108 protein-coding genes and 1 riboswitch (2 of these 109 only partly in view) are annotated in these 112,135 nt (G+C 62.2%); of the genes, 44 read left to right on the top strand and 64 right to left on the bottom strand.

What is annotated here, in order from left to right:
• Positions 1-1,558, top strand: the 3' portion of a protein-coding gene (locus J2046_RS21315) for an apolipoprotein A-IV repeat region-like domain-containing protein (protein WP_210055358.1). Its footprint begins 4,871 nt before the window's first position; 1,558 of the gene's 6,429 nt are visible here — the last part of the coding sequence; its start codon lies off the left edge, out of view; the stop codon is at positions 1,556-1,558.
• Between the two features lie 88 nt (positions 1,559-1,646).
• Here J2046_RS21315 and J2046_RS21310 read toward each other — a convergent pair whose 3' ends face one another.
• The 4 genes from J2046_RS21310 to J2046_RS21295 are packed head-to-tail and all read right to left on the bottom strand — an operon-like array spanning position 1,647 to position 5,661.
• A complete protein-coding gene (locus J2046_RS21310; RefSeq protein WP_210055356.1) occupies positions 1,647-2,264 on the bottom strand; it encodes an ABC-type transport auxiliary lipoprotein family protein in 618 nt (205 codons plus the stop codon).
• 32 nt (positions 2,265-2,296) lie between these two features.
• Positions 2,297-3,667, bottom strand: coding sequence for an MlaD family protein (locus tag J2046_RS21305; RefSeq protein WP_210055354.1), 1,371 nt, complete (start codon positions 3,665-3,667; stop codon positions 2,297-2,299).
• 3 nt (positions 3,668-3,670) lie between these two features.
• The gene (locus J2046_RS21300) at positions 3,671-4,516 is read right to left on the bottom strand and encodes an ABC transporter ATP-binding protein (protein WP_037155328.1); all 846 of its coding nucleotides are present in this window, start codon (positions 4,514-4,516) and stop codon (positions 3,671-3,673) included.
• Positions 4,516-5,661 (bottom strand): ABC transporter permease, encoded by a 1,146-nt coding sequence (locus J2046_RS21295; protein ID WP_411828534.1) that lies wholly within the window; start codon positions 5,659-5,661, stop codon positions 4,516-4,518. Before J2046_RS21295 ends, J2046_RS21300 begins: the two co-directional genes overlap by 1 nt.
• A gap of 117 nt (positions 5,662-5,778) precedes the next feature.
• Here J2046_RS21295 and dgcA point away from each other — a divergent pair, with 117 nt between their 5' ends.
• Positions 5,779-6,762, top strand: coding sequence for an N-acetyl-D-Glu racemase DgcA (gene dgcA / locus J2046_RS21290; RefSeq protein WP_210055352.1), 984 nt, complete (start codon positions 5,779-5,781; stop codon positions 6,760-6,762).
• Here dgcA and J2046_RS21285 read toward each other — a convergent pair.
• Together J2046_RS21285 and J2046_RS21280 are read right to left on the bottom strand one after the other, a co-directional pair.
• Positions 6,714-7,823 carry an MFS transporter gene (locus J2046_RS21285; RefSeq protein WP_411828533.1) on the bottom strand — a complete coding sequence of 370 codons (1,110 nt, stop codon included), beginning with the start codon at positions 7,821-7,823 and terminating at the stop codon, positions 6,714-6,716. The two genes, dgcA and J2046_RS21285, sit on opposite strands and share 49 nt — an antisense overlap.
• Before the next feature lie 206 nt (positions 7,824-8,029).
• Positions 8,030-8,845 carry a UDP-2,3-diacylglucosamine diphosphatase gene (locus tag J2046_RS21280; protein WP_210055348.1) on the bottom strand — a complete coding sequence of 272 codons (816 nt, stop codon included), beginning with the start codon at positions 8,843-8,845 and terminating at the stop codon, positions 8,030-8,032.
• A gap of 233 nt (positions 8,846-9,078) precedes the next feature.
• Between J2046_RS21280 and J2046_RS21275 the strand changes: the two genes are divergently transcribed.
• Both J2046_RS21275 and J2046_RS21270 read left to right on the top strand, forming a co-directional pair.
• Positions 9,079-11,406 (top strand): NADP-dependent malic enzyme, encoded by a 2,328-nt coding sequence (locus J2046_RS21275; RefSeq protein WP_210055346.1) that lies wholly within the window; start codon positions 9,079-9,081, stop codon positions 11,404-11,406.
• Between the two features lie 119 nt (positions 11,407-11,525).
• The gene (locus J2046_RS21270) at positions 11,526-12,188 is read left to right on the top strand and encodes a hypothetical protein (protein ID WP_210055344.1); all 663 of its coding nucleotides are present in this window, start codon (positions 11,526-11,528) and stop codon (positions 12,186-12,188) included.
• Positions 12,189-12,191: 3 nt separating this feature from the next.
• Here J2046_RS21270 and bluB read toward each other — a convergent pair whose 3' ends face one another.
• From bluB to rpiA, 7 genes are all read right to left on the bottom strand, one after another.
• A complete protein-coding gene (gene bluB, locus J2046_RS21265; RefSeq protein WP_210055342.1) occupies positions 12,192-12,878 on the bottom strand; it encodes a 5,6-dimethylbenzimidazole synthase in 687 nt (228 codons plus the stop codon).
• 77 nt (positions 12,879-12,955) lie between these two features.
• Positions 12,956-13,143, bottom strand: a riboswitch (cobalamin riboswitch).
• Between the two features lie 69 nt (positions 13,144-13,212).
• Positions 13,213-14,886, bottom strand: coding sequence for an NAD+ synthase (locus J2046_RS21260; protein ID WP_210055340.1), 1,674 nt, complete (start codon positions 14,884-14,886; stop codon positions 13,213-13,215).
• A 63-nt stretch (positions 14,887-14,949) separates the two neighbouring features.
• Complete coding sequence (locus J2046_RS21255; protein WP_210055338.1) at positions 14,950-15,360, bottom strand: GFA family protein; 411 nt, start codon at positions 15,358-15,360, stop codon at positions 14,950-14,952.
• A 155-nt stretch (positions 15,361-15,515) separates the two neighbouring features.
• Entirely contained in the window at positions 15,516-16,889 is a 1,374-nt protein-coding gene (locus J2046_RS21250) for a class II 3-deoxy-7-phosphoheptulonate synthase (RefSeq protein WP_210055336.1), read from the bottom strand.
• A 171-nt stretch (positions 16,890-17,060) separates the two neighbouring features.
• Positions 17,061-18,449, bottom strand: coding sequence for a glutathione-disulfide reductase (gor, locus tag J2046_RS21245; protein WP_210055334.1), 1,389 nt, complete (start codon positions 18,447-18,449; stop codon positions 17,061-17,063).
• Between the two features lie 115 nt (positions 18,450-18,564).
• Positions 18,565-19,194, bottom strand: coding sequence for a DUF2059 domain-containing protein (locus J2046_RS21240; RefSeq protein WP_210055332.1), 630 nt, complete (start codon positions 19,192-19,194; stop codon positions 18,565-18,567).
• An 18-nt stretch (positions 19,195-19,212) separates the two neighbouring features.
• Positions 19,213-19,911 (bottom strand): ribose-5-phosphate isomerase RpiA, encoded by a 699-nt coding sequence (gene rpiA, locus J2046_RS21235; protein WP_210055329.1) that lies wholly within the window; start codon positions 19,909-19,911, stop codon positions 19,213-19,215.
• A gap of 179 nt (positions 19,912-20,090) precedes the next feature.
• Between rpiA and J2046_RS21230 the strand changes: the two genes are divergently transcribed.
• Positions 20,091-20,792 (top strand): HAD family hydrolase, encoded by a 702-nt coding sequence (locus tag J2046_RS21230; protein WP_210055327.1) that lies wholly within the window; start codon positions 20,091-20,093, stop codon positions 20,790-20,792.
• A gap of 55 nt (positions 20,793-20,847) precedes the next feature.
• Here the strand turns inward: J2046_RS21230 and J2046_RS21225 are convergent, their stop codons facing one another.
• Positions 20,848-22,764, bottom strand: a complete 1,917-nt coding sequence (locus J2046_RS21225) for a L,D-transpeptidase family protein (RefSeq protein WP_210055325.1) — start codon at positions 22,762-22,764, stop codon at positions 20,848-20,850.
• Between the two features lie 398 nt (positions 22,765-23,162).
• Here J2046_RS21225 and fumC point away from each other — a divergent pair, with 398 nt between their 5' ends.
• Entirely contained in the window at positions 23,163-24,554 is a 1,392-nt protein-coding gene (fumC, locus tag J2046_RS21220; protein WP_210055323.1) for a class II fumarate hydratase, read from the top strand.
• Between the two features lie 299 nt (positions 24,555-24,853).
• Complete coding sequence (locus J2046_RS21215; RefSeq protein ID WP_210055321.1) at positions 24,854-25,924, top strand: GGDEF domain-containing protein; 1,071 nt, start codon at positions 24,854-24,856, stop codon at positions 25,922-25,924.
• Positions 25,925-25,958: 34 nt separating this feature from the next.
• On the opposite strand, the gene J2046_RS21210 is transcribed toward J2046_RS21215, so the two are convergent.
• Positions 25,959-26,567, bottom strand: a complete 609-nt coding sequence (locus tag J2046_RS21210; RefSeq protein ID WP_210055319.1) for a pyridoxamine 5'-phosphate oxidase family protein — start codon at positions 26,565-26,567, stop codon at positions 25,959-25,961.
• A gap of 66 nt (positions 26,568-26,633) precedes the next feature.
• Positions 26,634-27,347 (bottom strand): alpha/beta fold hydrolase, encoded by a 714-nt coding sequence (locus J2046_RS21205; protein ID WP_233470186.1) that lies wholly within the window; start codon positions 27,345-27,347, stop codon positions 26,634-26,636.
• Here J2046_RS21205 and J2046_RS33930 point away from each other — a divergent pair.
• A complete protein-coding gene (locus J2046_RS33930; RefSeq protein ID WP_233470185.1) occupies positions 27,346-27,591 on the top strand; it encodes a hypothetical protein in 246 nt (81 codons plus the stop codon). The two genes, J2046_RS21205 and J2046_RS33930, sit on opposite strands and share 2 nt — an antisense overlap.
• Positions 27,592-27,607: 16 nt before the next feature.
• Positions 27,608-28,084, top strand: a complete 477-nt coding sequence (locus J2046_RS21200; RefSeq protein WP_210055315.1) for a MarR family winged helix-turn-helix transcriptional regulator — start codon at positions 27,608-27,610, stop codon at positions 28,082-28,084.
• A gap of 3 nt (positions 28,085-28,087) precedes the next feature.
• Here the strand turns inward: J2046_RS21200 and J2046_RS21195 are convergent, their stop codons facing one another.
• Positions 28,088-28,462: a gamma-butyrobetaine hydroxylase family protein gene (locus tag J2046_RS21195; protein ID WP_210055312.1), complete on the bottom strand. Its 375-nt coding sequence runs from the start codon at positions 28,460-28,462 to the stop codon at positions 28,088-28,090.
• 221 nt (positions 28,463-28,683) lie between these two features.
• Between J2046_RS21195 and moaA the strand changes: the two genes are divergently transcribed.
• Complete coding sequence (moaA, locus tag J2046_RS21190) at positions 28,684-29,673, top strand: GTP 3',8-cyclase MoaA (RefSeq protein WP_210055545.1); 990 nt, start codon at positions 28,684-28,686, stop codon at positions 29,671-29,673.
• 22 nt (positions 29,674-29,695) lie between these two features.
• Here the strand turns inward: moaA and J2046_RS21185 are convergent, their stop codons facing one another.
• The 3 genes from J2046_RS21185 to J2046_RS21175 are packed head-to-tail and all read right to left on the bottom strand — an operon-like array spanning position 29,696 to position 32,403.
• Positions 29,696-30,466 carry an SDR family oxidoreductase gene (locus J2046_RS21185; protein WP_210055311.1) on the bottom strand — a complete coding sequence of 257 codons (771 nt, stop codon included), beginning with the start codon at positions 30,464-30,466 and terminating at the stop codon, positions 29,696-29,698.
• A gap of 49 nt (positions 30,467-30,515) precedes the next feature.
• Complete coding sequence (locus J2046_RS21180; RefSeq protein ID WP_210055309.1) at positions 30,516-31,070, bottom strand: hypothetical protein; 555 nt, start codon at positions 31,068-31,070, stop codon at positions 30,516-30,518.
• Complete coding sequence (locus tag J2046_RS21175; RefSeq protein ID WP_210055307.1) at positions 31,051-32,403, bottom strand: lactonase family protein; 1,353 nt, start codon at positions 32,401-32,403, stop codon at positions 31,051-31,053. Before J2046_RS21175 ends, J2046_RS21180 begins: the two co-directional genes overlap by 20 nt.
• 125 nt (positions 32,404-32,528) lie before the next feature.
• Between J2046_RS21175 and J2046_RS21170 the strand changes: the two genes are divergently transcribed.
• Positions 32,529-33,419 carry a LysR family transcriptional regulator gene (locus J2046_RS21170; RefSeq protein ID WP_210055305.1) on the top strand — a complete coding sequence of 297 codons (891 nt, stop codon included), beginning with the start codon at positions 32,529-32,531 and terminating at the stop codon, positions 33,417-33,419.
• Here the strand turns inward: J2046_RS21170 and J2046_RS21165 are convergent.
• Entirely contained in the window at positions 33,416-35,977 is a 2,562-nt protein-coding gene (locus tag J2046_RS21165; protein WP_210055303.1) for a methyl-accepting chemotaxis protein, read from the bottom strand. The genes J2046_RS21170 and J2046_RS21165 overlap by 4 nt on opposite strands.
• 280 nt (positions 35,978-36,257) lie before the next feature.
• Between J2046_RS21165 and J2046_RS21160 the strand changes: the two genes are divergently transcribed.
• Genes J2046_RS21160 through mobB form a run of 4 tightly spaced genes read left to right on the top strand, consistent with a single transcriptional unit; the run spans position 36,258 to position 39,566 of the window.
• Positions 36,258-37,163, top strand: a complete 906-nt coding sequence (locus J2046_RS21160) for a DMT family transporter (RefSeq protein ID WP_210055301.1) — start codon at positions 36,258-36,260, stop codon at positions 37,161-37,163.
• A gap of 38 nt (positions 37,164-37,201) precedes the next feature.
• Complete coding sequence (locus tag J2046_RS21155) at positions 37,202-38,431, top strand: multidrug effflux MFS transporter (RefSeq protein ID WP_210055299.1); 1,230 nt, start codon at positions 37,202-37,204, stop codon at positions 38,429-38,431.
• On the top strand, positions 38,428-39,054 hold the full coding sequence (gene mobA, locus J2046_RS21150; RefSeq protein WP_210055297.1) for a molybdenum cofactor guanylyltransferase MobA: 627 nt from the start codon (positions 38,428-38,430) through the stop codon (positions 39,052-39,054). Before J2046_RS21155 ends, mobA begins: the two co-directional genes overlap by 4 nt.
• Positions 39,051-39,566 carry a molybdopterin-guanine dinucleotide biosynthesis protein B gene (mobB, locus tag J2046_RS21145; protein WP_210055295.1) on the top strand — a complete coding sequence of 172 codons (516 nt, stop codon included), beginning with the start codon at positions 39,051-39,053 and terminating at the stop codon, positions 39,564-39,566. The genes mobA and mobB overlap by 4 nt, the downstream gene beginning before the upstream one ends.
• Positions 39,567-39,683: 117 nt before the next feature.
• On the opposite strand, the gene J2046_RS21140 is transcribed toward mobB, so the two are convergent.
• Positions 39,684-41,906: an OmpA family protein gene (locus tag J2046_RS21140; protein ID WP_210055293.1), complete on the bottom strand. Its 2,223-nt coding sequence runs from the start codon at positions 41,904-41,906 to the stop codon at positions 39,684-39,686.
• A 306-nt stretch (positions 41,907-42,212) separates the two neighbouring features.
• On the opposite strand from J2046_RS21140, the gene J2046_RS21135 reads away from it, so the two are divergent.
• The 4 genes from J2046_RS21135 (at position 42,213) to J2046_RS21120 (ending at position 45,129) form a co-directional block, all read left to right on the top strand.
• Complete coding sequence (locus J2046_RS21135) at positions 42,213-42,989, top strand: ABC transporter substrate-binding protein (protein WP_210055291.1); 777 nt, start codon at positions 42,213-42,215, stop codon at positions 42,987-42,989.
• 115 nt (positions 42,990-43,104) lie between these two features.
• On the top strand, positions 43,105-43,887 hold the full coding sequence (locus J2046_RS21130; RefSeq protein ID WP_210055290.1) for an ABC transporter permease: 783 nt from the start codon (positions 43,105-43,107) through the stop codon (positions 43,885-43,887).
• Positions 43,884-44,714, top strand: a complete 831-nt coding sequence (locus J2046_RS21125; protein ID WP_210055288.1) for an ABC transporter permease — start codon at positions 43,884-43,886, stop codon at positions 44,712-44,714. The genes J2046_RS21130 and J2046_RS21125 overlap by 4 nt, the downstream gene beginning before the upstream one ends.
• A gap of 151 nt (positions 44,715-44,865) precedes the next feature.
• A complete protein-coding gene (locus J2046_RS21120) occupies positions 44,866-45,129 on the top strand; it encodes an usg protein (RefSeq protein ID WP_411828532.1) in 264 nt (87 codons plus the stop codon).
• A 21-nt stretch (positions 45,130-45,150) separates the two neighbouring features.
• Here the strand turns inward: J2046_RS21120 and J2046_RS21115 are convergent, their stop codons facing one another.
• Positions 45,151-45,873 carry a DUF2270 domain-containing protein gene (locus J2046_RS21115; RefSeq protein WP_210055285.1) on the bottom strand — a complete coding sequence of 241 codons (723 nt, stop codon included), beginning with the start codon at positions 45,871-45,873 and terminating at the stop codon, positions 45,151-45,153.
• A 122-nt stretch (positions 45,874-45,995) separates the two neighbouring features.
• Between J2046_RS21115 and J2046_RS21110 the strand changes: the two genes are divergently transcribed.
• Genes J2046_RS21110 through J2046_RS21095 form a run of 4 tightly spaced genes read left to right on the top strand, consistent with a single transcriptional unit; the run spans position 45,996 to position 48,362 of the window.
• A complete protein-coding gene (locus J2046_RS21110; protein WP_210055283.1) occupies positions 45,996-46,805 on the top strand; it encodes a methyltransferase domain-containing protein in 810 nt (269 codons plus the stop codon).
• A gap of 29 nt (positions 46,806-46,834) precedes the next feature.
• Positions 46,835-47,389 (top strand): DinB family protein, encoded by a 555-nt coding sequence (locus J2046_RS21105; protein ID WP_210055282.1) that lies wholly within the window; start codon positions 46,835-46,837, stop codon positions 47,387-47,389.
• Positions 47,390-47,397: 8 nt separating this feature from the next.
• Complete coding sequence (locus tag J2046_RS21100) at positions 47,398-47,808, top strand: CopD family protein (RefSeq protein WP_210055280.1); 411 nt, start codon at positions 47,398-47,400, stop codon at positions 47,806-47,808.
• Between the two features lie 8 nt (positions 47,809-47,816).
• The gene (locus tag J2046_RS21095) at positions 47,817-48,362 is read left to right on the top strand and encodes a GNAT family N-acetyltransferase (RefSeq protein WP_210055277.1); all 546 of its coding nucleotides are present in this window, start codon (positions 47,817-47,819) and stop codon (positions 48,360-48,362) included.
• A gap of 3 nt (positions 48,363-48,365) precedes the next feature.
• Here the strand turns inward: J2046_RS21095 and J2046_RS21090 are convergent, their stop codons facing one another.
• Entirely contained in the window at positions 48,366-50,324 is a 1,959-nt protein-coding gene (locus tag J2046_RS21090; protein ID WP_210055275.1) for a cation:proton antiporter domain-containing protein, read from the bottom strand.
• 32 nt (positions 50,325-50,356) lie between these two features.
• On the opposite strand from J2046_RS21090, the gene J2046_RS21085 reads away from it, so the two are divergent.
• The 3 genes from J2046_RS21085 to J2046_RS21075 all read left to right on the top strand — a co-directional run bounded on the left by J2046_RS21085 (position 50,357) and on the right by J2046_RS21075 (position 52,335).
• Positions 50,357-50,671 (top strand): helix-turn-helix transcriptional regulator, encoded by a 315-nt coding sequence (locus J2046_RS21085; RefSeq protein WP_210055541.1) that lies wholly within the window; start codon positions 50,357-50,359, stop codon positions 50,669-50,671.
• A 105-nt stretch (positions 50,672-50,776) separates the two neighbouring features.
• Positions 50,777-51,649: an NAD(P)-dependent oxidoreductase gene (locus J2046_RS21080; RefSeq protein WP_210055273.1), complete on the top strand. Its 873-nt coding sequence runs from the start codon at positions 50,777-50,779 to the stop codon at positions 51,647-51,649.
• Positions 51,646-52,335 carry a DNA alkylation repair protein gene (locus tag J2046_RS21075; RefSeq protein WP_210055271.1) on the top strand — a complete coding sequence of 230 codons (690 nt, stop codon included), beginning with the start codon at positions 51,646-51,648 and terminating at the stop codon, positions 52,333-52,335. The genes J2046_RS21080 and J2046_RS21075 overlap by 4 nt, the downstream gene beginning before the upstream one ends.
• A 3-nt stretch (positions 52,336-52,338) precedes the next feature.
• Here the strand turns inward: J2046_RS21075 and J2046_RS21070 are convergent, their stop codons facing one another.
• The 3 genes from J2046_RS21070 to J2046_RS21060 all read right to left on the bottom strand — a co-directional run bounded on the left by J2046_RS21070 (position 52,339) and on the right by J2046_RS21060 (position 54,106).
• Complete coding sequence (locus J2046_RS21070) at positions 52,339-52,827, bottom strand: Lrp/AsnC family transcriptional regulator (protein WP_037155205.1); 489 nt, start codon at positions 52,825-52,827, stop codon at positions 52,339-52,341.
• A gap of 65 nt (positions 52,828-52,892) precedes the next feature.
• Positions 52,893-53,537 (bottom strand): uracil-DNA glycosylase family protein, encoded by a 645-nt coding sequence (locus J2046_RS21065; RefSeq protein ID WP_210055269.1) that lies wholly within the window; start codon positions 53,535-53,537, stop codon positions 52,893-52,895.
• A 2-nt stretch (positions 53,538-53,539) separates the two neighbouring features.
• The gene (locus J2046_RS21060; RefSeq protein WP_210055267.1) at positions 53,540-54,106 is read right to left on the bottom strand and encodes a thermonuclease family protein; all 567 of its coding nucleotides are present in this window, start codon (positions 54,104-54,106) and stop codon (positions 53,540-53,542) included.
• A 121-nt stretch (positions 54,107-54,227) separates the two neighbouring features.
• On the opposite strand from J2046_RS21060, the gene J2046_RS21055 reads away from it, so the two are divergent.
• Positions 54,228-55,763, top strand: coding sequence for a sensor histidine kinase (locus J2046_RS21055; protein ID WP_210055265.1), 1,536 nt, complete (start codon positions 54,228-54,230; stop codon positions 55,761-55,763).
• A gap of 304 nt (positions 55,764-56,067) precedes the next feature.
• On the opposite strand, the gene J2046_RS21050 is transcribed toward J2046_RS21055, so the two are convergent.
• Both J2046_RS21050 and cobT read right to left on the bottom strand, forming a co-directional pair.
• Positions 56,068-56,460, bottom strand: a complete 393-nt coding sequence (locus J2046_RS21050) for a diacylglycerol kinase (protein ID WP_210055263.1) — start codon at positions 56,458-56,460, stop codon at positions 56,068-56,070.
• A 5-nt stretch (positions 56,461-56,465) separates the two neighbouring features.
• Positions 56,466-57,485, bottom strand: a complete 1,020-nt coding sequence (cobT, locus tag J2046_RS21045) for a nicotinate-nucleotide--dimethylbenzimidazole phosphoribosyltransferase (protein WP_210055261.1) — start codon at positions 57,483-57,485, stop codon at positions 56,466-56,468.
• Positions 57,486-57,569: 84 nt separating this feature from the next.
• Between cobT and J2046_RS21040 the strand changes: the two genes are divergently transcribed.
• The 3 genes from J2046_RS21040 to J2046_RS21030 are packed head-to-tail and all read left to right on the top strand — an operon-like array spanning position 57,570 to position 59,300.
• Positions 57,570-58,358, top strand: a complete 789-nt coding sequence (locus tag J2046_RS21040; protein ID WP_210055259.1) for an adenosylcobinamide-GDP ribazoletransferase — start codon at positions 57,570-57,572, stop codon at positions 58,356-58,358.
• A gap of 19 nt (positions 58,359-58,377) precedes the next feature.
• Positions 58,378-58,599 (top strand): DUF1289 domain-containing protein, encoded by a 222-nt coding sequence (locus tag J2046_RS21035; RefSeq protein ID WP_210055257.1) that lies wholly within the window; start codon positions 58,378-58,380, stop codon positions 58,597-58,599.
• Complete coding sequence (locus J2046_RS21030; RefSeq protein ID WP_210055255.1) at positions 58,596-59,300, top strand: TIGR02281 family clan AA aspartic protease; 705 nt, start codon at positions 58,596-58,598, stop codon at positions 59,298-59,300. Before J2046_RS21035 ends, J2046_RS21030 begins: the two co-directional genes overlap by 4 nt.
• 2 nt (positions 59,301-59,302) lie before the next feature.
• Here the strand turns inward: J2046_RS21030 and J2046_RS21025 are convergent, their stop codons facing one another.
• Positions 59,303-60,280 (bottom strand): AraC family transcriptional regulator, encoded by a 978-nt coding sequence (locus J2046_RS21025; protein WP_210055253.1) that lies wholly within the window; start codon positions 60,278-60,280, stop codon positions 59,303-59,305.
• An 86-nt stretch (positions 60,281-60,366) separates the two neighbouring features.
• On the opposite strand from J2046_RS21025, the gene J2046_RS21020 reads away from it, so the two are divergent.
• Positions 60,367-61,569: an MFS transporter gene (locus tag J2046_RS21020; RefSeq protein WP_210055251.1), complete on the top strand. Its 1,203-nt coding sequence runs from the start codon at positions 60,367-60,369 to the stop codon at positions 61,567-61,569.
• 68 nt (positions 61,570-61,637) lie between these two features.
• Here J2046_RS21020 and J2046_RS21015 read toward each other — a convergent pair whose 3' ends face one another.
• From J2046_RS21015 to J2046_RS20990, 6 genes are all read right to left on the bottom strand, one after another.
• On the bottom strand, positions 61,638-62,399 hold the full coding sequence (locus tag J2046_RS21015) for an ABC transporter permease (protein ID WP_210055248.1): 762 nt from the start codon (positions 62,397-62,399) through the stop codon (positions 61,638-61,640).
• Positions 62,396-63,322: an ABC transporter ATP-binding protein gene (locus tag J2046_RS21010; RefSeq protein ID WP_210055246.1), complete on the bottom strand. Its 927-nt coding sequence runs from the start codon at positions 63,320-63,322 to the stop codon at positions 62,396-62,398. Before J2046_RS21010 ends, J2046_RS21015 begins: the two co-directional genes overlap by 4 nt.
• A gap of 117 nt (positions 63,323-63,439) precedes the next feature.
• Positions 63,440-64,321, bottom strand: coding sequence for a sulfite exporter TauE/SafE family protein (locus J2046_RS21005; RefSeq protein ID WP_411828531.1), 882 nt, complete (start codon positions 64,319-64,321; stop codon positions 63,440-63,442).
• 517 nt (positions 64,322-64,838) lie between these two features.
• Positions 64,839-65,144, bottom strand: coding sequence for an MmcQ/YjbR family DNA-binding protein (locus J2046_RS21000; RefSeq protein ID WP_233470184.1), 306 nt, complete (start codon positions 65,142-65,144; stop codon positions 64,839-64,841).
• A gap of 24 nt (positions 65,145-65,168) precedes the next feature.
• Positions 65,169-66,593, bottom strand: coding sequence for an extensin-like domain-containing protein (locus J2046_RS20995; protein WP_210055242.1), 1,425 nt, complete (start codon positions 66,591-66,593; stop codon positions 65,169-65,171).
• A gap of 289 nt (positions 66,594-66,882) precedes the next feature.
• Positions 66,883-68,715, bottom strand: coding sequence for a methyl-accepting chemotaxis protein (locus J2046_RS20990; RefSeq protein WP_210055240.1), 1,833 nt, complete (start codon positions 68,713-68,715; stop codon positions 66,883-66,885).
• Between the two features lie 244 nt (positions 68,716-68,959).
• Between J2046_RS20990 and J2046_RS20985 the strand changes: the two genes are divergently transcribed.
• Both J2046_RS20985 and J2046_RS20980 read left to right on the top strand, forming a co-directional pair.
• The gene (locus J2046_RS20985) at positions 68,960-69,349 is read left to right on the top strand and encodes an acyl-CoA thioesterase (RefSeq protein ID WP_210055238.1); all 390 of its coding nucleotides are present in this window, start codon (positions 68,960-68,962) and stop codon (positions 69,347-69,349) included.
• Between the two features lie 5 nt (positions 69,350-69,354).
• Positions 69,355-69,942: a hypothetical protein gene (locus J2046_RS20980; RefSeq protein ID WP_210055236.1), complete on the top strand. Its 588-nt coding sequence runs from the start codon at positions 69,355-69,357 to the stop codon at positions 69,940-69,942.
• Positions 69,943-69,957: 15 nt separating this feature from the next.
• On the opposite strand, the gene J2046_RS20975 is transcribed toward J2046_RS20980, so the two are convergent.
• The 3 genes from J2046_RS20975 to J2046_RS20965 all read right to left on the bottom strand — a co-directional run bounded on the left by J2046_RS20975 (position 69,958) and on the right by J2046_RS20965 (position 73,748).
• Positions 69,958-71,136, bottom strand: a complete 1,179-nt coding sequence (locus J2046_RS20975) for a DUF1501 domain-containing protein (RefSeq protein ID WP_210055234.1) — start codon at positions 71,134-71,136, stop codon at positions 69,958-69,960.
• Positions 71,137-71,138: 2 nt separating this feature from the next.
• A complete protein-coding gene (locus J2046_RS20970; RefSeq protein WP_210055231.1) occupies positions 71,139-72,608 on the bottom strand; it encodes a DUF1800 domain-containing protein in 1,470 nt (489 codons plus the stop codon).
• A 438-nt stretch (positions 72,609-73,046) separates the two neighbouring features.
• Complete coding sequence (locus J2046_RS20965) at positions 73,047-73,748, bottom strand: IMP cyclohydrolase (protein ID WP_233470183.1); 702 nt, start codon at positions 73,746-73,748, stop codon at positions 73,047-73,049.
• Between the two features lie 270 nt (positions 73,749-74,018).
• Between J2046_RS20965 and J2046_RS20960 the strand changes: the two genes are divergently transcribed.
• The 3 genes from J2046_RS20960 (at position 74,019) to J2046_RS20950 (ending at position 79,742) form a co-directional block, all read left to right on the top strand.
• Positions 74,019-76,013, top strand: a complete 1,995-nt coding sequence (locus J2046_RS20960) for a putative bifunctional diguanylate cyclase/phosphodiesterase (RefSeq protein ID WP_210055229.1) — start codon at positions 74,019-74,021, stop codon at positions 76,011-76,013.
• A 104-nt stretch (positions 76,014-76,117) separates the two neighbouring features.
• Complete coding sequence (gene uvrB / locus J2046_RS20955; RefSeq protein WP_210055227.1) at positions 76,118-79,129, top strand: excinuclease ABC subunit UvrB; 3,012 nt, start codon at positions 76,118-76,120, stop codon at positions 79,127-79,129.
• Between the two features lie 106 nt (positions 79,130-79,235).
• A complete protein-coding gene (locus J2046_RS20950) occupies positions 79,236-79,742 on the top strand; it encodes a DUF4231 domain-containing protein (protein WP_210055225.1) in 507 nt (168 codons plus the stop codon).
• A 44-nt stretch (positions 79,743-79,786) separates the two neighbouring features.
• Here the strand turns inward: J2046_RS20950 and J2046_RS20945 are convergent, their stop codons facing one another.
• Positions 79,787-80,098: a putative quinol monooxygenase gene (locus J2046_RS20945; protein WP_210055223.1), complete on the bottom strand. Its 312-nt coding sequence runs from the start codon at positions 80,096-80,098 to the stop codon at positions 79,787-79,789.
• A gap of 125 nt (positions 80,099-80,223) precedes the next feature.
• Positions 80,224-81,231, bottom strand: a complete 1,008-nt coding sequence (locus J2046_RS20940; protein WP_233470182.1) for a deaminase — start codon at positions 81,229-81,231, stop codon at positions 80,224-80,226.
• Between the two features lie 88 nt (positions 81,232-81,319).
• Here J2046_RS20940 and J2046_RS20935 point away from each other — a divergent pair, with 88 nt between their 5' ends.
• Together J2046_RS20935 and J2046_RS20930 are read left to right on the top strand one after the other, a co-directional pair.
• Positions 81,320-81,523, top strand: a complete 204-nt coding sequence (locus J2046_RS20935) for a hypothetical protein (protein WP_210055221.1) — start codon at positions 81,320-81,322, stop codon at positions 81,521-81,523.
• A 756-nt stretch (positions 81,524-82,279) separates the two neighbouring features.
• A complete protein-coding gene (locus tag J2046_RS20930; RefSeq protein ID WP_210055219.1) occupies positions 82,280-82,747 on the top strand; it encodes a hypothetical protein in 468 nt (155 codons plus the stop codon).
• 137 nt (positions 82,748-82,884) lie between these two features.
• Here J2046_RS20930 and J2046_RS20925 read toward each other — a convergent pair whose 3' ends face one another.
• The 5 genes from J2046_RS20925 to cysG form a co-directional block, all read right to left on the bottom strand.
• Positions 82,885-83,697, bottom strand: coding sequence for a ferredoxin--NADP reductase (locus tag J2046_RS20925; RefSeq protein WP_210055217.1), 813 nt, complete (start codon positions 83,695-83,697; stop codon positions 82,885-82,887).
• A gap of 139 nt (positions 83,698-83,836) precedes the next feature.
• Complete coding sequence (locus J2046_RS20920; protein WP_210055216.1) at positions 83,837-84,346, bottom strand: DUF934 domain-containing protein; 510 nt, start codon at positions 84,344-84,346, stop codon at positions 83,837-83,839.
• The gene (locus tag J2046_RS20915; RefSeq protein ID WP_210055214.1) at positions 84,347-86,020 is read right to left on the bottom strand and encodes a nitrite/sulfite reductase; all 1,674 of its coding nucleotides are present in this window, start codon (positions 86,018-86,020) and stop codon (positions 84,347-84,349) included. It abuts the gene before it with no gap.
• Positions 86,021-86,027: 7 nt separating this feature from the next.
• Positions 86,028-86,342, bottom strand: coding sequence for a DUF2849 domain-containing protein (locus J2046_RS20910; protein WP_210055212.1), 315 nt, complete (start codon positions 86,340-86,342; stop codon positions 86,028-86,030).
• Positions 86,339-87,781: a siroheme synthase CysG gene (cysG, locus tag J2046_RS20905; protein WP_210055210.1), complete on the bottom strand. Its 1,443-nt coding sequence runs from the start codon at positions 87,779-87,781 to the stop codon at positions 86,339-86,341. Before cysG ends, J2046_RS20910 begins: the two co-directional genes overlap by 4 nt.
• A 364-nt stretch (positions 87,782-88,145) precedes the next feature.
• Between cysG and J2046_RS20900 the strand changes: the two genes are divergently transcribed.
• The 3 genes from J2046_RS20900 to mazG all read left to right on the top strand — a co-directional run bounded on the left by J2046_RS20900 (position 88,146) and on the right by mazG (position 91,081).
• Positions 88,146-89,507: a GGDEF domain-containing protein gene (locus J2046_RS20900; protein WP_210055208.1), complete on the top strand. Its 1,362-nt coding sequence runs from the start codon at positions 88,146-88,148 to the stop codon at positions 89,505-89,507.
• Positions 89,508-89,611: 104 nt separating this feature from the next.
• Positions 89,612-90,199, top strand: a complete 588-nt coding sequence (locus J2046_RS20895; RefSeq protein ID WP_210055206.1) for a deaminase — start codon at positions 89,612-89,614, stop codon at positions 90,197-90,199.
• 15 nt (positions 90,200-90,214) lie between these two features.
• Entirely contained in the window at positions 90,215-91,081 is an 867-nt protein-coding gene (mazG, locus tag J2046_RS20890) for a nucleoside triphosphate pyrophosphohydrolase (RefSeq protein WP_210055203.1), read from the top strand.
• 13 nt (positions 91,082-91,094) lie between these two features.
• On the opposite strand, the gene hflX is transcribed toward mazG, so the two are convergent.
• The 9 genes from hflX to dusB form a co-directional block, all read right to left on the bottom strand.
• Positions 91,095-92,447, bottom strand: coding sequence for a GTPase HflX (gene hflX, locus J2046_RS20885; RefSeq protein ID WP_233470181.1), 1,353 nt, complete (start codon positions 92,445-92,447; stop codon positions 91,095-91,097).
• Between the two features lie 74 nt (positions 92,448-92,521).
• A complete protein-coding gene (hfq, locus tag J2046_RS20880) occupies positions 92,522-92,764 on the bottom strand; it encodes an RNA chaperone Hfq (RefSeq protein ID WP_037155370.1) in 243 nt (80 codons plus the stop codon).
• A 105-nt stretch (positions 92,765-92,869) separates the two neighbouring features.
• The gene (locus tag J2046_RS20875) at positions 92,870-93,733 is read right to left on the bottom strand and encodes a D-amino-acid transaminase (RefSeq protein ID WP_210055201.1); all 864 of its coding nucleotides are present in this window, start codon (positions 93,731-93,733) and stop codon (positions 92,870-92,872) included.
• 31 nt (positions 93,734-93,764) lie between these two features.
• On the bottom strand, positions 93,765-95,141 hold the full coding sequence (gene trkA / locus J2046_RS20870) for a Trk system potassium transporter TrkA (protein ID WP_210055199.1): 1,377 nt from the start codon (positions 95,139-95,141) through the stop codon (positions 93,765-93,767).
• A gap of 35 nt (positions 95,142-95,176) precedes the next feature.
• Positions 95,177-96,541: a nitrogen assimilation response regulator NtrX gene (ntrX, locus tag J2046_RS20865; RefSeq protein WP_037155107.1), complete on the bottom strand. Its 1,365-nt coding sequence runs from the start codon at positions 96,539-96,541 to the stop codon at positions 95,177-95,179.
• Positions 96,531-98,819, bottom strand: coding sequence for a sensor histidine kinase NtrY-like (locus tag J2046_RS20860; RefSeq protein ID WP_210055197.1), 2,289 nt, complete (start codon positions 98,817-98,819; stop codon positions 96,531-96,533). The genes ntrX and J2046_RS20860 overlap by 11 nt, the downstream gene beginning before the upstream one ends.
• A 329-nt stretch (positions 98,820-99,148) precedes the next feature.
• Positions 99,149-100,600 (bottom strand): nitrogen regulation protein NR(I), encoded by a 1,452-nt coding sequence (gene ntrC, locus J2046_RS20855; RefSeq protein WP_210055195.1) that lies wholly within the window; start codon positions 100,598-100,600, stop codon positions 99,149-99,151.
• Positions 100,597-101,757 carry a two-component system sensor histidine kinase NtrB gene (locus J2046_RS20850; RefSeq protein WP_210055193.1) on the bottom strand — a complete coding sequence of 387 codons (1,161 nt, stop codon included), beginning with the start codon at positions 101,755-101,757 and terminating at the stop codon, positions 100,597-100,599. The genes ntrC and J2046_RS20850 overlap by 4 nt, the downstream gene beginning before the upstream one ends.
• Positions 101,754-102,773, bottom strand: a complete 1,020-nt coding sequence (gene dusB / locus J2046_RS20845) for a tRNA dihydrouridine synthase DusB (RefSeq protein ID WP_210055191.1) — start codon at positions 102,771-102,773, stop codon at positions 101,754-101,756. Before dusB ends, J2046_RS20850 begins: the two co-directional genes overlap by 4 nt.
• 154 nt (positions 102,774-102,927) lie before the next feature.
• Here dusB and J2046_RS20840 point away from each other — a divergent pair, with 154 nt between their 5' ends.
• Together J2046_RS20840 and J2046_RS20835 are read left to right on the top strand one after the other, a co-directional pair.
• Positions 102,928-104,151 carry a bifunctional 2-C-methyl-D-erythritol 4-phosphate cytidylyltransferase/2-C-methyl-D-erythritol 2,4-cyclodiphosphate synthase gene (locus J2046_RS20840; protein WP_233470180.1) on the top strand — a complete coding sequence of 408 codons (1,224 nt, stop codon included), beginning with the start codon at positions 102,928-102,930 and terminating at the stop codon, positions 104,149-104,151.
• A complete protein-coding gene (locus tag J2046_RS20835; RefSeq protein ID WP_210055189.1) occupies positions 104,148-104,666 on the top strand; it encodes a CinA family protein in 519 nt (172 codons plus the stop codon). Before J2046_RS20840 ends, J2046_RS20835 begins: the two co-directional genes overlap by 4 nt.
• Here the strand turns inward: J2046_RS20835 and J2046_RS20830 are convergent.
• Together J2046_RS20830 and J2046_RS20825 are read right to left on the bottom strand one after the other, a co-directional pair.
• Positions 104,657-105,112 (bottom strand): type II toxin-antitoxin system RatA family toxin, encoded by a 456-nt coding sequence (locus J2046_RS20830; protein WP_210055187.1) that lies wholly within the window; start codon positions 105,110-105,112, stop codon positions 104,657-104,659. The two genes, J2046_RS20835 and J2046_RS20830, sit on opposite strands and share 10 nt — an antisense overlap.
• 9 nt (positions 105,113-105,121) lie before the next feature.
• On the bottom strand, positions 105,122-105,706 hold the full coding sequence (locus tag J2046_RS20825) for a P-loop NTPase family protein (RefSeq protein ID WP_233470195.1): 585 nt from the start codon (positions 105,704-105,706) through the stop codon (positions 105,122-105,124).
• Between the two features lie 286 nt (positions 105,707-105,992).
• On the opposite strand from J2046_RS20825, the gene J2046_RS20820 reads away from it, so the two are divergent.
• Positions 105,993-106,178, top strand: coding sequence for a hypothetical protein (locus J2046_RS20820; protein WP_037155363.1), 186 nt, complete (start codon positions 105,993-105,995; stop codon positions 106,176-106,178).
• A 23-nt stretch (positions 106,179-106,201) separates the two neighbouring features.
• Here the strand turns inward: J2046_RS20820 and lipA are convergent, their stop codons facing one another.
• From lipA to J2046_RS20785, 7 genes are all read right to left on the bottom strand, one after another.
• On the bottom strand, positions 106,202-107,176 hold the full coding sequence (gene lipA, locus J2046_RS20815; protein ID WP_210055183.1) for a lipoyl synthase: 975 nt from the start codon (positions 107,174-107,176) through the stop codon (positions 106,202-106,204).
• Between the two features lie 28 nt (positions 107,177-107,204).
• Positions 107,205-107,450 carry a GlsB/YeaQ/YmgE family stress response membrane protein gene (locus tag J2046_RS20810; RefSeq protein WP_210055181.1) on the bottom strand — a complete coding sequence of 82 codons (246 nt, stop codon included), beginning with the start codon at positions 107,448-107,450 and terminating at the stop codon, positions 107,205-107,207.
• Positions 107,451-107,523: 73 nt separating this feature from the next.
• Positions 107,524-108,969, bottom strand: coding sequence for a dihydrolipoyl dehydrogenase (gene lpdA, locus J2046_RS20805; RefSeq protein WP_210055180.1), 1,446 nt, complete (start codon positions 108,967-108,969; stop codon positions 107,524-107,526).
• Positions 108,970-109,049: 80 nt separating this feature from the next.
• Complete coding sequence (locus tag J2046_RS20800) at positions 109,050-109,316, bottom strand: YdcH family protein (protein WP_210055178.1); 267 nt, start codon at positions 109,314-109,316, stop codon at positions 109,050-109,052.
• Positions 109,317-109,402: 86 nt separating this feature from the next.
• Positions 109,403-110,041: an SGNH/GDSL hydrolase family protein gene (locus J2046_RS20795; RefSeq protein WP_210055176.1), complete on the bottom strand. Its 639-nt coding sequence runs from the start codon at positions 110,039-110,041 to the stop codon at positions 109,403-109,405.
• Between the two features lie 61 nt (positions 110,042-110,102).
• Positions 110,103-111,458: a pyruvate dehydrogenase complex dihydrolipoamide acetyltransferase gene (locus J2046_RS20790; RefSeq protein WP_210055174.1), complete on the bottom strand. Its 1,356-nt coding sequence runs from the start codon at positions 111,456-111,458 to the stop codon at positions 110,103-110,105.
• A 15-nt stretch (positions 111,459-111,473) separates the two neighbouring features.
• Positions 111,474-112,135 carry the 3' portion of a pyruvate dehydrogenase complex E1 component subunit beta gene (locus tag J2046_RS20785; protein WP_210055163.1) on the bottom strand. 733 nt of this gene lie beyond the right edge of the window, so 662 of the gene's 1,395 nt are visible here — the last part of the coding sequence; the start codon falls outside the window, past its right edge; it ends in the stop codon at positions 111,474-111,476.

Below are 112,135 nucleotides of genomic sequence, written 5' to 3'. Positions count from 1 at the left end.
GCAATCGGCGACGCAGGCCGCCGATATCGTTTCCGGTTCGACCCGCATGCTGGAGACCAATATCGAACGGATGACGGAGGTCTTCAGCCAGACGTTCGACCAGGTGGGTGGCATCGTCAGCCGCTTCGACGAGCATTCCAGAGTGCTCGCGCAGGCCTCCGATCTCCTGGACGCCGCCCAGTCCAACCTCACCAGCACGCTGGACGAACGCCAGAGCGCCCTCAACAGCCTTGCGGGCGGTCTCGTCAAGCGCTCCGAGGAAATCGAAGCAACGATGCGCAGCCTGACAAGCCTCGTCGACGGCGCTTTTGAACGTGCGGAAGAACGTTCACTGCAGGTAGGTTCACGGCTGCGCGAAAGCCTGCACACCTCGTTTGCCGATATCGGCCGCACGCTCGGGGAAACCCAGCACCGTGCCGAAGTCACTGCGGATGCGATGCGCGAAGCGCTGACCAATGCCGGCGGTGACGCCAATCGTGCCATCGAGGCGACGCTGTCGGAAGCCGAAAAGCGCACCCGCGATCTTTCGGAGCGGATGCGTGGCAGCATCTCGCAGTCGCTCGGCGATATCGAACGGCTGTTGTCGGATGCCACGAACCGGTCCGGCAGCGCGGCCGAGCAGCTTCGCGAAACACTGCGCGAGTCGGTCGAGGAAGCGATCAACCGGTTCTCCGGCGCGACCGACGAGATCCGGCGTTCGGCGCAGGATATCCGCCGCGAACTCGACGTCACCCGCTCGGAACTGAAGCGCGGTGCCTTCGACCTTCCGGAAGAAGCCAAGGAAAGTGCCGCGGCCATGCGCCGCGCGGTCGCCGAGCAGATCAAGGCTCTTCAGGATATTTCCGCGCTGGTTGGTCGCTCCACGCAGAACTTCGAAGTCTCCGAAGCTTCGACGCCCCGCCCCGCCCCGGCGCCTCAGCCTCAGCCAGCGCCGGCTCGTCCGCAGCCGGCTCCCGCCGCACCCCGTAACGATCCCTATTCCTCCGGCTCGCTGCGCGGTACGCTTCCGCTCGACCGACCGGCATCGGCGCCGGCTCCGCGTGCGCCTGAACAGCAGGGATCGCGTGGTGATGAAGGCTGGATCAGCAACCTCCTGCGCGGCGCCTCGCGCGACGAGCTCGAGGAAGCGCCTGCGGCACGCCAACCACAACCGGCCCGCCCGGCCGATCCGGCTCCCGCGCCACGCAGCAACGGCGACAATCGCAATCCGCGCCATATGGTCGAGTCGCTGAATTCGCTCTCGGTCGATATCGCCCGCGCGATCGACCATGACGCATCGGTCGATCTGTGGCGGCGCTACCAGCGCGGCGAACGCGACGTCTTCACCCGTCGCCTCTATACGCTGAAAGGCCAGCAGACCTTCGACGAGATCAAGCACAAGTACGAGCGCGAGCCGGAATTCCGCAAGGCTGTCGATCGCTACATCGCCGATTTCGAAAAGCTGCTTGCTGACGTCGCCCGCACCGACCGCGACAAGACGGTGACGCAGAGCTACCTGACCTCGGATACGGGCAAGGTCTACACGATGCTCGCCCACGCCGCCGGCCGCTTCAGCTAAGAGTAGGGTCAATCGCCTGCCAAACAGAGAAGGCCGCCTTGAAGGCGGCCTTCTCTGTTTTCGCGATGATTTCAGAAGCGCCGGTCTATCACATCGACTTCAGCGACCAGTCGACGATTTCGGCGCCGACCTTGGCAAACGCTCTGTCGAGCGCCTCGATGAAATCGCGGTTCTCCTGGCCGGAAACGGGCGCAGTTGCCGTGAACACGCTCTGGGCGCGTACCGTACCGTTGCGGTCGTTGAGAAGCTTTGCCGAGATTTCCACATTCGCTACGCGCGGGCTGGTCGCTGTCACTTCAAAGGCGCGAATATCGGTGACGACCTGATAGTCGATCGCGAGCCCCTGCCCCGGCTTGCCGACGCCGCCGAGGCGGCCGGAATTCTCGAAGGCCTCGACGAGCTTCGATTGAACGAGAGCCGGCAGGCGGTCGCCCCAGCGGGAATCGGCGAGATACTGGATTTCCGACGGCGAAACGCGCACGACGACCTGCTCGCTGTTCAGCAATTTCAGCGCCGTCGGCTCGGGCACCAGGATCTGGCGGTTGCGGGCGGCCGGACCCTGCCCGGAAGGCGTGATCGACAGGTCGAACGTATCGTTGTTCGCCTTGCTGCCGCAGCCGGTTACCAGCATGGCCACGAGCGGCAGCGCCGCGAGCAGAAACGGACGGCGGTCCGCACGTTGTCCCAGGAACTCCGAACCGGTCATCAAACCCCCATTCTCCGACATGAACGTCCCGCTTACCGCCGTGTCCTGCCGTCATATTGCTTTACTGTCTCGCCGCCGAAGATCAGCCGCTGCGGATTCTGGTCGAAATTGCTGATCGTCTGGTCGAGTGACTGCACGGTGCGTCGGGCGTCGTTCACGAGCGTCTGGATATCCCTCAGACCGCTCGACGAGAAACGTGACAGATTGTCTGCTATCGGGCCAACGCGCGCATTGATGTTGTCGGCGACGGTGCGGAAGGACTCGAGCGTTCTGCGGGCCTCTACGAAAAGGCCTTGCGAATCGTCGCTGGAAACGAGGCCATCGACCTTGGCCAGGATGCCGTCTACGCGGCTGGAGGCCTCGTTCAGCTTTCTCGCCAGTTCCGTGAAGTCGCCGATGGCGCGGTTGATATCCTCGCGGCGCTCGGTGAAGCCGTCCACCACGTTGCGCGCCGAGCTGACGGTCTGCCGGGCATCTTCGGAGGCAGCGGTGATGTTGGCAATGGTCCTCTTGACCTGATCGGGATCGACGGAGTTCATCACCGTATCGACCCGCTTGAGGACGTTCTGGGCCTGCACTCCAGCCTGTTCGAAGCTCGCGGCGGCATTCTTCACATTCGTCACGAGGTCTCCGAAATTGTCGGAAGCATTGGCGATGTTGCGGGTGGCGCGTTCGGTGTTGGAAACGACGGCGTTGATCTTTTCCGCATCGATCGCGCTGACCAGTTTCTCGGCGGCTTCGAGCGTCGAATTCAGCGTTCCGGAGACGCTATCGATCGTCACCGAGAGCGTCGAAAGGCTGTTGAGGAACTTGTCGATGCTGTCGGAGTTCTGGGCGAGCGACGACGTGAAGGTCTCGACGTTGCGGATGGTCTGGGTCAGCGGCCCGCGTGCATCCGCGGCAAACCCCTGAATATCGCCGATCGCTTCATCGGCGCGCTGGAGGATCTTGTCGGCGGTCGCAAGCAGGTTCGTCACGCTCGATTGTTCGGCAATCAGCACCGCCGGCCGTCCGGTCTCCAGCGATTTCTGGAGGATGTTCTCCTCGCCCTTTGCACCGCCGGACAGCTCGATATAGGCGGCCCCCGTCAGGCCCTGCACTTCCAACCTCGCCTGGGTGGACTGGTAGACCGGCGCGTCGGCCCTGACTTCCGTGAACGCGATCGAATAGCGCGGATCGTCCGGATCTATCGTGAGGCCTCGCACGGAACCGACGGGAATGCCGTTGAAACGGACCGGCGAGCCGACGGAAAGGCCGTTGGCCGAACCCGGGATGCGAATCGCCAGCTCGGCCGTAGGCCCGCCGCGGCCGGATTGGGCCATCCAGTAGACAAACCCGAAAGCGGCTGCGATCACCAGAAGTGTAAAGAAACCGACAAGGGCGTAATTGGCTCTGGTTTCCATGGATTACGTCTTCTCTACTTCTGCTGTCGGCTGCTTTTCGTGAGCCACGACCGACCGCGCCCGTTTGCCACGGAAATAGGACTGAACCCATGGATCGTCACAGGCAAACATATCCTCAAGTGTTCCTTCCACCAATACCCGTTTCTGGCCAAGCACGGCAATACGGTCGCAAACCGAAAAAAGGCTATCCAGGTCATGTGTTACCATATAGACGGTCAAGCCCAGCGTATCGCGCAGCTTGGCGATGAGCGCATCGAAATCGGCCGCACCGATCGGATCAAGGCCGGATGTCGGCTCATCGAGGAAGACGAGGTCCGGATCGAGCGCGAGCGCCCTCGCAAGTGCTGCACGCTTGATCATGCCGCCTGACAGTTCGGAGGGATATTTGTCCGCCGCATCCGGCGACAGGCCGACCATCTCGACCTTCAGATAGGCAAGCTCGTCCATCAGCGACTGCGGCAGGTCGAGATATTCGCGCATCGGAAGCTGGATGTTTTCCTTGACCGTCAGTGCCGAGAACAGAGCACCGTGCTGGAAAAGCACGCCGAGCCGCATGTCGACCAGCATGCGCTCCTCCTCCGAAGCATTGTCGTAATCGACACCGAGGATTTCGATCGTGCCGGACCGGTGCGGTAAAAGGCCGAGCACCGTGCGCATCAGCACCGACTTTCCCGTCCCGGAAGCGCCGACAAAGCCTAAGATCTCACCGCGATAAACGTCGAGGTTCAGGTGATCGAGCACAAGCTGGCTGCCGAAGCCGACCGTCACGTCTCGCACCGAAAGCACGACCTGCCGGCCATCCGCATTGACCTCTCCCTCTTGCTTCACCGCTTCCAAACCCTTCTCCATCAGAAATCGATCGCGGAATAGAAGATGGCGAAAACTGCATCCATAAGGATGACGACGAAGATTGCCTTTACGACGGATGTCGTGACGTGCTGGCCGAGGGATTCGGCGCTGCCGCCGACCTTCATGCCCTCGACGGCCGCAACGATGCCGATCGACAGCGCCATGAAAGGGGCCTTGATCATGCCGGATGCGACGGACGTGTGGTCGATCGCCTCGTGCAGGCGGGACAGATAGGTATCGAAGGTGATGCCGGAATAGGCCCAGGCAACGACCGCCGCTCCCGTAAGCGCGGCGAAGTTGGCAACAATCGTCAGGAGCGGCAGCGCGACCGTCAGCGCCACGAGGCGCGGGAAGATCAAGACGCCCACGGGGTTGAGGCCGATCACCGTCAGCGCGTCGATCTCCTCGCGCATCTTCATCGAGCCGATCTCGGCGGTGATCGCGCTTCCGGAGCGGCCGGCGATCATGATTGCTGTCAGGAGCACACCGATCTCGCGCAGCTGCAGGATGCCGACGAGGTCTACGACGAAGATTTCGGCGCCGAAATAGCGGAGCTGGAAAGCGCCCTGCTGCGCGATGATGGCACCGATCAAAAACGACATCAGCACGATGATCGGCACGGCGCGCACGCCCATGCGGTCGATATGGGTGACTACGGAAGCGGGCGAGACGCCGGCGCCGCGGCCGAGCTTCATCTGCGCGCCGCGGACCGCGGAGCCGAGAATATGCATCGCCGCGTAGAAATCGCTGCCGAGTTCCGCCATGGCCTTGCCGGTCGGCGCAAAAAGGCGCTCGAAGAGCGTGCCCTTGTCGCCCTGGTCCGACGGCGGTGCCGGCGCCTTTTCCGGCAATACCCCGATCAGCTCGCGAATTGGCCCTTCACCGCCGATCAATACGGCTTCGCTGCCCTGCTCACCCTTCGCCGTCATCAGCCGGCGGATCAGCCAGGCACCGGCCGTGTCGATGCCGGCAATACCGGAAAGGTCGATTTCCACCCTGCCCCGGCTCCGGACCTGCTCCAGATGCTGGAACTCCTTCAGCATCGACAGGATCGTCTGGCCGCGCCAGTCACCGGACAGCAGGTAGCGTTCACCGTCGCCGCCGGGCAGATCTTCGGCCTTGATTTCGGCAGACCTAAACGTCACAGGCTTCTTTCGTAACAGCGGCTAAAAAAGGTTTCATACGATACAGTTGATCGCATTTTTTGCGACGGGCAATATAGCCACCTCATAAGTATTTGCCACAACGGGAAGCGTAAAACCATGAGCCGTCACCTCGAAGCCACAACTGAATCCTTCCCGATCGCCGGCAAGTTCACAATCTCGCGCGGTTCCAAGACGGAAGCGGACGTCATCACCTGCATGATTCATGAAAATGGCCGTTCCGGCCGTGGAGAATGCGTGCCCTACAAGCGCTATGGCGAAACCGTGGAAGGGGTGATTGCCGACATCCGGTCCATCGCGGAGGCGATTCGCGATGGTTTGACGCGTGAAGAGTTGCAAGCGCGGATGAAGCCGGGGGCTGCCCGCAATGCGGTGGATTGCGCCCTCTGGGACCTCGAAGCCAAGCGGACCGGCCGGCGTGTCGCCGATATGATCGGCGCTTCGAATTCCAAGCCCTTCGTCACGGCCTTCACGCTTTCGCTCGGCGAACCGGAGGCCATGGCGGCCGAAGCGCGGCAAAATGCCCATCGCCCGCTCCTCAAGATCAAGCTTGGAACCGACAATGACGAAGCCCGCCTGCGCGCCGTCCGCGAGGCGGCACCCGATTCGCGTCTCATCGTCGACGCCAACGAAGGATGGACGGAAGACAACCTCGCCCATCACATGGCGATCGCCTCCGAAACCAATGTGTCGCTGATCGAGCAGCCGCTGCCGGCCGGCAGGGACGCCGCACTCACCGGCATCCGTCATCTGGTCTCGGTCTGCGCCGACGAAAGCGTACATGCAACCAAGGATTTGGCAAGCCTTCGCGACCGTTATGACGCGGTCAACATCAAGCTCGACAAGACCGGTGGTCTGACGGAAGCCCTTGCCATGAAGGAGGAAGCGCAGCGTCTCGGATTTGCGGTGATGATCGGCTGCATGGTCGGATCCTCGCTTGCCATGGCACCGGCCGTCCTGCTCGCCCAGGATGCCGATTATGCCGATCTCGACGGTCCGCTGCTCTTGGCCCGCGACCGGCCGGGCGGATTGCGCTACGAGGGCTCGCTCGTGTATCCGCCGGAAGCCAGTCTCTGGGGCTGAAGCTTCGCCGCGAGCGCGATGATCGCAAGGCCGACAAGCGCCAGGACCGACATTGCAACGTAGCTCGTCAATCCGAACTGCCGGTAGAGCATACCGGAGAGTAACGTCGAAAGTGCCAGAAACACGCCGTTATAGAAGACATAGGCGCCCTGCATCGAAGTCTCCTGGTCTTCGCGCACAGTTTCCACCAGCCTGTGCTGCAGACCGATATGCACGAAAGCGAAGGTGAAGGCGTGCGCGACCTGCAGCGCCATATAACCCCAAAAGCCCAGCGGCAACGGGAAGAGCGTCCAGCGGACAACGGCAACCGCGCAGCCGATTCGCATCAGCGACCAGGGTGAAAGGCGTCTCGCAATCCGGCCGGCCGCAAACAAGACCAATATCTCGGAAAGAACCGCCGCGCTCCACAGCACGCCGATCGAACCGCTCGAGAGCCCGATCTGCTGCCAATGGATGGTACCGAACGTATAGAACATCCCATGGCTGGCCTGAGCCACCGACGCGCCGATCATCAATACATGCAGATCGAATCGTCCGAGTGAACTCGGCTGCAGAGCCTTGTCTGTTCCGGGTCGGATTGCCGCCTGCCCGAGCCTGGGTGCTGCGAAGGCGACGGCGACCGTCAGCAGGAAACCGATCACCATGGCCGAAGGGATGGCCTGAACGCCCCAGAAGCCGCGCAACTCGCCGACCAGAAGGGTCGCGGCCACGAAACCGATGGAACCCCAGACGCGCATCGATCCGTATTGGAAACCCCAGCGGCGCACTCCGGTCACTGCGATCGATTCGACGATCGGCGGATAAGGGGCAAACACAGCCGCCTGAATCCCGATGACCAGAAGGACCGACCAGAAGTCGCGAACGAAGAACATGGCCAGGGCCGTCAACAGCGACAACGCGCCGGACCAGGCAAGAATCAAAGTCCGCTCGCTCAGGCGATCTGCGAAAACCCCCGATACCGGCGCTGCAAGCACGCGCAGGAGAAGCTGCATCGCCAATATGATGCCGATTTCGAACTCAGTGAAAGCCAGTGCGTCGAGCCAGACGGGCAGATAGGGCAAGATAATGCCATTGACCCCGAGCGGCGCTCCGTAGGCAAGGGCACAGCGCAGTTGGAATAACCGGGGCGCTGGAGGCGCCGCATGGGGAGGAATCACGACTTCACGGGCAGGTTGCTGAAACTTCCAGCTTACCTAACACAGGCGCCCTGACCTTGCCTATGGCCAGAAATAGCGGTCTGATACGATCCGCCATCTACGGCCGCTTCTCAAGCGGCCTGCATATCCTCGACCGACTGCGGCTTCGGCAGAGCCTTGACCTCGGCCGTGTTGCCGATCCTCTGCCACGAGATCATTTCGAGCGTGCCGTCGTGGTTCTCGGCAATCGCCGTGCAGCTTTCCACCCAGTCGCCGGTGTTGACGTAATGGATGCCCTCGATATCCTCCATCACCGCGTGATGGATATGGCCGCAGATGACGCCATCGACATTGTTGCGGCGGGCTTCCTCGGCCACAACACGCTGGAACTCGCCGATGAAGTTGACCGCATGCTTGACTTGCAGCTTCGCCCAGGCGGAGAAGGACCAGTAAGGCATGCCGAGGCGGCGGCGGACGGCGGCAAGCACGACGTTGATGGCGATCGCCGCGTCATAGGCCCAATCGCCGAGATAGGCGAGCAGACGGGCATTGCGCACGACCACGTCGAATTCGTCGCCGTGCAGGATCAGGTATTTCTTGCCGTCCGCCATTTCGTAGATCGCGCGTTCGGCCACTTCGATGCCGCCGAAATGCATTCCCGGAAACGAACGCAGGAACTCATCGTGGTTGCCGGGAATATAGACGATACGGGCGCCCTTTCGCGCCTTGCGCAGGAGCTTCTGCACGACGTCATTGCAGCCTTGCGGCCAGTACCAGTTGCGCTTCAGGCGCCAGCCGTCGACGATATCGCCGACCAGAAAAAGCGTATCAGCTTCATGATAGCGCAGGAAATCGAGGAGAAAATCGGTTCGGGCGGCCTTGGAACCCAGATGCACGTCCGAAATGAAAAGCGTTCTGAAATGCCTTGTATCCACTTGACCGGTCACGAAGTCGTCCTTTCGCTGCCGCCTCTCGCGATTTCCAAAACCAGACTCGTGTTTCAGGATGATGACAAAACACGGAAAAGCCGCTCCTGCGGGTAACCGAGCGTCATTCCAACTCTCCTTCCGATTTCCGCCACGACGGCAAATTAGCTGCTGTTCCGTCGGGTCGATTGATGTAAGGAGGACTCTCTCCTTTCGATCCAGCCAAGACAGAACAAGACAAGCCAGGAGGAACCATGAACGCGCAAGAAAAACCGAAATCGTCCGCCATGCCAGCCAGCGGCGATCTCGATGAACAGGCGCTGTTCTTCCACCGCTATCCCCGCCCCGGCAAACTGGAAATCCAGGCGACCAAGCCGCTCGGCAACCAGCGCGACCTGGCGCTCGCCTATTCGCCCGGGGTGGCGGCACCCTGCCTTGCGATCCGCGACAATCCCGATATGGCGGCGGATTACACCGCCCGCGCCAATCTTGTCGCCGTCATCTCCAATGGTACTGCCGTACTCGGTCTCGGCAATATCGGACCGCTCGCCTCGAAGCCGGTGATGGAAGGAAAAGCCGTTCTCTTCAAGAAATTCGCGGGCATCGACGTCTTCGACATCGAAATCGACGCGGCGAGCATCGATGCCATGGTCTCGACCGTCTCGGCGCTGGAGCCGACCTTCGGCGGTATCAACCTCGAAGACATCAAGGCGCCGGAATGTTTCGAGGTGGAGCGTCGGCTTCGCGAAAAAATGAACATTCCGGTCTTCCATGACGACCAGCACGGCACAGCGATCATCGTCGCCGCCGCGATCCTCAACGGACTGGAGCTTGCCGGCAAGAATATCGCCGACGTGAAAATCGTCACGTCGGGCGCCGGTGCCGCGGCTCTCGCCTGTCTGCATCTCCTCGTCTCGCTCGGTGCAAGGAAGGAGAATATCTGGGTCCACGATATCGAGGGCCTCGTCTATGAAGGCCGCACCGAGCTGATGGACGAATGGAAGGCGATCTATGCGCAGAAGAGCGACAAGCGCTTGCTTGCCGACAGCATCGACGATGCCGATGTCTTTCTCGGGCTTTCCGCCGCGGGCGTGCTCAAACCGGAACTGCTCGCCCGCATGGCACCGAAGCCGCTGATCATGGCGCTTGCCAATCCGACTCCGGAAATCATGCCTCAGCTTGCGCGCGCAGCCCGCCCGGACGCGATGATCTGTACCGGCCGCTCGGATTTCCCGAACCAGGTCAACAACGTGCTGTGCTTCCCCTATATCTTCCGCGGGGCGCTCGATTGCGGCGCCCGGACGATCAACGAGGATATGAAGATGGCGGCGGTCAAGGCGATCGCAGCCCTCGCGCGCGAAGAAGTCTCCGACGTTGCCGCACGCGCCTATTCCGGCGATACGCCGGTCTTCGGTCCGGATTACCTGATACCCTCGCCCTTCGATCCGCGGCTCATCCTGCGCATCGCGCCGGCCGTTGCCAAGGCTGCCGCGGAAACAGGCGTCGCGTCGAGGCCGATCCATGATTTCGATGCCTATCTCGACCAGCTCAACCGTTTCGTCTGGCGCTCCGGCTTCGTGATGAAGCCGATCTTCAACGCCGCCAAGACGGCCGAAAGGAAGCGGGTCATCTTTGCCGAAGGCGAGGACGAGCGCGTGCTGCGGGCAGCCCAGGTGCTCTTGGAGGAAAAGACGGCGACACCGATCCTGATCGGCCGCCCGTCGGTGATCGAAGCCCGGCTCAAGCGTTTCGGCATCCGGATCCGCCCGAACGTCGATTTCGCCGTGGTCAATCCGGAAGACGATCCGCGCTACCGCGATTATGTTGACGATTATTTCGCCCTGGTCGGCCGCAAGGGCATCAACCCGGAAAGCGCCCGCACCATCGTGCGCACCAACAATACGGTGATCGGTTTATTGTCGGTGAAACGCGGCGAAGCCGATGCGCTGATCTGCGGCGTCGAGGGCGGTTATGACCGGCACCTGAAGGACGTCGAGCAGATCATCGGCCGGCGCCCGGGCGTCTGCGCCTTCTCGGGGCTCAGCCTCGTGATCTCGCAGCGCGGCGCGCTCTTCCTCGCCGACACGTTCGTCAACTACAACCCGTCGGCGCAGGAGATCGCCGAGATCACCATCCTGGCGGCCGAGGAAGTCCGCCGCTTCGGCATCGTCCCGAAGGCAGCGCTGATCTGCCATTCGAACTTCGGCTCACGGGATTCCGAAAGCGCCCAGAAGATGCGCAGTGCCCTGAAGCTGGTGCGCGAACAGGCCCCTGGCCTGGAAGTGGACGGCGAAATGCAGGCCGGTTCGGCGCTTTCCGAAGCGGTGCGCAAGCGCGCTATGCCGAACAGTTCACTGACTGGCGACGCCAACCTGCTGATCTTCCCGAACCTCGACGCGGCGAACATCTCGCTCGGCGTTGTGCGGAACATGACCGACGCACTGCATGTCGGCCCGGTCCTGCTCGGCGCCGCCATGCCGGTGCATATCCTGTCGCCCTCGGTCACCTCGCGCGGCGTTGTGAACATGGCTGCGCTCGCGGTGGTGGAAGCATCGCAACCCAATCTGGATATTCAACTTTAAATTTTATATATAACCACATGATAATTAAATAATAATCAGGAGGCGGCCGATTTTATGATATTGTCAACCGGCCTGCTCCATGATGCGATCATGTGATTGGAGAGAGCCGGACAACACCGATGCGCCTTTGCGGCCTGATGATCGCCCCGCTGCTGCTTGTTCCCGTAACGGCCTCCGCGCGGGACACCGCGACCTGCGCAGCCCTTTACCGGCAGCTCAACAACGCACCGCAGATCATCGGCAACACGGCCGAGATACGGCGCTATGCGCGGGAACTCAGCGACCAGAACAGCGAAATCCGCGGGCTCAGGATCGAGATGCGTCGGGCGGGCTGCGGCACGGGCAGTGTCGTCGTCGTGGGCGGCCCGAACGGCGAAATCTGCGATCAGATGCGGCAGACGCTCGATGCCATGGAGCAAAGCCGCGACGCGCTTGTTGCGGAAAGAGACAATGCCCGGCAATTGGTTCGCTCCTCCGGCGAGCGCGGCGCGATCCTGGCTGCAATCCGCTCCAACAACTGCATTCCTTCCGATTTGGAAGAGGACCGCAAGGAGAAAATGAAGCTGCAGGGCATCGAGTTGCCGAAGGAGGAGCCCTACTCCGGCATCATCAATCTGCGTGTCAGACAGCCGCAGGCGGCTGCCGCCCAGCCGAACCTGCCGGGGCCGGAACGCCCCTACGATCCGAACAAGAAGGTACGTATGGTCGGCCCGACATTCCTGCCCGAGGAAAGTATAGACCTCGCCCATCCGAAATCCAGCGGGCCGCAGCCGCAGCAGTAGTCGTCAGCACTCGCCCCATCGATCGGTGAAAACCAGGTCTTCGAGCGGTAGCCGCTCGCGCCAGCCCTTCACCGCCAATTCCGGCTCCCGATAAAGCTGATCGACGTAGCCGACGCACAGCCAGGCGACGATCCTGATCCGTTCGGGAATGCCGAGCAGCGAGCGCAGATCCTCCTCATGAAAGATGCTCACCCAGCCGACGCCAACCCCTTCGGCGCGGGCGGCAAGCCACAGGTTCTGCACGGCGCAGACGGTCGAATAGACATCCATGCGCGGATTATGGGTACGGCCGATGACGACCGGCCCGGCGCGATCCGGATCGCAGGTCACGCAGATCGAGAGCGGCGCCTTGCGGATGCCTTCGAGCTTCAGGCTGCGGTATATGTCCCGGCGCTCCTCCGGAAACATTTCCGCCGCCTCGTCATTGGCTCTCGAAAAGGCACTCCATGCCGCCTGGCGTATCTCGGGATCCCGCACGAGGATGAAATTCCATGGCTGCATGAACCCCACCGAGGGCGCCGAATGTGCGGCGCCGAGCAGCCGCATCACCAGGTCGTCCGGAAGCGGATCCGGCAGAAACTGGTCACGCACGTCGCGACGAGTTTCGATCACGCGGTACACCGCAGCACGGTCGCTTGCCGGAAATTCGCCTGCAGATATCAAGGCATGTGCAAAAGGATCAGGTTGCATCGTCTATCCCCAACAATGCTGACGCCGCCTGCGCGAAGGCGCAGGAGCATCAAGAAACCTCGCCGCCGTCCGCGCGGCTCGATCTATCTTGCCAGGCCGGTCTTCTGACTTGGCTTCATCCGCTTCTGCCGCCGCCTTCCCGGAAATTCCAGTGGCTTTCGAATTGCGGCCAAGCATCCGCCTCACAGCGTTGGGCACGTTCCGGTTTCCCACCGGATTCCCGATTCTCCTGCGCAAGGCAGGCACCTGACGGAGGCGTTATGCCAAGCCATGATCAGCGTTTCAAGTGGAGCCGCCCGATCTTCCCGTCTCACCCGGTCAAATGATCGGTCACCTAGCGGTCCCGGAACCGGTTGGTGATCGGATAACGCCGATCGCGGCCGAAATTCTTCCTGGTGATCTTGACGCCCGGCGCCGATTGCCGCCGCTTGTATTCGGCCAGATAAAGCAGATGCTCGATGCGGTGGACGGTCGTGATGTCGTGGCCGCGCGAGACGATCTCCTCCGTGCCCATTTCCATCTCCACCAGGGATTCCAGAATGTCGTCGAGGACGGGATAAGGCGGCAGCGAATCCTGATCCGTCTGATCAGGCCTGAGTTCCGCCGATGGCGCCTTGGAGAGGATATTCTTCGGGATCACTGCGCCCGACGGTCCAAGCGCATCCGGCGGCAGATGCTGGTTGCGCCAGGCGGCAAGTGCATAAACCTGCATCTTGTAAAGATCCTTGATCGGATTGAAGCCGCCGTTCATGTCGCCGTAGAGCGTCGCGTAACCTACGGACATTTCCGACTTGTTGCCGGTCGTCACCACCATCGAGCCGAACTTGTTGGAGATCGCCATGAGAATGGTGCCACGCGCCCGGCTCTGCAGGTTTTCTTCGGTAACGCCTTCGTCCGTGCCATCGAAAAGCTCTGAGAGCGCCGACGAAAACCCCTCGACGGGCTCGGCGATCGGCACAATATCGTATCGGCAGCCGAGCGCACGCGCGCAATCGGCGGCATCCTTCAGCGACTCCTCGGACGTGTAACGGTAAGGCAGCATCACGCTGCGCACCCGCTCCGCACCCAGTGCATCGACGGCGATGGCCGCGCACAATGCCGAGTCGATGCCGCCGGACAGGCCGAGGATCACGGATTTGAAGCCGTTCTTGTTGACATAATCGCGGAAGCCGAGCAGGCAGGCGCGGTAATCCGCTTCCTCCTTTTCCGGGATGCGCGCCATTGGCCCATCTGTGCAGCGCCAGGTATCGTGGACCCTCTTCCATTCCGTCACCGTCACCGCCGGTTCGAATTGGTTCATCTGGAAGGCAAGTGTCTTGTCCGCATTGAAGGCAAAACTCGCACCGTCGAAAACCAGTTCGTCCTGGCCGCCGACTTGCGCCGCATAGATCATCGGCAGGCCGGTCTCGATGACCTGTTTCAGCACCACCTGATGGCGGATATCCACCTTGCCGCGATAATAGGGCGAGCCGTTCGGCACGAGCAGGATCTCCGCGCCGCTTTCCGACAAAGTCTCGCAGACGCCGAGCTCACCCCAGATATCCTCGCAAATCGGAACGCCGAGCCTGACGCCGCGGAAATTCACCGGCCCCGGCATTTCGCCGGCAATGAAGACACGCTTTTCATCGAACTCGCCGTAGTTCGGCAAATCTACCTTGTCGCGGATCGCTATCACCCTGCCGCCATCGAGCACGGCGATCGAATTGTGCCGGCCCTCCCTGCCCTGGCGTGGAAAGCCGATGACAACGCCCGGCCCTCCGTCGGCCGTATCGGCCGCAAGCTGCTCGACGGCATCCAGGCAGGCTTTCAAAAAGGCCGGCTTCACCACGAGGTCCTCCGGAGGATAACCGGCAATAAAGAGTTCGGTGAAGAGAACAAGGTCGGCCCCGTCGCGGGCGGCGTCCCGACGTGCTTCACGGGCGAGCGCCAGATTGCCGACGACATCGCCGACGGTCGGATTGAGCTGGGCTATGGCGATGCGGAGGGTCTGGCTGATGTCCTGGGTCATGGTCAGGATTTAGCGCCGGCCGAAGATGGCGGCAACGTGCTCCAGGGAAATTTTTATGACGTTTCAAGCAGATGTGGGTCTGCCGCCCGGATGATGGGGTACGCCATCCTCGGGAATGTCGTAAAAATCCCCCTTATCGGCGCAATAGATGTGTTCACCCATGACAAGCCCGCTCGGCTGATCGAATGCACCGGCCATGATCGAAATCTGATCCACCCCGTCGGCCTGCCAGAAAAGCGCGGATCCGCATGCGGAGCAGAAGCCGCGCCGGGCCATGTCGCTCGCGCGGTACCAGGAGAGCTTCTCTTCCCCCTGAATGCGAAGGTTCTGAAGCCGCACGGCGGTTGCGACATAGAAGAGCCCGGTCTGCCTGCGGCATTGCGAGCAATGGCAGGCCGTCACCGTCCGCAAAGGCCCCGTCGTCTCAAACCGGATGGAACCGCATAGACACCTGCCACCGTTCGTCTGCTCCATGGCAGCCTCCATTCGAATATGCCCGAATGCAATGTCGCGGGCATGACAGCGCAGGTCAAATCGATTTCGCTTATCCTTATTGTGAGCTGCAGCCATGAGATAACGAAAAAGGCCGGCATCGCTGCCGGCCCATTGTTGTCTCGACATGAAAAATGTCAGCCGTTGACGGCCATGCGCTTTTCGTCGCGGCCGCTCTTCATGCGCTCGGCGAGCAGGAAGGCCAGTTCCAGTGCTTGATCGGCGTTGAGGCGCGGATCGCAATGGGTGTGGTAGCGATCCTGCAGGTCGCCGGCCGTCACCGCGCGGGCACCGCCGGTGCACTCCGTCACGTCCTTGCCGGTCATTTCGACATGGATGCCGCCGGGATGCGTACCTTCGGCGCGGTGAATCTGGAAGAAGCTTTCCACTTCCGACAGGATGCGGTCGAAGGGCCGCGTCTTGTAGCTATTGAGCGTAATCGTATTGCCGTGCATCGGGTCGCAGGACCAGACAACCTTCTTGCCTTCGCGCTCGACGGCGCGGATCAGCTTCGGCAGGGAATCGGCGACCTTGTCGTGGCCGAAGCGGCAGATCAGCGTCAGACGGCCAGGCTCATTGGCCGGGTTCAAGGCATCGATCAGCTCGATCAGATTGTCGGCCTGCAGCGACGGGCCGCATTTCAAACCGATCGGATTCTTGATCCCGCGGAAATATTCCACATGCGCGTGGTCGAGCTGGCGGGTCCGGTCGCCGATCCACAGCATGTGGCCGGAGGTCGCGTACCAGTCGCCCGAGGTGGAGTCGACGCGGGTGAAGGCCTCTTCGTAACCGAGCAGCAGCGCTTCATGGCTGGTGAAGAAGTCGGTCTCGCGCAGGCTGGGTTGGTTTTCGGCGGTGATACCGATCGCCTTCATGAAATCCATGGTCTCGCTGATGCGGTCGGCAAGCTTGCGATAGCGCTCGCCCTGCGGGCTATCCTTCACGAAGCCCAGCATCCACTTGTGCACGTTTTCCAGGTTGGCATAGCCGCCCATTGCGAAGGCGCGCAGCAGATTGAGGGTCGCCGCCGATTGACGGTAGGCCATCATCTGGCGCTCCGGATCCGGCGTGCGGGCCGTATCGGTGAATTCCGTGCCGTTGACGATGTCGCCGCGATAGGTAAGCAGCGTCTTGCCATCCTGCGTCTCATGGGAATTGCTGCGCGGCTTTGCAAACTGGCCGGCGATACGGCCGACCTTGACCACCGGAAGCTGGGCACCATAGGTCAGCACGACGGCCATCTGCAGGAACGAACGGAAGAAGTCGCGGATATTGTCCGCGCCGTGCTCCACGAAGCTTTCGGCACAGTCGCCACCCTGCAGCAGGAAGGCATCGCCTTCCGCCACCTTGGCGAGCTGGCTCTTCAGGCGACGGGCCTCGCCAGCAAAAACGAGCGGCGGAAAGGTCGCGAGCTGAGCTTCCGTTGCCGCCAGCGCGGCCTGGTCCGGATAGTCCGGCACCTGCTGGATCGGTTTTTGCCGCCAACTGCTCGGGGTCCAATTCTGTGCCATCTCACTCACCTGTTTTCACCACGGCGATCGCCTGTCGGGCAGCCTTTCTCGAAATAGACGCGGCTTATAAACCTTAACGGAGCCCTTGCATAGCCGCCTTTCCCGCATTGATGCAGCCATGTTTCACCGTTTCCGGCGTCGCCGTCAGTATGGCTGTTCATCGCGAGCGCGTCAGATGCGCTCGCCGTTCCGGACGCGATAGCTCGGGTTGTACATGGTGACGAATTCCTCCGCCGCCGTCGGATGGACAGCCATGGTGCGGTCGAAATCGTCCTTGGTGACGCCCGCCTTCAGCGAGATGCCGAGAAGCTGCGCCATCTCGCCCGCATCGTGGCCGAGCACGTGGGCTCCCACCACCTTGCGGCTTGCCGCATCAACGACCAGCTTCATGATCATCTTTTCCGCGCGGCCCGACAGCGTCGCCTTCATCGGCCGGAATTCGGCGCGGTAGATTTCGAGCTCCGGATAGCGTTTGGCCGCCTCTTCTTCCGAGAGGCCGACCGTGCCGATCTCCGGCTGCGAGAAGACCGCGGTCGGGATCAGTTCATGATCCGGGGCCGTCGGATTGTCCTTGTAGACGGTTTCGATGAAGCACATCGCCTCATGGATCGCCACCGGCGTCAGTTGTACCCGATCGGTAACATCGCCGAGCGCATAGATATGCGGCACGCTGGTGCGAGAATATTTGTCGACGACGATCGCGCCGCGTTCGTTCACCTCGACGCCTGCCGCTTCAAGACCCAAGCCCTCTGTGTTCGGGTCACGGCCAAGCGCCAGCATGATCGTATCGACGGCGATCGTCTCGCCGCACATCGTCTTGGCGACCAGTCCGCCGGCCGGCGCCCTGGTCACTTCCTCGATCACGTCGGTCAAGATGATGCGGATGCCCTTCTCCACCATCGCCTTGTGCAGGCCCTGGCGCATGTCGTGGTCAAAGCGCGAGAGAATTTCCTTGCCGCGGTAGATCAGCGTCGTATCGACGCCAAGGCCGTGGAAGATGTTGGCGAATTCGACCGCGATATAGCCGCCGCCTGCGATCAGGATCGAACGCGGCAATTCCGGCAAGTGGAAAGCTTCGTTGGAGGAAATGCAGAGTTCGTGACCCGGCAGTGCCACATGAGGGTTAGGAGCGCCGCCGGTCGCGATGACGATCTTCTCCGCCGTCACGGTCTTGCCGGTTTTCGTGAGCCGGATCGTATGGGCGTCGACCAGTTCGGCGCGGGTTTCGAGGATTTCGGCGCCGTTGTTCTCCAGACCCTTCCGGTAGAGACCTTCGAGACGGGCGATCTCCTTGTCCTTGGCTGCGATCAGCTTCTTCCAGTCGAACGTACTTTCACCGACCTGCCAGCCATAACCTGCGGCATCGTCGAAATGCTCGGCGTATTGGGAGGCATAGACGAACAGTTTCTTCGGCACACAGCCGCGGATCACGCAAGTTCCGCCGAAACGGTATTCCTCGGCGATCGCCACCCGTTTGCCGAGAGAGGCGGCGACACGGCCCGCCCTCACCCCACCGGATCCGCCACCAATCACGAAGAGATCATAGTCATAGGCGGCCATCAAAATTCTCCTTCAGGCAGGCGGCGGGATGTGGCCCTCATATAGTGTTTCGAGCCGGCAAAGGAAAAGCCCGGATCGCTCCGGGCTTTCACAAAATTATTGGTCTGTATCGCGATCAGGGTTTCGGCGCGGGGGTCGGCGCCGGCTTGGCTGCAGGAGCAGCAGGCTTGGCCGGCGCGGGTATCGGCGTCGCAGCCTGGACGTCCGCCGGCGCGGGATCGACGACGGGCGCCGGAATCTGAGCCGCATCAATGATGCCGCGCAGTTTTGTGGTACTCTGGTTGGTGAGGTCGCGGGAAATGCCGTTCGCCCAGATTTCGGCGGCCTTGACCAGTTCGCGCGTCACGAGCGGCTGGGTATTGAGCAGCTTCTTGCCCGTGTCGGTGTTGAAGAAGGTCGAGATTGCCTTCAGTTCGTCGGTCGAAAAACTCTTGGCATAGATGGTCGCAGCCTCCTTCTCGAGATCGGCGCGGCGCGGCGCAAGCGCGAGGGCCTGCTCGTCGACCACATTCGAGATCTGCTCCTGGAAATTCGGAGAGGCCTGGATGAACTGTGCCTTCAGGCGTTCCGCCAGATTGGGCAGAATATTATCGTAACGGTCCGTGACGTTCAGCGAAGCAATCGCTTCCCGTGCGGCAGCAAGCTGGGCTTCCGACACCTCCTGCGCGCGAGCCGATACAGTGAGGGCGCCGGAGACGAGAATCGCCAGGGCGGCGGCACGGCCGAGAACCGCGAATCTGATCATGAGTAGATTGCTCCTAAGTTACGTCTTCGCCTGAAGCGTCCGCGCTCCCGCCTTGCCGGCGATGATCGCAAGGGACGCCATATGGATGAACAGCCCGTGTTCCACGACACCGGGAATGGAATTGAGTTCCGCAGAGAGAGCCTCTGCATCAGGAATGCGGCCAAAAGATGCGTCGAAAATATGGTGGCCGCCGTCCGTCATGAAGATATCGCTGCCGGATTTGCGCAGCTTCAATTCACCGCTCAAGCCCAGCTTTGCCGCAGCCCTCTCGATCGCGATGCGGGTCGCCGCCTCGCCGAAAGGATTGACCTCGATCGGCAATGGGAAGGCACCCAGTACGCCAACAAGCTTGCTTTCGTCGGCAATCACGATCATGCGGCTCGAAGCGGCCGCGACGATCTTCTCGCGCAAAAGCGCGCCACCACCGCCCTTGATCAGGGTCAGATCGGCATCGACTTCGTCGGCGCCATCGACCGTCAGGTCGAGTTCGGGAAGTTCATCGAGCGATTTCAGCGGAACGCCGAGTTCGACGCAAAGTCTGGCCGTCCGCTCGGATGTCGGGACCCCCTCGACCTTTAGGCCCCCATGAACCTTTTCAGCCAGGAGCCTGACGAATTCCTCAGCCGTCGAACCGGTGCCAATGCCGAGCCGCATGCCGTCCTCGACATATGCCAATGCAGCCTTAGCCGCCTCGACTTTCATTTCCCGGGCGTCCATCCGCCAAAAGCTCCCGCTGTTTCGCCGAACCGCTGTTTACACGCCTCCTCCCGCAAACGAAAGTCCCCCAGCCTGTGTTTTAAGCCGGGTTTTGCCAAGGGCGCGAATCTCGCATATTTGCATTTCGCGGCTACATTCCTTAAGCCGGAAGATATCCCGAAGAGCCCAGCGAGGTTTCATTGACCGCTCCCCTCGTCATTTTCGATCTCGATGGTACGTTGATCGATACCGCACCGGACCTCATCGACAGCCTCAACCATACGATCGCGGCAGCCGATCTTGCTCCCGTCACATTCGATGATCTGACCCATCTCGTGGGCCAAGGTGTGCGTGTGATGATCCGCCGCGCTTTCGAACTGAAGAAAACGCCGCTGGATGAGCGGACAGCCGACCGGTTGTTCGACCGGTTCATCGAGCATTACGAGGAGCATATGCCGGGCAAGAGCCGCCCATACACCGGTGTCGTCGAATGCCTCGACCGGCTGTCGTCAGCCGGCATGCGGCTTGCGGTCTGTACGAACAAGGCCGGCCAACTCGCCTTTCCGCTCATTGAGAAACTCGGCCTTGCCGATCGGTTTGTGACCATGACATGCGGGGATACCTTCTCCGTCCGCAAGCCAGACGCCCGCCACATCCTGGGCACGATCGAACAGGCCGGCGGCGACGCCTCGCGGAGCGTGATGATCGGCGACAGCGTCAACGACATTCTCGCCGCCCGGAACGCCGGCATCCCGTCAGTCGCGGTCAGCTTCGGTTATTCGGATGTCGAAGTCTCGACGCTCGATCCGGACCGTGTGATCAGCAATTATAGCCAGTTGACCGAGGAACTGGTGCTGGCGCTGATCGGTCTCGATGCGCGGCAGGTTATGGCCGCCAAATAAAAGGGCGGCGCCGGGCCACCCTTTTCTTCGATTTCCTTCTATCCCCAAGCCCGTCTCAGCTATGGGCCGCGCGAGCCTTGGTCGTTGCCTCGAACGCCTTCATCACCGCAGCATCGCGGCCGTAGACGTCGTCAAAATATTCCACCTTGCCGTCCTTGTTCGGCCAGGCCGTGAAATAGGAGACGTAGACGGGAATCCTCACCGGCACCTTGGCGGCCACGTTCTGGCCGGCGGCGATACGCGCGTTGATGTCCTCGACCGTCGTGCCCATTACGGCGGCCGCCATCTTGCGCGGCTCGGCAAGACGCACGCAACCGTGGCTCAGCGCACGCATGTCGCGCTGGAAGAAGCTTTTCGACGGCGTGTCATGCATGTAGATCGCATGGGAGTTCGGGAAAAGGATCTTCAGGTCGCCAAGCGCATTGTCGCTCGATGGCGGCTGGCGGACGGAGATGTTCTGCGTCGAGCCGTACCAATTGACGCTGCTCGACGAAACGGCCCGACCATTGACCGATACCTCGTAACCCAACCGGTCGAGATAGCTCGGGTCCTGGCGCAGGTGCGGCAGCATCTCGTTGATGATGATCGACTGCGGCACGCCCCAGTAGGGATTGAATTCCACCGTCTCGATCTGATCCTGGAAGAAATAGGTCTGGTTCGACTTGGAGCCGACGACCACCCGCATGGAAAACTGCTCGACACCATGGTCATGATAGTAGACCCTGAAGGCCGGCTGGTTGATGAAGACGTAACGCTGGCCGAGATCGTCGGGCAGCCAGCGGGCCTGCTCCATGGCGACGACGACCTTCTCGATCTTGTCCTCGGATGTGTGGCCGACCAGTTTGCGAACCGTGGCAGCGCCGATCACGCCGTCCGGCTTAAGCCCAGCCTCTGACTGGAAGGATTTCACGAGCTCGACGAGGTCCGGCGTATAGTCCGGTGTCTGCTGATATGCGGCGAACGTGGCCGCATGCGTGGTCCTCAGCTCTTCCGAACCGAAGTGCTCGATCGCTGCGACGACATTGGCCATATCGGGGTTGCTGCTGCCCGGCTTCAGCAGAAGATTGTCCGGTAACGACACCTGCATGCCGTCACTGGCGGCCTCGGCGCGCAGCTTCGCGAGTTCTGCCTTCAACGTCTGGAAATGCGCACTTTGCGGCGTCAGTCCCTCAAGATAGGCAGCGGCATCCGGCCCGCTCTTGGCAAAAGGCAGAACCAGCGAAAGCTTGACGTCCTTGCGCTTGAAATCGTGATAGCCCGACACCCTGTTCGGATCGATGCGGCCGCGGATCATGTCCTGAGCGAATATCAGCACCTTTTCGGACAATGCGAGCTCGAACTGCATCAGAGCCCGGTCATGCGTATCCGAGGGGGAAGCTGACACAGCCGTCACAGAAGCATCCGTTGCGACAGCCGGATCTGCGGGCGCCTCAACGCTGGCGGTCGTCAGAGCCGGAACCGGCAGCAGATAGTCGGCAGGCTCAAGACCATATTCCCCGGCCCGCTCGAAAAGCGCCAGCACGCCCTTCGCCTTTTCATTGGCATCGCTGTCGGAAACCCAGATCGGCTTCGCATCCTTACCGTAGAAGGCTTCGAGAGCGGCGGCGATTTCGGCCGGCGCCGATACCTTCGCCTCGGCCAGGAACCGCGTGCCGTCGGTTGCTGAAGCCGCGGCAAAACCGGCGGTCTTTACCGCACGCTCGGCATCAGACTTATAGGTGTAGTAACGCGGGCCGGAGACCTTTGGCAGCGGCTCGGGGTCGGCGAGCGCCCGTTCGCTCGGCATGCCGGAACGCCCGGTCGCAACGCCCGGAAGCCCGTTGTCGGCCTGCCTGTTCCTGTTGGCGCCGGGGCCACCACGGAGGATATCGAGCAGCGTTATGGCATGGGCAGGAGCTGCAGCTCCCGCAAAAACCGAAATGCCCGACACGAGCGCCAGCGCGATCGAAGTTTTCTTGTGTTTGTGCTGCAAAGTCGTCCCCGTCACCTGCTTCCGCGTATGATCCGCGGGCTCGAAATATATCACGCCATCTAACCGATCGCGTAAGGGATGGAAAGAAACGCCCAACTGTCCCGACAGGTTCGCACCCGCCGGAGAAAAGCGTCAAAGCGCGGGCAGAAGGTTAAGAAAATATTCGTTAAATTTTTACTGACGCCAGGCGGGTGTTGGAGAAGAAGGACGCAGAACCGGTGAAACAATTCTCCGGCCCGTGTCATAAAAGGCACGCCAAAAGTCGCACCGAAAGCGGGGCATGCCGTCTTGCGGACGCATAACAATCGTATAGTAATGCCGCCGGCCGGCGTTCACGCGGTAACGCGTTGTTGATCATCCCGACCGGCAGCGAGCAAGAACAGACAGAGGCAGCGAAGATGGCATCGACCCGCACCGAAACCGATACGTTTGGCCCGATCGAAGTGGCAAGCGACCGTTATTGGGGCGCTCAGGCGCAACGCTCGCTCGGCAATTTCAAAATCGGCTGGGAAAAGCAGCCGCTTGCGGTCGTCCGTGCTCTCGGCATCGTCAAGCAGGCCGCGGCCCGTGCCAATATGGCACTCGGCGGCCTCGACCCAGCTCTCGGCAAAGTGATCGTCGAGGCGGCGCAGGAGGTCATCGACGGCAAGCTCAACGACCATTTCCCGCTCGTCGTCTGGCAGACCGGTTCCGGCACGCAGTCGAACATGAACGCCAACGAAGTGATCTCCAACCGCGCGATCGAAATGCTCGGCGGCGTCATGGGCTCCAAGAAGCCGGTGCATCCGAATGATCATGTCAACATGAGCCAGTCGTCGAACGATACCTATCCGACGGCCATGCACATCGCCTGTGCCGAACAGATCGTCCGCCATCTCGTTCCGTCGCTCAAGCACCTCCACGCAGCCCTCGACGTGAAGGTCAAGGCCTTCGCTCATATCATCAAGATCGGCCGCACCCACACGCAGGACGCCACGCCGCTTACCCTCGGCCAGGAATTCTCCGGCTACGCAGCGCAGGTTGCCTCGGCGATCAAGCGCATCGAACTCACGCTTCCCGGCCTCTATGAACTTGCCCAGGGCGGCACGGCGGTCGGCACGGGCCTCAATGCCCCGGTCGGCTTTGCCGAGAAGGTCGCGGAGGAGATCGCCAAGATCACCGGCCTGCCCTTCGTGACGGCGCCGAACAAGTTCGAGGCGCTGGCCGCCCACGATGCGATGGTTTTCGCCCATGGCGCGATCAATGCGGCTGCCGCCGCCCTCTTCAAGATCGCCAACGACATCCGCTTCCTCGGCTCCGGTCCGCGTGCAGGCCTGGGTGAACTCGCTCTGCCGGAGAACGAACCAGGCTCGTCGATCATGCCGGGCAAGGTCAATCCGACGCAGTCGGAAGCCATGACGCAGGTCTGCGCCCATATCTTCGGCAACCAGGCCGCGATCACCTTCGCCGGCAGCCAGGGCCATTTCGAGCTCAACGTCTACAATCCAATGATGGCCTACAACTTCCTGCAGTCGGTTCAGCTCCTCGGCGATGCCGCGGTCTCCTTCACCGACAATTGCGTGGTCGGCATCGAGGCCCGCGAAGACAATATAAAGCGCGGCGTCGAGAACTCGCTGATGCTGGTTACCGCGCTCAACACCAGGCTCGGCTACGACATCTGCGCCAAGATCGCCAAGACCGCCCACAAGAACGGCACGACGCTGCGCGAGGAAGCGGTCGGCGGCGGATATCTGACGAACGAGGAATTCGACCAGTATGTCCGTCCGGAGAACATGATCGGCCCGAAATAGACAGCTTAGGCCAGCAGAAGAACAACAAGGCCCTGCCCTTCAAACGGCAGGGCCTTGTTGTTACAAATATAGATCAAGAGCGATAATTTATGACAATGTATCGCATTTAATGACGCGAACCACTGTCCCGAATTGGTACTGTAAAAACCCTTTGTTTCTAGGGGAAATAAGGTATTCCTGAAATGCAAAATGATTTTAAGAACAAGCTCTTCGGTGTTTACCCTTAATTCTTTTCCAATATCTTTCACATACTAATTCCGCTAAGTATATATACGGACGGGATTGAGTGGGGATCGTCGATGACGACGGCAATGGCGCCGAAGGCGCAATCTAGCGATCTGATCGGTCAGATCATCTATGCTGTGCGGTCGATGGGCGTCGCGCCGATCCCACGCAACTACCAACTCTTCTACGAAGCCTATATCGGCTCCAATCCTGACTTGACCCGGGAACTTGCCGCGCTCGGAAACCGGGCAACCCAGGAGGAGCTGGACGAGCTATCCCATCGCCATCTCGGAACAGGTCAGGCTGTCGTCATCGAGAATGCACATGCCAAGCTCGTGGGTGAGCTCGACTCGCTTCTGAAGCTTCTGCGCCAGGAGCAAAGTTCGCTGGAGAGCTACAGCAAGCTGCTGGGCGAAACCGCCCAGCGGATCAGTTCCAAAAGCAATTTCTCGGTCGATCTCCTGAGCAGCGCCATCTCACTTCTCAGCGAAGCGACGGGCACGACGATTGCCCATGGTGAAATGACCGCCGGGGGCGTCGTGCAGCGTTCGCAGGAGATGGATCAGGTCCGCCGTGAGCTTGATGAGTACAAGCGTATCGCCAACACCGATTCGCTGACGCGCATTGCCAATCGCCGGGCCTTCGACGAACGGCTTGCCGGGGTCTACAATCATCCTGTTGTGCTGCCGCTCACCGCGCTGGTGCTCGCCGATATCGACAATTTCAAGAAGATCAACGACAGCTTCGGCCATCCGGTCGGCGACAAGATTCTCGCCACCGTCGCCTCGGTGATCCGCTCGAACGTCCGCAAGGATGTCTTCGTCGCCCGCTCCGGCGGCGAGGAATTCGCCATGATCGTCGAGGGCAACACACCGGATGAGGTCATGATCATCTGCGAGCGGATCCGGCGGGCGCTTGAAACCCGCACCTTCCGCAATTCGCGTTCCGGCGTCGATTACGGCCCGATCACCATTTCGCTCGGTTTTGCAATGGGCTCGCAGGCCGATGACCCGGGCGTGCTCTATGCCAATGCCGATACCGCCCTCTATCATGCCAAGAATACCGGCCGTAACCGCGCGATCTTCTTCGAGGAGGGCATGAAGAAGGATTATGTCGGCAAGGGCTGGCTGATCTACAAGAATTGAAATCTTCAGGAACGCCGGCTCGATCCGAACCAACTCACCACATGGTCTTGGCAGCGCGAGCCGGCCATTCACGGTCGTAGGCTTCCTTGTCGAAATCGGCCTTGGCGGCTTGCAGAAGCGTGCCGGGCGTCGGCAGGCTCTTCGGATCGACGAAACGTTCGGGATTCCAGAGTTCGGCGCGTATCAGCGCCCGGGCGCACTGGAAATAGACCTCGTTGACGGTGATGACCGTGACGCTGCGCGGATGTCTGCCGTCCATCTCGAAGCTGTTGAGCAGTGCCGGCTCCACCGACACCACGGCATGGCCGTTGATGCGCATCGCCGTGTTCGAGCCGGGGACCAGGAACATCAATGCCACACGCGGATCGCGGACGATGTTGATAAGCGAATCGATGCGGTTATTGCCGCGCCAGTCGGGCAGAAGCAGCGTCGCCTCGTCCTGAACACGCACCGCGCCACCCAGGTCACCGCGCGGTGAACAATCGAGCCCCTCCGGCCCGACGGTCGCGAGCGCCAGGAAAGGCGAGGCCTCGATCATCCGGCGGTATTCCGGCGTCAGGACCTTGGTCACCTTGACGAGCGAAGCCTCCGACACGCCGTCGTAGATTGCCTTCAATTCCTCGACGGATGTGATGATGGTCATGCTTCGCCCCTTTGCATCGTCGGCCCTAACCGGCGCAGGCGACAGTAAGATGACAGATTCTGCCGATCAAGCGGCCGCGTCGCCACCCGAGGCTTCATGCACGGACCTGCCATTTTCCGAAAGGAACGAGGCTATCGTTTCGATGACGCCACGATCGCTGACGATACGGCGATGGCCTAGCCCATTTGCCCAATGAAGCCGCGCCGTCGCAAGGCCGTCAAAACGGCGGGCGTGGTCGGCTGCGACCTCCTTGTCTTCCTCCGCATGCACAACCAGCAGAGGCGTGCTGCGCCGTGCTGCTGCTGCGACCGTATCAAAATCGTCGAGCGAGGCACCGGCCACCTGCTCCGCCCGCCTGATCAACTGTCCCTTGACGCGCGGCGTGAGCCCGATCATTCGTGAAAATTCGTCGAACAGCCAATGGATATGGCTCGGAGCGCCGATGACCACCAGTTTGGAAGGATGGATCGCACCCGCGCCCTTCATCACCCCACCGGCCGCCAGCATCAGGGCAGCACCGCCGAAAGAATGGCCGATCGCCGCATCGAAACGGCCGAAACGCCGCTCCGCCTCCACGACCGCATCGACCGCCTGGCGCATGTTGAGACTGCGGCCGCTCGACAGCCCATGCCCGGGCAAGTCGAGCACGATGATTTCGGCGCCGGTTTCGGCGAGCCCCGATGGCAGAGCGGAAATATAGGCGGCGCTGGAACCCCAGCCATGCACCACCAGGTAACGCGGCCTTTCCGGCCTGTCATCGCCACGGAAACGATAGGCCATGACGGTCGATTTCCCGAGCGCGAACGACATCTTCTTTGCTGTTGCAAGCCTCCTTCGCCCCTCCGCCTCCGCAGCCTTCGCCTTCTCTCCCCTGGGGCGGCGCGATGGCGTACGGCAAAAAAGCGCGAAGGCGAGCTTTGCCGAAGTCTCTGGAAAGGGCCTTCCTAGGGAGGAAAGCGTGAAACGGATGACCTTCAGTGCAAAATTTGGCATAGTGAGGAAATCCCATAATGTTCAATGTTGAACAATAAAGTACAAGAATGAACAAAAATCAACCCCTCCCCTGGGACCATCCTCGTTTTCGAAGCTGGGTGGCCGTGGCGCGCGCCTGCCAGCTCATGCAGAGTGTGCTGACGCGCGAGCTCGCGAGCCTGGACATCAAGCCGCCGCATCTCGATATCCTCGTCAATCTCTACCGTTTCGAGGGGATCTCGCAGCAGGAACTGGCGCGCAAACTGCTCGTCGGTCGCTCCAACATGAGCATGACGCTGCCGCAGATGGAAAAGCGCGGCCTGATCGAGCGGCGCGGCGACGCGAAGGACAAGCGCGTGCTGCGCCTCTACCTTACGCCGGAGGGCCGCAATGTCGCCGAGGAGGCGATGGCGATCCAGACCGCCCTCATCGAACGGTCCCTTTCCACGACGCCGATCGAGCAATGCCATGCCATGGCGGAGTCGATGGAAAAGATCGTTCTCGCGCTGCAGGCGGAGAATGTCGAGGAAAGCGAGTCGGCCTGACGATCAGCGCGACCGTTGCGGCGGATCGCGGCTTAGTCCTTTTTCGGCCAGGTCGCGCTCGTAGCCGGCAAACAGCTCGGCACCGCGTTCTCCGAGTTCCCGCAGATAGGACCAGGTGAAGATGCCGCTGTCATGCCCGTCATCGAAGGCGATGCGCACTGCGTAATTGCCGGTCGGCGTGATGGTCCGGATCTCGACATTCCGCTTGCCCGGCACCGTCACCTTCTGCCCCGGGCCGTGGCCCTGGACCTCGGCGGAAGGCGACAGGACCCGCATCGTTTCGGCAGGCAGCGGAAAGGCCGCGCCGTCGCTGAAGGTGATATTCATCGTGCGGCGGTCCTTCGAGACCCTGAGTTCCGTCGGCCAGATATCGCTCATCGTGAAACCTCCGCCTTGTCGTGCATCCGCCGCATGGATTATGAGCTTCACCGGCCGGCTGCAAGCTGTTTTCTGCTCGCCCCTGTTCTTGCCGGGCAGACTGTCATACACTTGACGCGAAGGTTCAAAATCCCCACGTTCGGCGAAAGGGAGATCATCACGTGAACGGTTTCGCAGGGCAGGTTGAAGGTGCAACGCCATTGGTTGCCGGCAAGGCGCCGATGATCGATCCGTTCGGCCGCACTGTCAGCTATCTGCGCGTCTCGGTGACCGACCGCTGTGATTTCCGCTGCACCTATTGCATGGCGGAAAACATGACCTTCCTGCCAAAGAAGGACCTGCTGACGCTGGAGGAGCTGAATCGACTCTGTTCCGCCTTCATTTCCAAGGGCGTCCGCAAGATTCGTCTTACGGGCGGCGAACCGCTGGTGCGCAAGAACATCATGTTCCTTGTGCGTGAGCTTGGCCGCCACGTGCATTCCGGCGCGCTCGACGAACTGACGGTCACCACGAACGGGTCGCAGCTCGCCCGCCATGCCGATGAGCTCTACGATTGCGGCGTACGCCGCATCAACGTCTCGCTCGACACGCTCGACCCGGCGAAATTCAAGGCGATCACCCGCTGGGGCGATTTCAGCAAGGTCATGGAAGGCATCGACGCCGCACAGAAAGCGGGCCTCAAGATCAAGCTCAATGCCGTGGCGCTCAAGGACCTCAATGCGGACGAAATCCCTGAAATGATCCGCTTCGCGCACGGCCGCGGCATGGACCTGACGGTGATCGAAACCATGCCGATGGGCGAGATCGAGGAAGACCGCACCGACCACTATCTGCCGCTTTCAGAGCTGCGGGCCGATCTGGAAGGTGAGTTCACTCTTGCCGATATCCCCTACAAGACCGGCGGCCCTGCCCGCTATGTCGAGGTGAAGGAAACCGGCGGGCGGCTTGGCTTCATCACCCCGATGACCCATAATTTCTGCGAGAGCTGCAACCGCGTCCGGTTGACCTGCACGGGTACGCTCTACATGTGCCTCGGCCAGAACGATGCTGCCGATCTCCGCACGGCGCTGCGCGCTTCCGAGAGCGACGAATATCTCTATGCTGCGATCGACGAAGCGATCTCGCGCAAGCCGAAGGGCCACGACTTCATCATCGACCGCCAGCACAGAAAGCCCGCCGTCGCCCGCCACATGAGCGTCACGGGCGGTTAGAAACGGTCAGCGTTTCTCTTCCTCACGTCCGACTGATCGATACGCCGCCGTCCGCGAGCATCGAGGCCCCCGTCACGAAGCTTGACATGTCGGACCCCAGAAACAAGGCGGCTTTCGCGATCTCCTCCGGCTGGGCAACGCGTTTCAGCGCATGCAGGCCGTTGATGAAGTGGACTGTCTCCGGAAGCGCTCCGGGAAAATTGATCGGATTGGCATCCGTATCCACCCCGCCCGGCAGCAGCGCGTTGACCCGAACGTTATGGGGTCCGAGTTCCGCCGCCAATACCTGCACCAGGCCCGTAAGCCCGGCCTTCGCCGCTGCATAGGCGCCCATGCCCGGCATGCCGGCACTGTGACCGACGAATGTGGACGTGAAGATCATCGAGCCGCTGCCGCGTGCCATCATCGCCGGCGCTTGGTATTTCGCGGCGAGAAAGCCGCTTGTGAGATTGAGCTCCAGCGTGGCGCGCCAGTCGTCCGTCGATGTCTCCGTCATCGGCCCGTAACCGACCGTGCCGCCCGCATTGTTGAAGGCGATGTCGAGCCCGCCGAAGCGTTCCACCGCGGTTTCAACCAAACGCCGATGCAGATCCTCGTCGCGGATGTCACCTGCGACGGCCACGGCGCTGCCGCCTCCTGCCTCGATTTCCTCGACCAACATGCCGAGCAGTTCGCTCCGCCGAGCCGTGACGACCACACGCGCGCCCTCATCGGCAAAAAGCCTTGCCGCGGCCCGGCCTATGCCGGCGCTCGCGCCGGTGACGATTGCAATCTTCCCTGCAAGGATTCTCATGGGGATCTCCGCTTTGCTGTTTGCATTAATGCGGCATCCAAATTTCAGATCAGGGCACCTTCGGCCACCCGTTTCCTGCCTCGCGTGAACGCGATGTCTGCGCGTAGACATCCGGGCTGCAGGGCGAGCGGCCCGACCGGTCGCAGAAGGTCCGCTGAACGTCCCCGGTCTTTACGAAACCCTCCAGCATTGTCCAGGTGAACATGCCGTCGCCCGCGCCGGCGGCTCGATGACAGGTCGCACATGGCGGGCTCGGCCGGAATGCCTCGATACCTTCGCCCGGCCTGATCGAACCATAGGTCCAGCGGTCCGCGTCGCGACGCTTGACGAAGATGGCTGTCAGCTCGTCGCCTGAAAAGCTCTCCATCAGGATCATCATCTCCTCTGCGGGCTTGCGTTCACGCAGCGCGGCAAGCGAAGCATTGTCGACCAGCATGTTGCGATAGCTCCCATCCGGCCGGTCGACCCGGGCATAGCGGGTAAAGCCGTCACCGAGATTGTCTGCGGCAACCGCGAAGACCGCGGCCATCGCGGAGAAAAACCCCGTGACAGCCGTCAACATGACCGCCGATCGCGCCGGCCGTTCATCGCGAAAGAACGACATGATGAACTCCATGCGGCAAGGCGACCCGCCCGATCCTTTCCAGCGAAGGAGCCTCCCCCTTCAATACCCTGAAAACCTCCAGCCCTGCCCCGGCATCCGGCCCGGCGCCTGGATGCCCTTCGAACACCATCGCCAGCAGATGGTCGCCCGTGAGGTCGAAAGTCCCACCTTCGGGAAGCACGCCCTCGAACGGATAGTCACCGGCCTTTTCCAGCCTGCCGGTATCCGCATCGAACGTCAGCAGCGAGACTGTCGCCTCGCGCAGATGGCGTGGCGATCCAGGCGGAAAGGCGGTTGCGCGCATGTTGATGGTTGCCACGAAGCGACCGTCCGGGCTCACGGCCATGCCCTCCGCTGAATTGCCGGTTTCCACGGCCATCAAATGCTCGTGACGGGCCTCGCCGGCTTCCGGATCGGCAAGGCGTATGACACTCATGGTCGAGGGCGTCGTGGGGATGCGTCCGTCGAGGGTCGTTGCGGAAAAATCGCGACCCCAGTTCGAGGTCAGATAGTGCCGCCCGTCCGGGGTGAAGCGCCCGACAAAGGGATCCTTGCCGACGTCAACCACATTGCCCCAGGGCTGCAGCGCCGGCCCTGATTCGCCATCTGAAAATTCAAAGAAAGCCACGCGATCCTGCGTGTTGATGTTCACCGCAAGGAATCGTCCCGTGGGGTGCCAGTGCACATTCGTTGCCGTTACCCCTCCGCGTGGTGTCTCGGCCGAGCCGATGATCCCCAGGCCGGCGAGATCGGTACGGCTGACCTTGCCGAACCTGCCGCCTGTGAACTCGACGATCTGCAGCAGGCTTGCCTCGGCGGTATTGGACACAACGGCGATGTACTGTCCGTCCGGGCTTACCGCCAGCGCTTCGGGATGAGTGCCGACTTCGACCGTGTCAGCGGATCTCGGATCGGCGATGTGGGAAAGATCGACTGCGAACAGGCGGTTGCCGGGCGGCAGGTCCCTGACCGTCGTGCCCCCTTCCGACCTTTCACCGAGACGTTCCGCCACGAAAGCGGTGTGCCCATCCGGCGCCAGTGCAAGGACCTCCGGCGCTGCGGTCACCGAATTCGAGATCGGCAGCGTGCTTTTCGACACGCGGCCGTCGGCAATGGAAAGAACGGTCAGCATATCCCTGTACCCGGCCTCCTTCGGGGCCAGGATCGAACTGCCATAGATCCCGGCAACAAAGTCGCCATCGGATATTGTGACAACCCGACCGGCTGAAATCGCGCCAAGGATGTCGGCGGATTGCGCCGACACTTTGCCTGCGCCGCTTATGCCGAGAGCCAGCGCGACAGCCGTGCTGCCTATAGGATGCGATATCTTCATGATCCAGATTCCTTCCTTCGCTGCAAGGACAAAGCCCTTGTCTTTGAAGAGGATAGGGATCACTCTGATTGCTTTCCAATCGGAATATAACGATCTGTGATAGGCAATCCGCATCAGGAGTCATGATGGATATCCGCTCGATGGCCTGCTTCGTCGCCGTCGCCGAGGAACTGCACTTCCGCCGGGCGGCTGAGCGGCTGCACCTCACCCAGCCGTCGCTCAGCCAGCGCATCCGCGCGCTGGAATTCGAAGTCGGCACGGATCTTTTTGCCCGTGATCGCCGCAGCGTTACTCTCACGCCTGCCGGCCAGGCGTTCCTCGAACCGGCTCGTCGGGCGATCGAGAACGCCAAGGTGGCCAAGCAACAGGCTCTTCGAGCCATGCGCGGCGAAGTTGGCCGGCTGCGGCTGGGCTTCACCGTGATCGCCTTCTACGGTGTCCTGCCTGAGGCGGTACGGGCTTTTCGCCACCAATATCCGCAGGTGGAGGTCGAGCTCTTCGAGATGAATTCGCCATCGCTTGAAACGGCGCTGATGACCGGAACGATCGATCTTGCCGTCCTGCATCCGCCGCTCGCCAATCCGGACCTTGCGATCCGCGGCCTGCCCGATGAACCCCTCGTACTCGCCCTGCCCTCCGGCCACCCGCTCGCGTCGCGGGCCGAGATCCGGATTGCCGATCTTGCGGAGGAACCGCTGCTGATCGCACCGCGCGGCATCGGCCCCAGCATCTACGATCGCGTCATCGCGCTCTTTCAGGTGGAAGGCATCAGCCCGCATATTGTTCAGGAAGTAACACCCATGACGACGCTCGCCGGGCTGGTCGCCGCCGGCGTCGGCACGGGTTTCGTGACCGCGGGACTTTCCCGCCTGCCCCGTCCGGGCGTCAGCTACCGCCCGGTCACGCCGACGCCGCCATCGTTGCCCATGGCGGCGTCCTGGTTGAAGCCGGCGCTTTCGGCGAGCGGAGAGCGTTTCCTCGAAACGGTCGCCGCCCTGATCGGAAAGAGTGCCTAGGCGGCGTCGCTATGGCGCATGTCCGCCCGGCGCTCGTAGGCTCCGGCGTGGAACGAGACGTTAGGATCGCGCGTCTTGAAGCGCTCGATCTTCTCAGACAGGATTTCCACGCGGCGGCGCAGGCCGTGGATCTCGGCATTGTTCTCCTCGACCATGGCGGCGTTGCGCTGGGTGATGAGTTCCACTTCCTGCACAGCCTTAGTCACCTCGTTGATACCCGTCGACTGCTCCCCGGCCGCCGCGGAAATCTCGGCGACCAGTTTGCGGACATCGGTGATGTGCGAGATGATCTCGGTCAGCGCCGTGCCCGTTTCCTCGACGAGATGCACGCCGTTGCTGACCTGATCCGAGCTCGCCGAAATGAGACCCTTGATCTCGCGCGCGGCACCTGCACAGCGCTGCGCCAGTTCGCGTACTTCCTGCGCCACGACCGCGAAGCCGCGGCCGGCATCGCCTGCACGCGCCGCCTCGACGCCGGCATTCAATGCAAGCAGGTTGGTCTGGAAGGCGATCTCGTCGATCACACCGATGATCGTCGCGATTTTGTCGGAGGAGCGACTGATCTCGCCCATGGCGTCGACCGCACGGGCCACGACCTCGCCGGAGCGAACGGCGAACTCTTCCGTCTCGTTCACCGAGACCGAAGTCTGCCTGGCGCTTTCGGCCGTCGAGCGGACGATGTCGCTCAGATGCCTCAGCGCCCGCGAGCTTTCCTCCAGCGCCGCCGCCTGCTGTTCGGTACGGCGGGCCAGATCGTCGGCGGAGGAGGCAAGATTGCCCGTGCCGCCATCGATCTCTTCGGCGGTCGAGCGGACATCGGCCAGCGTCGCACGGAGCGCCTCGACGGCCTGATTGTAGGTGCGTGCCATTTCGATGAAGTCTTCCGGCAGGTTCTCGTCCATGCTGCGCTCCAGGTCGCCCTCGGCGAGCTGGCCGAGCACGTCGGACAGTGCCGTCAGCGCCTGACGCTGTTCAGCGGCGATCCGGGCGCGTTCGGTGGCGCGGCGTTCGGCCTCGGCATTGGAGAGGTCACGCGCCGCGGCGGCTTCCTGCTCCAGGCGGACATTCTCGAGCGCCGCATCTCGGAAGACGGTGACCGACCGGACCATGTCGCCGATTTCGTCGCCACGTTCACGACCTTCGATCCTCACTTCGAGATCGCCGGCGGCAAGTCGCTTCATCACCTCGGTGACGCGGCGCAGCGGACCACGCAGCGTTTCGACCAGCATCAGGCCGCCGGCGATCGCAAGCAGCGTACCAACCACCATGGCGACGACAGAAAGCTGGGCTGAACGTTCGCTGTCCTCCTTGCCGACTTCCTGAGCCTGTGCGACGAAGTTCTTGAGGCCCGCCATGCCGGCCGTCAGGGTTTCCGTCGCCGTGGTGCGGGCCTTGCTCCATTCGGCGGCGATCGCCAGAAGCTGGGCCGTATCGTCCTCCATAGACTTAAGCCGCGGCTGCAGCATGGGCGCAAACTCGCGCATGGCCGGATTGCGGGCGAGTTCGGAAACCTCGGCGCTTGCCTGGCTCAGCTTCTCCATGACATCGAGGACGGTCTGGCGTGCCTCTTCGGTCTGGGTGGCGCGCAGACGCTCGACATAGAGCTCCATTGCGTCGATGAGGCGCAGCGATTCTGCGCTGCGATCGAGAAGCGTGCGCAAGCTGGCGACTTCTCCCTCGATGCTGGCGAAGCGTGAAGCCGCATTGCCGGCCTTGTTCGTGACCTCGGCCTCCATCTCCGACTGGTATTTCATGAATGCGCTTGCGGCGAGCCTGATCGCCTGCGCCTTCTGCGGCACCGGCTGGTCGCTCTTGAGAAGCGCGGTCATCTCATCGATCGCGTCACGGATCGGCTTCAGCTGCTTGACCCCGTTCGGCGTCAGCATGGGCTGCACCTCCTCGAAGGTCTTGGCCAGGATGCCGAGATACATGTCGGCGGTACCGATCGTGCCGTCATCCGTGCCAGTCCCGCGAACATTGTTGCGAAGTTCGCCGATCTGTTCGGCGATCGCCTTGTAGGCATAGGCTTCGAGCACCATGCCCTTGGCGAACTTTTCCTTGCCCTCGAACTGCTTGCGGACGTTGGCAACCTGATCGGCAACCCCGGTCGCGATGGTGCGGATATCTTCGACGTTGTAATCCAGTGCCGCCGCATTCTGATCGCGCTTCTGCTTGATGGCCCAGAGAGCCTCCGTATCGGCACGCAGCTTCGGGGCAAGGCCGGACACGACGGCGACGCGCTCGCGATCGCCATCGGTGACAAGCAGGCCTTCCAGCACGTCCACGCCGCTCGCCTGCCTGTCGATGCCAGCCTGAACGGCAGCCAGGGATGCGTCGTCAGGCTTGCTTGTGAAATCCTGAAGCACTGCCTGGAGGTTTTCGAAATCGCCGATATTGTCGATTGTCGCGCGCGTCACGGTCATGTGTCCGTTCAGCATGCTCGCGGTGTAATAACCGGCAAGGCCGATGCCGGCGATCAGCAGGACCAGCGGCACCACAAAAAGAAGGACCTTGGTGACAATCCTTCGGCTCTGAAGAAGACGATCGATGAAAGACATTTTTCCCCCACGGCAACCTGGCGCCGGTTTCGCGCCAGCGGCATTCGCGAAACGGTAACGGCATGATTCCAGCCTCATGCGGGAATGATTTCGCCTACAGTCGACAAATTCAGTTGAACAAGGGTTAATTCGGCACCCTTACAAATCGCTTTGCCACATCCCATTGCATATTAGCCTCCCTCTAACTCTACTCAAAAGAGTACCGCCCGGCGCATGATCGGGCTGGCGACAGGTAAGCCGTTGCTTTAAGAGAAGCGCTCGATACCGGAGGGAATCGGGAATGGCATCGTCGGAAAACTCGCGGGGAGCGCTCTTCATGGCGCTCGCCATGGCGGCTTTCACCTGTAACGATGCCATAGTCAAATCGATCACGTCCGAACTCGGCGTCGCCCAGATCATGGCGGTACGCGGTGTCATGGCGACCGCGCTCATCTACTGTGTCGCGCGTTACCTCGGCGTCACCCTGTCTCTCAAGATGGTCATGCATCCGCTGGTACTGCTGCGCACCTTTTTCGAGATTGGTGCCACCCTCACCTTCCTCTCGGCGCTGGCCCATATCGAATTCGCTGCCGCATCCTCAATCATGCAGTCGCTGCCGCTTGCCGTGACCTTGGGGGCGGCCCTTTTCCTGGGTGAACCGGTCGGCTGGCGGCGCTGGACGGCGATTTCCGTCGGTTTCCTCGGTGTCCTCCTGATCATTCGGCCCGGTCCGGAAGGCTTCACGCCGGCTGCCCTGCTCGCCGTCGCCGCCTGCTTCTTCACGGCAAGCCGCGATCTCACGACAAGGCGGATCACCGCGGATATTCCGACACTCACCGTCACTCTCTTCACGTCGTTTGCCAACACCGTCGTCGGCGTGATCCTGATCGCGCCGATGGGCGGCTGGCAGCCGATCAGCACCCCCACGCTCGGTTATCTGGCGCTTGCCTCCGTCCTCGTCTTCGCCGGATATCAGGCGGTCATCAAGGCCATGCGCGTCGGCGAAATCTCCTTCATCGCCCCCTTCCGTTATACCGGCCTGCTCTGGGCATTGGTGATCGGCATCTTCCTGTTCGGAGAGCATCCCAATGCCTATATGCTCACCGGTGCTGCCATCGTCATCGGCTCCGGCCTCTACACCTTCTACCGTGAACGCAAGCGGCGGAGTCCTGTAGCGGAAAAGGCAAGCGTGGCACCGCCGGCCTGACGGACGCCGGAAAGCAGTTTGACGAGAGGAAGGACGACGTGCAGCAAAGCCGATTTCTGGACAGACAGACCCCGCCCCATATCCTGACGCTGGTCGTCTGCGCAGGTCTTGGAGCGCTATCGCTCAATGTCTTCCTTCCGTCTCTTTCGGCCATGGCGATCCATTTCGGCACAGACTATGCCGTCATGCAGCTCGCCGTTTCCGGCTATATCGCCGGCACAGCATTGCTCCAGCTCGTGCTCGGGCCGCTTTCCGATATTTTCGGCCGCCGCCGCGTGATGATCGGCAGCATCCTCATCCTGCTCGTCGGCACGCTGATCTGCCTCGCCGCGCCGAATGTCACCGTTTTCATGTTCGGGAGAATGCTGCAGACGGCGGTCGTCGCCGGTTTCGTGCTGCCGCGCGCCATCATCCGCGACACGGTGCCGATGGAGAGCGCCGCCTCGATGATCGCCTATGTCACCATGGGCATGTCGCTGGTGCCGATGATCGCGCCGACGATTGGCGGCACGCTCAGCGACCTGTTCGGCTGGGAAGCGAATTTCGTCCTCATATTGGGACTCGGGCTCATCACCCTGGTGCTTGTCTCCGTCGACCTCGGCGAGACAAACCGCGCGCCGGCGGCGAGCTTCACGGCGCAGTTTAAAAGCTGGCCGGACCTTTTCCGGTCGCGCCGCTTCTGGGGCTATACGCTCACCTCGACCTTCTCCTCCGGCGTCTTCTTCTCCTTCCTCGGCGGGGCGCCCTTCGTCGGCACGGCGATCTACCATCTCACGCCCACCATGCTCGGCGTGCAGTTCTTCCTCATCGCCGCCGGTTACATGGTCGGCAATTTCATCTCTGGACGTTATACCCGGCGCTTCGGCACAATGACCATGATGATCTCCGGCAGCGTCGTCAGCCTGATCGGCGTCTGCATTACCGCCGCCATTCTTCTCGGAGATGTCGCGTCGGCAACCGCCTTCTTCGCGCCGCTGGCGCTGACCGGCGTCGGCAACGGGTTGACGCTTCCGAGCTCGAATGCCGGCATCGTCAGCGTGAGACCGCATCTTGCCGGGTCCGCCTCGGGCCTCGGCGGCGCGATCACGGTCGGCGGCGGCGCTGCTCTCTCGACGCTTGCAGCGGCGGTGCTGAAAGAGGAAGGCGGGGCGATACCGCTCCTCGTGGTAATGGGCATCTCGACATTGTTCGCGCTCGCCGCGACCGCGTATGTTCGTCGGATCGACCTTCGCGAAGGTGCGATCGAAACCCGGGATGCCGATCGATGACCGGCCCCGCGCTCCCCCCCGGCCTGATCCTCGCCGGCGGCAAATCGAGCCGCATGGGTTCCGTCAAGACGCTTCTGGAGATCGGCGGCGACACCATTCTCAGCCATATCGTGCGGCGGCTCTCACCCCAGGTTTCGGGGATCACGCTCAATGCGTACGACGATTTCCCCAACCCGCTCGGGCTACGCCTCATCCCGGACAAGCTCGCCGATCAGCCAGGACCGCTCGCGGGCGTTCTTGCCGGTCTGCGCGACGTGGAGACCCGCGGCATCTCTGCAACTCATCTCCTGACCGTACCGTCGGACGGCCCCTTCGTGCCGACTGATCTGGTCAGCCGCCTTCAAGCTGGAACCGACGATCCGGATGCGATTGTCATCACCGCTTCGGACGGACGCAGTCACCCGGTTTTCGGGCTCTGGCCGATCTCGATCGCCGACGATCTCGAAACCTGGCTCGCCGATCCGCAAAACCGACGCATCAAGGCTTTCCTGCAGCGTCACCGGGTAGTGACCATCGAATTCCCGCGGATCGAGACACTTCACGGCCTGCTCGATCCTTTCTTCAACATCAACACACCGGAAGATCTCGAAGAGGCCCGGCGTTTCGCGGAGGTTCTTCAATGAGCTCTCCCCGTGTCTTCGGCATTTCCGGCTGGAAGAATTCCGGCAAGACCGGATTGACGGTGCGGCTCGTCGCCGAACTTACCCGCCGTGGCTACCGGATCTCGACGATCAAGCATGCCCACCATGATTTCGACATCGACAAGCCGGGCGCCGATTCATTCCGTCATCGCGAGGCCGGTGCGTGCGAGGTGGCGATCGTCTCCGACAGGCGCTTTGCCATCATGCACGAACTGCGCGAGGAGTCGGAGCCGCGCCTGGACGATATCCTGGCCCGGCTGGAGCCTTGCGATCTGGTCCTGATCGAAGGCTACAAGCGGGAACTGGTTCCGAAAATCGAGACCCGGCGCCTCGAATCGAAAAGCCGCGACCCGCTTTCGCCAAACGATCCGCATATCGTCGCCATCGCAGCCGACCATCCGGTGACGGACACGGCTCTGCCGGTCTTCGACCTCGACGACACGGCGGCAATCGCCGATTTCATCGTGACGGTGATGGAACTTCCCAGACAATGAAAAACCTGCGTGCCGACCGCTCACTCGTCATTCCCATCCTCGGGTTCAACCCGAGGACGAGGACAAGCTGAGCCGCCGGATCGCTCCGGCGGCTTTGTCTCGGGGCAGCAGAAACCCTTACTGGTTCGAGGCGACCGGCTTCACCAGCGGCGTGATGCGGCGGATGGTGACGCGGCGGTTCTCCTGGTTCGGACCGTCTGTCCGAACCTTGAGGTAACGTTCGCCATAACCCTGGGTCGCCAGGTTTTCCGGCGGAATGCCGAAGGCGTCGGTGAGTACCCGGGCAACCGATTCCGCGCGCTCATCGGAGAGGATGAGATTGCTCTCGTCCGAGCCGACCGCATCCGTATGGCCCTCGATCAGGAAGGTTTCGGACGGGTCTTCCTCCAGCACCCGGTTCATCGCCTCGGCGACCCGGCGCAGCGAACTCGCCTGGTTCATCGGAATCTCGGCACTTCCGGTCGCGAAGGTGATCGTATCGAGGTCGATGCGTGGCACCTTGTCACGGATACGGGCCGAATAGCGGACTTCATCCAGTGAATAGACGCGCTCGACCCGTTCGACCGGCGGCTGTTCGAGAAACTCGTAATAATCCCGGTCCGGCTCGCTCGAGGTGTCGATGATATAGTTCTCGATCGGCACCGTGAGCCGCATTGGTGGCAGGTCATAACCCGGATCGCGCCAGACATAGTCGCGGTCGCGACGCTCGGCCATCAGTTCCGGCGCATAATAGAGAACATATTCATTCCCGCCCCGCACGATGCGCGACCGCTGGACGATCTCGCCGTAACGGTTGCGGATCGTGACGATACGGGTGCCGTCATCGCGGATGAAGACTTCGCGTACCCGGCCGTCGCGCAGGCGCTCATATTCCGGCTCCCGGCCGTCGACGTAGAAGCGACGGCTGTCGTCATGGCGGACGAAGGTCTGGTTGTCGATCGAAATGATCGTCCGCGCGCCGTCGCGATCCCGATCGCGGTCCCTGTCGCGGCTGACCTCCTCACGGAACTCCCAGCCTTGCGGCCGGTCGAATCGCGGACGCCGGTCGAGCCGTTCGCCGCGTTCCTCGATCATGGCGCGAACCTGCTCTTCCTGCTCACGGCTGAACGTCGTGCCGGACTGAGCCTCGGCGTCGGACTTGGGCGGGGCGAGTTGCTGCTCGGTCTGCTGAGGAGCTGGCCGGCGGCGTGGCCGCTCGCCTTCGCGGAGCGGTCGCGGCTGTTCCTTGGCGCTGTCAAGCACTGCAGCACCGTTCTCGACCGGCAGCACGATCTGCTCGCCCTCACGCGCCGAAGACGGGTCGCGCGCGATCTGACGGGCCCGTTCGATCTGCTCGGGTGTGCGCGGCGGTTCGGGCCGGGCCTGTTGCTGTTCGTCCAGCGGCTCGCCGGGAGCCGGTCGGACCGGGCTGGCCTGGTCGCGCGGGGTCTCTCCCCGGGGCGGCAGCGGCGGCTGGCCTTCCGTTGTCTGACGGCGCGGCTGTTCGCCCCGGGCAGGTTGCTCCTCGGTGGTCTGGCTTTCCCTTGCCGGCGGCCGGGGACGCGTGTCCTGTGCAGTACCTCTGCCGGAATCCTGGCCGGATCTCTGATCCTGGGCATTGCGGCGGGCCGGCGCCTCCGGGGCAGTTTCAGGCGTCGCCGCACGGTCTCGCGCACGGGGCCGGGGTGTCGGGGTTTCAGCCTGATTTTCCGTGGGGGTCGCCTTGCGATCCTGGGCATTGCGGCGCTGCTGGCGGTCACCGCCTTCCGGTGCAATCTCGCGCTGCGGCTGGGCTTCTCTCGTTGTCGACCGCTCGGTCTCCGGAGCCGCCTGTCCGCGCTGGCGGTCCCGGCGCTGTTGGCGCTCGCCGCCCTCGCCCTGTCCGGTCTGCTGTTGCTGACGACGCAGCAGACGTTCTGCGCCACCCTGGTCCTGGTCGGCCTGCTGCTGGCGGCGCTGCGGACGCTCTGCCGGTGCTTCCGCAGCCGGCCGTTCCGCCTGAGGTTCACGGCGCGGTGCGGCTTCGCGGGGGGCTTCCGGCTCCGCCTGACGCTGGCGCCGCGGCTGTTGCTCTTCCTGCTGCTGGGCGCGCGGCGCCTGTCGCCGTTCGGCACCACCCTGCTCGCGGTCACCGCCCTGCTCGCGCCGCGGCCGCTGCTGCTCTCCGCCGCCTTCGCCTTCCTGCTGCTGCCGCCGCTTCCTCAACAGCAGCGGATCTTCTTCCTGGATCTTGATGATGCCCGGCATCTGACCGGCCTCGATCATGGGTTTCGGCGGCATGGCCGCCGCCGGCTGCATCATCAGCGGCAGCGAAACGAAGGGCGCTGCGACGCTGGCGAACAGTCTGAATTTCCTCGACATGGACATTTCCTCTTCTCGGGGTGCTATCCCTTTCACGCGTCCTTTATTGCCTTTTTTCAGGCGGACTTACGCTTCGGCTGAATGCTATCCAGCCGGAGATGGTTCCGTTTAAGGCTGTGCCAGCCGGTCTGAACCTCGCGTGAATGTGTTGTTCATGTTTCAGCGGCAAGTGAACGTGCACGTAAAATGCCGTTGCAATTTCGTCCGAGCCGGTATCTATAAAATCCAGAGGGGGCGAAGCGCCCCGCTCCTGACGGCAAAACAAGATGAACCATGCCGTCGGCGCTGCCAACAGAGAGGATCATCATGAATATCTCCACCCGCTTCTTCGCCGCCGCTTCGATCGCCGCGCTGTCGCTCTTCGCCGGCTCGGCGATCGCCCAGGAAAAGCTCGTGATCGGCACGGAAGGCGCCTATCCCCCCTTCAACAATCTCGAAGCCAACGGCGAGCTCACCGGCTTTGACGTCGATATCGCCAAGGCGCTCTGCGAGGAGATGAAGGTCACCTGCACCTTCGTCACCAATGACTGGGACGGCATCATTCCGGCACTGCAGTCGAAGAAATTCGACGCGATCATCGCCTCCATGTCGATCACGCCGGAGCGCGAGGAACAGGTCACCTTCTCCAAGAAATATTACAACACGCCGCCGGCGATCGCCGTGCCGAAAGATTCGCCGATCAAGGACGTGGCCGGCCTCAAGGGCAAGACGATCGGTGCGCAAGGGTCGACCACCCACTCCAACTATGCTGAAAAGCACATGCCGGATTCCGAGCTGAAGCTCTATCCGACGGCTGACGAATACAAGCTCGACATTGCCAACGGCCGTATCGACGCCGTCATCGACGATATCGTCGTGCTCTCCGAATGGCTGAAGTCGGATGCCGGCAACTGCTGCAAGATCCTTTCGCCCCTGCCGATCGATCCGGAGATCAACGGCGCAGGCGCCGGTGTTGCGGTGCGCAAGGGCGAAACCGCGCTGGCCGACAAGTTCACGGCGGCGATCGCCGCGATCCGCGCCAACGGCAAGTACAAGGAAATCAACGACAAATATTTCGATTTCGACGTTTACGGCGACAAGTAATCGTCTGAATAGGCCTGACAATCCGGCGGAAGGCTTGCCCTTCCGCCGTTTTTCTTTTTAATGAAACCAGCATAACATCAGCGGCGCGACAGAGGCCGCGGGGGAAAACGACCTTATGAGCGGATTCTTTTCCGCCCTCTTTGGCGCGCTCGATCCGCTTTGCGGTCCTATCGGCCTTTTTTCACTGTTCGGTTCGGGCACGCTTGTCGCCTGTGGTGAAGCCGGCTGGGGCGACGAAATCGCTTTTGGTGTCAAGGTGACGATCTCGTTGGCGCTTGCCACGCTTCCTGTCGGGCTCGTGATCGGCTTTCTGATCGCGCTTGCGGCGCAATCCGAGGAAAAGCTGCTGAGGCTTGCCGCCGGCATCTATACGACGATCTTCCGCGGCCTGCCGGAACTCCTCACCCTCTTCATCGTCTATTACGGCCTGCAGATCCTGATCCAGTCGGTGCTTTCCTCCCTCGGCTACGAAGGGCGTATCGAGATCAACGCCTTCCTGGCCGGCATGGCGGCGCTGGCGGTCGTCTTCTCCTCCTATTCGTCCGAGGTGCTGCTGTCGGCCTTCCGGGCGATCCCGCGCGGACAGTACGAGGCGGGCGACGCTCTCGGCCTGCGCCGCTGGCGCACCATGCGGCTTGTCATCCTGCCACAGCTCATCCGCATCGCCCTTCCGGGCCTCACCAATCTCTGGCTGATCCTTTTGAAGGACACGTCCTACGTCTCGGTCATCGGGCTTGCCGATATCCTGCGCCAGACGGGCATCGCCGCGCGCGTCAGCAAGGAGGCTTTCTTCTTCTATGTCATCGCCTGCATGCTTTACCTGATCCTCGCGATGATTTCGTCCTTTGGCCTCGGCTTCGTCGAGCGCTGGGCCAAACGTTCAGGGATCAGCCGATGACCGCCGTTACGGAACTCATCCCGCCTCAGCCTGCACCCGCGGCCGTGAAACGAAAACTCGGAGCCGCCAGGATCGCCGGCATAGCCGTTCTTGCCGTCTGGGTGCTGCTGGCCGTCGCACTCGCCGGCATGGTCGTCAGCGGTTGGGATCAGGCCAAATTCCTGCGCTACGGGCCGCGCTATCTCCATGGCCTGTGGGTGACTATCTCGCTGGTCGGGCTTGCCGTCATCCTCGGCGCGATCCTGTCGTTGCCGATCGCTTTTGCGCGCATGTCGAAGAACCGCTTCCTGAACGGCATCGCCTATGCCTATGTCTATGTCTTCCGAAGCACGCCGCTGCTTGCCCAGCTCTTCCTGATCTATTACGGGCTCGGCAGTTTCCGCCCGCAACTGGAGGCCGTCGGTCTCTGGTGGTTCTTCCGCGAGGCCTGGTATTGCGGCCTCTTCTCATTCGTACTCAACACCGCCGCCTATCAGGCGGAAATCCTGCGCGGCGCAATCGAGAGTGTGCCGCGCGGCCAGCATGAGGGTGCGGCGGCACTCGGCATTTCGAAATACATCGCCTTCCGCAAGATCATCCTGCCGCAGGCGCTCATCGTGGCACTCCGCCCCTATGGCAACGAGATCGTGCTGATGATGAAAGGCTCGGCCGTTGTCGCCATCGTCACCGTCTACGACCTGATGGGCGAGACGCGTTATGCCTTCTCGCGCACCTTTGACTACCAGGCCTATCTCTGGGCGGCGATCTTCTATCTTGCCATCGTCGAGGCGTTGCGGCACGTCTGGGCCTTCCTCGAAGCCCGCCTGACACGCCATCTGAAACGTTAGCAGCACTCGCCGAAATTCGCTGCTAACACATTGAATATTTTCACGAATACCTCCTTATGAAGCAATTGTAAAGCCTCGGTTAACCGTGGCATGCTCCCCTTGTCGGGTGGCGTGAAAGCGTCATCCGGAAAACAAGAAATGGGAACTGCTGATGTCTGAAATGGAAATGATGCTGAAGGGCTATGGCCTTACCACGGCGCAGATTTTATACCGCCTGCCCGATCACCCCGTGCTGCTGCAAAGCTATGTCTGGCAGGACTACGATCTCGCGCCTGATTTTCCTGCCATGAAGGATTTCCTGAAGTTCTGGCAGGAGAAGCTCGACGGACCGCTGCATTCGGTCCGCTACGTCCACCGCAAGCTGATCTCGGCCAGCGAGTGGCGCTCGGTCAAGGGAGAGATCGTGGTCCACTGACGGAGCGCGGACGCCTGAGGCCTAGACATGCACCTCGCCGTGGGCGAATTCGCCCTCGTCGGGTTCGCGATGCATGGCGGCATATAGGATGGCGCCGTAGAAAAGTGCGACGACCATCGTCACGCTCCATCCCGGCAGCGGCCCAAGCGCTGCGTTCTGCACCGCCTCGGACACCGTAAAGACGCCATCTGTCGCCGGTTGATCAGGCAGGAGCTTGGGCGTCGATATCTTCAGGAACCATGCGAACAGCAGGATGAGGTACATCCAGACGTAGTTGCGTCGGATACGCCGGAACAGCGCCTCACGATAGCTGATGATGAAGCGAGGATTGCGCAGGCTTCCGGCGATGCCCGCCGCCCAATCCGGCCTGAGATCGGCCTGCGGATCGAGCGCCTGTGCGAAATAGTGCCGCTCCAGCTTGCGCACCCTGGCGCGGTAGACGTCGAAGAAGCGGTAGCGCCGCGCCTCGATCAGCAGAAGCAGCGATACCAGCAGCATGGCGAAGATCACCACGCCGTGATGGGAAGTCGGCGTCGACAGCGAGATCGACAAGAGCGCCGCCACCATTGTGATCGCCCAGTTGGAGGTGCGGTCGATGCGGTCGCGCCAGCTCGTCATCCGGCCCAGCTCGCCGCGGTAGTAGTGGATGATCATATTGGCCTTTTCGCCGGACGTAATCGGCAGCATGGGCGCCCGCCGCTCGACATTTTTCTCCAGTACACTCGGCTCCTCAACCGCGGCCATGATCCTTTCCTCCCAAGGTTTTATTTGCTTTATCTTTCAACGAACAAACCGGCACGCCGTTCCGTCTCATGGACAAACGGCGGCTGGCGGCTTAAAGCCGCTGCCAAACGAGGAATGCGACCATGAAGAAGATCGACGAGGAAGCGCTGGCAGAGGCCTATAACCGGGCGCTCGCGCTGGAAAAGGCGGGCGACGTCGACGCCGCCGTGAACGCGTACAGACAGGTGCTGGAGATCGATCCGGAAGACCACGGCGGGGCTGCCGTTCGCATCGCCGCCATGGGCCGTGGCGAGACGCCACCAAAGGCGCCGGACGCCTATGTCGAAACCCTCTTCGACCAGCATGCAGGAAGCTTCGAGGACATCCTGGTCGAACAGCTCGGTTACGCCGTGCCGGTCATGGTGCGCCAGCGCCTGCAGGCATTGGAGCTCGGGCCTTTCAAACGCATGCTCGATCTCGGCTGTGGCACCGGCTTGACCGGCGGCACGCTGCGCGACATGGTCGACGATATCACCGGCATCGACCTTTCCGAGAACATGGTCGAGATCGCCCATGAGAAGGATCTTTACGAGACGCTCTACGTCGCGGAAGTCGAGGATTTTCTCGAAGATAACGACGACGAACCGTTCGATCTCGTAACCGCCACGGACGTACTTCCCTATCTCGGCGCACTCGAACCGCTCTTCTTCGGCGCGGCGGAGAACATGGTTGCCGGCGGCATCTTCGCCTTCTCGTCCGAAACGCTGCCGCCATCCGACGGTCGGCCCTATGTCGTCGGGCCGCACCAGCGCTTCCTTCATTCGGAAGCCTATATCCGCACGCGGCTCGCCGACACCGGCTTCGAGATCGTCGAGATTTCGGAGATCAACGTACGCATGCAGGACGGGCATCCGAGCCCGGGCCATCTGGTCATTGCGCGGTTGAGGGGTTAGTTTTCCCGCCGACAGAGGGAGGAATCGCGATGAGCCCGCAGCGCTATCTTCTCGCGCAGGCCTATAACAATGCCTGGGCCAACCACCGGCTCCTGAAAGCCTGTAGCCGGCTTTCGCCGGAAGAAGTCGCCGCAAAGCGCGTCAGCTTCTTTCCGTCGATCATCCATACGCTGAACCATATCCTGACGGTCGACTGGCTTTATATCAGTGCACTCGAGGGCAACTGCATAGGTGCGGCGGCCTTCGATCCGGAAATCCCTTTCCCCTTCTTCGCTGATTTGGAACGCGAGCAGCGAGCCGCCGACCGACGTCTCATCGATCACTGTCGTGGCCTCGATGCAGAGACGCTCACACAAGAGGTTCGCATCCCGCGCGAGACCCATGTGCAGGTGGAGAACACCGATCGCGTGTTGCTGCATCTCTTCCAGCACCAGATTCATCACCGCGGCCAGGTTCACGCCATGCTGTCGGGAACATCCATCCCTCCGCCGCAGCTTGATGAGTTTTTCGCCGCCGACGAGGAACAATTGCGAAAACAGGATTTTGCCGAACTCGGTTTCACCGAAGCCATGATCTGGAGTTGATCTGAACCATGCTTTATTTCGTCATCAAGGCCCTGCATCTCCTTTCCGACTTCCTGTTGATCGGCGGCATGCTGATCAATGCCTTCGTCATCGGCATGGTCCCGCCGGCGATCCGCGTGGGCGTCATCTCGGCGCTGCGCAAGTATGACCGCATCGTGACCACCGCCGCGCTGGGCGGCGCATGGATCTTCGGCCTCTGGCTCGCCTTCGGTTACGGTTTCTACACAAGCGGCTGGTTCGGCTTCAAATTCCTCATCGTCGTCATGCTGTCGGCCCTGCACGGCATGCAGGGTGGCTGGATGCGTCGCATGGAGGCTGATCCGAAACTCGATCCGCCGGCCTTTGTACGCGCCGGCATGCCGATCATTCTCATCTCGATCGTGCTGATCGTGGCACTGGCAGTGATCAAGCCGTTCTGATCCCGGCGATGTCTCCGCCCCGCACCGCGATAAGGACAGATCGCCTGGTCCTTCGTCCGACCTCTGCCACCGACGCGGAACGCGCATTCGAGATCCAGTCGGACTGGGAGGTCACGCGCATGCTGCGCATGGCCACCTTTCCTGCGGACCGGCAGGCGACCTTCGAGTGGTTCGCCGACCATGAACGGGAATGGTCCGCCGGTGAGGCCTATCGCTTTGCGGTGGAGATCGCCGGCCGCATGGTGGGCCTTGTCGATGTCGATGTCGATGTCGATGTCGATGAGATCAAAGATGGCGAGGGCGACCTCGGCTACTGGCTCGATCGAGATTCCTGGGGCTGTGGCTACGCATTCGAGGCCGCGAATGCTGTGGTCCGTTTCGCCTTCGGCGAGACCGGTCTTTCGACGCTGAAATCCGGGCATGCAGCGGACAATCCCGCCTCCGGGCGCGTCCTGACCAAACTCGGCTTCGTCCCGGTCGACATCGTGGAACGCTTTTCCCGGCCGCGCGGTGAACCCATCCAACAATGCCGGTATGTGCTCGCGTGCCGCTAGAGGTCAGGTTTTCGGCAGCTCGGCCGGCGGTTCGACATCGGAGGGCACTGCCGGCTCATCATGAGCCTTGTTCAGTTCAACTCCGCTCAACTCTGAAGACACTGCAGACTTCTCGCCTGCGCTCTCCTCGGCGGCTACCTTCTCCAGTATCTCCGCTTCCTCTGTCCGGTAATGCACCTGGTCGAGGCTGCCGAGCATGCCGTTGGCGATCTCCCGCTCGCCCATGATCGTCTTGTCGGCGCCGAGTTTTTCCAGATGCTCGATCTCGGCATCGGAATTCGCTCGGCAGAGGATGAGCAACGCCGGGTTTACCTGCCGCGCCTGCATGACCACGTTACCCGCTTCGAAGGCGTCCGGGATCGCCACGACGAGGCTCTTGGCCGCGCCGAGATTGGCAAGCTCCAGCACCTTGGGTGAAGCGGCATTGCCGACGATCACCTCGATGCCCTTTTTCAACAGTTCCTGGACGCGGTTTTCGGAATCCTCGATCACCAGGAACGGAATGCCGGAGGATTTCAGGTTGGCGACGACGATGCTGCCGACCCGTCCGTAGCCGACCACGACGGCATGGCCGCTCAGTCGCGTTGCGGCCACCTCGCCATCCTCGCCGGCCGTCGTCAATACGGGCTCACTCTCTTCCAGCCTGGCGGAAGCCTCCGCCTCGGTCATCGGACCGCTCCCTTCCATAGCTACCTCGGCATCGCTCGGAGCCTCAGCCGGCGCGCGATAGATGCGTGCCTCAAGCCCCGGCCTGATCTTGTCGCAAAGATAGAACATGACCGGGTTCAGGATGATCGAGATGATCGCGCCCGCCAGGATCAGGTCGCGGCCTTCTTCCGGCAGCATGTTCAGGCCGACGCCGAGTTCTGCAAGAATGAAGGAGAATTCGCCGATCTGCGCGAGGCTTGCTGAAATCGTCAGCGCAGTGCCCGCCTTGTGCCCGAATGCCATCACGATCAGGAAAGCGGCGATCGACTTGCCGATAACGATGATGAACACCGTGCCGAGCAGGGTCAGCGGGCTGTTGAGCACGATCGACGGATCGAACAGCATGCCCACCGACACGAAGAAAAGCACGGCGAAAGCATCCCTGAGTGGCAGGCTTTCCTGTGCGGCCCGGTGTGACAGCTCGCTTTCAGACAGGATCATGCCGGCGAAGAACGCGCCGAGCGCCAGCGACACGCCGAAAAGTTTTGCCGCGCCGAAGGCGACGCCGAGCGCAATCGCCAGCACGCCCAGCCGGAAGAGTTCGCGCGAGCCGCTATGGGCGATGCGATGCAGGATCGCCGGGATGACCCGCCTTCCGACCACCAGCATCAGGCCGAGGAAGGCCGCGACCTTCAACAGCGTCACACCGATGATGCCCGTGATCCCGAGGTCGATGTTGAGGAGTTGTGCGACGGCGATCGCCACCGGGTCCGGATGCGTCGCCTCGCCGCCGATGCTCGCCAGCGCTGGGATCAGCACCAGTGCGAGAACCATGGCGAGATCCTCGACGATCAGCCAGCCGACGGCGATCTTGCCGCGATCGGTCTCGACCAGGCGGTGCTCCTGGAGCGCCTTCAGAAGCACTACGGTGGAGGCGACGGACAGTGCAAGGCCGAAGACGAGGCTGCCGCCGAGCGGCCACCCCAACAGCGTTCCCATGCCCCAGCCGAGCAGCGTGGCAAAGCCGATCTGCACGATCGCCCCGGGCACGGCGATACCGCGCACGGACAGGAGGTCCTTGAGCGAAAAGTGCAGGCCGACGCCGAACATCAGCAGGATGACACCGATTTCAGCCAATTCCGGCGCAAGGCTCTGGTCCGCCACGAAACCGGGCGTATGCGGACCGACAAGAATGCCCGCGAAGAGATAACCGACCAGCGGCGGCAGGCGGAAACGATTGGCGATGGCGCCGAAGATGAACGCAAGCACAAGACCGCCGACGATCGTGGAAATCAATGGCGTCTCATGCGGCATCGACGTCTCCCTCTGGAAATCTCCTGACAAACCTGCCATATATGGCTTATGTTGACCAATATGGGCAGCTTTTACAGATGGGTCAAGACGCAAGGCAAATGATTTTGACGCCGGCTTTGTGCCGCGCGGCCAGAGGCCTTCTCGATTGGACGCAAATCGATCTCGCGGAGCGTTCGGAAGTCTCACGCAGCACCATCCGCGACTTCGAAGGCAACCGCCACGACATTCACCGCGCGACCGCTGCGCAGCTTCGTCGCGCCTTCGAAGAAGGCGGCGTTATGTTCATGGACGTGGATGGCTGCGGCATGGGCGTCTGCCAGAGGAATGGCAGCCTGCCGAAAGCCTGATATCTCCCCCGGCAGCGGGCAAAAAGACAGGACCGACGGCAGACTCTGCTTTTCGAGACGGTCGCATTGCTCTAATCCTCCCTACCGCACACAAGGAGATTCAGCATGGCGAAGGTGGCATTCATCGGTCTTGGGGTTATGGGCTTCCCGATGGCGGGGCATCTTAAGGAAAAAGGCGGTCATGACGTCATCGTCTATAACCGCACCGCGTCCAAGGCTGCCGAATGGGTCAAGAGATATGGCGGCAAGGCTGGCGCCACGCCCGCCGAAGCGGCGAAGGATGCCGATTTCGTCTTCACCTGCGTCGGCAATGACGACGATCTCCGCTCGGTGACATTGACCGAGACCGGCGTGCTTGCCGGCATGAAGCCAGGCTCGATCCTGATCGACAATACGACCGCCAGCGCCGAAGTCGCCCGCGAACTCGAAGCCGCCGCCAGGGAAAAAGGCATCGGCTTCATCGATGCCCCCGTCTCCGGCGGCCAGGCGGGTGCGGAGAACGGCGTGCTCACCGTCATGTGCGGCGGCGATCCGGCGACTTTCGACAAGGCAAAGCCGATCATCGACGCCTATGCCCGCATGGTTGGTCTGATGGGGCCGGCAGGCAGCGGCCAGCTCACCAAGATGATGAACCAGATCTGCATTGCAGGCATCGTCCAGGGGCTGGCGGAAGCCGTCCATTTCGGCAAGCAGTCCGGCCTCGACATCGAGAAGGTCATCGAGGTGATTTCCAAGGGAGCCGCCGGCTCGTGGCAGATGGAAAACCGCTACAAGACGATGATCGCCGGCAAATATGATTTCGGCTTTGCCGTCGATTGGATGCGCAAGGATCTCGACATCGTGCTCACCGAGGCCCGCCGCAACGGCGCGAAGCTGCCGCTGACGGCGCTTGTAGATCAGTTCTACGGCGACGTGCAGGCGATGGGCGGCAGGCGATGGGACACGTCCTCGCTGCTTGCACGGCTTGAAAAAAAATGAAGCTGTCGCCGGATTCTCCTGCAGAGGATATCGTTGAGCATCTTCAGACGCTGCGCAACGAGGCCAATATCGCCGGCATGAGCCGCTTCGGCATCGATACCGCCACTGCGCTCGGCATCACCACGCCGCAGATGAAGGCGATCGTTCGCCAGGTCAAGAAAGATCACGCCCGCGCGCTGAAGCTCTGGAATACGGGGCTTCGCGACGCCCGCATAGCCGCCATCCTCACAGCCGATCCGAAAACGCTGACCAGGGCGGAAGCCGAGCTCTGGGCGGGCGATTTCAATTCGTGGGAGATCGTCGATACCGCCGCCGACCTCTTCACCGGTACGCCGTTCTGGAAGGAGCTCGTCGGCGAATTCGCGAAGGACGAGCGGGAATTCGTGCGCCGCACCGCCTTTGCGATGATCGCCGGCGCGGTTGTGCACAACAAGAATGAGCCGGACGAGACGTTCATCGCCTACCTGCCGCTGATCGAGGCCCATTCCGCCGATCCGCGCAATTTCGTGAAGAAGGCGGTCAACTGGGCGCTGCGCAATATCGGCAAGCGCAACCGGACCTGTCATACTCCTGCGCTCGCCTTGTCGCAGAAGCTCGCCGCGTCTGCCGACAAGACTGCCCGCTGGATCGGCAAGGATGCCGTGAGAGAGCTGTCGAACGAAAAGACTCTGGCGCGGCTGAAGTAGCCCTTAATCCTCTCCCGACTTCTGGTTGTCGAGCACCATATAGTCGAGCGGCAGTTCGGTCGTGTATTTGATCTGCTCCATGGCAAACGCCGAGGAAACGTCGCGGATCTCGATTTTGGCGATCAGCCGCTTGTAGAAGGCATCATAGGAGCCGATATCCGGCACGACGACCCGCAGAAGATAATCGACGTCGCCGCTCATGCGATAGAACTCAACGACTTCCGGAAAATCCACGACGACTTCGGAAAAGCGCTTCAGCCATTCGATCGAGTGGCTGGCGGTGCGGATCGACACGAAGACGGTGACTTTGGTGTTGACCTTGACCGGATCGAGCAGCGCCACGCGGCGGCGGATGACGCCGTCCTCTTCCATCTTCTGAATGCGCCGCCAGCAGGGCGTGGTCGACAAGCCCACCTTCTTGGCGAGGTCCGCGACGGCGAGAGTGGAATCTTCCTGCAGAATGCGCAGGATCTTGCGGTCCAGGCGGTCCATTGACAGTCCTTTCGAAATGATTTTTCGTTATACACATAAATCATAGCAGTTAACCGAATTTTGTTTCAACGGATCAGGCTATCCACATTCTGTCGCAGAACCGGCAGCACATCGGCCTCGAACCAGGAATTCTTCTTCAGCCAGCCGGTGTTGCGCCAGCTCGGATGCGGCAGCGGCATAACGCGCGGCGCCTCGTTCACGAAGAAATGCTCACGCCAGTTCCGGACCGTTTCCGTCATGCCCTTCCCTCTGCGGCTGCCGAGATGCCAGGCATGCGCATAACCGCCGACAGCCAGGATCAGTTCGATCTGCGGCATGGCGGCGATCACCTTTTGCCTCCACAATGGCGCGCATTCCCGCCTTGGCGGTAGATCGCTGCCCTTGTCATCGTAACCGGGGAAGCAGAAGCCCATAGGCACGATCGCGAACCGGTCGGGATCGTAAAACTCTTTGCGGCTGACGGCCATCCAGTCGCGCAGCCGATTGCCGGAAGCATCGTTGAAGGGAAGCCCGCTTTCGTGCACGCGCAGGCCCGGCGCCTGTCCGGCGATCAGCACCCGGGCCGTTCGTGAAAGCACGGCCACCGGTCGTGGCTCGTGAGCCAGGCGATCCCCCTCGCCTTTCGCCGGCGTGTCCCGACAGACGCGGCATGCGGCGATCGCCTGCCGCAGCCTCGCGATCTCCTCATCACGATCGACAATCCCGTCCATGCCTATTCCCAATAGATCACCTGCTTCACCCAGTCCATGAACGTCTCCAAAAGGTTCGGGTCGTCCATCATGCCGCGTGACGCACGCCAGTCCCGCGGGTTTTCGAAGTGCCCTGCCCAGAGCCCCCGCCGTTCCCGCCGGGCGGCAACCTGTTCCTCGGCATAGCGGCCGGAGGCAAGCGCCAGCCCCTGCCGCACCAGCGCGGCGTTGATATTCGACGCGCCCGCATGGCAGCGCACCAGAAGCCGGCGATAGCGGTCGCGCTCGCGCCCGAGGCATTCCGTTCCCGGTTCGGCAACGAGCCGGGCCAGAAGCCGCCTCGCCTCCTCTCCGCACGCCCAGGTCGTGCCGCGGTCGTCCTCGCAGGTCTGGTGAAGTTCCGGCGCGTCGAGGCCCTGCAGCCGCAGGCGTTCGCGGCCCACCGAAAGCGTATCGCCGTCGATCGCATAAAATGGGCCTCGAACCACGCTGTCGGCCGCCTCGTCCAGCTTCGCAACGATCAGCACCAGAAGGATGAAGAAGCAGGCGAGCACCACTCCATCGCGAAGAAACCTGAATATGCGCGCCACAATCCGGCCTTATTGGAAAACGGAAACTTCAGAGAAATGGCAAACAAAACCTTTCCCGGCAGGATTCTCTTAAGGATTTGCCCCTAGTCTCTCAAGCACCCGGGTAAGCAGTTCAGCAGCCATGAGTAACGGCGTCAGCACCTCGACCGACAAGATCATCGTGGATCGATCGCGCAGCCATCGCAACAAGGCTGTGTCGAAAGCCGTACGCGCCACTCGGGAACGCCTCCAGTCCAGCGCCAAGGGCAACCAGATCTTCGACCGCGACATGCTCGCCATGCATGTCAACGCGGTGCTGCAGAGCGCATCCATCATGCCGCTCTTCATCGTTCTGGTGACTGCAATCGGCGTATACTTCAATCCGGATGCCGGTCTTTTCGCGTGGGCGCTCCTGATGCTGAGCGTTCATGCCATCAACGTGCTTCTGGCGCGGCGCGCGAGCCGCAAGGAAATCTCTGCGATCGAGACTAGGAAATGGCGCCACAGGCTGCTTGCCGCGCAGGTGTTGATCGGTTTCGGCTGGGCGCTTTTTTCGTTTCAGAGCTGCAACACCTGCTCCGGCGACAGCTATTATTTCTACAAGGGGGCTGTTCTTCTCTTCGCGATCTCGATCACGGCGATGAGCGGCTTCATGTTGCGGCTCGGCGTGCTGTTCGGCTTCCTGCCGATGATCGCGGCCCTGCTTGCCACTGCCGTTCTTTCGCGGCACGTGCTCGATATCGGCCTGACCGCCATATGCGCCGTCGCTGTCGTCTTCTTCCATTACATCGCCGACCGGCTCTATCGCTCCAATCTTACGCTGATGTCCTACCAGTCGGAGAAAGACGACTTGATCGCCGAGCTCGAAGTGGCAAAGTCGATGTCGGACGAGGCGCGCAGGCGCGCCGAAGAGGCGAACCTCGCCAAATCCCGCTTCCTCGCCTCCATGTCGCATGAGTTGCGCACGCCGCTCAACGCCATCCTCGGTTTTTCGGAGGTGATGAATTCGGAAGTCCTCGGCCCGCTCGCCAATCCAACCTACAAGGAATATGCCGGCGACATCCACCGCTCCGGCCAGCATCTCCTGAACCTGATCAACGAGATCCTCGATCTTTCGCGCATCGAAGCCGGCCGTTACGAGTTGAGCGAGGAGGCGCTTTCGCTTCTGGAGATTGCCGAGGACTGCATCGGCATGGTGCAGCTTCGCGCCCGCGCCAAGAACATCACCATCCGCGAGCAGTTCGAGCAGCAGTTGCCGCAGGTCTGGGCCGATGAGAAGGCCCTGCGCCAGGTGCTCTTGAACCTGCTCTCGAACGCGGTCAAGTTCACGCCGCAGGGGGGCGAGGTCACCGTCAAGGTCGGCTGGACAGCCGGCGGCGGCCAGTATGTGGCGATCAAGGACAATGGGCCCGGCATTCCGGAGGACGAGATCCCGGTCGTTCTCTCGGCCTTCGGCCAAGGTTCGATCACGATCAAGAGCGCAGAACAGGGCACCGGTCTCGGCCTGCCGATCGTTCAGGCGATCCTCGCCAAGCACGATGGCCAGTTCATCCTGCGCTCGAAGCTTCGCGAAGGGACCGAAGCGATCGCCATCCTGCCCGCGACCCGCGTGTTGCAGAGCGTCCCCGCCGTCGCCGATGCCACCACGGTCGAGCGCCGCCGCCGGAGCTTTGCGTAGGGTTGCTAACGAGCTCGGCCCTTTTGCATGTGCACCGATTGGTGCATAATGTATGACAAAACTTCTCAACCGTGCCATCGAAGCAGCCAAGGAACTCCCCGCCGAAATGCAGGACGAGATTGCTGGCATTCTTCTCAGGTTCATGGGCGAAGACGAGCCGTCTACCAGCTCACGCCAGAGGAAGAGGCCCTGGCCGAAGTCGAGCGCGGCGAAATCGCGACGGAAGAAGAAGTCCGCGCCATGTGGACGAAGTACCGGCTGTGAAGCTTCACTACACGGCCAGAGCTAAAATCAATAGTCTCGATCAACCCCACACGCTCCGTAACACCACATAAAGCGCAAAAAGCCCGTTGGCGCAGAGCAGGCAGAACACCGCGAAGGAACCCAAATCCTTCGCGTGCCGGCCGACAGTGGAGATTTCCGGCGAGATGCGGTCGACCAGTTCCTCGACCGCCGTATTGAGCGATTCGACGCCGAACAGCACCAGCATCAGGATGAGATAAACGAGATAGTCGGTCAGCGTGGCGCCGACGATCGCGAAAAGCACGAGACCGGCGATGAAGGCGATCACCTCATGGCGGAAGGCCTCCTCGCGCCAGAGCCGTCTCAGGCCCTGCATCGAATAGCGCGTCGCCGCGATCAGCCGGCGGATGCCGCTCGCCCTTTCGATATCGCTGTCGAGCGGCGTCTTTTCCATGAGGCTCAGTTGCCCTTGTTGCTGACGCCGGCCTGCTCGAAGGTCGCCATGCCGGAATGGCAGGCTGCGGCGGCTTTGACGATGCCCGCGGCCAGCGCCGCGCCCGTCCCCTCACCGAGCCGCATGCCGAGCGCCAGAAGCGGCGTCTTGCCGAGTTTCTCGATTGCTCTCAGATGCCCCGGTTCGCCGGAGACATGGCCGATCAGGCAATGATCGAGCGCGGAGGGATTGGCGGCCTTGAGGATCGACGCCGCCGCTGTCACCACATAACCGTCGAGCAGCACAGGAATCTTCTCGACGCGGGCGGCTAGGATTGCGCCGGCGATCGCTGCGATTTCGCGGCCGCCCAGCCGCCGCAGCACTTCCAGAGGATCCGAGAGATGATCCTTGTGAAGCTCGACGGCCTGTTTCACTACGGCGATCTTGCGTTCCAGAAGCTCCCCATGCGAACCGGTGCCGGGACCGACCCAGTCCTCCGCCTCGCCGCCATAGAGCGCAAGGTTGATCGCGGCGGCGATCGTCGTGTTGCCGATGCCCATCTCGCCGATGCAGAGAAGATCGGTGCCGCCGGCGATCGCCTCCATGCCGAAAGCCATGGTCGCCGCGCAATCGCGCTCGGAAAGTGCGGCTTCGGTGGCGATGTCACCGGTCGGGTAGTCGAGCGCAAGATCGAAGATCTTCAGGCCGAGATCGTAGGTCACACAGATCTGGTTGATCGCCGCGCCACCGGCCGCGAAATTCTCGACCATCTGCTGTGTCACCGACGAGGGATAGGGCGTAATTCCGTGTTTCGTCACGCCGTGATTGCCGGCGAAGATCGCCACCAGCGGCCGGTTGACTGCCGGTGCTCTTCCCGTCCAGGCTGCGAGCCAGAAGGCAATCTCCTCCAGCCGTCCGAGCGAACCCGGCGGCTTCGTGAGCTGTCCGTCGCGCTCGCGGGCGGCCGCCAACACCCGCGCATCCGGTCCCGGAAGGTTGGCCAGCAAGGTACGGAAGTCATCGAAAGGAAGGCCGGTCACGCTCATCTGCAGTCTCTCTCGTCTTTAAGCCGGGCTGCTTGTCTTTCCCGGCAAATCGCGCTTCTGTGCGCTTCTCATAGTCGGGGACTCATGGAGGGACAACTGCCAAACGCAAGTGAATTCGTCGCAGACCTCGCCCGGTCCGTGGGTTTTTTAAGCCGCCTGCCGGTGCCGGACCGTTTTTTCCGCGGCCACGACGGCTCGATTTCTCGCGCCGTGCGTGCCTTTCCGGTCGCTGGCCTCGTCATCGCGGCGCTTCCCGCGCTCACCCTTTTGTCCCTGGCGTCAGGTGATGCTCTGCTCGCTGCGCTGATCGCGCTTGCGCTCCTGACCTTGATGACCGGCGCGCTGCACGAGGATGGACTGGCCGATACTGCCGACGGGCTCGGCGGCGGGCGCGATAGGGAGCATGCGCTTGCGATCATGAAGGACAGCCGCACCGGTGCTTATGGTGTCGTGGCGCTGATCTTCTCCTTCGGGCTGCGGGCCGCGGCGCTTGCCGCCCTTGCCCGCCATGAACCCGCAACCGCCACCCTGGCCTTGCTTGCCGCAGCCGCCGTCAGCCGCGCCGTCATGGTCGCCCATTGGCAGACGCTTCCGCCCGCTCGCGAGAATGGCGTCGCGGCCGGCGCGGGCCTGCCGGAGGAGAGCGCCCGCAACCTCGCGCTCTTCATCGGCGGTGTCGTGGCGCTTCTCTTGCTGGTGCCAGCGCTGGGCCTGCCCAAAACGCTCCTGGCGCTGATCGTGGCAGCGCTTGCAGCATTCGGTTTCACCCGTCTTGTCCGCAGGAAGCTTGGCGGTCACACGGGTGACACGATCGGCGCCACGCAACAGTTCTCCGAAATCGCCATGCTGGCCACCCTTGCTCTCGTCATCTGAACCCACGATATAGAACGTCATGATATCGCCCTGCATCCTCGTCTGCTCCATCGACATGAAGACCGGCTATTGTTTCGGATGCGGGCGCACGCGCGACGAGATCGCCGCCTGGATGGACTATACCGATATGGAGCGCCGTACGCTGATGGAGGTCCTGCCCGCCCGCCTTGAGACCATCGAACGCAGGCCGCGGCGGGAAACTCGGCGCCGGCGTCTCGTCCGGGAGCGGGATAGCGCATGAATCCGCTCACGATCGCCCTGTTGGTTATCGGCGCCGGCCTGGCGCTCCTCATTTTCAACCACGATACCGGCCAGACGTTCGGCATAGCCAACGAGGACTTCGGCCGGATCATCTATCTCCTGCCGATCGCCGGCCTGCTCTCGGTCGGCATCCTTGCCGGCCGGCGCGGCGACATGGGACAGGTGCTGCGCAACATCGCGATCTGGCTGCTGATCGTGCTCGGCCTGGTCGTAGCCTATCTCTACCGCGATGACGCGCGCAGCGTCGGCGCACGCATGGTCGCGGGCCTTTTGCCCGGCACTGCCGTGGTCGTGACGACCAGCGAGGGCCGCGACGAGGTCATCATTCACAAAACGAATGCCGGCCATTTCCAGACCAATGTCCGCGTCGAAGGCCAGGTCCTGCCGATGCTGGTCGATACCGGCGCGAGCACGGTCGTGCTCTCCTATGACGACGCACGCGCCATTGGCCTCGATCCCGAGAATCTTGCCTACACGGTCAGCGTGATGACGGCCAACGGCCGGGCGTTGGCGGCTCCTGTGCGGCTCGACGAGATCGCCATCGGCCCGATCGTGCGAAACAATATCCGGGCGATGGTGGCCGAAGACGGGCGCCTCCACGAAAGCCTGCTCGGCATGAGCTTCCTCTCCACCCTTGGTTCGCTGCAGATGCAGACGGACGAGCTCAGGCTGAGGGACTGAGATCAGCCGAAATCCTGCGCCGCCTCGCCGTCACCCTTCCTGCGGAACTGACTGGGCGGTGCGCCGATGATGCGTTTGAAGGCGCGGCTGAAGGATGCCTCCGCATCATAGCCCAGCCGGTCGGCGACGACGGATACCCGCATCCCGTCCTTCAGCCATTGCCGCGCCTGGTGCATGCGCACCCGCGCCACGTAGCGTGCCGGCGTCTCGCCCACAACCTTCAGGAAACGTTCGGCAAAACCGGATCGCGAAACGCCCATGATCCGGGCGAGCGCGGCGACGCTCCAGTCCCGTTCCGGCTGCAAGTGAATGGCGGCAAGCACCCGGCCGACCTCGGGATTGCGCACTGCGGCGATCCAGCCGGTCGTGTCGCCGCAGCCGTGCTCCACCCAGGTGCGGATCAGCGTGGCGGTCAGCACATCGGCGAGCCGGGCCAGAATGCCGCCGGCGCCGACCCGATCCATCTCCACCTCGCGCGCCATGGCATCGAGAAGATGCGGAATGGCCGGCTCGTTCTTTGCAAGCGCGCTGGTCAGCATCGCCTCCGGCATCATCTGCAGAAGCGGATGCAGTTTGTCGAGGTTGAAGCGCATGGAGGCGGTAAACGCCAGCGTACCGCCCGGCGCATCCGCGCATTGCACGTCGAAGACGCCCTGGCACACTTCCTTGCGGCCGAAACGCTCGAAAGGCGTCGGCGTCACACTTTGCGCGCTTGCCAGTACGTGCGCATTGCCGCGCGGCACAAGCACCGCATCGCCCGCCTGCAGCGGCAGCCATTCGCCGCACGGCGTCAGAAGCCAGCAGCTGCCGCAGCCGATGAAGTGGAACCGCGCCGCCTCCTGCGCGGGAAAGGAAGTCGCCCACGGCTCGGCGAGCCGGCAGCGCCCGTATTCGACGCCGTCGAGCCTAAGCCCGCGCAGCATCTCGCTCAGCGGGTCGGTGGGATATTCCGGCTCTTCTTTGGACGAACGGTCAAGCATATCGGATTTTCTAGCATGGAAACAACAGGCCGTCACGCCCATTTTGAAAGTGGTTCTCCCAAAACCGCTTCGAAAAGGAAATTTTCATGACCGATCAGAAAGTTCACAACCGCGCCGCTCCCGGGCGCGGGGCGTGGTCCGCGATCGCTTCGCTCGCGCTCGGCAGTTTCAGCCTCGTCACGGCGGAATTCCTGCCCGCCAGCCTTTTGCCGCCGATTGCGGCCGACCTCTCGATCAGCCCCGGCCTTGCCGGGCAGACAGTGACCGCGACCGCCGTGATCGCCGCCTTCGCGGGTCCCGGCATCGTCGTCGGCACACGCAGAATGGACCGGCGACTCGTGCTGCTCGGGCTTTCAGCCCTGCTCGTCGTTTCCAGCGTGATCGCAGCAACCGCCGGCGGCTTCGCGCCGCTGCTTCTTGCCCGCCTGCTTCTCGGCGTCGCGCTCGGCGGCTTCTGGGCATTGTCGGCGGCCTTCGCCATGCGGCTGGTGCCGGAAGATCACCTGCCCCGCGCCATGTCGATCGTCATGGCCGGCGTTTCGGTCGCAACGGTCTGTGCGGCGCCTGTCGGCGCATGGATCGGCGCTACCCTCGGCTGGCGCTTCGCCTTCTTCCTGACGGCAGGCCTCGGCCTCATCGCCTTCGTCATCCAGGCGCTCACCGTGCCGGCCCTGCCACCTGCCGGCCATGCGGGTTTCTCCACGATGGTCCGGCTGCTCGGCCGTCCGGCGCTGCGCCGCGTGTTCCTGGTCATCATACTCGCCGTCGCCGGCCATTTCGCCGGCTTCACCTTCATCCGCAGCTATCTGGAAGACGTGATCCATCTCGACGTTACGACGGTCTCGCTGGTCCTGCTCGGTTTCGGCATCGCCGGTTTCTTCGGCAACCTCATCGGCGGGGCGATTGCAGGCCGCACCAGCAGCGGTGCCCTCGCCCTGGCGGCGGGCGTCATCGCGCTTGCCGCGGCGGTCATGGTGGGCGCTGCCACGATACCGGCGCTGGCGATCGGCGCGGTCGTCTTCTGGGGCCTCGGCTTCGGAGGCCTGCCGGTCAGCGCCCAGAGCCGGATCACCCGCATCGCCTCCGACGAGGTGGAAAGCGCCGGCGCGCTGATGCTGACCACTTTCCAGATCGCCATTTCCACGGGTGCGATCGCGGGCGGCCTGCTGATCGACGGACAGGGACCGCTGGGCGTCATCGGCTTTGCCGGCATCGCAGCCGCCCTCGGCGCCTGGGTCATGCTTGCCGGCGGCGCACGGCAACCCGCCGAAGCGAAGGCCAACGGCTGAGGCCAAGTATGGCGCCGGACAATCCGCCTGCTCCGCCCCAATCTTGTTGAGCATGCCACCGGCTGCGGTCAGCTCCGCAGCCGGTATCCCGTCTTGAAGATCCAGCCGAGCACCGAAAGACAGATCGCCAGGAACAATCCGATCATGCCGAGGCTGATCAGCGGGTTGACGTCGGCGATCTCATAGAAACTCCAGCGGAAGCCCGAGACGAGGTAGAGGACCGGATTGAAATGGCTGACCGCCTGCCAGAATGGCGGCAGCATGTCGATCGAATAGAAGCTTCCACCCAGAAAGGTCAGCGGCGGGACGACCAGCATCGGCACGATGTTGAGCTGTTCGAAATTCTTCGCCCAGATACCGATGATGAAACCGAACAGGCTGAAAGTCACCGCCGTCAGCACCAGGAAGACGACCATCATGACCGGATGGGCGATCGAGATTTCGACGAAGAAGGAGGCGGTGGCCAATATGATCAGGCCGATGATCAGCCCCTTGGTCGCCGCCGCACCCACATAGCCGACCAGGATTTCCGTCATCGCCACCGGCGCCGACAGGATCTCGTAGATCGTGCCGGTGAACTTCGGGAAATAGATGCCGATCGAGCCGTTGCCGATGCATTGCGTCAGAAGCGTCAGCATGATCAGCCCCGGCGTGATGAAGGAGCCGTAGGAAACGCCCTCGATCGTCTGGATGCGTGAGCCGATAGCCGTGCCGAAGACGATGAAATAGAGCGAGGTGGTAATGACCGGCGAGATGACGCTCTGCAGAAGCGTGCGCTGCATGCGGGCCATTTCGAACGTGTAGATCGACTTGATCGCTTCGAAATTCATGCCTTCTCTCCCACCAATGCGACGAAAATGTCCTCAAGCGAGCTCTGCCGTGTGGAAAGATCGCGGAAATGGATGTCCTCGGCGGCGAGCGTCGCCAGAAGCGAGGCGATACTGCCCTGCCCTTCCTCGCCCTGGTATTCGTGGACGAGCGCGGTGCCGTCATCCGCAAGCGTCAGGTTGTAGAGTGCCAGGCTGTCCGGCAGCGCCGTCAGCGGCTCGGAGAGCTCGAGCCTGAGCTGCTTGCGGCCGAGCTTCTGCATCAGCGCCCTCTTCTCCTCGACCAGCAACAGCCTGCCGCCGTTTATGACGCCCACCCGGTCAGCGATCTCCTCCGCTTCCTCGATATAGTGCGTCGTGAGGATGATGGTGACGCCGTTTTCGCGCAGCCTCTCCACCACCTGCCACATCTCGCGGCGCAGATTGACGTCGACGCCGGCCGTCGGCTCGTCGAGAAAGAGGATTTTCGGCTCATGCGCCAGTGCCTTGGCGATCAGCACACGACGCTTCATGCCGCCCGAAAGCTCGCGCAGAGTGTTGTCCTTCTTTTCCCAGAGCGACAGGTCCTTCAAAATACTTTCGATCAGGGCCGGATCCGGCTTCTTGCCGTGCACGCCGCGGGAAAAGCTCACGGTGTTCCAGACCGTCTCGAACATGTCGGTCGTCAGTTCCTGCGGCACGAGCCCGATCAGCGCCCGCGTCGCGCGGAAATCCTTCACCACGTCATGACCGGCCACCATCACCTTGCCGGAACCGGGATTGACCAAGCCGCAGATAATCGAGATCAGAGTCGTCTTGCCGGCGCCGTTCGGTCCGAGCAGAGCCAGAATCTCGCCCTCCTCGATGTCGAGATCGATGCCTTTCAGGGCCTCGAACCCGTTGCCGTAGGTCTTGGTGAGTCTGTCTATGGAAACGATAGGTGCCATTTGGAAACGGGTCTTTGCGGAATCGATTTTCGGAATCTGCCGCGAATATAGGTATCGAGGCCTGTGAAACTATCCCCGCTGGAAGAATATTGCGTTCGCTTTTTGTGACCAATCGCGTCAGATCAGGATCGTCAGGAAGAACTGCAGCGAGATGACGATGAGAAAGATGCCGAAACCGGCTTCGAGCTGGCGCTTCGACATGGCATGTGCGAGCCGGGCGCCGATCGGTGCCATGTAGAGCGTGATCGGGATCAGCAGCAGAACCGCCAGCCAGTTGATGTAACCGGTGGAAAACGGCGGCAGGCCGGGAACGCCCCAGCCGCCCCAGACATAGCCCGCAAGACCCGGCAGCGAGATCAGCACGCCGACGCCGGAGGATGTCGCGACCGCCTGGTGGATCGAACGGCCATAGAGCGTCATGAAGGTATTGTTCAGCACACCGCCGCCGATACCCATCAGGCCCGAGAGCACGCCGATGCCCGTTCCCACCATGAATTTCAGCGGATTGCCGGGCAGGTCGTCGCCGAGTTTCCAGCTCGCGCGGTTGAAGATCATCCGGAAGGCGAGCGCCAGCGCGATTACCGCGAAGATCAGACGCAGCTCGACGCTGGAGGCCTTGGCGGCGATCACGGTGGCGATCAGCGTGCCGAGCGGCACGGCAACGATCCAGCCCCTAAGCAGCGCGGTATCAACCGATCCTCTCTGCCTGTGCGCCATGAAGGAACGGATCGACGTCGGCACGATGATCGCCAGCGACGTGCCGAGCGCGAGCTGCATGCGCACGTCCTCGGCAATGCCGAGCAGTCCGAAGACATGGAAGAAGATCGGCACCAGGATGGCGCCGCCGCCGATGCCGAACATGCCGGCCAGCAATCCGGCAACCATGCCGCCGGCGACAAGCGCCAGGATGAAGGGAAGAATCTCAGCGGCGAAATGCAATCTGCTCTCCACTTCGACACCGGGTCTGAAGAAGGAGAATTCATCCACTACCGCTGTCATTTTTCCGTGACGTTCATACAGCATTGTTCCCGCCAGGCAAGCAACGGTCCCGCCTCTACGCCGCACGTAACCTTCGCGCGACCGTCATCACCAAAGCGTTTCAGCTTCTCTTATTTCCGCTTGCCTCGCATGGACTGCTTTTGAGTATGAGTTTCTCGTTTCGGAGGCCCTGGCTTCTCCCCGCGAGCCCCGCCCCCGCCCTCGCCGGCCACAGCGCCGGCTTTCTTTTTTTCAAATCGGGCATCATATGCATGAAAACGGCCAACCCGTTCCGTCGCTGGGATGATGAACCTTCGTCAAAGCCTAACTGTAGCGGAGAGCCATGCCCTTTAGAGTAAAGGTATGCGCCTTTTTTGCCATTGCCGCATGACGCGCTTTTTGTTTTCCTTTCTGGTGAGGCATGTGTCGTCCCTCGCCCCGCCTATCCCAACGACGATGCAGCTTCAGCGGCCGGGTCCCCTGCCCGGCCGCCTCGCGTTGATGCGGGGAGCGGCGGGCATTCGGCGACCAGCCGCTATTACCGTCGCGTTCCAGGCTGCGCATGTTTCCAGGCCATTTCCAGCGCATCACGAAGATCGGCCCGGTCGAGCTTCGACAGGATGCCCGTCGTCCAACCCTGCCGTCCCCAGGCATTCTGAACAGGCGAGAACGCTTCCGGAAGCATCATGCACTTGAACTGCTGCTCGTCGGGCGTGAACTTGAAATTCGCCGTCAGACCGTCGGCGGCAAGTGTCACGTAGGTGCGCCTGACCTTGAAGGCCGCACGGTCGAAATGCGGCGCTTCGACGGTTCCCTCTAGGGAAAGGGCCAGGCTGCGCAGCATGTCACCTGTCACCATCGCTGGACCTCAATCGCAGTAACGCCTGCCACTCTTGCGCGAGCGAAGGTCGAAGTGGAAATGGTTCCAGTGTTCCGCATTGCTGCCGGGACCGAGAACCGTGCTGAAATACTTGCAGCTGTCGTTGCGCACCGATTTCAGGAGCCCGCCCTCACGGAAGGAGAAAAGCCCCTTCTTGCGCACATCGATTTCGTGGCCGTTCTTCAACACGATCCGGCCGATATCGATCGCATTGCCGCGCGCATGTTCCGACATCGGATTGTAGCGCTGGCGGCTGTTATTCATGCGGCGGCAGGAATAGCCGCCCATCGGCACGATCCTGCGGACCCCGGTGAGATAGCGGGTGCGCGCCGAAACGGCGAGTTCGTTCTTGACCCATTTGGCGAAAGCGAGCGTCGTCTGGCAGTTGAGCGTAACGGCCGGTTTGACGTCGATATTGCCCGACAGGCCGGAAAGCTTGACCGGATAATCGATGCCACAGCTCGGACCTTGGGAAATGCGCGGCCGGTCCTCGAACTCCACGCCGAGGCGGCGCAGTTCGGCGCGGCAGCTTGCTTCCGACCGGGGCATGGCGCCCCTGAGCGAGGGCTGTTCACGCTCGCTCATCGGGCCGTCGTCACTCATCGGCCCTCTGTTGTGCGCCGGATTGTCCGGACGGATCATCGCCACCTGCTGCGCGCCGGCAGCGGGCGCGCGGCCTGGCGGGATGACGCGCGATCCGTCACTCCAGGTCATGCCCTGGCCGGCCATGCTTCCGTTCGTCAGGTCCCCCTGCAGGCCGGCGCCCTGGCGCTTCGGCGGAACGATCACACGATCGCCATCACCGGACATCGGCTGGCGGCGCGGCTGCAATGCGACGGGATTGTCGGTGCCGATGCCGTCGACCACAGGCTGGTCGCCGACACCTTCGGCGATATCGCTGTCTTCTTCCTCGGCAAGACCGGTAACGTCGCTCTCGTCGGGACCGAAACCGAATTCGGCATCCATGTTGACGCCCTCTTCGGGGATGACCGTCGGCCCGGCGCCTGCTGTAGTCTGCCCCGACGACATCTGCTGCATCGCCTCGTCGCTGTCGATCATCGGCAGGCGGCCCTGACGCGCGGCGACAGGGGCAGTCCCGCTGAGCGGCGCGGACTGCACCGATCCCGGCGCCCTCAGATACTGTCCGGCATGACCGGCTGTGTCGGTCCCTGCAGGATTCACGGTATTCATGTAATCTACGGCGCTCGCCTGCGAAACGGGCGCGGGGCCGACCGGATAGGCCTGTTGAGAAACGGGCTCGCGCGGCAGGGAGCGCATCGGTTCGATCGCGCCGACGCGCGTGCCATTATCGATCGGCGCAGGCGGAACGAGGTCCACCGCGGAACAGGCAACCAGCATTGTCGAAATCATCAGCGAGGTTACCGCCCGCCGAGAAAGGGAAGCATACGCCATACCAGTTGCCACTCTTCCGGTGCCGAAATGGCACACACGGAAAGTTTAGGCAAAGCCGGTAAACGAAAGCTTGAGGAAACAAGGCCATTTCGGGGCGTTACGAGCCTCTGACCCCAGGTTTTCCGGCTTGGGAACCGCTGACACCGCCGATACGGCAATGTCGATCAATGCGGCACGCCCGGCAAACCGGCGAGGATGACGGATCCGTGCGAATGAGGACGGGAGCGTCCGATAGACAAGCCGCCGGACTTGTGAAATCCGGCGGCTTTTTCCTGATGGGCGTCGATCGTTACGCGGCGCGCGAACGCGACGGAGCGCCGTACCCCGTCTGCCTGCCGCTGCCGGCGAGCTGGAACGCCGAAAGCAGGGCCTGCAGGTGCAGGCTTTGTTCGGCGAGCGTCTGGCTTGCCGCCGTGGTTTCCTCCACCATCGCCGCATTCTGCTGGGTCATCTGGTCCATCTGGTTGACTGACTGGTTGATTTCCTGAAGACCCGTCGCCTGCTCGCGGGCGGCGATGGCGATCGTTTCCACATGCGCATTGACCCGCTCGACCAGCGTGGCGATCTCCACCAGCGCGTCGCCGGTGGAACGCACCAGCGTGACGCCGCCTTCGACCTCACGGGCAGAATTGCCAATCAGCGCCTTGATCTCCTTCGCGGCATTGGCGGAGCGTTGCGCCAGCTCGCGTACCTCCTGCGCCACGACCGCAAAGCCCCGGCCCGCCTCGCCGGCCCGCGCCGCCTCGACGCCGGCATTCAGCGCCAGCAGGTTGGTCTGGAAGGCGATCTCGTCGATCACCGAGATGATCTGGCCGATGCGGTTGGACGATTCCTCGATACGGCCCATGGCGTCGATCGCATTGCGGACGATCTCGCCCGAGCGACTGGCGCTGTCCTTGGTTTCGTTCACCATGGCGCGCGCCTCGTGCGCCCGCTCCGATGCGGTGCGGACGGTGGCGGTGATCTCGTCGAGCGCGGCAGCCGTCTCTTCAAGGGAGGCCGCCTGCTGTTCGGTGCGCTTGGAAAGGTTGTTCGTCGCGCCGGAGATGTCGGCGGCGCTGTCGCGGACCACGAGGCCCGTTTCGGCGATCGCCTCGACCGCCCGATGCAGCGAGCCGACGGCCGCGTTGAAATCGTCGCGCAGCTTGGCATAATCCTCGCCGATATCGCCGAGCGAGACGGAAAGGTCGCCGCCGGCGAGCGCCTCCAGCGCCAGCCCCAGTTCGCCCATGGCCCGGGTTTGGCGTTCGGCAGCGGCGGCCATCGTCCGTTCGTTGCCGGTGCGCTCGTCCGCAAGCGCGCGCGCCTGATCGGCCTCGCGGGCCTGCAAGGCGTCGCGTTCCTCGACCGAATCCCGCAGCACGGCCACCGCGCGGGCCATATCGCCGATCTCGTTCTTCTCGTCGGTGCAGGGGACGGCGCCGCCCGTCTCGCCCGCGGCGATCGACTGCAGCACCTGATTGACCTTGCCGATCGGCCCCGTGACGGTTCTGACCACGAAGGCCGCCCCGCCGACCAGCACCAGCGCGCCGATGCCGAAGATCGAGGCGAAGTTGATCAGGTTACGCCGGAACATGGCATGCAGGTCGTCCACATAGACGCCGGTGCCGATGATCCAGCCCCAGGGCGCGAAGCCGGCCACATGCGAATATTTCTCGACCGGTTCCTCGAAGCCCGGCTTCGGCCAGTAGTAGTCTACGAAACCCTTGCCCTTGGCCTTCACGACATCGGCGAATTCCACGAACAGGAACTTGCCGTTGGGGTCCTTATCATTGGAGAGATCCTTGCCGTTCATCTCCGGCTTGATCGGGTGCATGACCATCCGCGGGGTCATGTCGTTGATCCAGAAATACCCGGTCCCGTCGCCGTAGCGCATGACGGAAATGGTCGCCTTTGCCTCGGTCTGCGCCTCATCACGGGTCATGGCGCCCGAGGCTTCGAGCGCCTGGTATTTCTTCAGCACCGTCAGTGCGGCGTCATTCATCTGCGCGAGGCCCGCCTTGCGCTCCACCTCGGACGACCGGTAGCTCTGGAACAGGCTGAAGGTCATTGCGCCGCCGAGAATGATGAGCGACAGAAGCACAAGACAATAAAGCCGCCAGGAAATTGTAAGACGTTTCATGACCCCCTCCATTTGAAATTCGTCAAACTCTAACCGTGGATAGTTACCAGGTAGTGAAACGGTCACTCATCGCGCGTCGCGCGAATTAGAGGCGTCTAATTCCTTGATCGAACGACTGTTTCGGCAGCCGAGGCATGAAATTCCGACATGAAAGCATGACGAGAACGGCATGGGCTTTTTCAGTCTTTGGCTCTAATTTCCCGTTGGGAGGGGAATCGATTCCCGGATGCAAAGGAACCATGCGATGACCGACGAGACCAGGCCGACCGGTGAACTGACGCTGCGCACCCTCGCCATGCCCACGGATGCCAATCCCGCCGGCGACATCTTCGGCGGCTGGGTCATGGCGCAGATGGACCTTGCGAGCGGCATCCGCGCCGCCGAGCGCGCCCGCGGCCGCGTGGTCACCGCAGCGGTCAAGGAAATGGCCTTCCAACTGCCGGTGAAGATCGGCGATACGCTCAACGTCTATACGGAGATCACCCGCGTCGGGCGCACGTCGATCACGCTCTCGGTGGAAGCCTGGGCGCACCGAGCCCGCCACCGGATGCTGGAAAAGGTCACGGCCGCGACCTTCATCATGGTGGCGCTGGACGAGGACGGCAAACCGACGCCGGTTCCAGCAGAGGAGTAAGACCTGTGGAAGCCGTGACCAGTGCCGAAGCTTTTACCCATATCCGCATCGTCATGGGCATGGTGGTCAGCCTCGGCCTTGCGCGGCTGCTCAATGGCCTTGCCGGCATCGTCCAGCATCCGCAGTCGGTCCGCATTTACGCCGTCCATCTCGGCTGGGTGGCGTTCATGTTCCTCTTCCTCGTGCATTTCTGGTGGTGGGAACACCGGCTGCACGCCGTGCCGGTCATCAGTTTTGTCGCCTTCCTGTTCCTGATCGTCTTTTGTGCGCAGTTCTTCTTCCTCTGCGCCCTGCTCTTCCCGACCTCGATGCAGGACTACGATGGCTACGAGCACTATTTCCTGTCGCGGAAGACGTGGTTCTTCGGCTTTCTCGCCGGACTGCTGGTCACCGATATCGTCGATACGGCGTTGAAGGGCCGGGACTATTTCCTGTCGCTCGGCATGGAATATCCGGTGCGCACCGCGCTTTATATCGCGCTCAGTCTCATCGCCGCGGTGACCACGAACCGGCGCTACCATGTGGCGCTGGTGATCTTCGCGCTCGCCTATCAGTTCTACTGGATCTTCCGCATCTATGACTTCATCACATAGACGCTTCAGTCCCGATCATCCTTTGAGATAAACCGACGATTCGTCGAAGGTAAGCCCCGGAAAGACCTTCGCGGTGAGGTTGCCCGGCTTGATGCCGAACTGCCTGTAGAGAATGGCGGCGGCGACCTCGCGCACATCGCCGGTCGGCATCAGGTCGCGCTGCTCGAGCAGTTTGTCGTCGGCTAGCCCCGGCCATTGCCCCAGCACCTTGCCGCCGGAGATGGCGCCGCCGGCGACAATCGCAAGCCCGCCGGTTCCGTGGTCGGTGCCGTTGGTGCCGTTCTCACGCGCCGTGCGGCCGAATTCCGTCATTGCCAGCACGACCGTCTTCTTCCAGTTCTCGTCGCCCAGCGCCTCCTTCAGAGTGGTGAACGCGGTCGAAAGATCGCCGACGGCCTTCTTGAATTGCGTCCGCTGGCCTACATGCGTATCCCAGCCGTTGATCGAGAAGTTGGCGATCCGGTATTCCTCGCGCAGCATGCCGCCGGCAAGCCGTGCCATGTCGGCGATGCCCGCGCCGCGCCTGGCGTCGCCATAGAGGGAATCTGCCGCCACGTCCGTCATCTTCGCTTCCTGCATCGCCTTCGCGAAGGTTTCGTCGCCGGCATAGAGCCGGTCCAGAAAGGCGATCTCGTCTTCGGCGAGCGCGAAATTGCTCTGGCTCGACCAGGAATCCGCCTCGTTCGGGCCCGTCAGGATCAGTTCCATCGACGTATTGATATCGATCGCCTTGCGGGAGGCCGAACGCGGAATGACCGCTAGCGTCCGGTTCAGCCAGCCGGTACGCTCGCTCTTGTCGTTGCCGCCGGTCTCCAGCATGTCCTGCCCGTCGAAATGGCTGCGCTGGTTGCGATAGGGGGTCGAGACGGCATGCACGAAGCACAGTTCCCCCGCCTGCCAGAGCGGCATCAGCGCGGAGGCGGCGGGGTTGAGGCCGAAGAAACCGTCGAGATCGAGAAGGCCGGTATCCGGCGTCAGCCCCAGCTTGGGCCGCAGCGCCGCATAGGCCGGGTCGGCGTAAGGCTGCACGAGATCGAGCCCGTCCATGGCGCCGCGCAGGATGATCGTCACGAATCGATTGTCCCCCGGCATGGCGGCAAAAGTTACGGGGGTCAAAACCGGTGCGGCTGCTGCGCAGCAGGCCCCGGCTAAAAAACCACGGCGCGATAACAGGATGCTTTCTGGAAAGGTCATCGTTATCTCCTGTTGAATTCGGGGGATGCGAGCACCATGGTGATGCCGTGCACCTTGCTGGGCGCCTGCGAAATGATCTGCCGTGTCTCCGGGCGGGCGGCGTCGCCGAGCGCCGCCTCCAGGAATTCCGAGGGCTCCATCTTCTGCCCGAAGATGCGGGCGATCAGGCGCGACCAGGCAATCCGCTCGCTGAGTTGGCCCGGAGCCAGCCAGACCCGCGCCTCGTCGGCGAAACCGGCCGGGCTCGGCGGCCGCCAGATCGGCTCTCCCATGCGCTGCAGAGCGCCAAGCGTGATAGCATTGGCCCGCCCCGCCCTGCGTCTTGCATTCTCCCGGGCCGCAGCGCCGCCGGCCATTTCCATGGCCTTGCCGATGGGGCTTTCGTCCTCATTATCCATGTCGCTGATGAGGGTTGCGAAGCTTTTCTCCGGCAGGTCGAGCGCGCGAAAACCAGAAACCACGAATTCGAAGGGCCTCTTGATCTTCTGCCCGGGATCCGACCAGGCGCGCGGATGTTGCAGCATGGCGCGATAGACGTCCGAAAGATTGCCCTGGCTCTTCGTCCAGGCGTCCACCATCGTCTGGATGACCTCGTCCGGTGGATCGTCCGCGATGAAATGACGGACGAGCTTGCGCGAGACATGCTGGGCAGTCTTGGGATTGGCTGCGAGATCCTCCAGCATCAGGATGTGATCCTGACCGTCGCCTTCGTCATCCTGATATGTTCGGCCTAGAAGGCTGATTGGCCCGGCCTCCGCCAGGCGCGGCCGGTAGACCACTTCGAGAGCCCGGTTATCGACCGCAAGACCGGTCAGGACGAGGGCTGCGGCGCGCACGTCGTCCTGCGTGTAGCCGCTGCCGGCACCGAGTGTATGGAGTTCCAGGAGTTCGCGGCCGAGGTTCTCGTTCAGTCCGCGACCGCTTCTGCGTGCAGCAATCGAATCCGGCGCGACACTCTGGTTCTGGTCGAGATAGATCAGCATGGCCGGATGCAGGATTGCAGCCTGAAGCAGCTTTGAAAAAGGCCCGCCGAGATTCGGCCGTATCGCCTGCGCTTCGTAAAGCGGAACGATCGCCCGCATGGGCAACGTTTTCAGCACGCTGGTCGAAAAATGATCGACCCAGAAGCTCGCCAGCCTTTCATAAAAACCCGCCGGAGAATGCAATGCCTGCGCGATACGCGCCATGGCATCCTGACGATAGATGCGCTGCGCTTCGCGCTGCACTTCCTTGCGGATATCCTCGTTCGGCTTGCCGGCCTGCCGCGCCTTCGCTTCGGCAGCGAGCACGGCCTGGATACGGGTAGCGGTTTCGACCCGTCCGGTCAGCCCTTCGCGCGGGAAGCGAGGCTTTTCCGACACCCCTTTGTCGATTTGCGCGAGCAACGCATCAGCGTCGCCCGACACGTCTTCGCCCGGGCGAAGGCCATAGCCAAAACGGATTGCGGCCAAGGTCGGGGGTGAAAGAGCCATTCGATCATTCCTCGTTGGACCCCTGGTGCGGCGGAATTGAAGTTCGTTCCGCGCCCGCTGCAAGGCATGCCGAACTTCGAATCAGGACACTAGGGCCTGCGGACAGTTGGAGACCGGAGCGCATAGGTGAAAAATCGTTCACTTCAAGGAAGCAGGGGCTATGGAAGGGCTGCTCCCTTGCAAGCCTCCGCGACGCGGAAATGGGCGATTTTCACCGTATTCTTCCAGGGCGCACGCGAAACCCGGCTGTTCATAGGCCCTTCAGGGTCGACGACAATTGTGGTGGAAACGGTTGCAAATTATGTCCATTTTGCGACATGGACAATTTGTAATAACGGGCATCGGACGGCTCTCCCATCTCGGAATCTGGGGCAGGCCCCGTATATTGGGCCGACGCTAGATAACGGCTTCCGGGGCCGAAGCGGTTATTGCATAGACTCAACGGGTAGCGTTGAGGGTTGCAACGTCAACCCCGGATGGTGACGCAACCCAGGATGCCGCGCAAATTGGCTTCTCGAACTGAGAGAAGACCGATGCATCGGTTATGTGCCGGCAGACTGCTTTCGGGTCGGCGGCGTCAAAGTCAGTATCGACCTGTTCAATCCGCGGAAGCGGAAATTCATAGGTCGTGATATACGCGAATTGGCCATGCGGGACCTCTATCGGCAAAATCGATAAGCTGGCGGCGGTTATGCTGCCGAGCCAAAGCTTGTTTTCCGCAATGTCAACCAAGCCGCAGATTCGAGGCGTATCATGCTGGTCGAACTCACGGTCCAGGCCAACCAGCACGCTTATAATGGCATCTCGCGGATGATTACCTGCCTTCAGCCGCTCGTAAATTGGTCTTGTGTGAGTGCCATTGCTGACAACGGCAAAACGAGGACCCCAGATCAGACATTCATAGACGATATACGGGCTGCCTGATGCTGCGTCCGCACTTCCAGGCTTGGCGACAATTTGCACGGTGTTGCCCAGCTTTTCTGCGCTCCTGTTAGGGAATGATCTGCTCGAAACCCTGTAGGCAGCGACTAAATCCCCTTGTCGACTGCGACCAACTCCAACAATCCGACCAACATACATCTCGATCTTCTCCAGCCTAATATGGTTGCCAACGTAGCAATCGATCACCAGGCTGCCCATATCGCTGATCTTGAATACACACCGACTTTTCGTGCTGTCTAAATGCTCTTGGCGACGCAAACGGTTGTTGCGAAATTTTCGTTCCGGCTCGGTAAATGCGTCCTGACCAGGTCTTCAATCGCATGATACCTTGGATCCGTTAGGCGATGCCGTGGCAGCAAGGCCGCCGCGCATAACAGCGCTGCAAGTATTTGCAGGCCCTTAAAGGAATATTATAAGAGACTGAAGCATCGTTCGGCCTCTGATTGTCTCGGGACCCCAACGGCCTTTATGGAAGCGGATCTGAAAACCGGCAGGACGGACCCCGCGCTTGAAATCGATGTCAAGCGGGCCCAGGCTTCGACCATGCTCGAACGCCTGCGGTCGACGCTTTTCACGAATGCCGGCATATCGGCCTCGGCGCTCTTCGTGACCACGCTCAACCGCGGTCTGACGTTCTCCGCAAGCCTTTGGTTCGCCACCGTCATCGTCAGTCTCGTCCTGCGCACCGTCATGGCCGCGATCCTGAAACAGTGGGGGACCGTGGAGCAGGAACCGCAACAGGCGCTCAATGTCATGGCCGTCGGCGCCCTGCTCAGTGGCGTCGCCTGGGCCACCCTTCCCCTGTCTGTACCGAATTTCGAACCGCTGGGTGGAGATAGCGGGCTCTATCTCATCATGTGCGGCACGGCGACCGGCGCGGTCCTGATGGGCGTCGGGCACAGTCCTCTTTCGCTTGCCTTCGCGCTGCCCCCGCTCGCAGCCGTCATGTTTTCACTTGCCGTCAGCGGTCACGTCAGCGGCTGGCTGCTCGCTCTCAACGTCCTGGCGCTGACCATGGTCCTGATCCGCAGCAGCCGCACGAGCGAGGCCATCTTCATCAGCAATGTGCTCGCTAAGCTGAAGGCGACGGCGCTCGCCGACTCGCTGTCGTCGGCCAATTCCGATATCCTGCGTGCCAATCAGCGGCTGGAAGTGCTCGCGAATTGCGACCCGCTGACCGGCCTTGCCAACCGCGCCGCCTTCAACACGGCGCTCTCCGCCGGCATTTCCGCGGCGGTCGCGAGGGAGGAGAAACTCGCGCTCCTCATCCTCGATCTCGATCGCTTCAAGTCCATCAACGATACGCTCGGTCACAGCGCGGGCGATGCGGTGCTCGTCGAGGTCAGCGACCGGCTGCGTTCGGCGATCAACGGCAAGGGCGTCATCGCCCGGCTCGGCGGCGACGAGTTCGCCATCATCTTCGGCGGTCCGGATGCGCACGGCCTTGCCCGCGCGCAGGCCGAACGCATTCTCGAACACAGCCGCCAGCCGGTCATGCTCGAAGGGCATCCGACAATCGTCGGGACGTCGATCGGTGTCGCCATCTTTCCTGACCATGCCGATACCGCCGAGGACCTGTTCAGCTCCGCAGACATGGCGCTCTACCGCGCCAAGGACGGCGGCCGCCGCCAGTGGCGCGAATTCGAACCCGCCTTCCGCTCCCAGGCCGACCGCCGGCACCAGGTGGAGCAGGCGCTCGGCGATGCGCTGGCCGCCGGCGACATCGAGGCGTGGTTCCAGCCGCAGATCGAGCTTACATCCCGGGAGATCGTCGGTTTCGAGGCGCTGGTGCGCTGGCACCACCCTTATCTTGGACCGGTCTCGCCCCCCGAAATCGTCGCCGCCGCCCAGTCCACCAACCTCTCCGACCGGCTGACCGCCGCCATCGCCGAGTCCGCCTGCCGGCTGCTTGCCCGGCTGCCGTCCCTCGGCCTGCCGCGCGCGACCGTCGCGATCAACGTCTCGCCCCGCGAATTCGAGCTCTACTGCGTTCCCAGCCTGCTCGACCGGATCACCGCGGCTCACCGCATCGATCCCGCCCTGTTCGAGATCGAGATCACCGAGGAGGCGATCCTCGATACGCTGGTCTCCGGCGAGCAGCTCAAGCATATCGAGCGCTCCGGCTACAAGCTGGCGGTCGACGATTTCGGCGCCGGCCATTCCTCGCTCGCCTATCTGGTGGCGCTCAAGGTCGACCGGCTGAAGCTCGACCGCCGCTTCGTCACCGGCATCCGGGCAAGTCGGCAGAACCAGGAGATCGTCGGGGCCATGGCCGGCCTCGGCCGGGCGCTCTCCATGCAGGTGGTGATGGAAGGCGTCGAAAGCGAGGAGGAGGCCGAGGCTCTCAGGCCGCTCGGCATCGAGATCGCCCAGGGCTATTTCTTCGGCCGGCCGATGCCCGCCGAGCGCATTCCCGGCTGGATCGAAAGCCGCCGCGCGACCCTCAAGCGCGCCGTCGCGTAAGCGTTTCGCCGGCTCCGTCGCCTCGGAAAATCCGTTTCCCTTTTGTACTCGTTTTGTGACCCTGCCCCCTTCCCTTCGGCGCGATTCCCCTCCATATTCGGCGCATGGCCAGATCACCGAAAAAATCCCCGACCTCGAACCCCGGTTTTGAGGAAGCTCCGCAATCGTCCTTCGAAGGCGCGCCGTTTTCCGGCAGTGTTTCCGACTGGGTGAAGCAGCTCGAAGCCGAAGCGGAGGCGTCGTCGGTCGAAACGCAGCGCGAGATCGCCTCCAAGGCGGGCAAGCACCGCAAGAAGATCGAGATCGCGGCGCGCGAAGAGGCGATCAGGCAGGCCGCGAAGGATGCGGGCAAATCCGCACCCAAGACCGCCAAGAACACCACCGCCTCGAAGACCGCCCGCGGCGTGTCGATCGGCGCCTCGTCGGACCCGAAGACGCGCGCCCGCGCCGGGCTCAACCCGGTCGCCGGCCTCGACGTCTCGCTGGAAGACGCGCAGGCGCTGGCCCCCGGCGCCGTCACCGCCACGGTCGATGCGCTGGCGAAACTGATCGAAAGCGGCAACCCGCTCTTCAAGCACGGCCAGATCTGGACGCCGCACCGGCCCGAACGCCCGCAGAAATCCGAGGGCGGCATCGCCATCGAGATGGTCACCGAATACGCCCCCTCCGGCGACCAGCCGACCGCGATTGCCGACCTCGTCTCGGGCATCAACGACGGCGACCGTTCGCAGGTCCTGCTCGGCGTCACCGGCTCGGGCAAGACCTTCACCATGGCCAAGGTGATCGAGGCGACGCAGCGCCCGGCCGTGATCCTCGCGCCCAACAAGACGCTCGCCGCGCAGCTCTATTCGGAGTTCAGGAACTTCTTCCCGAACAACGCGGTCGAATATTTCGTCTCCTATTACGACTACTACCAGCCGGAAGCCTACGTGCCGCGCTCCGACACCTATATCGAGAAGGAATCGTCGATCAACGAGCAGATCGACCGGATGCGCCACGCCGCCACCCGCGCCATCCTGGAGCGCGACGACTGCATCATCGTCGCCTCGGTCTCCTGCATCTACGGTATCGGCTCGGTCGAGACCTATACGGCGATGACCTTCCAGATGACGGTCGGCGACCGGCTCGACCAGCGCCAGCTCCTGGCCGACCTCGTCGCCCAGCAGTACAAGCGGCAGGACATCAATTTCGTGCGCGGCTCGTTCCGCGTGCGCGGCGACACGATCGAAATCTTCCCCGCACACCTGGAGGATGCCGCCTGGCGCATCTCCATGTTCGGCGACGAGATCGACGCGATCACCGAATTCGATCCGCTGACCGGCCAGAAGACCGGCGACCTGAAGTCGGTGAAAATCTACGCCAACTCGCACTACGTCACGCCGCGCCCCACCCTCAACGCCGCCATCAAGGCGATCAAGGAGGAGCTCAAGCACCGCCTCGCCGAGCTCGAAAAGGCCGGCCGCCTGCTGGAAGCGCAGCGCCTCGAACAGCGCACCCGCTACGATCTCGAGATGATGGAGGCGACCGGCTCCTGCGCCGGCATCGAGAACTATTCGCGCTACCTCACCGGCCGCCGCCCCGGCGAGCCGCCGCCGACGCTGTTCGAATACATCCCGGACAACGCGCTGATCTTCATTGACGAGAGCCACGTCACCATTCCGCAGATCGGCGGCATGTATCGCGGCGACTTCCGCCGCAAGGCGACGCTGGCCGAATACGGCTTCCGCCTGCCGTCGTGCATGGACAACCGGCCGCTGCGCTTCGAGGAATGGGACGCGATGCGGCCGCAGACCGTCGCCGTCTCGGCGACCCCCGGCTCGTGGGAAATGGAACAGGCGGGCGGCGTCTTTGCCGAACAGGTCATCCGCCCGACCGGCCTCATCGACCCGCCCGTCGAGGTGCGTCCCGCCCGTTCCCAGGTGGACGACGTGCTCGGCGAGATCCGCGAGACATCAGCCAAGGGTTACCGCACGCTCTGCACCGTGCTCACCAAGCGCATGGCGGAAGACCTGACCGAATACCTGCACGAACAGGGCATCCGCGTCCGCTACATGCACTCGGACATCGACACGCTGGAGCGCATCGAGATCATCCGCGACCTGCGTCTCGGCGCCTTCGACTGCCTCGTCGGCATCAACCTGCTGCGCGAGGGCCTCGACATTCCCGAATGCGGCTTCGTCGCCATCCTCGACGCCGACAAGGAAGGGTTCCTGCGTTCCGAAACCTCGCTCATCCAGACGATCGGCCGCGCGGCGCGCAACGTCGACGGCAAGGTCATCCTTTATGCCGATAACGTCACCGGCTCGATGCAGCGGGCGATGGACGAGACCGCCCGCCGCCGCGAAAAGCAGATGGCCTACAATATCGAGCACGGCATCACGCCGGAATCGGTGAAGGCGAAGATCTCCGACATCCTCGACTCGGTCTACGAGCGCGACCACGTCCGCGCCGACATTTCCGGCGTCTCCGGCAAGGGCTTTGCCGATGGCGGCCATCTGGTCGGCAACAATCTGCAGGCGCATCTCAACGCGCTGGAAAAATCCATGCGCGACGCCGCCGCCGACCTCGACTTCGAAAAAGCCGCCCGCCTGCGCGACGAAATCAAACGCCTCAAGGCCGCCGAGCTTGCGGTCATGGACGATCCGATGGCCAAGGATGAGGCGCGGTCCGCGGAGCGGAGCAATCGATCCGGTGAATCGATTGCAGCGCCGAATGCCCGGAGCCAAAGCGACGGGCCGGCAAAAGGCGCGCCAGGCAAATCCCTCTTCGCCAAACCCTCGCTCGACGACATGGGACCGGGCACCGACATGCCGACGCCGCTCTTCCGCAAGAACACGCTCGACGAAATGACCGTCGGCCGGACGGAAAAGCCGGTCGACAAGAGGCGTGAAGTGCCGGAGGCACGACAAGGATCAAAAGAGGGCAAGGTGCCGCCGAAGCCGTCGGAGACGGAACCCGGCAAGCGCTTCTCGCCCTTGCTCGAAGGCCAGCCCGAGCGCGATGACGGCGTGCGTCCGGTCGTCAGAGGGAAGGTAGGCGCCGGCTCCTATGAAGACGCCGGCGAGCAGAAGCGCAAGAGCCGCACCAAGGGCAAGACCGGCCGGCCGGGACGGTAATCTGTCCCGCGCCTGCAATTCCAGGCTGCATGCCTGCGGCCCGCATCTCGACAATTGAAATGTTCGATGAAATACTCCCTAAAGTTGATATTACGGGGGTAAGTCAATGACGGGGCAGCAAGACGCAAAGTGGGTACAGTTGGCCGATGATCATGCGGCAAAAGTATCGGCCACGATAAAATACTATCTCAAGGAGATTGAAGACTGCGCGACGCGTGACAGGCAATTGTCGGTCGCGGTCATGATTCTCGGCATTCTGACGCCTGTGCTCGTCGCGCAGGTCGCGGTGTGGGACGGTGATGTGGGTCTTGTGCTGAAGGTCGGTTCGATCGTGACCGCGACGGCGCTCGCGGTCACCGAGGGGCTAAGGAAAATCTACGCCTACGACAAACGATGGGCGGCCAGTTACACGGCGCTGCTGGCTTTGCGGCGCGCACGGGCTGACTACAAGATCAGGAGGCTCGGCTTGCCGCCCGGCAGCGAGGAATGGAAAAAGAGTTTCATCACCTACCAGAATCTCTATCACGACACGATCGCCAAGGAGACCCAGGACTTTTTCACGCATCTCGGAAAGGCGGAAAAACAAACCGAAGCCGACAAGCCAACGACTTGAAACGAGTTGTCTCCGTCGAGACCTTGTCGAGGAGCAATGCTCCCTCACCCGAACCTTTCATCGATATGCTGCACCTGCTCGGAAATCACGTTGTCGATCACCACATGCGAGAGCAGCGTCGGACCGACGGCCCAGAGCGCCCGCATATGGTCGGTATCCTCGTGACGCCGATGCGCCTCCTCGCTGGTGAAGGCTTCGGCCAGCAATATCCTGTCCGGATCGTCCGGCATGGGCACGAGCTCGATGTAGAGACAGTCCGGATCGAGCCGGCTCTTTTCCAGATGCTCCCGCGCCGCCTCCAGATAGTCCGCCCGTTTGCCGGGCTTGGCGGTGAAGAACCCGACGATGATTTTCATGCGGTGCTCCTGTGGATTTGGTGCCCGGATAAACAGATGGAGCGGATAGGAGGTAGGGCGAGGGGTTGAGACACCAGTGGCAGAAGTATGAAGGGGATGAAGGGAGAAGGTAGGCCACCGGTGCGCTAGGGTTGAAAGGCCTTCCCGTCTGACAATCTACCTAAAGCGGCCCAAAGGCTTTCCATTACGGTATCTTCCAACTGAGCGTAAAAAGGAGACTTAATGTCAATAAAAGGGATCTTTTTATCATCTATATATTCCTGCAGCACTCCCTCGCTGTTTTTTCTCTTGTTTCTCTGAAAAAACTCGCGATAACGCCGCGGGGTGGTGCCATAAAAGTGGGAGAACTCTACCGCCGGATAGGCTTGGTATTTGCCTCGCTCCTGTTTATCGATATTGATCGAGTCCGCGTGGAGGCGGGCAGCTAAACTCTTCGGATATGGTTCTAGATAGATGACCTGACCGATGCCACTTGAAACAATGTGTTTTGCACACATGTGGCAAGGAAAGGTTGTGGTGTATAAGATTGCGTCACGCAAAGCTCCTCTTAACCTCGCAGCGTCCGATATAGCAGACATCTCCGCGTGAACTATTCGACCATACTCAAGCGCGTCCATAAAACTTGAGTCGAGGAGATTTTCCTTCTGTTCTTCGGATAGATTGTCCCAGCTCAGTCCGAGTTTTCTTACAACATCTTCGAGTATCTCTGCCTTACGTTTATCGTTGGAATCAATCTTTCTTCTGAATTCTCGATCATCGAAATCTTCATCCGGCCAATACGTGCCGCCGCCCGCTTTGGGAACTTCATTTGATCCCAAAGCAATAACGTATTTCTCTGAATGGCGCTCCAACAAGTTTGAACGGTTGAGTGATACTTCTAATGTAGAAAAAAAGGTTGCACCTTCGAAAACCAACAAGCGAAAGAAAGCAGAATGAGGGTGCGACAGGCCGACATTTTCCCGGTTTGCGTTCCGCCACCTCTGCATGCTCACTTCGCCCCCACAAACACCACCCGGGGGCAGTTTTACCCCTCTCCTGAAAAATCCAGCACTTAGCTTATCAGCTAAGTGCTGGATTTTTCTTCCTCTCCCGCAATGGGAGAGGTCGGCGGCGTGCTTTGCTCCACCCCACATCTACAACCCTCCCAAAACCACCCCGCGTTAAACCTCCCTCAACCGGCCCGTGGCTATATCTGCGCCGCGCGAACAGAAGGGAGAACCCATGGCGATGATCGGCTTCAAGAACACCCATAACCAGGATGTCTACGTCAATCCGGCGCAGGTGCTCTATGTGACGCCCTTCGAGGACGGCGTTTCGATCATCGCTTTCGCCATGGCCGGCAGCGGCGGCAAGCCCGTCGCGCTTTATGTCCGCGGCGGCGTCGATGCCGTCCAGCAGCGGCTGAGCGGCAAGCCGGCCCGCTGAACCGCGCCACGTCTCCCGCAAAAGACCGGCTTTCCGGACGCCGCCCGCGCCCCGCGAGCCGGGACGATCCGGCGCGCCCGCTCCAATGGGATCAACGGCTTGCGCGAAATTCCGTCCGCGCCCATCCCCGCACTTCCGCCTCATGCCTACAATTCCCCCGTCCCGCATCGGATACGCTGGCAGGCGTGCCAGTGAGGCGGGGCCGGCGCCGGGTGTGAGGAAACGACGTAAGTCCTTGCATTCGGGGTTCGCGGAAAATGGTCTCCCTCCGGCGACGTGGGGGCGGATGAGACGCTGTCGGACCGACGTCTCGTTTCGCTTCCTTGCATTGGGCGCCGGGCGTGCCTGTGAGGCATTGGAGGGTGACGGGACAGCGCCATGCGGCGTCCGGGGGTTTTGCTTGAAAGCCCGGCCGCGCGGCGCAGGTGGAAGACGGTGCCCCCCGACGGCTCGCGAATGAGCAATCGGGACCGGTGGTCATGGCCGCGGCACCGTAAGTCTAAAGAGCGTGCATGACACCCTCCCGCTCGGGAGGGACACGCCACAGTTCCCACAGACCCCGTCATCGCAGAGGGACCGGAGTCGCGGGCATAAACCGCCGAATGGGGCGCTGAGAGGTGCTACCCAAAACTAAAACTTAAGAGGCAGCTTTCAGCGCCCCGTCCGATCCTCGGGTTCAACCCGAGGAGAAATTCCGACCATCGCCAAGGGAGGACTCCGTCCAGCCCATCCCACCCATTCACCAACGGAGCGCCCATGACAGATCCCAGCCTCCCGTCCCTCGAAACCCGCATCAGCCGCCGTCTCGCCGAAGTCCTCGGCATGCCGCGGCTCTGCCCGCGCCGTGCCTGCCGCACCGGGTGCTGCGCGGCCGCCGTCTCCGCGGATGGCGAGCCCGAATGCGTCGGCACCCTGCAGGCGACGCATCGCACTCTCTTCGCCGGACAGAGAAAGATCGCCGGCGGCTGTGCCGCGCGGTTTTCCCGACGGGACTCCTTGCCCGAAGCGGAAAACGAGGAGCAGACTTTTATACTGAGGCTCAACCTCTCCGCGGCCGTCGCCGCGCTTGCCGAGGAACCCGCCAACCGCCCGGCCCTGCGCGGCTGGCTGCGCCGTCTTCGCCTCCCGCCGGTCGCCCCGCCGCCGCCAGGCATCGCCCGCGCCTTCCAGAGATTCGGCAGGGTCGCGGAGGAGGAAGAGACGTTCGTGGAGGGCGGGCAGTGATCGATGTCGAAGAGGCGGAAAGGGCGTAATGAGGCCGCGCATGCCGCACCGGCGTCCTGGCCGCTCGCTTTAGGCTCGCGGCGTTCGGTCCTCGAAACGATTCACTGGATCGTTTCGTCGGCTGCGCCGACCGGACCTCACCCCACAAACGCCCGTTCGATGACGAATTCGGCCGGCTTGCTGTTGGCGCCTTCGGTCAGCCCCGCCTTTTCGAGCAGCGCCTTGGTGTCCTTCAGCATGTCGGACGAACCGCAGATCATGCCGCGATCGGTTTCCGGGTCGAGCGGCGGGACGCCCAGATCGGTGAACAGCTTGCCGCTCGTGATCAGGTCGGTGATGCGGCCCTTGTGCCAGAATTCCTCGCGGGTGACGGTCGGGTAATGCTTCAGCTTGTCCCCGACGATCTCGGCCAGGAATTCGTGGTTCCTGATCTCCTCCATGAGGTCGAAGCCGTATTTCAGCTCGGCCACCTCGCGGCAGGTATGGGTGAGGATCACCTCGTCGAACTTTTCGTAGGTCTCGGGGTCGCGGATGAGGCTTGCGAAGGGCGCAATGCCGGTGCCGGTCGAGAACATGTAGAGCCGCTTGCCCGGCGTCAGCGCATCGAGCACCAGCGTGCCGGTCGGCTTCTTGCGCATCAGCACGATATCGCCCGGCTGGATCTTCTGGAGATGCGAGGTGAGCGGGCCGTCCGGCACCTTGATCGAGAAGAATTCCAGCTCCTCGTCCCAGGCGGGGCTCGCCACCGAATAGGCGCGGTAGATCGGCTTGTCGCCGACCATCAGGCCGATCATCGCGAACTCGCCCGAGCGGAAGCGGAAACCGGCCGGCCGCGTCATGCGGAAGCGGAACAGGCGGTCGGTGTAATGCTCGACGTCAAGCACCGTCTCGGCATAAACGCCGTCGGGGATCTTGACCGCAAATTCTTCTGTCTTCGCTGGAGCGTTCATGCCTGTCCGTCTCGTCTCAGTCTGTGGCCCATCTTTCGCACTAGCGAAATATACCATAAGGCCGTTCATTTGAAGGCACCCGCGTCCTCAAGTCGCGGGGCTTCAGGGAAAATATGTGCCGGAAAATCCGCTTTCCGCCTCAGGCGGTCGCGGTGCGGCGGCGCCAGCTGTAGCCGGGTGCCTTTTCCGCCGCCCTCGCCGTCGGCTGGTAATGGACCGCAATACCCGGCAGGCGCCCCTCCTCCAGCCGCTTCAGCGCGGTCGCGTTCGTCACCGCAAAACTGTCGATGCCGACCCTGAGCATCAGCGGCACCTGGTCGATCAGCACATCGCCCACAGCGCGCAATTCGTTGCGGTAGGCGAGCCGGTCGCGTAGCAGCGAGGCATGGCTGAACGCGCGGCCGTCGTTGAAGGCGGGAAATTCCACCGCGACGATCTCGAGGCGGTAGAGATAGGGCTCGAGCTTGTGGACATCGTCACCGGGCCTGATCAGCACGCCGAGGCCGACATCGTTGCTGGATTCCGCCTTCTCGATCAGTTGCTCCAGCGGCAGCAGCGCCTTCTGCTCCTCGCTCGCCTTCACCTCTTCGGTCTCGATCACCCAGGGGTCGTTCTCGACGAAGCCGGTTTCTCTCCAGATCCTGGTCATTTACGCAGCCTCCGCCTTGGCATCGCCATAGAGCGCTTCCTTGAACGGCTGCGGCCCGACCCGGCGATAGGCATCGAGGAAGGTCTCCTCCTTCGAGAGCCGCAAGGCCAGATAGGTGTCGACGATCGTCTCGACCGCGTCCGTCACCTTGCTCGGCTCGAAGCCGCGGCCGATGATCTCGCCGATCGAGGTGTTCTCGTCCGCCGAACCGCCAAGCGTGATCTGGTAGAGCTCGGCGCCCTTCTTCTCGACGCCGAGCAGCCCGATATGGCCGACATGGTGGTGGCCGCAGGCATTGATGCAGCCGGAGATCTTGATCTTCAGCTCGCCGATCTCGGCCTGGCGTTCCGGCGAACCGAAACGGGTGGAGATTTCCTGCGCCACGGGAATGGAGCGGGCATTCGCCAGCGCGCAGTAGTCGAGCCCCGGACAGGCGATGACATCTGTGATCAGCCCGGCATTGGCGGTCGCCAGATTGTGGGCGACCAGCGCCCGGTAGAGCGGCTCCAGATCGGCCAGCGCCACATGCGGGAAAATCACGTTCTGCTCGTGGCTGATGCGGATTTCGTCGAAGGCGAATTCCTCCGCCAGATCGGCGATCAGGTCCATCTGCTCGTGCGACGCATCGCCCGGAATGCCGCCGATCGGCTTCAACGAGATCGTCACCATGCCGTAATCGGGATGCTTGTGCGGCTGCACATTCTGGCTTACCCAGCGGGCGAACGCCTCGTCCTGTTTCTTCCAGCCCGCAAGCTGCGCCCAGCCTTCGGCGCGATCCGGCAGAGCCGGCGGCGCGAAATAGGCGGCGATCGCGACCACGTCGGCTTCCGGCAGCTTCAGCTCTGTCTCCCGCAGGTGGGCGAATTCCTCCTCTACCTGACGCGTCAGTTCCTCCGCGCCGGTTTCATGCACCAGTATCTTGATGCGAGCCTTGTACTTGTTGTCGCGGCGGCCGTGCAGGTTATAGACGCGCATGATCGCCGTCACATAAGAAAGAAGATCAGCTTCCGGCAGGAAATCTTTGATCTTCTTTGCAATCAGCGGCGTACGCCCCTGCCCGCCGCCGACATAGACGGCAAAGCCCAGCTCGCCCTTGTCGTTCTTCTTCAGATGCAGGCCGACGTCGTGCACCTGGATCGCCGCGCGATCCCGCTCGGCGCCGGTCACGGCAATCTTGAACTTGCGCGGCAGGAAGGAGAATTCCGGATGAACGGACGACCACTGGCGCAGGATTTCCGCATAGGGCCGCGGATCGGCCACTTCGTCCGCGGCGGCACCGGCGAAATGGTCGGCCGTGACGTTGCGGATGCAGTTGCCGGAGGTCTGCAGCGCATGCATCTCGACGGTCGCGAGTTCCGCCAGGATATCCGGCGTGTCAGAGAGCTTCGGCCAGTTGAACTGGATGTTCTGGCGGGTGGTGAAATGCCCGTAACCGCGGTCATACTTGCGGGCGATATGGGCCAGCATGCGCATCTGCTTCGAATTCAGCGTGCCGTAGGGAATCGCGATGCGCAGCATATAGGCGTGAAGCTGAAGATAGACGCCGTTCATCAGGCGCAGCGGCTTGAAAGCGTCCTCCGCCAGTTCGCCGGAAAGGCGGCGCGCCACCTGATCGCGGAACTGCTCCACGCGGCTTGTGACAAAAGCGTGGTCGAATTCGTCGTAACGGTACATGGTTTCCTCAGACTGCGATGAAGGCCGGATCGGCTGCGCGATAGCCGGCGGCATATTCCATGGTCGGGCCTTGAGCGCGAATACGCTCGCGAAGGCGGATCGGCCAGAGCTTGCCGCCCTGCTCCTCCACATCGACGACCGCGATGTCGACGACCTTGTTCTCGGCGAAATCGCGCTTGCCGATCGCCTCCAGCGAGACGACAGCTTCCGCGTGGCGCGCAACAAGCGCGTCCTGCAGGTTTTCCACCCATCGGCCGTTCGCATCGAGCCAGACGGCGATGCCGTCGGTCAGGCGGTTGGCGGTTAGAACCTTGTCGGTCATCCTCTTATTCCTGTCGTTTCCCGAACCGCAGCCCTGAAAACTGACAATGGCTCGGATTTTTCGAAATTCGCGCCGGCGACAGCCTCGCCGATGATCACCATGACGGGACCGACGAGATCGTCGCGCGCCTGAAGATCCGGCAGTTCGCCGAGGACCCCATGGAAAAGCCGGTGGTCGGCGCGGCTGGCATTCTCGACCACGGCGACCGTCGTCTCCGGCGCGAGGCCGGCGTCCATCAGACGTTCCGCCACGGAAGCGGCGACCGTGCGGCCCATATAGACGGCGATCGTCGCGCCCGAAACGGCGAGGCTTGCCCAGTCCGGCAGCACGTCGCCGGTCAGGTCGTGTCCCGTCGTGAAGATCAGCGACGAAGCGACGCCGCGCAGCGTCAGCGGCAGGTCGAAATCGGCGGCGGCGGCAAAGGCCGACGTGATGCCCGGCACGATCTCGTAGGCGATGCCCGCCTCACGGAGCGCCGCCATCTCCTCGCCAGCGCGGCCGTAGACGAGCGGATCGCCGGATTTCAGACGCACGACACGCTTGCCCTGGCGGCCGAGCTCGACCAGCAGACGATTGATCTCATCTTGCGATTTCGAATGGCAGTTCTTGCGCTTGCCGACCGAAAGGCGCTCGGCATCGCGGCGACCCATGTCGACGATCGCCGGCGGCACGAGCGCGTCATAGACGATCACATCAGCTTCCATCAGCACCCGCTGTGCGCGCAGCGTCAAAAGGTCCTCGGCACCCGGACCGGCGCCGACCAGCCAGATCTTGCCTTCGGCGCGACCGGTGGCGGACAAGAGCGCATTGGCCATGCGGCGGGCAGCGGCATTGTCACCGGCATCGACGGCGTCGGCCACAGCGCCGGAAAAGAAGCGCCGCCAGAAGATGCGCCGCGACACGCCACGCGGCACAAGCCGTTCGGCTGCATCGCGATATTCGGCTGCAAGCCGGGCAAGCGCACCGAGCGAAGGCGACAGCATCCGGTCGATGCGGGCGCGGATCATCTGGGCGAGAACCGGCCCTGCCCCTTCGGTACCGATCGCCACGGCGACCGGGGCCCTGTTGACCAGGGCCGGAGTGTAGAAATCGCAGAAATCCGGCTGATCGACCGCGTTTGCGGGTATCTTCTCCGCGCGGGCGGCCATTACGATCGCCCGGTCCAGCGCAGCATCACCGGTCGCGGCAAACACCAGTACAGCGCCCTTCACCTGTTCCGGTGAAAACAGGGCGCGAACGGTTTCGATGCCCTCAGCGGCAAGCCAGACGGCATAATCCGCTTCCGGTGCCGGCGCATAGGCGACGATCCCGGCATCCGTATTGCGCAGCAGCCGGGCCTTGGCGAAAGCCTCGTCGCCATTGCCGAACACCAGCGCGCTCCTGCCGCTGACACGGAAGAAGGCCGGGAAAACCGACAGGCGATCTGGAGTTGAGAACATGCGCGTACCTTGAACCATAATAAGGCACTATCCGCGATCACTCACCGAAGTTGAAGGAATGGATATGCGAAGTGTGCTGCGTCGCGGTATTTCTGTTTCGCGTTCCGCGGCTTCTTGAGCAAAAGCCACCGCAGGCTGTCTTTCTCAGCCTTTTCCGAGGCTTGGAACTGCGTTCCCGTTCTGCGGCCCTTCGCTTTCGGCAAGGCGCAGCAGCAAAGGAGGACGCCGCCCTACATCCGGCGCCAAAAATCGGGGAAGAAATACCCTGCGAGGCGACATGACAAGCCGCAATTTTAATAGAATTGAAACAGAAGAATGCTCAGAAACCTGTGTCTGTCTCTCTCGAAAAGCGATGTTTCCGCACATGAGCCCGCGACCTCTGAATTTCTGGCAGTCCTGCGACAGAAACCTTCTTTCATCCGCCCGGGAGACACTGCTGGAAGTGGTCGAGCGGGACGCCGATCAACTGGTCAATCGCTTCTACGACACTTTCCTCGCCCATGAGAAAGCCTTGCCGTTTCTCAGTCATTCGGTGGTCCATGAGCGGCTGAGCCATTCCCTGCGGAAATGGCTCCTGACGCTCATGGAGATCGAGCCCGACGGCGATCTCTCCGATTTCAACGACCGGCAGAGGCGCACCGGCGAAGTGCACGCGCGCATCAGGCTGCCGATGCACCTCGTGCTCGAAGGGGCAAGCCTGATCAAGACCGATGTGTCGAAGGCCCTGCTCGCCGAGTACGGCAACCGGCAGGCAGCAACCGCCATCGTGCTGTTCAACGAGGTCATGGACTACGCCATGCTGCAGATGAGCGAGGCCTATGTCAGCGGTGCGGCGCAGCGCGCCAAGGTCGAGGAGGCCTACAGGCTGTTCACGCTCGGCCAGGATGTCGGCGTGGAGCGGGAAAGCCAGCGGGCCGCGCTGATGGAATGGAGCCAGTCGGTTATTTTCGGCCTCTTTGGCTCCGCCGGCAGCAAGCCGCGGATAGAGTCGATCTCCTCATCCGAGTTCGGCCTGTGGTTCCGGCATCGCGCGAGCATCATGTTCCAGGGCTCGCTGATGCTGAAGAACATCGAAAAAGCCATGCGGGAAATCGACGACCGGCTTCTTCCGAAGATCGAAAATCGCGACGCCGCGGACGGAGCGGAGATTGCGGCCGTGGTGGCGCGGCTCCAGTCGCTCGTGGAGGAGATCAAGTTCCTGCTGGCCGATCTCTTCCAGAGCCTCTCGGCCTCCGCCGGCGCGCGCGATGCCCTGACCAATGCCCTGAACCGCAAATTCCTTCCCTCGATCCTCGGCCGCGAGGTCTCGCTCTGTCTACAGCACGGCACGCCTTTGTCGGTGCTGATGATCGATGTCGACCATTTCAAGCAGATCAACGACCGCTGGGGCCATCCGGCCGGCGACCAGGTGCTGCGGCAGGTGGCCGAGATCATCATCGAACACACCCGCGCAGCCGACATCGTCTTCCGTTACGGCGGCGAGGAATTCCTTGTGGCACTCGTCGAGACCGATCACGACAAGGCGTTCGAGGTCGCGGAGCGGGTCAGGGCCGGCTTCATGAACACGGACCTGAACGTCGCCGACGGGACGAGCATTCGCGGAACGATCTCGATCGGCGTGGCGACGCATCGCGGCCATCCGGACTTCCAGCATCTGATCGATGCCGCCGACAAGGCTCTCTACCTGGCGAAGAACGGCGGCCGCAACCAGGTGATCGCAGCGTGAGACGGCGGTAGCTGCGGATAAGCCCGGAAGACGGCCACAAAGCGCTTTTCCCGCAGGTCCGATGGCCATAGATTGGCGCCAGCCATCTTTGAAGGAAGCCTGCCTTGACCGCGAAGACCATCGCCGCCCGTCTGCTGGACGTGATCGAAACCGACATCCTGCCGCTGACGGAAAAGGGCGTTGCCGCCGGCAACAAGGTGTTCGGCGCGGCGATCCTGAAAAAATCCGACCTTTCGCTGGTCATCGCCGAGACGAACAACGAGCTTGAAAACCCGCTCTGGCATGGTGAGGTCCATACGCTGAAGCGCTTTCATGAGAAGACTCTAAATCTTCCTTCCAAGGATTTGATTTTCCTGTCGACTCACGAGCCTTGCACGATGTGCATGTCGGCGATCACCTGGGCAGGCTTCGACAATTTCTACTCCTTCTTCACCCATGAGGATTCGCGCGACGCCTTCGCCATTCCACATGACCTGAAGATCCTGAAGGAAGTGTTCGGGCTGGAGCCCGGCGGCTATCGTCGCCAAAACGCCTTCTGGAATTCCTATTTCATCGCCGATCTGGTGGAGAGCGAGGACGAACCGCTGCGCGGCAGGCTCAAGGCGCAGACAGCGCGCATCAAAGACGCCTACCAGAGGCTTTCGGACAGCTACCAGTCCGGGAAGACCGAAAACAATATTCCGCTCGCTTGAGCGAAGGACCGCCTCATGGAACCATCGAAGGACATTTCGCGGCTGATCGAGATCATGGCGGCGCTGCGCACGCCCGTCACCGGCTGCCCCTGGGATCTGGAGCAGAATTTTACGACCATCAAGCCCTATACGATCGAGGAGGCCTATGAAGTGGCCGACGCGATCGAGCGCAACGACATGGGCGACCTCTGCGAGGAACTCGGGGACCTGCTGCTGCAGGTGGTCTTCCACGCCCGGATGGCGGAAGAAGCCGGCGACTTCTCCTTCGGCGACGTGGTCGAGGCGATCACGAAGAAGATGATCCGCCGTCATCCGCACGTCTTCGCCCAATCGGATGCCGATACGCCTGACGCGGTGAAGGTGCAGTGGGACGACATCAAGGCGGAAGAAAAGCGCGAGCGCGCCGAGCGGCGGGCCAAGCACGCCCTCGGGTCAGGCCCGAGCGTGACGGAAGACTTCAAGCACGGCTTCCTCGGCTCCGTGCATCGCAGCCAGCCGGCGCTGACCGAAGCTCTGAAGCTGCAGCAGAGAGCCGCCAAGGTGGGTTTCGACTGGTCTGAGGCCGAGCCCATCCTCGACAAGATCGAGGAGGAAATCGGCGAGTTGCGCGAGGCGCTGCGGGAAAACCAGCGGGACAAGGTGGCGGACGAGCTCGGCGACCTGATCTTCGCACTCGTCAATATCGGCCGGCACGTGAAGGCCGATCCGGAAGAGGCACTACGCGGCACGAATACGAAATTCCGGCGTCGCTTCAACCATATCGAGACGGAACTTCAGAAATCGGATGAAACGCTGGAAAGCGCCACGCTGGAGCGCATGGAAGAGCTCTGGCAAGCGGCGAAGGCGATCGAGCGGAAGCTAAGCGGTTCTCAAAGCGAATGATGGAACCCGAGCGTCACCGCTGCCAATCCTCTTTCACCGGCTTCGGGGCGTTGCCGAGCCGGCGTTCCAGATCGGCGGCCTGACGCTCGGTCAGCCGCACGTCGAGCGTGACGGAGCCATCGTCATTGTCCTTGCGGTCGTCGACGACGGCATCGCCGTAGATCCACGAGACCAGCGAAAGCCTGTCCGGCGGAATGGTGATGGTGGTTTCGGTCAGCACGCCGGAAAGGCGTCTCGCGATCTCCTCCATCAGGGCGTCGATGCCCTCGCCGGTGATCGCCGACACCGCCATGACGTTCTTGCGGCCGGCGGCCCGTTCCGCAATTGCCTCGTGCGTTTCCGGGGCGAGCCTGTCGATCTTGTTCCAGACCTCGATGATGCGCTCGGCCCCTTCCTTCTCGTCGATGCCGAGATCGGCGAGGATGCGCAGGACATCGCCCGCCTGGGCGGCGTTGTCCGGATCGGACATGTCGCGCACATGCAGGATGAGATCGGCTTCCAGCACCTCTTCCAGCGTGGCGCGGAAGGCGGCGACCAGATGGGTCGGCAGGTCTGAGATGAAGCCGACCGTATCGGACAGGATGACCGTGCGGCCATGCGGCAGCTTCATGCGGCGAAGCGTCGGGTCCAGGGTCGCGAACAGCATGTCCTCGGCCAGCACGCCGGCGCCGGTGATGCGGTTGAAGAGCGTCGACTTGCCGGCGTTTGTGTAGCCCACCAGAGCCACGATCGGATGCGGCACCTTGCGGCGCTTGGCCCGGTGAAGCTGGCGGGTGCGCACCACCTGTTCCAGCTCGCGCTCCAGCCGGACGATCCGCTCCTGCAGGAGCCGGCGGTCGGCTTCGATCTGGGTTTCGCCGGGGCCGCCCATAAAGCCCGCGCCGCCGCGCTGGCGCTCCAGGTGGGTCCAGCTTCGCACAAGGCGGCCCTTCTGGTAGTTGAGATGGGCGAGATCGACCTGCAGCGTGCCCTCCTTGGTGGAGGCGCGGCGGCCAAAGATTTCGAGGATCAGGCCCGTGCGGTCGATGACCTTGGCGTTCCATTCCTTTTCGAGATTGCGCTGCTGCACCGGGGTCAGCGGATGATCGACGATGACCAGCCCGGCGTTCTTCTCGTCGAGCAGCGCCTTGATCTCCTCGATCTTGCCGGTGCCGATGAGGGTCGCCGGGCGCGGCTGGCCGACGGGCACGATGAGGCCCTCGACCACCGTCAGGTCGATTGCCTTGGCCAGTCCGATCGCCTCGTCGAGGCGGGCCTCGCTGGACCGCTGCGGCACCGGTGCCGCGGGCGAATCACCCTGCCCGGCCCTATGTCCCCCTTGGGGCCTCGCCTGCTTGAGGACCGGCACCACCACGACCGCACGCATATCGTCCCGGAGCCTTTCGGACTCCGGAACAAGCGATTCGTTCGACGTGTCGCGCGTTGTGATTTCGTTCGTCCTTAAGCGGCGTTCTCTTCACTTTCGAACATCTGCATCGGCTGGCCCGGCATGATGGTCGAGATCGCGTGTTTATACACGAGCTGAGAGTGGCCGTCACGACGAAGAAGGACGCAGAAGTTGTCAAAAGAAGTGACAACGCCTGTGAGCTTCACCCCGTTGATCAGGAATATCGTCAGGGAAATCTTCTGCTTGCGAACGGTATTAAGAAATAAATCCTGCAGGTTCTGAGAACGTTCCGCCATAGCGCCGCTTCTTTCTTTTTTGCCGGCAAGGGCCGGGATCATGATCAAGCTGGTGAGAGACGACCGGGAAATGCCCTCGTATTCCCTTCCCCTCACGTCTGGTTATCAAATCGGCGTCTTTTCCGCAATGTCGAAAAAGGCGTCACGGATGCTTGCCGACACGGTGCCCGGATGGCCGTTGGCAACGGGCTTTCCATCGATTTCAACGATCGGGACGCAGATGCCGGTCGCCGACGTGAAAAAGACTTCGCGGGCCGCCATCATCTCCTCGACCTTGAACTCACGTTCCGCGACCTTGAGGTCGAGCTTTGCGGCGACATCCATCAGCGTCGTGCGAGTGATTCCCTTCAGGATTCCATGCTCCGCAGGACGCGTGACCAGTTCCGCCTCAGGCGTGACGATCCAGACATTGGAGGAGGCGCCTTCCATGACAATGCCGTCGCGATCGACAAAGATGGCGTCCTGGGCGCCCTGCTCTTTCGCCTGCTGCTTGGCGAGTACGTTGGGCAGAAGTCCGACGGTCTTGATGTCGACACGGTCCCAGCGGTTTTCCGGCACGGTGATGACCTTGATGCCATTGGCGTATTTCTTCGCCGCCACGGATGGATCGGTGCTTTTGGCGGTGATCGTGATGGTCGGCGGCGTATCGGGGGCCGGGAAATAATGGTCGCGGCGGGCGGCGCCGCGCGTCACCTGCAGATAAAAGATGCCATTCCTGACCCGGTTGCGGCGGAGCACCTCGCGGATCACGAGGGTCAGGGCCGCGCGACTCATCGGGGATGCCATCTTCAGTTCTCGGAGTGACCGGTCGAGGCGGTTCAGATGCCGCGACAGATCGACGATCATGCCCTGGCGCACCTCGCAGACCTCGTAGACGCCGTCCGCGAACTGGAAACCGCGGTCCTCCACATGCACGGCGGCTTCGGGATGGCGGACATATTGTCCGTTCACATAGGCAATCCTCGACATCAAATGTCCCCTGCTCTTTTCAAAATGCTGCTCAGAAATACTGGATGGAAACGCGGAAAAGCTGCTCCACGTCGCGCACGGCATCGGCGGTCGCGAAGAGCACGACCCGGTCGCGCGCCTTGATCCTGGTATCGCCATCCGGACGGATGACGGTGTCGCCGCGATAGATCGCACCGATGCGGATGCCGTCCGGCAGGTCGAGGTCGCGGAATGGCCGGCCGACCAATGGCGAGGTTTCGAGCGCCTCGGCCTCGATCACTTCCGCCGCGCCCTTCTGCACCGCATAGACGGAGCGGATCCGGCCCTTACGGACATGCTGCAGAACGCGGGAGACGGTCACCGCGCGCGGATTGATCTGCGCGTCGATGCCGACGGAATCGGTAATCTGATGGAGCGAAGTGGAATTGATCAGCACCAGGTTCGACTTGCAGCCGAGGGACTTGCTCAATACCGCGCCGAGAATATTGATCTGGTCGCTGTTGGTCAGCATCACCATCAGGTCGGTATCCTGGATATCCGCCTGCATCAGAATGTTCTGGTCGAGCGCCGAACCGTGCAGCACGATCGTGTTGCGAAGCTGTTCGGAAATCGCCACCGCCCTTTCCCGGTTGCTTTCGATGATCTTCAGCCGCGTTCTCGGCTGATGCTCCTCGATCATCTGGGCGACATAGTGCCCGATATTGCCGCCACCGGCGATGATGATGCGCCGCGCTTCCTGTTCCTCGTGGCCGAAGAGGCCGAGCGTGCGGCGGATGTGCTCGCGGCAGCAGATGACATAGGCGAGGTCGCCGACCTCCAGCTGGTCGGCGGAACGAGCGGCCGCCAGCCCGCCGTTGCGGAAAATGCCGACGACCGTTGCCATCAGATCCGGAAAGAGAGCAGAGAGTTGGTGCAACGGCGTCGCGATGACCGGGCAATCCTCCATGCACTCGATCGCCACCATGACAATCTGGTCTTCGGCGAAACGGACCACGTCGGTGGCGCCGGGAAAGGAGATACGCCGCAGCACCATCTTGCCGACCTCGACCTCCGGCGAAATCGTCACGTCGATCGACATGTTCTGTCGATTGAAAAGATCGGCATATTCCGGCTTCAGATAGTTCTGGGCACGGATACGGGCGATCTTGGTCGGTACGGAGAACAGCGCGTGCGCCACCTCGCAGGCGACGATATTGACCTCGTCATAAAGCGTCACGGCGATGATCATGTCGGCATCCTCGGCACCCGCCTTTTCCAGCGTATCCGGATGCGCTCCGTGGCCTACATAGCCCTTCACGTCGAGTGTCTCGGTGATCGCCGCAACCAGGGCTGCGGAGGTGTCGATCACGGAGACGTCGTTGTCTTCCTGTGACAGCTGTTCGGCGATGCCGTAGCCCACCTGCCCTGCGCCGCAAATGATGACTTTCATCGGTCGAGGACCTTTCCAGCGGGGACTTCCATGGATCAGACGCCAAGCGATTTGAGCTTGCGGTGAAGGGCGGAACGCTCCATGCCGACGAACTCGGCCGTACGGGAGATATTGCCTCCGAAGCGGTTGATCTGGGCGATGAGATAATCGCGTTCGAACATCTCGCGCGCTTCACGCAGCGGCAGGGTCATGATGTGGTAATCACCCTTGCCCGCCACCTTGGGCAGCATGTCGCCCAGGTCGGTTGGAAGCATATCGGCGGAGATCTGCGTGTCGGGGCCATCGGAGCGGGCGAGAATCATCAGCCGCTCGATGTTGTTGCGGAGCTGACGGATATTGCCCGGCCAGTCATGCGCCTGCAAGACGGCCATGGCATCCTCACCGATCCTGCGCGGGCGAATGCCGGCCTGTTCGGAAATCTGACGCATGAACATGTCGACCAGGAACGGGATATCCTCGCGGCGCTCGGCCAGCGCCGGGACCTTGACCGGAACCACGGCGAGACGGTGATAGAGATCCTCGCGGAACGAGCCGTCGGCAATGAGATTTTCGAGATTATACGCAGTCGACGAGATGATGCGGACGTCGACCTTGACGCGCTTCGAACCGCCGACGCGTTCGAACTGCTGGTCGACCAGCACGCGCAGGATCTTGTTCTGCGTCTCGCGCGGCATTTCGCCCACTTCATCGAGATAGAGAATGCCGCGGTGGGCCTCTTCCAGCGCGCCGATCTTGCGCTGCTGACCAGGACCGCCTTCGGTGCCGAAAAGCGCGACTTCCATCCTGTCCGGGGTGATCGTGGCAGCGTTGAGCGCCACGAACGGCCCGCCGGACCGTGCAGATCTCTTGTGGATCATGCGCGCCACGAGCTCCTTGCCTGAACCCGACGGGCCAAGGATCATGATGCGGCTGTTGGTCGGCGCCACCTTCTCGATCGTCTGGCGAAGCTGCGAGACGGCAACCGATGTCCCCACCAGTTCCGCCGCATCACCAGCCCGTTTTTTGAGTTCGGTCACCTCGCGCTTCAGCTTGGAATTTTCGAGCGCCCGCTCGGCGATCAGGATCAGTCGGTCCGCCTTGAACGGCTTCTCGATGAAGTCGAAGGCGCCGCGCTTGATCGCGGAAACCGCCGTCTCGATATTGCCGTGGCCGGAGATCATGACCACCGGCAGCTCCGGATGGCGGCTCTTGATCTCGTCTAACAATGCAAGCCCGTCGAGCTTCGATCCCTGCATCCAGATGTCCAGGAAAACGAGACGCGGCACGCGATCCGAAATCGTGGCAAGCGCGCTGTCGCTGTCATGCGCGGTGCGGGTCTCATGCCCCTCATCGGACAGAATGCCGGAAACGATTTCCCGAATATCTGCCTCATCATCCACGACCAGAATATCAGACGCCATAAGCCAATTCCTTGTTTTTGTCCGTCCCGGGAACCACTGCATTCTGTACATGCGGCAGCAGAACCCTGATCATGGCGCCCTTGCCATGATCGAAATCGGCGGGTGCGTCGTGCAATTCGAGCTGCCCGCCGTGTTCCTCAATGATCTTCTTGACGATTGCGAGCCCAAGACCCGTGCCCTTTTCGCGCATGGTCATGTAGGGTTCGAGAATGCGGTGCCGGTTCTCCTTCGGCAGGCCGCTGCCGTTGTCGATGACATCGACGACATACGCCTCGCGCGCCGCATCGAAGACGGAGCGCACCTTGACCTTGCGGCCGTCGCGCTCATCGCCGCTCGGCACCGACTCGATCGCCTCCACAGCATTCTTGATCAGATTGCCGAAAGCCTGGCCGAGCATGCGCGTATCGAACATGCCCCTGAGCGGTTCTTCGCCGAGTTCGCGGATGAATTCCACGTGGGAGGTGCCCATCTCCCTGAGGAAGATCGCGTCCCGCAGGATATCACGTAGATCCGCCTCCTCCTTGGTGGGCTTCGGCATGCGTGCGAAAGCGGAGAATTCGTCGACCATACGGCCGATATCACCGACCTGACGCACGATCGTATCGGTGCACTGATCGAAGACGGCACGATCATCCTCGGCAATCTGCTTGCCGTAGCGGCGCTTAAGGCGCTCGGCCGAAAGCTGGATAGGCGTCAGCGGATTCTTGATCTCGTGCGCGATGCGCCGCGCCACATCCGCCCAGGCGGTCGAACGCTGGGCGATGACGAGATCGGTGATGTCGTCGAGCGTGACCACGTAGGATTCATGCGCGGCGTGCTGCTCCTCGCGCGTGACCTGGACGGACAGCGTCCGCTCCTTGCCACCGCCCATCAGGTTCACCTGCTTGCGGAAGTCAGCACGAGCGCGCGTCCTGGCCTCCGTCAGCACCTGGTCAACCTCGGGCGCGACATCCTGCAGCTTCTCGCCGATCAGCTTTTCGGCGGGGGCACCGAGAACATCCTCCGCCGAAGGGTTGACGATGGTGATGCGCCGGTCCTCCTCGACCCCGATCACCGCAGCGGTGACGCCCGAAAGCACGGCCTCGATAAAGCGACGACGATCGTCGACCTCATCCTTTGCCTCGAGAATCTCGTCGCGCTGGCTGCGGATTTCCGAAATCATCTTGTTGAAGGTGCGCGACAGGTTGCCGACGTCGCCATCCGCCGCCCGCACCGGCACCACGACGTTGAGATTGCCTGCCGCGACGTTATCGGCCGCACTGATCAACAGCCGGATCGGCCGCACGATACGGTCGGCCACCGCGATCGCCGTCCAGATCGCCGCAAGCAGCACGATCAGGGCGAAGCCGAGATAAAGCACAGCGAATGCTATCTGCAGCGATGTGCGTCCCGCCTCCATCTGCTGGTATTCGGCGGTATTCTCCTCCATGAGCCGCATGGCCGAAATGACCTTCGGATCGACCGCACGGATCGTGTAGAGGAAGGAGCCCGGAATGGCATCAAGCCGGATGACGGCACCGACGAGATTGGTGATGCCCGGCGGGATCAGTGTTGGCTGGCCTGCGGCTGCGGACTTCAGTGCGTCCTCTGGGATCGCCGGCAGCGGCTTTTCCGTCTTGATATCTGCCTGGACGATCGCCTGGCCGTCCTCCTGCACCAGAAAGGCGCCGAGCATGCCGCGACCACGCGCCTGACGCGTCATCAGCTCGACGAACCCGGTGCGATCGAGATAGAACATCGCGCGATTGCGTTCGAGGTCATTCGACATCGACACCGTCTGGCCCTGAAGATAGCTGGCATTCTCGAGCATGTAGGCGCGGGCGACATCCTGCGAGGACTGCACGATCGACTGGGTGCGTAGCGAGAACCAGCGGTCGAGGCCGACATTCAGCGTCAAACTGGCAAAGATCGCCACGAGCACGGCCGGCGTGATCGCCACGATCGAGAAGAGAACCACGATGCGGACATGCAGGCGGGCGGCGGCGCGTCCGCGATTGCGCGCCTTCAGCAGCCGCGCGACCTCACGGCCGATCAGGTACATCAAGCCCAGGATGAAAAGCGAATTGACGACGGCTGAGGCGATGACGACATTGGTGGTCGGCGCAATCGGCGTCAGGCCCAGAAGCACGAAAAGCGTCAGCGTCGCACAGATCAGCGCGCCGCTCGCCAGCAGGAGACCGGGAAGCGCAAACGACGCACGCCGGTCCTGTGCCGAGGCTGCCAGTTCGATCCCTGGCGGATCGCTATCGGCCTCGGGCGCTTTCACGCCATCCGTCATCGAATCCACTCCAATCCTCGCGGGTCGATCGCTTCGGCCCGGTCAGACCGGGTGAAGCACTAATAACTTCCTGGAAAACGCCCGATTCATCTTCTCAACGGCCGCCACTCCGTCGAGGATTTACCAAGTCCTGCGTGACCTTTAAGCAACGCTTTGTGGCGAAAATGCAACGATGGACCACGGGTGTCAAGAAGCCGGGAACAAGGTTTGTCCGTCATTCGCCTGCCGGCGCTTTTCCCGTTCAGACGAGAGAACGACGCAAACTGCGAACTCCCGGTCCCCTCTCCCACATGCGGCGAGAGGGCCAGGGCAGAGACAAACTCCAAGTGTCAGGCGCTGCGGGAACTGCGATAAACGGACACGCCGAGTTCGCGGATCTTCTTGCGCAGCGTGTTGCGGTTGAGGCCGAGCAGGTCCGCCGCCTTGATCTGATTGCCGCGGGTGGCGGTAAGCGCCGCGAGAATCAGCGGATATTCCATCTCTGTCAGGACGCGGTCATAGAGACCGGGCGGGGGCAGGCCGTCGCCGAAGCTTGCGAAATAGGATCGCATGTTCTCTTCCACGGCCTGCGCGATGGTGAGCGAGCCGGTGCGGGCGCCCATTTTGTCGATCGGGCTGTCCGGCATGTCCGAGCGCAATTCCGCCTCGATAATCTCGCGAGTGATGACGTCCTGCGGATAAAGCGCCATCAGGCGGCGCACCAGGTTTTCCAACTCGCGCACGTTGCCCGGCCAGGCATAGGCCTTCATGAGGTCCAGCGCCTCGTTGTCGAAGCGCTTGGCGTCCAGCCCCTCCTTCTCGGCCATCTGCATGAAGTGGCGGACGAGGTCCGGAATATCCTCGGCGCGGTCGCGCAGCGGCGGCAGGCGCAGCGGCACGACGTTCAGGCGATAGTAGAGGTCCTCGCGGAACAGACCCTGGTTGATGAGGTGCTTCAGATCCTTGTTGGTCGCCGCGACGATACGGACATCGGTACGGATCGGGGTGCGGCCACCGACGGTGGTGTATTCGCCCTGCTGCAGGACACGCAGCAGACGCGTCTGTGCGTCCATCGGCATGTCGCCGATCTCGTCGAGAAACAGCGTGCCGCCCTCGGCCTGTTCGAAACGGCCGGTCGAGCGGTTCTGCGCACCAGTGAAAGCACCCTTCTCATGGCCGAAAAGCTCCGACTCGATCAGGTCGCGCGGGATGGCGGCCATGTTGATCGCCACGAACGGCCCGTTGCGGCGCTTGCCGTAATCGTGCAGCGCCCGGGCGACGAGCTCCTTGCCGGTGCCGGATTCGCCGGTGATCATCAGCGTCAGATCCGTCTGCATGAGGCGGGCGAGCACGCGATAGATTTCCTGCATGGCGGCGGAACGGCCGACGAGCGGCATGCCGTCCTGCATGTCATCGTCGAGACGGGCAGGCTTGCGCTTCGGTTCGGCGAGCGCACGGCCGATGATGGCGATCAACTCCGTCAGGTCGAAAGGCTTCGGCAGGTAATCGTAGGCGCCTTTCTCCGAAGCCTTGATGGCCGTCATGAAGGTGTTCTGGGCGCTCATGACGAGAACCGGCAGCTCCGGCCGCGCCTTCTTGATGCGCGGCAAAAGGTCGAAGGCGTTCTCGTCCGGCATCACGACGTCGGTGACGACCAGGTCCCCCTCGCCGGCCGAAATCCAGCGCCAGAGGGTCGCGGCGTTGGAGGTGATGCGTACTTCGTAACCCGCCCTGGTCAAAGCCTGGTTCAGCACGGTGCGGATCGCCGCGTCGTCGTCCGCGACAAGGATCGTGGCAGTCATTGTTCACTTCCTGTGGAGTTCAAAGCGCGGCCGTCGCCGGCCTCTTCCTTATGCATGGGCATCAGAACCCGGAACGTGGTGCGGCGCGCCTGGCTGTCGCATTCGACAATGCCGCCATGCGCGCCGATGATCTTGGCGACCAGGGCAAGACCGAGGCCGGAACCGTTCGTCTTGGTGGTGATGAAGGGATCGAAAAGATGCGGCAGCAGATCCGGCGGCACGCCAGGGCCATTGTCGATCACGCAGAATTCGAGTGGCAGGGAAATCTTCTCCCGCGTTCCCGCGACGGACAGCCGGATGCCGGGGCGATAGGCCGTCGTCAGCATGATCTCGCCGTCCGGCTGGTCGCCGATCGCTTCCGCCGCATTCTTGATGAGGTTCAGGAAGACCTGCACGAGCTGGTCGCGGTTGGCATAGACCGGCGGCAGCGACGGATCATACAATTCGGTGATCTTGATTTCCCGCGCGAAACCGGCCTTGGCCACCGCCTTCACGTGGTCGAGGACCGAATGGATGTTGAGCGGCACCCGATCCACCGGACGTTCGTCGGAAAAGACCTCCATACGGTCGACCAGCGAGACGATGCGGTCGGTCTCGTCGCAGATCAACCGGGTCAGCGCGCGGTCCTCGTCCTGCACGGACGTTTCCAGGAGCTGGGCGGCACCGCGGATGCCGGAAAGCGGGTTCTTGATCTCATGCGCCAGCATGGAGGCAAGCCCCGTCACGGACCGGGCCGCGGCGCGATGGGTGAGCTGGCGGTCGATCTTGTCGGCCATGGACCGCTCCTGAAAGACGATCACCACCGAGCCCGGCTCGCTCACCACGGGTGCGACATAAAGATCGACCAGCTTGTCCTGGCCGAGGCGCGGCGAAGAGAGGTCGACGCGATACTCGTTGACCGGCGCCTTTCGCTCGCGGACCTGGTCGATCAGCGCCAGCAGCGGGCTGCCGAAGGGAATGAAGGTGGAAATCCTGTTCTTCGCGAGATGGGCGGCGCTGGAACCGAAAAAGGCTTCCGCCTCCCAGTTGGCGAAGGCGATCCGGCCGGCCGCGTCGACCAGGATCACCGGATTCTGTACCGAGTTCAGGACAGCCATGGCGAGCGCATTGCCGCTCGCGGCATTCTGTCCACCGTTCGGCCCTGGCGACTTCGTCATGCGGCCTCCTTGCGTGCCACAAAGGCTTCGCGAGAGAGCGCGGCAATCATCCGGCGCGAGACATCGGCCGGGTCTTTCGAGATCATGATGGCAGCCTTTTCTTCCACGGGCAGGGCCGACGCAAAACGGTCGAGATACCAGCCGAGATGTTTGCGGGCATGACGCAGCCCTGCCTCGCGGCCGTAAAGCGCCAGCATCGCCTCGTAATGCTCGATGACGAGGCCGGCCACCTCGTCCTGCGGCGGCGCCGCATGGCCGGCGAGCCAGCCTACATGCCAGGGCCGCCCCTGCGCGCCACGGCCGACCATAACAGCATCTGCGCCAGAACGCTTCAGGATATCGGCGGCATCTTCCGGCGATTCGACGTCGCCATTGGCGACTAGCGGAATGGAAACGGCATCGCGCACGAGCCGGATCGCATCCCAATCCGCCCGGCCCTCATAAAACTGCATGCGGGTGCGGCCGTGGATCGTCACGAGCCGGATACCCGCGTCCTCGGCACGGCGGGCGATCTCCGGCGCGTTGATGGAATTTTCGTCCCAGCCGAGCCGCATCTTCAACGTCACCGGCACTTTGACGGAATTGACGGTCGCCTCGACCAGCGACAGGGCGTGATCGGGATCGCGCATCAGCGCCGAGCCGGAATAACCGCCCGTCACCTTCTTTGCCGGACAGCCCATGTTGATGTCGATGATGTCGGCGCCGTTATCGGCCGCGATTTTCGCCGCTTCCGCCATCCAGTGCGCCTCGCGGCCGGCAAGCTGAACCATATGCGGCGAAATGCCCGTCCCCTTCAGCCGCGCCCAGGATTCGCCGCGGTTCATGACGAGCTCGCGGCTTGCCACCATTTCGGTCACGACGAGCCCGGCGCCGAAACGCCAGGCAAGCTGCCTGAACGGGAGGTCTGTCACGCCGGACATCGGCGCCAGGGCGACGCGATTGCGAATGGCGACAGGCCCGATCTGGAAAGGCTTGGCAAGATCCTGGAAACGCAAATGATGATCTTTCGGGCACATGATAGTTTTGCACTATTTTTATTCAGTTCCTGAGCGTTTGCCAAGAGCAATTCCGGAACTGCGTTATTTTTGGGCGGGCTGCTGGAAATGGAGCTTTTGAGTCTATAGTTCTCCCGCTGTCAATCCTTGAGGAAACGCAAACGGGTTACGGTCGATGGACGACAGGACCATGACAATCGGTATCGTCATCGTCGCCGCGGGCCGCGGCGAGCGGGCCGGCTCGCTTGAGGACGGCCCCAAGCAATACCGGCGAATCGGCGGGCGGCCGGTCATCACCCATACGCTGGAACGGTTCCTCACCTGGCCCCGCAGCGGTCCGATCGTGGTCGTCATCCATCGGGACGACGAGGCTCTGTTTGCCGAAGCATGCAGCAAGCTTCCGGGAGCAGAACGGGTCATCACCACATTCGGCGGCGAGACGCGACAGCGCTCCGTCTATGAAGGCCTCCGGGCATTATCCGGCACCGATTCGACACACGTGATGATCCACGACGCGGCGCGGCCCTTCGTGGACCGGGGCGTCCTCGACCGCGTGGCGCAAGCGCTCGACGAGGGGCAGGAAGGCGTGCTGCCGGCAATCCCCGTCACCGACACGCTGAAGCGCGGCGGTTCCGACGGGCTGGTGCACGAAACCGTACCGCGCGCCGGGCTCTACGCCGCCCAGACACCCCAGAGCTTCCACCTTTCCGCAATCCGTATTGCGCATGAGAAAGCGGCGGCACTTCGCCGCGAGGATTTCACCGACGATGCCTCGATCGCCGAATGGGCCGGCCTGACTGTCTCGCTGGTCGAAGGCTCGGTCGACAACATCAAGCTCACCGTGAAGCGGGATATCGACATGGCCGACGAAAAGCTCTCGCAGAGCACCCTTCCCGCCAACATCCTTCCCGATGTGCGCACCGGCAACGGTTACGACGTGCATCAGCTGGAACCCGGCGACGGGGTGACGCTCTGCGGCGTCTTCATTCCCCATGACCAGAAGCTCAGCGGCCACTCGGATGCGGATGTCGCCCTGCATGCGCTGACCGACGCGCTGCTCGCCACCTGCGGCGCCGGCGATATCGGCGACCATTTCCCACCGTCGGACATGCAGTGGCGCGGCGCGCCATCAAAGATCTTCCTGAACCATGCGGCAAAAATCGTTCGCGAACGCGGCGGCACGATCATGAATGCCGACATCTCGCTGATCGCCGAAGCGCCGAAGATCGCCCCGCATCGGCAGAAGATGCGCGAGACCCTGGCGGAAATCCTCGGCATTTCCGTCGACCGCTGCTCGGTGAAGGCCACAACCAACGAGAAGATCGGGTTCATCGGCCGTCGCGAGGGCATCGCGGCAATTGCCACCGCCACCGTCGTCTATCGCGGGGAAACCGCATGAGCCTCTTTCCCGGCGATATCGAAGAGCAGGCGCGCGAGATCATTGTCGACTTCACCGCTCGAGGCCTGATGGTCGCGACCGCAGAATCCTGCACGGGAGGGCTGATCGCAGGCGCCCTGACGGAGATTTCCGGTTCGTCCGCCGTCGTCGATCGTGGTTTCGTGACCTATACGAACGAGGCGAAGGCGGACATGCTCGGCGTCACGCAGGCCACATTGCTCGCCTATGGTGCTGTTTCGAAGGAAACGGCGCTGCAGATGGTGCATGGGGCGCTGTTCCGCTCGCGCGCTTCTGTCGCCGTTGCGGTGACGGGAATTGCCGGGCCAAGCGGCGGGACACCGGAAAAGCCGGTAGGCCTCGTGCATCTCGCAGCCCAAAGCCGATCGGGAACGATCCTGCACCGGGAAATGCGTTACGGCGATATTGGCCGGACCGAAATCAGACTCGCGACTGTCAGAACGGCGTTGGAGATGCTGGCCGAGGCCGCCTTCGGCATGAAAAAGGGTCAGGCGTAGACTTTGTCGGCCCTTGCCTCAAAGGCTTCGGCGAACATACGGAAGGCGCGGTCGAACATCGAGCCCATCAGTGCGCCTAAAATCATGCTCTTGAATTCGTAGTCGATGAAGAAATGCACGATGCATGCATCCGGCGAACCGTCCGCGGTTGGCTCGAAACGCCAGCGGTTTTCCAGATACTTGAACGGCCCTTCGATATATTTCACGTCGATGGCGCGCTCGGGCGGATTGAGCAGGACCTGAGTGGTGAAAGTCTCGCGGATCGCCTTGTAGCCCACCGTCATATCGGCAACGAGCAAGATCTTGCCATCACGCTCCTTGCTGGAGCGGATGGCCAGCGCCTCGCAAAGCGGCAGGAATTGCGGATATTTCTCGATATCGGCAACGAGCGTGTACATTTCATCGGCGCTGTGCTTGACGGGACGGCGGATTTCGAACTTGGGCATGGAACGCAGTTAAGCGCGAGCCCCGACAAGATCAAGAAGTTCCCGCATTTCCCGACGCGATTTCAACATCACGACCGGCTTTTCGCCGGCATGTTCGGCCAGCCCGGCCAGAACGCGCTGCGCAAACTTTTGCTCCCAGGTCCACACGAACCGGAAAAATTCCCAATCCACCTTTTCCGGGCAGCCGGGCGCCATGTCCGGCCGCGTGCGGCCCCAATGTTTCGCCGCGCGGCTGAGGATACCCCAGACGCAGACGAGGCGCGGCATGCGCACCCAGATGACGATATCGCTGCGCGGCACGCGGATATCGAAGGTGGAGGAATTGGTGCCATCCATGACCCAGCGATCCTGAAGGATCAGCTTCTCGATGATCCGGCGCTGCTCGCCCCTTTCTCGCTGCACCCAGCCGGGCAGCCACAGGATGTCGCGATCAATCGAGATATAGACCAGGCCGAAACGGCGGGCGATCTTCTGGGAGAGCGTCGATTTTCCGCCGCCGGAACAACCGACAACCAGGATGCGATCCGCATGCCGGACCTTGTCGGCGGCCTCTGCAATCCCCACGTAGCGGATCACATTCGAGCCCGATTTCATGTCCATGATAAGCTCCCCCCGAGAATCAGGCCCGACCCCACAGAACGCGGCATTAGCAGCCGACGATGACAAGAGGATTTCAATATCGCGCAGAGAATATTATAGAAGTCCGCCGAATAGGTCGCGGTAGTCTGGTCAGGCAGCCGATCCGACAATCGCCGGGCATTATTCGGATTAAGAAAATTTAATCTAGGATTCATCCGGTTGTAATGTTCCGCTGTAGCGAACACGTACAATGGAATATTCAATCAGCAGAAGACCGGACGCACCCGAAAGAGAAGCATCCATGGACGATTTCTCACAGATGATAAAGCTGCTCGAATCCGCAAAGCAGCTCGCCGACATGAACCAGCTTCCAATGCTCGTCTATCTGATTGAAATGGCAAAGGCCGAAGCGCGAGGTCACCGATTCATCCTGCGCGACCGCAGGCGCGGTCACGACAAGCACGAAAAGGTCGAGGCGGCCGAATAAAGAGCAGGAAACGTGACTGCCGCTTATTCGGCGGCAGCCAGCAGCTTCTTCTCACGTGCAGCCCTGAGGCGGGCGAAATCGTCTCCCGCATGATGCGAGGACCGGGTCAGCGGGCTCGAAGACACCATCAGGAAACCCTTGGTATAGGCAACCGTCTCGTAGGACTTGAATTCCTCGGGGGTGACGAACTTCTCGACCTTGTGGTGCTTGCGGGTTGGCTGCAGGTACTGGCCGATCGTCAGGAAATCGACGTCCGCCGTGCGCAGGTCGTCCATGAGCTGCAGTACCCCGTTACGCTCCTCGCCCAACCCCACCATGATGCCCGACTTGGTGAACATGGTCGGGTCCAGTTCCTTCACCCGCTGCAGCAGGCGGACGGAGTGGAAGTAGCGCGCACCCGGGCGAACCGTCAAGTAATTGCCGGGCACTGTCTCCAGGTTATGGTTGAAGACGTCCGGCTTGGCGGCGACGACGCGCTCCAGCGCACCGGGCTTCTTCAGAAAGTCAGGAGTCAGGATCTCGATGGTCGTCATCGGAGACGCGGCGCGGATCGCAAAGATCACCTTCTCGAAATGTTCGGCACCGCCATCGTCCAGGTCGTCACGATCGACCGAGGTGATGACGACGTGGGACAGGCCCATCTGCCGGACGGCCTTGGCGACGTTTTCCGGCTCATCCATGTCGAGCGCGTTCGGCCTGCCGGTCGCGACGTTGCAGAAGGCGCAGGCGCGGGTACAGATCTCGCCCATGATCATGAAGGTGGCGTGCTTCTTGTCCCAGCACTCGCCGATATTGGGGCAGCCCGCTTCCTCGCAGACCGTCACCAGCTTGTTTTCCTTCACGATCGAGCGGGTTTCCGCATACCCTTTCGAAACCGGCGCACGCACACGAATCCAGTCGGGCTTGCGCAGCACTTCCGTATCGGGCCGATGGGCCTTCTCCGGATGGCGAACGCGCTTTTCTTCGCTGGACCCGATCGTATCGAGAATGGTGACCATAAAAACCTGCTTTCAACCGCGTGCTTTTTCAGCGCCTGACGAGTTTGGCAACGAATAGCAAAATGCAGGCACCCACGAAACCCTGCACCAGGTAACCCAGCCATCCGCCAGCGACATGGATGTTGGCGCTCTGGAAGACGGCATTGGCGATCATCGCGCCGACGATTCCGATGATGATGTTCATCAAGACGCCGAAGCGGAGGTCCATCAAAATGCCGGCAAGCCAGCCCGCCAAGCCACCGATGATGATCGCCGCAATCCAACCCACACCCATATGAATAACCCCGTCCTAAAAAGATGTTCCAGAGATATGGGCGGTTGCCCGCCCTTTCGCAATGCCGGGAACGTCAGGCATTCAGCGCCCGGCCATAGGCGTCGAGTACGCTTTCCTTCATCGTTTCCGAAATGGTGGGATGCGGGAAAATCGTGTGCATCAATTCCTCTTCCGTCGTCTCCAGGTTCATGGCGACGACGAAGCCCTGGATGAGTTCGGTCACTTCCGCGCCGACCATATGGGCACCGAGAAGCTCGCCGGTCTTCCTGTCGAAGATCGTCTTGACGAGACCCTGGTCCTCGCCGAGCGCGATCGCCTTGCCGTTCGCCACGAAGGGGAAGCGGCCGACGCGAATGTCGCGGCCTTCAGCCTTCGCCTTTGCTTCGGTCAAACCGACCGAGGCGACCTGCGGGTGGCAATAGGTGCAGCCGGGGATCTTCAACTTGTCCATCGGGTGGACGTTCGGGAGGCCGGCGATCTTCTCGACGCAGATGACACCCTCATGCTCGGCCTTGTGGGCAAGCAGCGGCGGACCAGCGACATCGCCGATGGCATAGATGCCCGGCACGTTGGTCTTGCCGTAGCCGTCGATGACGATGAAGCCGCGGTCGGTCTTCACGCCGACGGCCTCAAGGCCGATGCCTTCGATATTGGCCTGGACGCCGACGGCCGAGATCATCCGATCTGCTGTGATCTCCTGCGTCTTGCCGTCCTTGAGCTCGATCGTCGCGGTGACCGAGTTGGCGCCCTTCGCGACCTTGGCGACCTTGGCTTCTAGCAGGATCTTCATGCCCTGGCGCTCGAACTGTTTCTTCGCAAGGGCAGAAATCTCCGCATCTTCCACCGGCATGACCTGGCTCATGATCTCGACGACGGTGACATCGACGCCGAGCGTGCGGTAGAAGCTGGCGAATTCGATGCCGATCGCGCCCGAACCCATGACCAGCAGCGATTTCGGCATTTCCTCCGGCTTCATCGCCTCGAAATAGGTCCAGATCAGCTTGCCGTCCGGCTCGATGCCGGGAAGCGCGCGCGGGCGGGCGCCGGTCGCGACGATGATATGCTTGGCGGTATAGGTGCCTTCACCGAGCGTGTTCTTCGGAATCGGGCCGATCGGCTCGACCGGTTTCTTGGCGGTCTTGGAGACGACGACCTCACCGGGCTTGGTGATCTTGGCCTCGCCCCAGATGATATCGACCTTGTTCTTCTTGAAGAGGAAGCCGACGCCATTGTTCATGCGGTGCGCGATGCCGCGCGAGCGGGCGACGATCGCCTTCAGGTCGGCCGTTACCGAGCCCTCGATCTTGACGCCGTAATCGCCCGGATGCTTGGCATATTCGAAGACCTCGGCCGAACGCAGCAGCGCCTTGGTCGGGATGCAGCCCCAATTGGAGCAGATGCCGGCCAGATGCTCGCGCTCCGCGACCGCGACCTTCATGCCAAGCTGTGCGGCGCGGATGGCGGCAATATATCCGCCCGGACCGGATCCGATGATGATGACGTCGTAAGCATTGGCCATAGGCGCTTCACTCCTTGTCTAGCTGGCAAAGGCTGCTGCCGCAGCCCTGCCCTTATTCTTCCGGGAGTGAAGCTTCGCCCCTAGTCACCGAGTTTTTCGGCTGCCGGTTCGGCCCGCGTCAGCATCCCGTATATTTCATCCTTCAAGGCGAGGCGCCGCTTTCGCATTTCCTCCATGCGGATGTCGTCGCATGGCTCGATATTCGTCTCGGCCTTGTGGATCTGATGGTTCACATCCTCGTATTCACTGCATATCCGGTGAAAATGTCCGTCCCTCTCGCGCAGATGGCGCATCTGGACGGCATATTCCGGAAATTCTTCGGCGAGATGGTGTGGCGTGTTCGACATTTCCCTGACCTCCGTTGGACAATCCGGGAAATGCTAGAACCATTCCATTCCGCTACTCCTTGACCCCGATCAATCCCTCGTTTCCGTCAGAGCCCCAGCATCATCCGGACGATGGGCTCCAGCCCTCGCCCGATGGCACGCGTATTTCCCGCATCGAGATGAATGCCGTCGATGGGCGTCGTTTTCGCAACCGAGCCCGCGTCGAAGAAACCGCAGCCCAATTCATCGGCGAGATCACGGTAAAGCGAAGCAAGCATTGCCGACTCCTCGATGCTCCCCCTGTAGAGAGCACCGGTCAGCGGATTGGCCGTTTCGCAAAGGCCAGGTGGCGATACGATCAGTATTTCCGGCGGTTCGCATTCCCGCGTCCAATCATGGAAGCGAACGAGGCTGATGAGCTTCCTTATCCCTTGTCGGGCGCCGATCGCCGTCCCGTGGATCATCGGCTTCATGTCGTTGGTGCCGAGCATGATGATCACCAGGTCCAACGGACCGTGGGTGTGCAGGATCGTCGGCAACAGGCGTGCGCCGTTGCGGTCGCAATCCCCAAGCCCGTCGTCATAAGCGGTGGTGCGGCCACCGAGCCCCTCGGCCACGACGTTCACAGACGGGCCAAGGGCGGCCGCAAGCACGCTTGGCCAGCGATCCTCAAAGGCATGGCGGCCGCCGGTTTCGGCGTCCGTGCCCCAGGTCAGAGAATCGCCATAGCAGAGAACGGTTTTCATCGACGCACTCCTGGTTTCCCCCTCACGCGGACACCCTCCCCGCGAGGGGGAGGAAAGTCCATCACACCAGCATCGCCATCGGGTTTTCGATGTAACGCTTGAAAGCGGACGCGAGCTCCGCCCCCAGCGCGCCGTCGATGACGCGGTGATCGAAGGCGAAGGTCGCCGTCATCACCGTGCCCACCTCGATCTTGCCGTTCCTGACGACCGGCTTTTCGACGCCCGCGCCGATCGAAACGATCGAGGCCTGCGGAAGGTTGACGATCGAGGTGAAGCTGGAGACGCCGAACATGCCGAGGTTGGACACCGAAGTGGTGCCACCCTGGTATTCTTCGGGCTTCAGCTTCTTGTCGCGGGCGCGCCTGGCAAGGTCCTTCACCTCGTTGGAGATGACGGACAATGCCTTCTCTTCCGCCTTACGGACGATCGGGGTGATCAAACCATCCGGGATCGATACGGCCACGCCGACGTCCGAATGCTTGTGCAGGACGCGGGCGGTCGAGGTCCAGGAGGCATTCGCCATCGGCACATCGCGAAGTGCGAGCGCCATTGCCTTGATGATGAAGTCGTTGACCGACAGCTTGAAGGCCGGAACGTCGCCCTTCTCCGTCTTCTTCACCGGGGCCGAGGCGTTGATCTCGGCGCGCAACTTCAGAAGCGCATCGATCTCGCAATCCATGGAGACGGTGTAGGACGGAACCGTCTGGGTCGACTCGGTGAGCCGAGCGGCGATCGTCTTGCGCATGCCGTCATGCGGCAGAAGCTCGTAGGAGCCCTCCGCGAACAGCTTGAGCACGGCGTCGTCCGACGGGCCTTTTGCCATGGCCGGCGCGGCAGCGGGTGCAGCTTGCGGAGCAGTTGTCGGAGCGGCCTTTCCGGTGCCAGAGGCGACGGCCTTCTCGATATCAGCCTTGACGACACGGCCATGCGGACCGGAGCCGGTAACGGCGGAAATATCGATACCGGCTTCCTTCGCGAGGCGACGGGCGAGCGGTGAGGAGAACAAGCCATTGCCGATACCGGTGCCGCTTTGGGCCGATGCCGGGGGGGCAGCGGGTGCCGGGGCGGGCTCGGAGGCCTTGGGCGCCGGGGCGGCTTCCGCCTTCGGCGCAGGGGCGGCCTCGGCCTTCGGAGCGGAAGCGCCACCACCGGCGGCCGCAGCCGAGACATCCTCACCGTCAGCAGCAAGGATCGCGATCAGGGCGTTGACCTTGACCGCTTCCGTGCCGGCCGGGACGACGATCTTCGCAACGGTGCCCTCATCGACAGCTTCCACTTCCATGGTCGCCTTGTCGGTTTCGATCTCGGCGATCACATCGCCGGACTTGACCTTGTCGCCTTCCTTGACCAGCCACTTGGAAAGGTTGCCCTCTTCCATGGTCGGAGACAGGGCAGGCATGGTGATGTTGATCGGCATCGAAACGCCCTCCCCTTATTTGTAGCAGACGGCTTTGACCGCCTGGACGACTTCGCCGACGTTCGGCAGCGCCAGCTTTTCGAGGTTCGCCGCGTAAGGCATCGGAACGTCCTTGCCGGCGATCGTCAGGATCGGCGCGTCGAGATAGTCGAAAGCCTGCTGCATGACGCGGGTGGCGATTTCCGTGCCGACGGACGACTGCGGATACCCTTCCTCGACGGTGACGAGGCGGCCGGTCTTCTTGACCGATTCGATGACCGTCGGCAGATCCATCGGGCGGATGGTGCGAAGGTCGATCAGTTCGACGTCGATCCCTTCCTTTGAAAGCTCCTCGACAGCCTTCACGGCATAGGTCATGCCGATGCCGAAGGAGACGACGGTCGCGTCCTTGCCGGCCTTGTGGATGCGGGCCTTGCCGATCGGCAGCACGAAATCATCAAGCTTCGGCACTTCGAAATGATGGCCGTAGAGGATCTCGTTTTCCAGGAAGATGACCGGGTTCGGATCGCGGATGGCAGCCTTCAGGAGGCCCTTGGCGTCGGCTGCCGTGTAAGGCATGACGACCTTGAGGCCCGGGACATGGCTGTACCAGGCGGCATAATCCTGGCTGTGCTGGGCGGCGACGCGGGCAGCCGCACCGTTCGGGCCGCGGAAGACGATCGGAGCGCCCATCTGGC

It is taken from the genome of Neorhizobium petrolearium (genome assembly GCF_017873175.1).
Taxonomy (GTDB): domain Bacteria; phylum Pseudomonadota; class Alphaproteobacteria; order Rhizobiales; family Rhizobiaceae; genus Neorhizobium; species Neorhizobium petrolearium.
The sequence above is the reverse complement of the archived record's forward strand: the minus strand, read 5'-3'. Positions and strand labels throughout refer to the sequence as shown.

What these genes read in the sequence shown, in the direction of transcription:
- J2046_RS21310 (WP_210055356.1), bottom strand. Translation starts at nt 2,264, where the DNA reads ATGACCGGTTCGGAGTTCCTGGGACAACGTGCGGACCGCCGTCCGTTT.
- J2046_RS21305 (WP_210055354.1), bottom strand. Translation starts at nt 3,667, where the DNA reads ATGGAAACCAGAGCCAATTACGCCCTTGTCGGTTTCTTTACACTTCTG.
- J2046_RS21300 (WP_037155328.1), bottom strand. Translation starts at nt 4,516, where the DNA reads ATGGAGAAGGGTTTGGAAGCGGTGAAGCAAGAGGGAGAGGTCAATGCG.
- dgcA (WP_210055352.1), top strand. Translation starts at nt 5,779, where the DNA reads ATGAGCCGTCACCTCGAAGCCACAACTGAATCCTTCCCGATCGCCGGC.
- J2046_RS21275 (WP_210055346.1), top strand. Translation starts at nt 9,079, where the DNA reads ATGAACGCGCAAGAAAAACCGAAATCGTCCGCCATGCCAGCCAGCGGC.
- J2046_RS21270 (WP_210055344.1), top strand. Translation starts at nt 11,526, where the DNA reads ATGCGCCTTTGCGGCCTGATGATCGCCCCGCTGCTGCTTGTTCCCGTA.
- bluB (WP_210055342.1), bottom strand. Translation starts at nt 12,878, where the DNA reads ATGCAACCTGATCCTTTTGCACATGCCTTGATATCTGCAGGCGAATTT.
- J2046_RS21260 (WP_210055340.1), bottom strand. Translation starts at nt 14,886, where the DNA reads ATGACCCAGGACATCAGCCAGACCCTCCGCATCGCCATAGCCCAGCTC.
- J2046_RS21255 (WP_210055338.1), bottom strand. Translation starts at nt 15,360, where the DNA reads ATGGAGCAGACGAACGGTGGCAGGTGTCTATGCGGTTCCATCCGGTTT.
- J2046_RS21250 (WP_210055336.1), bottom strand. Translation starts at nt 16,889, where the DNA reads ATGGCACAGAATTGGACCCCGAGCAGTTGGCGGCAAAAACCGATCCAG.
- gor (WP_210055334.1), bottom strand. Translation starts at nt 18,449, where the DNA reads ATGGCCGCCTATGACTATGATCTCTTCGTGATTGGTGGCGGATCCGGT.
- J2046_RS21240 (WP_210055332.1), bottom strand. Translation starts at nt 19,194, where the DNA reads ATGATCAGATTCGCGGTTCTCGGCCGTGCCGCCGCCCTGGCGATTCTC.
- rpiA (WP_210055329.1), bottom strand. Translation starts at nt 19,911, where the DNA reads ATGGACGCCCGGGAAATGAAAGTCGAGGCGGCTAAGGCTGCATTGGCA.
- fumC (WP_210055323.1), top strand. Translation starts at nt 23,163, where the DNA reads ATGGCATCGACCCGCACCGAAACCGATACGTTTGGCCCGATCGAAGTG.
- J2046_RS21215 (WP_210055321.1), top strand. Translation starts at nt 24,854, where the DNA reads ATGACGACGGCAATGGCGCCGAAGGCGCAATCTAGCGATCTGATCGGT.
- J2046_RS21210 (WP_210055319.1), bottom strand. Translation starts at nt 26,567, where the DNA reads ATGACCATCATCACATCCGTCGAGGAATTGAAGGCAATCTACGACGGC.
- J2046_RS33930 (WP_233470185.1), top strand. Translation starts at nt 27,346, where the DNA reads ATGACGGTCGATTTCCCGAGCGCGAACGACATCTTCTTTGCTGTTGCA.
- J2046_RS21205 (WP_233470186.1), bottom strand. Translation starts at nt 27,347, where the DNA reads ATGGCCTATCGTTTCCGTGGCGATGACAGGCCGGAAAGGCCGCGTTAC.
- J2046_RS21200 (WP_210055315.1), top strand. Translation starts at nt 27,608, where the DNA reads ATGAACAAAAATCAACCCCTCCCCTGGGACCATCCTCGTTTTCGAAGC.
- J2046_RS21195 (WP_210055312.1), bottom strand. Translation starts at nt 28,462, where the DNA reads ATGAGCGATATCTGGCCGACGGAACTCAGGGTCTCGAAGGACCGCCGC.
- moaA (WP_210055545.1), top strand. Translation starts at nt 28,684, where the DNA reads ATGATCGATCCGTTCGGCCGCACTGTCAGCTATCTGCGCGTCTCGGTG.
- J2046_RS21185 (WP_210055311.1), bottom strand. Translation starts at nt 30,466, where the DNA reads ATGAGAATCCTTGCAGGGAAGATTGCAATCGTCACCGGCGCGAGCGCC.
- J2046_RS21180 (WP_210055309.1), bottom strand. Translation starts at nt 31,070, where the DNA reads ATGTCGTTCTTTCGCGATGAACGGCCGGCGCGATCGGCGGTCATGTTG.
- J2046_RS21175 (WP_210055307.1), bottom strand. Translation starts at nt 32,403, where the DNA reads ATGAAGATATCGCATCCTATAGGCAGCACGGCTGTCGCGCTGGCTCTC.
- J2046_RS21170 (WP_210055305.1), top strand. Translation starts at nt 32,529, where the DNA reads ATGGATATCCGCTCGATGGCCTGCTTCGTCGCCGTCGCCGAGGAACTG.
- J2046_RS21165 (WP_210055303.1), bottom strand. Translation starts at nt 35,977, where the DNA reads ATGTCTTTCATCGATCGTCTTCTTCAGAGCCGAAGGATTGTCACCAAG.
- J2046_RS21160 (WP_210055301.1), top strand. Translation starts at nt 36,258, where the DNA reads ATGGCATCGTCGGAAAACTCGCGGGGAGCGCTCTTCATGGCGCTCGCC.
- mobA (WP_210055297.1), top strand. Translation starts at nt 38,428, where the DNA reads ATGACCGGCCCCGCGCTCCCCCCCGGCCTGATCCTCGCCGGCGGCAAA.
- mobB (WP_210055295.1), top strand. Translation starts at nt 39,051, where the DNA reads ATGAGCTCTCCCCGTGTCTTCGGCATTTCCGGCTGGAAGAATTCCGGC.
- J2046_RS21140 (WP_210055293.1), bottom strand. Translation starts at nt 41,906, where the DNA reads ATGTCGAGGAAATTCAGACTGTTCGCCAGCGTCGCAGCGCCCTTCGTT.
- J2046_RS21135 (WP_210055291.1), top strand. Translation starts at nt 42,213, where the DNA reads ATGAATATCTCCACCCGCTTCTTCGCCGCCGCTTCGATCGCCGCGCTG.
- J2046_RS21130 (WP_210055290.1), top strand. Translation starts at nt 43,105, where the DNA reads ATGAGCGGATTCTTTTCCGCCCTCTTTGGCGCGCTCGATCCGCTTTGC.
- J2046_RS21125 (WP_210055288.1), top strand. Translation starts at nt 43,884, where the DNA reads ATGACCGCCGTTACGGAACTCATCCCGCCTCAGCCTGCACCCGCGGCC.
- J2046_RS21120 (WP_411828532.1), top strand. Translation starts at nt 44,866, where the DNA reads ATGTCTGAAATGGAAATGATGCTGAAGGGCTATGGCCTTACCACGGCG.
- J2046_RS21115 (WP_210055285.1), bottom strand. Translation starts at nt 45,873, where the DNA reads ATGGCCGCGGTTGAGGAGCCGAGTGTACTGGAGAAAAATGTCGAGCGG.
- J2046_RS21110 (WP_210055283.1), top strand. Translation starts at nt 45,996, where the DNA reads ATGAAGAAGATCGACGAGGAAGCGCTGGCAGAGGCCTATAACCGGGCG.
- J2046_RS21105 (WP_210055282.1), top strand. Translation starts at nt 46,835, where the DNA reads ATGAGCCCGCAGCGCTATCTTCTCGCGCAGGCCTATAACAATGCCTGG.
- J2046_RS21100 (WP_210055280.1), top strand. Translation starts at nt 47,398, where the DNA reads ATGCTTTATTTCGTCATCAAGGCCCTGCATCTCCTTTCCGACTTCCTG.
- J2046_RS21095 (WP_210055277.1), top strand. Translation starts at nt 47,817, where the DNA reads ATGTCTCCGCCCCGCACCGCGATAAGGACAGATCGCCTGGTCCTTCGT.
- J2046_RS21090 (WP_210055275.1), bottom strand. Translation starts at nt 50,324, where the DNA reads ATGCCGCATGAGACGCCATTGATTTCCACGATCGTCGGCGGTCTTGTG.
- J2046_RS21080 (WP_210055273.1), top strand. Translation starts at nt 50,777, where the DNA reads ATGGCGAAGGTGGCATTCATCGGTCTTGGGGTTATGGGCTTCCCGATG.
- J2046_RS21075 (WP_210055271.1), top strand. Translation starts at nt 51,646, where the DNA reads ATGAAGCTGTCGCCGGATTCTCCTGCAGAGGATATCGTTGAGCATCTT.
- J2046_RS21070 (WP_037155205.1), bottom strand. Translation starts at nt 52,827, where the DNA reads ATGGACCGCCTGGACCGCAAGATCCTGCGCATTCTGCAGGAAGATTCC.
- J2046_RS21065 (WP_210055269.1), bottom strand. Translation starts at nt 53,537, where the DNA reads ATGGACGGGATTGTCGATCGTGATGAGGAGATCGCGAGGCTGCGGCAG.
- J2046_RS21055 (WP_210055265.1), top strand. Translation starts at nt 54,228, where the DNA reads ATGAGTAACGGCGTCAGCACCTCGACCGACAAGATCATCGTGGATCGA.
- J2046_RS21050 (WP_210055263.1), bottom strand. Translation starts at nt 56,460, where the DNA reads ATGGAAAAGACGCCGCTCGACAGCGATATCGAAAGGGCGAGCGGCATC.
- cobT (WP_210055261.1), bottom strand. Translation starts at nt 57,485, where the DNA reads ATGAGCGTGACCGGCCTTCCTTTCGATGACTTCCGTACCTTGCTGGCC.
- J2046_RS21040 (WP_210055259.1), top strand. Translation starts at nt 57,570, where the DNA reads ATGGAGGGACAACTGCCAAACGCAAGTGAATTCGTCGCAGACCTCGCC.
- J2046_RS21035 (WP_210055257.1), top strand. Translation starts at nt 58,378, where the DNA reads ATGATATCGCCCTGCATCCTCGTCTGCTCCATCGACATGAAGACCGGC.
- J2046_RS21030 (WP_210055255.1), top strand. Translation starts at nt 58,596, where the DNA reads ATGAATCCGCTCACGATCGCCCTGTTGGTTATCGGCGCCGGCCTGGCG.
- J2046_RS21025 (WP_210055253.1), bottom strand. Translation starts at nt 60,280, where the DNA reads ATGCTTGACCGTTCGTCCAAAGAAGAGCCGGAATATCCCACCGACCCG.
- J2046_RS21020 (WP_210055251.1), top strand. Translation starts at nt 60,367, where the DNA reads ATGACCGATCAGAAAGTTCACAACCGCGCCGCTCCCGGGCGCGGGGCG.
- J2046_RS21015 (WP_210055248.1), bottom strand. Translation starts at nt 62,399, where the DNA reads ATGAATTTCGAAGCGATCAAGTCGATCTACACGTTCGAAATGGCCCGC.
- J2046_RS21010 (WP_210055246.1), bottom strand. Translation starts at nt 63,322, where the DNA reads ATGGCACCTATCGTTTCCATAGACAGACTCACCAAGACCTACGGCAAC.
- J2046_RS21005 (WP_411828531.1), bottom strand. Translation starts at nt 64,321, where the DNA reads ATGACAGCGGTAGTGGATGAATTCTCCTTCTTCAGACCCGGTGTCGAA.
- J2046_RS21000 (WP_233470184.1), bottom strand. Translation starts at nt 65,144, where the DNA reads ATGCTGCGCAGCCTGGCCCTTTCCCTAGAGGGAACCGTCGAAGCGCCG.
- J2046_RS20995 (WP_210055242.1), bottom strand. Translation starts at nt 66,593, where the DNA reads ATGGCGTATGCTTCCCTTTCTCGGCGGGCGGTAACCTCGCTGATGATT.
- J2046_RS20990 (WP_210055240.1), bottom strand. Translation starts at nt 68,715, where the DNA reads ATGAAACGTCTTACAATTTCCTGGCGGCTTTATTGTCTTGTGCTTCTG.
- J2046_RS20985 (WP_210055238.1), top strand. Translation starts at nt 68,960, where the DNA reads ATGACCGACGAGACCAGGCCGACCGGTGAACTGACGCTGCGCACCCTC.
- J2046_RS20975 (WP_210055234.1), bottom strand. Translation starts at nt 71,136, where the DNA reads ATGACCTTTCCAGAAAGCATCCTGTTATCGCGCCGTGGTTTTTTAGCC.
- J2046_RS20970 (WP_210055231.1), bottom strand. Translation starts at nt 72,608, where the DNA reads ATGGCTCTTTCACCCCCGACCTTGGCCGCAATCCGTTTTGGCTATGGC.
- J2046_RS20965 (WP_233470183.1), bottom strand. Translation starts at nt 73,748, where the DNA reads ATGGGCAGCCTGGTGATCGATTGCTACGTTGGCAACCATATTAGGCTG.
- J2046_RS20960 (WP_210055229.1), top strand. Translation starts at nt 74,019, where the DNA reads ATGGAAGCGGATCTGAAAACCGGCAGGACGGACCCCGCGCTTGAAATC.
- uvrB (WP_210055227.1), top strand. Translation starts at nt 76,118, where the DNA reads ATGGCCAGATCACCGAAAAAATCCCCGACCTCGAACCCCGGTTTTGAG.
- J2046_RS20950 (WP_210055225.1), top strand. Translation starts at nt 79,236, where the DNA reads ATGACGGGGCAGCAAGACGCAAAGTGGGTACAGTTGGCCGATGATCAT.
- J2046_RS20945 (WP_210055223.1), bottom strand. Translation starts at nt 80,098, where the DNA reads ATGAAAATCATCGTCGGGTTCTTCACCGCCAAGCCCGGCAAACGGGCG.
- J2046_RS20940 (WP_233470182.1), bottom strand. Translation starts at nt 81,231, where the DNA reads ATGTGGGGTGGAGCAAAGCACGCCGCCGACCTCTCCCATTGCGGGAGA.
- J2046_RS20935 (WP_210055221.1), top strand. Translation starts at nt 81,320, where the DNA reads ATGGCGATGATCGGCTTCAAGAACACCCATAACCAGGATGTCTACGTC.
- J2046_RS20930 (WP_210055219.1), top strand. Translation starts at nt 82,280, where the DNA reads ATGACAGATCCCAGCCTCCCGTCCCTCGAAACCCGCATCAGCCGCCGT.
- J2046_RS20925 (WP_210055217.1), bottom strand. Translation starts at nt 83,697, where the DNA reads ATGAACGCTCCAGCGAAGACAGAAGAATTTGCGGTCAAGATCCCCGAC.
- J2046_RS20920 (WP_210055216.1), bottom strand. Translation starts at nt 84,346, where the DNA reads ATGACCAGGATCTGGAGAGAAACCGGCTTCGTCGAGAACGACCCCTGG.
- J2046_RS20915 (WP_210055214.1), bottom strand. Translation starts at nt 86,020, where the DNA reads ATGTACCGTTACGACGAATTCGACCACGCTTTTGTCACAAGCCGCGTG.
- J2046_RS20910 (WP_210055212.1), bottom strand. Translation starts at nt 86,342, where the DNA reads ATGACCGACAAGGTTCTAACCGCCAACCGCCTGACCGACGGCATCGCC.
- cysG (WP_210055210.1), bottom strand. Translation starts at nt 87,781, where the DNA reads ATGTTCTCAACTCCAGATCGCCTGTCGGTTTTCCCGGCCTTCTTCCGT.
- J2046_RS20900 (WP_210055208.1), top strand. Translation starts at nt 88,146, where the DNA reads ATGAGCCCGCGACCTCTGAATTTCTGGCAGTCCTGCGACAGAAACCTT.
- mazG (WP_210055203.1), top strand. Translation starts at nt 90,215, where the DNA reads ATGGAACCATCGAAGGACATTTCGCGGCTGATCGAGATCATGGCGGCG.
- hflX (WP_233470181.1), bottom strand. Translation starts at nt 92,447, where the DNA reads ATGCGTGCGGTCGTGGTGGTGCCGGTCCTCAAGCAGGCGAGGCCCCAA.
- hfq (WP_037155370.1), bottom strand. Translation starts at nt 92,764, where the DNA reads ATGGCGGAACGTTCTCAGAACCTGCAGGATTTATTTCTTAATACCGTT.
- J2046_RS20875 (WP_210055201.1), bottom strand. Translation starts at nt 93,733, where the DNA reads ATGTCGAGGATTGCCTATGTGAACGGACAATATGTCCGCCATCCCGAA.
- trkA (WP_210055199.1), bottom strand. Translation starts at nt 95,141, where the DNA reads ATGAAAGTCATCATTTGCGGCGCAGGGCAGGTGGGCTACGGCATCGCC.
- ntrX (WP_037155107.1), bottom strand. Translation starts at nt 96,541, where the DNA reads ATGGCGTCTGATATTCTGGTCGTGGATGATGAGGCAGATATTCGGGAA.
- J2046_RS20860 (WP_210055197.1), bottom strand. Translation starts at nt 98,819, where the DNA reads ATGACGGATGGCGTGAAAGCGCCCGAGGCCGATAGCGATCCGCCAGGG.
- ntrC (WP_210055195.1), bottom strand. Translation starts at nt 100,600, where the DNA reads ATGACTGCCACGATCCTTGTCGCGGACGACGACGCGGCGATCCGCACC.
- J2046_RS20850 (WP_210055193.1), bottom strand. Translation starts at nt 101,757, where the DNA reads ATGACGAAGTCGCCAGGGCCGAACGGTGGACAGAATGCCGCGAGCGGC.
- dusB (WP_210055191.1), bottom strand. Translation starts at nt 102,773, where the DNA reads ATGTGCCCGAAAGATCATCATTTGCGTTTCCAGGATCTTGCCAAGCCT.
- J2046_RS20840 (WP_233470180.1), top strand. Translation starts at nt 102,928, where the DNA reads ATGGACGACAGGACCATGACAATCGGTATCGTCATCGTCGCCGCGGGC.
- J2046_RS20835 (WP_210055189.1), top strand. Translation starts at nt 104,148, where the DNA reads ATGAGCCTCTTTCCCGGCGATATCGAAGAGCAGGCGCGCGAGATCATT.
- J2046_RS20830 (WP_210055187.1), bottom strand. Translation starts at nt 105,112, where the DNA reads ATGCCCAAGTTCGAAATCCGCCGTCCCGTCAAGCACAGCGCCGATGAA.
- J2046_RS20825 (WP_233470195.1), bottom strand. Translation starts at nt 105,706, where the DNA reads ATGAAATCGGGCTCGAATGTGATCCGCTACGTGGGGATTGCAGAGGCC.
- J2046_RS20820 (WP_037155363.1), top strand. Translation starts at nt 105,993, where the DNA reads ATGGACGATTTCTCACAGATGATAAAGCTGCTCGAATCCGCAAAGCAG.
- lipA (WP_210055183.1), bottom strand. Translation starts at nt 107,176, where the DNA reads ATGGTCACCATTCTCGATACGATCGGGTCCAGCGAAGAAAAGCGCGTT.
- J2046_RS20810 (WP_210055181.1), bottom strand. Translation starts at nt 107,450, where the DNA reads ATGGGTGTGGGTTGGATTGCGGCGATCATCATCGGTGGCTTGGCGGGC.
- lpdA (WP_210055180.1), bottom strand. Translation starts at nt 108,969, where the DNA reads ATGGCCAATGCTTACGACGTCATCATCATCGGATCCGGTCCGGGCGGA.
- J2046_RS20800 (WP_210055178.1), bottom strand. Translation starts at nt 109,316, where the DNA reads ATGTCGAACACGCCACACCATCTCGCCGAAGAATTTCCGGAATATGCC.
- J2046_RS20795 (WP_210055176.1), bottom strand. Translation starts at nt 110,041, where the DNA reads ATGAAAACCGTTCTCTGCTATGGCGATTCTCTGACCTGGGGCACGGAC.
- J2046_RS20790 (WP_210055174.1), bottom strand. Translation starts at nt 111,458, where the DNA reads ATGCCGATCAACATCACCATGCCTGCCCTGTCTCCGACCATGGAAGAG.